This window comes from Actinomyces sp. W5033 (assembly GCF_051303165.1).
On record NZ_JBPPGD010000003.1, the window covers coordinates 57,672 to 172,383 of the forward strand.

General features: G+C 70.6%; 96 protein-coding genes, 5 tRNA genes, 1 other RNA gene and 2 pseudogenes (2 of these 104 only partly in view). 41 read left to right on the top strand and 63 right to left on the bottom strand.

Annotated features, from left to right (window positions below; genetic code table 11):
- The 9 genes from aroB to ACSJJR_RS02805 all read right to left on the bottom strand — a co-directional run.
- On the bottom strand, positions 1–422 hold the start of the coding sequence (gene aroB / locus ACSJJR_RS02765) for a 3-dehydroquinate synthase (protein ID WP_435941693.1). 1,318 nt of this gene lie to the left of the window's left edge; the window shows 422 of its 1,740 coding nt (coding positions 1–422); the start codon lies at positions 420–422; its stop codon lies beyond the left edge, outside the window.
- 7 nt (positions 423–429) lie between these two features.
- Positions 430–1,650 (bottom strand): chorismate synthase, encoded by a 1,221-nt coding sequence (aroC, locus tag ACSJJR_RS02770; protein ID WP_435941694.1) that lies wholly within the window; start codon positions 1,648–1,650, stop codon positions 430–432.
- 24 nt (positions 1,651–1,674) lie between these two features.
- Positions 1,675–2,598, bottom strand: a complete 924-nt coding sequence (locus ACSJJR_RS02775) for a shikimate dehydrogenase (protein ID WP_435941768.1) — start codon at positions 2,596–2,598, stop codon at positions 1,675–1,677.
- Positions 2,595–3,761, bottom strand: coding sequence for an endolytic transglycosylase MltG (mltG, locus tag ACSJJR_RS02780; RefSeq protein ID WP_435941695.1), 1,167 nt, complete (start codon positions 3,759–3,761; stop codon positions 2,595–2,597). Before mltG ends, ACSJJR_RS02775 begins: the two co-directional genes overlap by 4 nt.
- Positions 3,758–4,234 carry a Holliday junction resolvase RuvX gene (ruvX, locus tag ACSJJR_RS02785; protein ID WP_435941769.1) on the bottom strand — a complete coding sequence of 159 codons (477 nt, stop codon included), beginning with the start codon at positions 4,232–4,234 and terminating at the stop codon, positions 3,758–3,760. The genes mltG and ruvX overlap by 4 nt, the downstream gene beginning before the upstream one ends.
- A 14-nt stretch (positions 4,235–4,248) precedes the next feature.
- Positions 4,249–6,963, bottom strand: coding sequence for an alanine--tRNA ligase (gene alaS, locus ACSJJR_RS02790; protein WP_435941696.1), 2,715 nt, complete (start codon positions 6,961–6,963; stop codon positions 4,249–4,251).
- Between the two features lie 193 nt (positions 6,964–7,156).
- Complete coding sequence (gene rpsD, locus ACSJJR_RS02795; RefSeq protein ID WP_435941697.1) at positions 7,157–7,780, bottom strand: 30S ribosomal protein S4; 624 nt, start codon at positions 7,778–7,780, stop codon at positions 7,157–7,159.
- Positions 7,781–7,972: 192 nt separating this feature from the next.
- Complete coding sequence (locus ACSJJR_RS02800; RefSeq protein WP_435941698.1) at positions 7,973–8,824, bottom strand: sulfite exporter TauE/SafE family protein; 852 nt, start codon at positions 8,822–8,824, stop codon at positions 7,973–7,975.
- Positions 8,821–10,236: a replication-associated recombination protein A gene (locus ACSJJR_RS02805; RefSeq protein WP_435941699.1), complete on the bottom strand. Its 1,416-nt coding sequence runs from the start codon at positions 10,234–10,236 to the stop codon at positions 8,821–8,823. The genes ACSJJR_RS02800 and ACSJJR_RS02805 overlap by 4 nt, the downstream gene beginning before the upstream one ends.
- A gap of 88 nt (positions 10,237–10,324) precedes the next feature.
- Between ACSJJR_RS02805 and ACSJJR_RS02810 the strand changes: the two genes are divergently transcribed.
- Positions 10,325–12,715 (top strand): MMPL family transporter, encoded by a 2,391-nt coding sequence (locus ACSJJR_RS02810; RefSeq protein ID WP_435941700.1) that lies wholly within the window; start codon positions 10,325–10,327, stop codon positions 12,713–12,715.
- A gap of 4 nt (positions 12,716–12,719) precedes the next feature.
- Here ACSJJR_RS02810 and ACSJJR_RS02815 read toward each other — a convergent pair whose 3' ends face one another.
- Both ACSJJR_RS02815 and aspS read right to left on the bottom strand, forming a co-directional pair.
- Positions 12,720–13,337 carry an L-threonylcarbamoyladenylate synthase gene (locus tag ACSJJR_RS02815; protein ID WP_435941701.1) on the bottom strand — a complete coding sequence of 206 codons (618 nt, stop codon included), beginning with the start codon at positions 13,335–13,337 and terminating at the stop codon, positions 12,720–12,722.
- A gap of 104 nt (positions 13,338–13,441) precedes the next feature.
- The gene (gene aspS, locus ACSJJR_RS02820) at positions 13,442–15,232 is read right to left on the bottom strand and encodes an aspartate--tRNA ligase (protein ID WP_435941702.1); all 1,791 of its coding nucleotides are present in this window, start codon (positions 15,230–15,232) and stop codon (positions 13,442–13,444) included.
- Positions 15,233–15,640: 408 nt separating this feature from the next.
- Between aspS and ACSJJR_RS02825 the strand changes: the two genes are divergently transcribed.
- The 4 genes from ACSJJR_RS02825 (at position 15,641) to ACSJJR_RS02840 (ending at position 21,588) form a co-directional block, all read left to right on the top strand.
- The gene (locus ACSJJR_RS02825) at positions 15,641–18,187 is read left to right on the top strand and encodes a DEAD/DEAH box helicase (protein ID WP_435941703.1); all 2,547 of its coding nucleotides are present in this window, start codon (positions 15,641–15,643) and stop codon (positions 18,185–18,187) included.
- A 112-nt stretch (positions 18,188–18,299) separates the two neighbouring features.
- Positions 18,300–19,943 (top strand): cation:proton antiporter domain-containing protein, encoded by a 1,644-nt coding sequence (locus ACSJJR_RS02830; RefSeq protein ID WP_435941704.1) that lies wholly within the window; start codon positions 18,300–18,302, stop codon positions 19,941–19,943.
- Between the two features lie 44 nt (positions 19,944–19,987).
- Positions 19,988–20,215, top strand: coding sequence for a hypothetical protein (locus tag ACSJJR_RS02835; RefSeq protein ID WP_435941705.1), 228 nt, complete (start codon positions 19,988–19,990; stop codon positions 20,213–20,215).
- Positions 20,194–21,588 (top strand): cation:proton antiporter domain-containing protein, encoded by a 1,395-nt coding sequence (locus ACSJJR_RS02840; protein ID WP_435941770.1) that lies wholly within the window; start codon positions 20,194–20,196, stop codon positions 21,586–21,588. The genes ACSJJR_RS02835 and ACSJJR_RS02840 overlap by 22 nt, the downstream gene beginning before the upstream one ends.
- Positions 21,589–21,663: 75 nt before the next feature.
- Here ACSJJR_RS02840 and hisS read toward each other — a convergent pair whose 3' ends face one another.
- From hisS to ACSJJR_RS02855, 3 genes are all read right to left on the bottom strand, one after another.
- Positions 21,664–23,085, bottom strand: a complete 1,422-nt coding sequence (hisS, locus tag ACSJJR_RS02845) for a histidine--tRNA ligase (protein ID WP_435941706.1) — start codon at positions 23,083–23,085, stop codon at positions 21,664–21,666.
- Positions 23,086–23,176: 91 nt separating this feature from the next.
- A complete protein-coding gene (locus tag ACSJJR_RS02850) occupies positions 23,177–23,986 on the bottom strand; it encodes an MBL fold metallo-hydrolase (RefSeq protein WP_435941707.1) in 810 nt (269 codons plus the stop codon).
- Positions 23,987–24,014: 28 nt separating this feature from the next.
- Positions 24,015–24,668: a DUF1345 domain-containing protein gene (locus tag ACSJJR_RS02855; protein WP_435941708.1), complete on the bottom strand. Its 654-nt coding sequence runs from the start codon at positions 24,666–24,668 to the stop codon at positions 24,015–24,017.
- A gap of 185 nt (positions 24,669–24,853) precedes the next feature.
- Here ACSJJR_RS02855 and ACSJJR_RS02860 point away from each other — a divergent pair, with 185 nt between their 5' ends.
- Positions 24,854–25,393 (top strand): class I SAM-dependent methyltransferase, encoded by a 540-nt coding sequence (locus ACSJJR_RS02860; protein WP_435941709.1) that lies wholly within the window; start codon positions 24,854–24,856, stop codon positions 25,391–25,393.
- Here ACSJJR_RS02860 and ACSJJR_RS02865 read toward each other — a convergent pair.
- The gene (locus tag ACSJJR_RS02865; protein ID WP_435941710.1) at positions 25,329–27,062 is read right to left on the bottom strand and encodes an ABC-F family ATP-binding cassette domain-containing protein; all 1,734 of its coding nucleotides are present in this window, start codon (positions 27,060–27,062) and stop codon (positions 25,329–25,331) included. The genes ACSJJR_RS02860 and ACSJJR_RS02865 overlap by 65 nt on opposite strands.
- 341 nt (positions 27,063–27,403) lie before the next feature.
- Here ACSJJR_RS02865 and ACSJJR_RS02870 point away from each other — a divergent pair, with 341 nt between their 5' ends.
- Entirely contained in the window at positions 27,404–28,939 is a 1,536-nt protein-coding gene (locus tag ACSJJR_RS02870) for a DUF349 domain-containing protein (protein WP_435941711.1), read from the top strand.
- 244 nt (positions 28,940–29,183) lie between these two features.
- Positions 29,184–29,807 (top strand): hypothetical protein, encoded by a 624-nt coding sequence (locus ACSJJR_RS02875; protein ID WP_435941712.1) that lies wholly within the window; start codon positions 29,184–29,186, stop codon positions 29,805–29,807.
- Here ACSJJR_RS02875 and ACSJJR_RS02880 read toward each other — a convergent pair.
- The 22 genes from ACSJJR_RS02880 to ACSJJR_RS02985 all read right to left on the bottom strand — a co-directional run bounded on the left by ACSJJR_RS02880 (position 29,798) and on the right by ACSJJR_RS02985 (position 51,738).
- Positions 29,798–32,128 (bottom strand): RelA/SpoT family protein, encoded by a 2,331-nt coding sequence (locus ACSJJR_RS02880; protein ID WP_435941713.1) that lies wholly within the window; start codon positions 32,126–32,128, stop codon positions 29,798–29,800. The two genes, ACSJJR_RS02875 and ACSJJR_RS02880, sit on opposite strands and share 10 nt — an antisense overlap.
- Positions 32,129–32,164: 36 nt before the next feature.
- Complete coding sequence (locus tag ACSJJR_RS02885; RefSeq protein WP_435941714.1) at positions 32,165–32,719, bottom strand: adenine phosphoribosyltransferase; 555 nt, start codon at positions 32,717–32,719, stop codon at positions 32,165–32,167.
- Positions 32,716–33,819: a protein translocase subunit SecF gene (gene secF / locus ACSJJR_RS02890; protein ID WP_435941715.1), complete on the bottom strand. Its 1,104-nt coding sequence runs from the start codon at positions 33,817–33,819 to the stop codon at positions 32,716–32,718. The genes ACSJJR_RS02885 and secF overlap by 4 nt, the downstream gene beginning before the upstream one ends.
- Complete coding sequence (gene secD / locus ACSJJR_RS02895) at positions 33,816–35,804, bottom strand: protein translocase subunit SecD (protein WP_435941716.1); 1,989 nt, start codon at positions 35,802–35,804, stop codon at positions 33,816–33,818. Before secD ends, secF begins: the two co-directional genes overlap by 4 nt.
- 94 nt (positions 35,805–35,898) lie before the next feature.
- Positions 35,899–36,249: a preprotein translocase subunit YajC gene (locus tag ACSJJR_RS02900; RefSeq protein ID WP_435941717.1), complete on the bottom strand. Its 351-nt coding sequence runs from the start codon at positions 36,247–36,249 to the stop codon at positions 35,899–35,901.
- A 147-nt stretch (positions 36,250–36,396) separates the two neighbouring features.
- Entirely contained in the window at positions 36,397–37,422 is a 1,026-nt protein-coding gene (gene ruvB, locus ACSJJR_RS02905) for a Holliday junction branch migration DNA helicase RuvB (RefSeq protein WP_435941718.1), read from the bottom strand.
- Entirely contained in the window at positions 37,415–38,065 is a 651-nt protein-coding gene (gene ruvA, locus ACSJJR_RS02910; RefSeq protein ID WP_435941719.1) for a Holliday junction branch migration protein RuvA, read from the bottom strand. The genes ruvB and ruvA overlap by 8 nt, the downstream gene beginning before the upstream one ends.
- A 76-nt stretch (positions 38,066–38,141) precedes the next feature.
- Positions 38,142–38,747 carry a crossover junction endodeoxyribonuclease RuvC gene (locus ACSJJR_RS02915; RefSeq protein WP_435941771.1) on the bottom strand — a complete coding sequence of 202 codons (606 nt, stop codon included), beginning with the start codon at positions 38,745–38,747 and terminating at the stop codon, positions 38,142–38,144.
- Positions 38,748–38,812: 65 nt separating this feature from the next.
- Complete coding sequence (locus ACSJJR_RS02920; protein WP_435941720.1) at positions 38,813–39,580, bottom strand: YebC/PmpR family DNA-binding transcriptional regulator; 768 nt, start codon at positions 39,578–39,580, stop codon at positions 38,813–38,815.
- 262 nt (positions 39,581–39,842) lie between these two features.
- Positions 39,843–40,472 carry an NUDIX hydrolase gene (locus ACSJJR_RS02925; protein ID WP_435941721.1) on the bottom strand — a complete coding sequence of 210 codons (630 nt, stop codon included), beginning with the start codon at positions 40,470–40,472 and terminating at the stop codon, positions 39,843–39,845.
- Positions 40,469–41,695, bottom strand: a complete 1,227-nt coding sequence (locus ACSJJR_RS02930; RefSeq protein WP_435941722.1) for a PrsW family intramembrane metalloprotease — start codon at positions 41,693–41,695, stop codon at positions 40,469–40,471. Before ACSJJR_RS02930 ends, ACSJJR_RS02925 begins: the two co-directional genes overlap by 4 nt.
- On the bottom strand, positions 41,692–42,324 hold the full coding sequence (locus tag ACSJJR_RS02935) for a hypothetical protein (RefSeq protein ID WP_435941723.1): 633 nt from the start codon (positions 42,322–42,324) through the stop codon (positions 41,692–41,694). The genes ACSJJR_RS02930 and ACSJJR_RS02935 overlap by 4 nt, the downstream gene beginning before the upstream one ends.
- On the bottom strand, positions 42,321–43,511 hold the full coding sequence (locus ACSJJR_RS02940) for a glycosyltransferase family 4 protein (protein ID WP_435941724.1): 1,191 nt from the start codon (positions 43,509–43,511) through the stop codon (positions 42,321–42,323). Before ACSJJR_RS02940 ends, ACSJJR_RS02935 begins: the two co-directional genes overlap by 4 nt.
- A complete protein-coding gene (locus ACSJJR_RS02945; RefSeq protein WP_435941725.1) occupies positions 43,508–44,521 on the bottom strand; it encodes a phosphatidylinositol mannoside acyltransferase in 1,014 nt (337 codons plus the stop codon). Before ACSJJR_RS02945 ends, ACSJJR_RS02940 begins: the two co-directional genes overlap by 4 nt.
- Positions 44,518–45,174 carry a phosphatidylinositol phosphate synthase gene (gene pgsA, locus ACSJJR_RS02950; protein ID WP_435941726.1) on the bottom strand — a complete coding sequence of 219 codons (657 nt, stop codon included), beginning with the start codon at positions 45,172–45,174 and terminating at the stop codon, positions 44,518–44,520. Before pgsA ends, ACSJJR_RS02945 begins: the two co-directional genes overlap by 4 nt.
- The gene (locus ACSJJR_RS02955) at positions 45,147–45,866 is read right to left on the bottom strand and encodes an HIT family protein (RefSeq protein ID WP_435941727.1); all 720 of its coding nucleotides are present in this window, start codon (positions 45,864–45,866) and stop codon (positions 45,147–45,149) included. Before ACSJJR_RS02955 ends, pgsA begins: the two co-directional genes overlap by 28 nt.
- Positions 45,863–47,905: a threonine--tRNA ligase gene (thrS, locus tag ACSJJR_RS02960; protein ID WP_435941728.1), complete on the bottom strand. Its 2,043-nt coding sequence runs from the start codon at positions 47,903–47,905 to the stop codon at positions 45,863–45,865. Before thrS ends, ACSJJR_RS02955 begins: the two co-directional genes overlap by 4 nt.
- 82 nt (positions 47,906–47,987) lie before the next feature.
- On the bottom strand, positions 47,988–49,046 hold the full coding sequence (locus ACSJJR_RS02965; protein ID WP_435941729.1) for a lipid II:glycine glycyltransferase FemX: 1,059 nt from the start codon (positions 49,044–49,046) through the stop codon (positions 47,988–47,990).
- 143 nt (positions 49,047–49,189) lie between these two features.
- Positions 49,190–50,206, bottom strand: a complete 1,017-nt coding sequence (locus ACSJJR_RS02970; protein ID WP_435941730.1) for a lipid II:glycine glycyltransferase FemX — start codon at positions 50,204–50,206, stop codon at positions 49,190–49,192.
- Positions 50,207–50,244: 38 nt separating this feature from the next.
- Entirely contained in the window at positions 50,245–51,483 is a 1,239-nt protein-coding gene (locus ACSJJR_RS02975) for a carboxylate--amine ligase (RefSeq protein ID WP_435941731.1), read from the bottom strand.
- A 109-nt stretch (positions 51,484–51,592) separates the two neighbouring features.
- Positions 51,593–51,664: transfer RNA gene (locus ACSJJR_RS02980), tRNA-Val, on the bottom strand.
- A gap of 1 nt (position 51,665) precedes the next feature.
- Positions 51,666–51,738: transfer RNA gene (locus ACSJJR_RS02985), tRNA-Gly, on the bottom strand.
- Between the two features lie 194 nt (positions 51,739–51,932).
- On the opposite strand from ACSJJR_RS02985, the gene ACSJJR_RS02990 reads away from it, so the two are divergent.
- Together ACSJJR_RS02990 and ACSJJR_RS02995 are read left to right on the top strand one after the other, a co-directional pair.
- The gene (locus ACSJJR_RS02990) at positions 51,933–52,532 is read left to right on the top strand and encodes a DUF3000 domain-containing protein (protein WP_435941732.1); all 600 of its coding nucleotides are present in this window, start codon (positions 51,933–51,935) and stop codon (positions 52,530–52,532) included.
- Positions 52,529–53,812: an HRDC domain-containing protein gene (locus ACSJJR_RS02995; RefSeq protein ID WP_435941733.1), complete on the top strand. Its 1,284-nt coding sequence runs from the start codon at positions 52,529–52,531 to the stop codon at positions 53,810–53,812. The genes ACSJJR_RS02990 and ACSJJR_RS02995 overlap by 4 nt, the downstream gene beginning before the upstream one ends.
- 75 nt (positions 53,813–53,887) lie before the next feature.
- Here ACSJJR_RS02995 and ACSJJR_RS03000 read toward each other — a convergent pair whose 3' ends face one another.
- The 5 genes from ACSJJR_RS03000 to pflB all read right to left on the bottom strand — a co-directional run bounded on the left by ACSJJR_RS03000 (position 53,888) and on the right by pflB (position 59,192).
- Positions 53,888–54,127, bottom strand: a complete 240-nt coding sequence (locus tag ACSJJR_RS03000; protein WP_435941734.1) for a hypothetical protein — start codon at positions 54,125–54,127, stop codon at positions 53,888–53,890.
- 5 nt (positions 54,128–54,132) lie between these two features.
- On the bottom strand, positions 54,133–55,593 hold the full coding sequence (locus ACSJJR_RS03005) for an NAD(P)/FAD-dependent oxidoreductase (RefSeq protein ID WP_435941735.1): 1,461 nt from the start codon (positions 55,591–55,593) through the stop codon (positions 54,133–54,135).
- Between the two features lie 221 nt (positions 55,594–55,814).
- A complete protein-coding gene (pflA, locus tag ACSJJR_RS03010) occupies positions 55,815–56,693 on the bottom strand; it encodes a pyruvate formate-lyase-activating protein (protein ID WP_435941736.1) in 879 nt (292 codons plus the stop codon).
- Positions 56,694–56,717: 24 nt separating this feature from the next.
- Positions 56,718–56,963, bottom strand: a complete 246-nt coding sequence (gene grcA2 / locus ACSJJR_RS03015) for an autonomous glycyl radical cofactor GrcA2 (RefSeq protein WP_435941737.1) — start codon at positions 56,961–56,963, stop codon at positions 56,718–56,720.
- 117 nt (positions 56,964–57,080) lie between these two features.
- Entirely contained in the window at positions 57,081–59,192 is a 2,112-nt protein-coding gene (gene pflB, locus ACSJJR_RS03020; RefSeq protein ID WP_435941738.1) for a formate C-acetyltransferase, read from the bottom strand.
- Positions 59,193–59,710: 518 nt separating this feature from the next.
- Between pflB and ACSJJR_RS03025 the strand changes: the two genes are divergently transcribed.
- Both ACSJJR_RS03025 and ACSJJR_RS03030 read left to right on the top strand, forming a co-directional pair.
- The gene (locus tag ACSJJR_RS03025; protein WP_435941739.1) at positions 59,711–61,714 is read left to right on the top strand and encodes an alpha/beta hydrolase family protein; all 2,004 of its coding nucleotides are present in this window, start codon (positions 59,711–59,713) and stop codon (positions 61,712–61,714) included.
- A gap of 20 nt (positions 61,715–61,734) precedes the next feature.
- Complete coding sequence (locus ACSJJR_RS03030; RefSeq protein WP_435941740.1) at positions 61,735–63,633, top strand: chloride channel protein; 1,899 nt, start codon at positions 61,735–61,737, stop codon at positions 63,631–63,633.
- Here the strand turns inward: ACSJJR_RS03030 and ACSJJR_RS03035 are convergent.
- On the bottom strand, positions 63,581–64,123 hold the full coding sequence (locus tag ACSJJR_RS03035) for a hypothetical protein (protein ID WP_435941741.1): 543 nt from the start codon (positions 64,121–64,123) through the stop codon (positions 63,581–63,583). The genes ACSJJR_RS03030 and ACSJJR_RS03035 overlap by 53 nt on opposite strands.
- 87 nt (positions 64,124–64,210) lie before the next feature.
- Here ACSJJR_RS03035 and ACSJJR_RS03040 point away from each other — a divergent pair, with 87 nt between their 5' ends.
- The 3 genes from ACSJJR_RS03040 (at position 64,211) to sucB (ending at position 68,671) form a co-directional block, all read left to right on the top strand.
- Positions 64,211–65,779 carry a leucyl aminopeptidase gene (locus tag ACSJJR_RS03040; RefSeq protein ID WP_435941742.1) on the top strand — a complete coding sequence of 523 codons (1,569 nt, stop codon included), beginning with the start codon at positions 64,211–64,213 and terminating at the stop codon, positions 65,777–65,779.
- Positions 65,780–65,963: 184 nt separating this feature from the next.
- On the top strand, positions 65,964–67,337 hold the full coding sequence (gene lpdA / locus ACSJJR_RS03045; protein ID WP_435941743.1) for a dihydrolipoyl dehydrogenase: 1,374 nt from the start codon (positions 65,964–65,966) through the stop codon (positions 67,335–67,337).
- A 26-nt stretch (positions 67,338–67,363) separates the two neighbouring features.
- The gene (gene sucB / locus ACSJJR_RS03050) at positions 67,364–68,671 is read left to right on the top strand and encodes a 2-oxoglutarate dehydrogenase, E2 component, dihydrolipoamide succinyltransferase (RefSeq protein ID WP_435941972.1); all 1,308 of its coding nucleotides are present in this window, start codon (positions 67,364–67,366) and stop codon (positions 68,669–68,671) included.
- Between the two features lie 93 nt (positions 68,672–68,764).
- On the opposite strand, the gene ACSJJR_RS03055 is transcribed toward sucB, so the two are convergent.
- Positions 68,765–70,612 carry a protein kinase domain-containing protein gene (locus tag ACSJJR_RS03055; RefSeq protein ID WP_435941974.1) on the bottom strand — a complete coding sequence of 616 codons (1,848 nt, stop codon included), beginning with the start codon at positions 70,610–70,612 and terminating at the stop codon, positions 68,765–68,767.
- A gap of 122 nt (positions 70,613–70,734) precedes the next feature.
- On the opposite strand from ACSJJR_RS03055, the gene lipB reads away from it, so the two are divergent.
- The 7 genes from lipB to ACSJJR_RS03090 all read left to right on the top strand — a co-directional run bounded on the left by lipB (position 70,735) and on the right by ACSJJR_RS03090 (position 77,864).
- Positions 70,735–71,427 carry a lipoyl(octanoyl) transferase LipB gene (gene lipB, locus ACSJJR_RS03060; protein ID WP_435941975.1) on the top strand — a complete coding sequence of 231 codons (693 nt, stop codon included), beginning with the start codon at positions 70,735–70,737 and terminating at the stop codon, positions 71,425–71,427.
- 90 nt (positions 71,428–71,517) lie between these two features.
- Positions 71,518–72,567, top strand: coding sequence for a lipoyl synthase (locus tag ACSJJR_RS03065; protein WP_435941979.1), 1,050 nt, complete (start codon positions 71,518–71,520; stop codon positions 72,565–72,567).
- A 64-nt stretch (positions 72,568–72,631) separates the two neighbouring features.
- Positions 72,632–73,354 (top strand): DUF4191 domain-containing protein, encoded by a 723-nt coding sequence (locus ACSJJR_RS03070; protein WP_435941980.1) that lies wholly within the window; start codon positions 72,632–72,634, stop codon positions 73,352–73,354.
- A 213-nt stretch (positions 73,355–73,567) separates the two neighbouring features.
- A complete protein-coding gene (gene glnA, locus ACSJJR_RS03075) occupies positions 73,568–74,992 on the top strand; it encodes a type I glutamate--ammonia ligase (RefSeq protein ID WP_435941982.1) in 1,425 nt (474 codons plus the stop codon).
- 157 nt (positions 74,993–75,149) lie between these two features.
- The gene (locus tag ACSJJR_RS03080) at positions 75,150–76,091 is read left to right on the top strand and encodes an ABC transporter substrate-binding protein (RefSeq protein ID WP_435941984.1); all 942 of its coding nucleotides are present in this window, start codon (positions 75,150–75,152) and stop codon (positions 76,089–76,091) included.
- Between the two features lies 1 nt (position 76,092).
- A complete protein-coding gene (locus ACSJJR_RS03085; protein WP_435941985.1) occupies positions 76,093–77,067 on the top strand; it encodes an amino acid ABC transporter permease in 975 nt (324 codons plus the stop codon).
- On the top strand, positions 77,064–77,864 hold the full coding sequence (locus ACSJJR_RS03090) for an amino acid ABC transporter ATP-binding protein (protein WP_435941986.1): 801 nt from the start codon (positions 77,064–77,066) through the stop codon (positions 77,862–77,864). Before ACSJJR_RS03085 ends, ACSJJR_RS03090 begins: the two co-directional genes overlap by 4 nt.
- 81 nt (positions 77,865–77,945) lie before the next feature.
- Here ACSJJR_RS03090 and ACSJJR_RS03095 read toward each other — a convergent pair whose 3' ends face one another.
- The 3 genes from ACSJJR_RS03095 to glnA (ACSJJR_RS03105) form a co-directional block, all read right to left on the bottom strand.
- Positions 77,946–78,590 carry a histidine phosphatase family protein gene (locus ACSJJR_RS03095; protein WP_435941988.1) on the bottom strand — a complete coding sequence of 215 codons (645 nt, stop codon included), beginning with the start codon at positions 78,588–78,590 and terminating at the stop codon, positions 77,946–77,948.
- A 127-nt stretch (positions 78,591–78,717) separates the two neighbouring features.
- Positions 78,718–82,197 carry a bifunctional [glutamine synthetase] adenylyltransferase/[glutamine synthetase]-adenylyl-L-tyrosine phosphorylase gene (locus tag ACSJJR_RS03100; RefSeq protein ID WP_435941989.1) on the bottom strand — a complete coding sequence of 1,160 codons (3,480 nt, stop codon included), beginning with the start codon at positions 82,195–82,197 and terminating at the stop codon, positions 78,718–78,720.
- A gap of 13 nt (positions 82,198–82,210) precedes the next feature.
- Positions 82,211–83,542 carry a type I glutamate--ammonia ligase gene (gene glnA / locus ACSJJR_RS03105; protein WP_435941991.1) on the bottom strand — a complete coding sequence of 444 codons (1,332 nt, stop codon included), beginning with the start codon at positions 83,540–83,542 and terminating at the stop codon, positions 82,211–82,213.
- A gap of 265 nt (positions 83,543–83,807) precedes the next feature.
- On the opposite strand from glnA (ACSJJR_RS03105), the gene panB reads away from it, so the two are divergent.
- Positions 83,808–84,596, top strand: coding sequence for a 3-methyl-2-oxobutanoate hydroxymethyltransferase (gene panB / locus ACSJJR_RS03110; RefSeq protein ID WP_435942096.1), 789 nt, complete (start codon positions 83,808–83,810; stop codon positions 84,594–84,596).
- A gap of 68 nt (positions 84,597–84,664) precedes the next feature.
- Here the strand turns inward: panB and ACSJJR_RS03115 are convergent, their stop codons facing one another.
- On the bottom strand, positions 84,665–85,387 hold the full coding sequence (locus ACSJJR_RS03115; RefSeq protein WP_435941992.1) for a histidine phosphatase family protein: 723 nt from the start codon (positions 85,385–85,387) through the stop codon (positions 84,665–84,667).
- Between the two features lie 140 nt (positions 85,388–85,527).
- On the opposite strand from ACSJJR_RS03115, the gene map reads away from it, so the two are divergent.
- Together map and ACSJJR_RS03125 are read left to right on the top strand one after the other, a co-directional pair.
- Positions 85,528–86,427, top strand: coding sequence for a type I methionyl aminopeptidase (gene map, locus ACSJJR_RS03120; RefSeq protein WP_435941994.1), 900 nt, complete (start codon positions 85,528–85,530; stop codon positions 86,425–86,427).
- Between the two features lie 156 nt (positions 86,428–86,583).
- A complete protein-coding gene (locus ACSJJR_RS03125; RefSeq protein WP_435941995.1) occupies positions 86,584–87,729 on the top strand; it encodes a hypothetical protein in 1,146 nt (381 codons plus the stop codon).
- A gap of 123 nt (positions 87,730–87,852) precedes the next feature.
- On the opposite strand, the gene rnpB is transcribed toward ACSJJR_RS03125, so the two are convergent.
- Positions 87,853–88,232, bottom strand: an RNA gene (gene rnpB, locus ACSJJR_RS03130) — RNase P RNA component class A.
- A 47-nt stretch (positions 88,233–88,279) separates the two neighbouring features.
- Between rnpB and ACSJJR_RS03135 the strand changes: the two genes are divergently transcribed.
- The gene (locus ACSJJR_RS03135) at positions 88,280–89,083 is read left to right on the top strand and encodes a YaaA family protein (protein ID WP_435941997.1); all 804 of its coding nucleotides are present in this window, start codon (positions 88,280–88,282) and stop codon (positions 89,081–89,083) included.
- Between the two features lie 81 nt (positions 89,084–89,164).
- Here the strand turns inward: ACSJJR_RS03135 and ACSJJR_RS03140 are convergent, their stop codons facing one another.
- The 3 genes from ACSJJR_RS03140 to ACSJJR_RS03150 form a co-directional block, all read right to left on the bottom strand.
- Positions 89,165–89,896, bottom strand: coding sequence for a zinc ribbon domain-containing protein (locus tag ACSJJR_RS03140; protein ID WP_435941998.1), 732 nt, complete (start codon positions 89,894–89,896; stop codon positions 89,165–89,167).
- Positions 89,897–89,942: 46 nt separating this feature from the next.
- Positions 89,943–90,797, bottom strand: a complete 855-nt coding sequence (locus tag ACSJJR_RS03145; protein ID WP_435942000.1) for a Nif3-like dinuclear metal center hexameric protein — start codon at positions 90,795–90,797, stop codon at positions 89,943–89,945.
- A 31-nt stretch (positions 90,798–90,828) separates the two neighbouring features.
- Positions 90,829–90,913: transfer RNA gene (locus ACSJJR_RS03150), tRNA-Leu, on the bottom strand.
- Between the two features lie 364 nt (positions 90,914–91,277).
- On the opposite strand from ACSJJR_RS03150, the gene ACSJJR_RS03155 reads away from it, so the two are divergent.
- On the top strand, positions 91,278–91,475 hold the full coding sequence (locus ACSJJR_RS03155) for a helix-turn-helix domain-containing protein (RefSeq protein ID WP_435942098.1): 198 nt from the start codon (positions 91,278–91,280) through the stop codon (positions 91,473–91,475).
- 658 nt (positions 91,476–92,133) lie between these two features.
- On the opposite strand, the gene ACSJJR_RS03160 is transcribed toward ACSJJR_RS03155, so the two are convergent.
- Entirely contained in the window at positions 92,134–92,442 is a 309-nt protein-coding gene (locus ACSJJR_RS03160; RefSeq protein WP_435942001.1) for a hypothetical protein, read from the bottom strand.
- A gap of 327 nt (positions 92,443–92,769) precedes the next feature.
- Positions 92,770–92,982 carry a helix-turn-helix domain-containing protein gene (locus ACSJJR_RS03165; RefSeq protein ID WP_435942003.1) on the bottom strand — a complete coding sequence of 71 codons (213 nt, stop codon included), beginning with the start codon at positions 92,980–92,982 and terminating at the stop codon, positions 92,770–92,772.
- A gap of 114 nt (positions 92,983–93,096) precedes the next feature.
- Here ACSJJR_RS03165 and ACSJJR_RS03170 point away from each other — a divergent pair, with 114 nt between their 5' ends.
- Positions 93,097–93,603 (top strand): GNAT family N-acetyltransferase, encoded by a 507-nt coding sequence (locus ACSJJR_RS03170; protein ID WP_435942004.1) that lies wholly within the window; start codon positions 93,097–93,099, stop codon positions 93,601–93,603.
- A 109-nt stretch (positions 93,604–93,712) separates the two neighbouring features.
- Here the strand turns inward: ACSJJR_RS03170 and ACSJJR_RS03175 are convergent, their stop codons facing one another.
- Complete coding sequence (locus ACSJJR_RS03175; RefSeq protein ID WP_435942005.1) at positions 93,713–93,970, bottom strand: hypothetical protein; 258 nt, start codon at positions 93,968–93,970, stop codon at positions 93,713–93,715.
- A gap of 199 nt (positions 93,971–94,169) precedes the next feature.
- Here ACSJJR_RS03175 and ACSJJR_RS03180 point away from each other — a divergent pair, with 199 nt between their 5' ends.
- From ACSJJR_RS03180 to ACSJJR_RS03190, 3 genes are all read left to right on the top strand, one after another.
- On the top strand, positions 94,170–95,315 hold the full coding sequence (locus tag ACSJJR_RS03180; RefSeq protein ID WP_435942007.1) for a hypothetical protein: 1,146 nt from the start codon (positions 94,170–94,172) through the stop codon (positions 95,313–95,315).
- A 135-nt stretch (positions 95,316–95,450) separates the two neighbouring features.
- Complete coding sequence (locus ACSJJR_RS03185; RefSeq protein WP_435942009.1) at positions 95,451–95,672, top strand: helix-turn-helix domain-containing protein; 222 nt, start codon at positions 95,451–95,453, stop codon at positions 95,670–95,672.
- Positions 95,673–95,785: 113 nt separating this feature from the next.
- Positions 95,786–96,760, top strand: coding sequence for a hypothetical protein (locus ACSJJR_RS03190; protein ID WP_435942011.1), 975 nt, complete (start codon positions 95,786–95,788; stop codon positions 96,758–96,760).
- Positions 96,761–97,169: 409 nt separating this feature from the next.
- Here the strand turns inward: ACSJJR_RS03190 and ACSJJR_RS03195 are convergent, their stop codons facing one another.
- From ACSJJR_RS03195 to ACSJJR_RS03205, 3 genes are all read right to left on the bottom strand, one after another.
- Positions 97,170–98,552: a hypothetical protein gene (locus tag ACSJJR_RS03195; protein ID WP_435942012.1), complete on the bottom strand. Its 1,383-nt coding sequence runs from the start codon at positions 98,550–98,552 to the stop codon at positions 97,170–97,172.
- A 187-nt stretch (positions 98,553–98,739) separates the two neighbouring features.
- On the bottom strand, positions 98,740–99,078 hold the full coding sequence (locus ACSJJR_RS03200; protein WP_435942014.1) for a hypothetical protein: 339 nt from the start codon (positions 99,076–99,078) through the stop codon (positions 98,740–98,742).
- 471 nt (positions 99,079–99,549) lie between these two features.
- On the bottom strand, positions 99,550–100,020 hold the full coding sequence (locus ACSJJR_RS03205; RefSeq protein WP_435942016.1) for a site-specific integrase: 471 nt from the start codon (positions 100,018–100,020) through the stop codon (positions 99,550–99,552).
- Between the two features lie 159 nt (positions 100,021–100,179).
- Here ACSJJR_RS03205 and ACSJJR_RS03210 point away from each other — a divergent pair, with 159 nt between their 5' ends.
- The 7 genes and pseudogenes from ACSJJR_RS03210 to ACSJJR_RS03240 all read left to right on the top strand — a co-directional run.
- Positions 100,180–100,491 carry a phosphoenolpyruvate carboxylase gene (locus ACSJJR_RS03210; RefSeq protein ID WP_435942018.1) on the top strand — a complete coding sequence of 104 codons (312 nt, stop codon included), beginning with the start codon at positions 100,180–100,182 and terminating at the stop codon, positions 100,489–100,491.
- 590 nt (positions 100,492–101,081) lie between these two features.
- On the top strand, positions 101,082–101,783 hold the full coding sequence (locus ACSJJR_RS03215) for an MT-A70 family methyltransferase (RefSeq protein ID WP_435942019.1): 702 nt from the start codon (positions 101,082–101,084) through the stop codon (positions 101,781–101,783).
- A 30-nt stretch (positions 101,784–101,813) separates the two neighbouring features.
- Entirely contained in the window at positions 101,814–101,999 is a 186-nt protein-coding gene (locus ACSJJR_RS03220) for a hypothetical protein (RefSeq protein ID WP_435942021.1), read from the top strand.
- A 1,266-nt stretch (positions 102,000–103,265) separates the two neighbouring features.
- Positions 103,266–104,564, top strand: coding sequence for a type IV secretory system conjugative DNA transfer family protein (locus tag ACSJJR_RS03225; protein ID WP_435942023.1), 1,299 nt, complete (start codon positions 103,266–103,268; stop codon positions 104,562–104,564).
- 226 nt (positions 104,565–104,790) lie between these two features.
- Positions 104,791–105,609 carry a replication-relaxation family protein gene (locus ACSJJR_RS03230; protein ID WP_435942024.1) on the top strand — a complete coding sequence of 273 codons (819 nt, stop codon included), beginning with the start codon at positions 104,791–104,793 and terminating at the stop codon, positions 105,607–105,609.
- A gap of 259 nt (positions 105,610–105,868) precedes the next feature.
- Entirely contained in the window at positions 105,869–106,309 is a 441-nt protein-coding gene (locus ACSJJR_RS03235; protein WP_435942026.1) for a hypothetical protein, read from the top strand.
- 59 nt (positions 106,310–106,368) lie between these two features.
- Positions 106,369–107,337: pseudogene (locus ACSJJR_RS03240) on the top strand (recombinase family protein); the annotation flags it as partial.
- Between the two features lie 315 nt (positions 107,338–107,652).
- Here the strand turns inward: ACSJJR_RS03240 and ACSJJR_RS03245 are convergent.
- Positions 107,653–107,844, bottom strand: coding sequence for a hypothetical protein (locus ACSJJR_RS03245; RefSeq protein WP_435942027.1), 192 nt, complete (start codon positions 107,842–107,844; stop codon positions 107,653–107,655).
- A 493-nt stretch (positions 107,845–108,337) separates the two neighbouring features.
- Positions 108,338–108,431 (bottom strand) — tRNA-Ile (locus ACSJJR_RS03250).
- Between the two features lie 115 nt (positions 108,432–108,546).
- On the opposite strand from ACSJJR_RS03250, the gene ACSJJR_RS03255 reads away from it, so the two are divergent.
- Together ACSJJR_RS03255 and ACSJJR_RS03260 are read left to right on the top strand one after the other, a co-directional pair.
- Positions 108,547–109,734, top strand: coding sequence for an aminotransferase class I/II-fold pyridoxal phosphate-dependent enzyme (locus tag ACSJJR_RS03255; protein WP_435942029.1), 1,188 nt, complete (start codon positions 108,547–108,549; stop codon positions 109,732–109,734).
- A gap of 66 nt (positions 109,735–109,800) precedes the next feature.
- Complete coding sequence (locus ACSJJR_RS03260; RefSeq protein ID WP_435942030.1) at positions 109,801–110,733, top strand: alpha/beta hydrolase; 933 nt, start codon at positions 109,801–109,803, stop codon at positions 110,731–110,733.
- Here the strand turns inward: ACSJJR_RS03260 and ACSJJR_RS03265 are convergent.
- From ACSJJR_RS03265 to ACSJJR_RS03275, 3 genes and pseudogenes are all read right to left on the bottom strand, one after another.
- Positions 110,691–111,218: pseudogene (locus tag ACSJJR_RS03265) on the bottom strand (DeoR/GlpR family DNA-binding transcription regulator); the annotation flags it as partial. The gene ACSJJR_RS03260 and the pseudogene ACSJJR_RS03265 overlap by 43 nt on opposite strands.
- Positions 111,219–111,354: 136 nt before the next feature.
- Positions 111,355–111,427 (bottom strand) — tRNA-Val (locus tag ACSJJR_RS03270).
- 53 nt (positions 111,428–111,480) lie between these two features.
- Positions 111,481–111,885: a DUF3052 domain-containing protein gene (locus ACSJJR_RS03275; RefSeq protein WP_435942031.1), complete on the bottom strand. Its 405-nt coding sequence runs from the start codon at positions 111,883–111,885 to the stop codon at positions 111,481–111,483.
- Between the two features lie 353 nt (positions 111,886–112,238).
- On the opposite strand from ACSJJR_RS03275, the gene aceE reads away from it, so the two are divergent.
- Positions 112,239–114,712, top strand: partial view of a pyruvate dehydrogenase (acetyl-transferring), homodimeric type gene (gene aceE, locus ACSJJR_RS03280; RefSeq protein ID WP_435942032.1) — the 5' portion only. The gene runs 283 nt beyond the window's last position; only the first 2,474 of its 2,757 coding nucleotides appear in the window; its start codon is at positions 112,239–112,241; its stop codon lies off the right edge, out of view.

The following is a 114,712-nucleotide window of genomic DNA, read 5'->3' on the forward strand; positions in this document are numbered from 1 at the left end:
TCCTGCGGCCCGGCCATGAGGGGGCGGCCACTGCCGTCGCCGACCCGTGCGGCAGCGGTGGCGGCGGTGACGGACAGGTGGACCACCGTGCACCCGGCGAGCATCTCGCGGTTGGCGGGGCGCAGCACGGCCCCACCGCCCAGGGCGATGACACCGGTGGTGGTGGCCGCCCCGTCCAGCAGGGAGCGCAGGGCGGCCGTCTCCCGGTCGCGGAAGCCCTCCTCCCCCTCGGCCTCGAAGATCTCGGGCACGCTCATGCGCGAGCGGCGCCGGACCTCGGCGTCCAGGTCCACCGAGGCGCCCCGCAGGGCGCGGGCGAGCAGCCGGGCGACCGTGGTCTTGCCCGCGCCGGGCAGGCCGACGAGAACCACCGGCAGGCGGGAGCGGTCCGCGGGGGTGAGGCTCGTGGTGCTCATGCTCATGCTCTCCTCACCAGCGGGTCCGCTCAGCCACGCGGGCGAGGTAGGCGTCCAGGTTGCGGCGGCACTCCTCGACACTGTCCCCCCCGGTCTTGTCCAGCAGGGCGTCGGCGAGCACGAGCGCCACCATCGCCTGCGCGATCACCGCCCCGGGCACGACGGCGGTCGTGTCGGAGCGCTGGTGCAGGCCGGTGGCCTCCTGGCCCGTGGCGAGGTCGATCGTGCGCAGGGCGCGCGGCACCGTCGAGATCGGCTTGAGGGCAGCACGCACGACGACGTCCGAGCCGTTGGAGGTACCGCCCTCGATGCCGCCGGCGTGGTTGGTGGCGCGCTCGACCCTCCCGTCGCCAACGAAGAGGATCTCGTCGTGGGCCTGGGAGCCCCGGCGCACCGCCGAGGCGAAGCCGTCACCGATCTCGACGCCCTTGACGGCCTGGATGCCCATGACGGCTGCCGCCAGGCGGGCGTCGAGGCGGCGTGAGGCGTCCACGTGCGTGCCCAGCCCGATGGGCACGCCGGTGGCGATGACCTCAACGACCCCGCCCAGGGTGTCGCCCGCCTTGTGGGCGGCGTCGATCTGCGCCACCATCGCGGCGCTGACCACCGGGTCCGTGCAGCGCACCGGGTCGGCGCTCAGACGCTGCTCGTCCTGCGGCCCGGGCCTGGAGGCGTCGTCGGGCAGGCTGACACCGCCCACACGCAGGACGTGGCTGACCAGGCGTACGCCGGCGACCTGCTCGAGCAGGGCCTCGGCCACCGCACCGAGGGCGACCCTGGCGGCCGTCTCGCGCGCCGAGGCGCGCTCGAGCACGGGACGCGCGTCCGCGAGGTCGTACTTGAGCACCCCGGGCAGGTCCGCGTGCCCCGGCCGGGGGCGGGTGAGCGGCCGGTTGCGGGCGATCTCCCGCTCGTCGCCGGTACCGGCGTCGATGAGCATCTCGGCCGGGTCAACAGGGTCTGCGCTCATGACCGTGGACCACTTGGGCCACTCGGAGTTGCCGATCCTCATGGCGATCGGGCTGCCGATGGTGCGCCCGTGGCGCACGCCGCCCACGATGCTCAGCTCGTCACGCTCAAAGGCCTGGCGTGCTCCACGTCCGTGGCCGAGGCGGCGCCGGGCGAGGGCCGATCGGACCGTCTCGCTCGTGATCTCCACGCCTGCGGGCACGCCCTCGATGAGGGCGGTCAGGGCCTCGCCGTGCGACTCACCGGCGGTCATCCATCGAAGCATGCAGCCGATCATCCCACACGGCCGTCAGCCGGGGCGGCGGTGCCGGGGCAGGGCCCCGACCAGGGCCGTGCGCATGGCGCCGGTGTCCGGCGTCATGCCGGTCATGAGGCGAACCTGCGGCACGGCCTGGTGCAGGAGCATGAGCCAGCCGGGGACGGCGAGCCCGCCGGCCCGCTGCCAGGCGGCGGCCAGCGCCGTCGGCCAGGGGTCGTAGGTGACATCGAGCAGGGCCGCGCCCGGGCGAACCCGCTCGATGAGGGGGGCCAGGACGTCGGGGGCGTGCGCGGGCAGCGTGGAGACCGCGATGGTGGCCTCAGCCAGGGCCTGGGCCACGGCGGCGTCGGAGCGGGGGTCCCCGGGGCTCCAGGTGACGGTCTCGATCTCGAGTCCCATGCGGTGGGCGGCGGCCAGGGCCCGGCCCGGCCCGGCGTGGCGGCGTGCGGCGACGACGATGCGCCCGGCCCCGAGCTCGGTGAGCGCCGCCAGCGCCGAGCAGGCTGTGGCGCCCGAGCCCAGGACGAGGGCGGTGGCCTCGGCGGGCCGCGAGGACGGCGCCAGCCGGTCCCCCGCGGCCTCGCGCAGGGCGCCGACGATCCCGGCGACGTCGGTGTTGAAGCCCGCCAGCAGGGCGGGGCCACGTCCGGCGCGCTGGGCGACGACGGTGTTGGCGGCACCAACGCTCTGGGCCAGTGGGTCCAGGACGTCGAGGCAGCTGAGCAGGGTCTGCTTGTGGGGCATGGTGACGCTCAGGCCCGCCCACACGGGGCCGGGTCCTGCCGGCGCGGCGAGCTCGGCCAGCAGGGGCCGCAGCTGGTCGGGGCGCGTGTGGCGCCGCTCGTACTCCCAGCCCTCCAGACCCAGCGCGCTGTAGGCCGCACGGTGCAGGACCGGGGACAGCGAGTGGGCGACGGGGTCGCCGATGACGGCGGCACGCCCGCGCGAGATCATGAGCCGCCCCCCGTGGAGCACATGTCCTCGTGCTCGCGGCAGTAGGCGGTCAGCCGCTCGGTGTTGGCCTGCTGCTCGTCCTGGGTGGAGGCGAAGAGCGTCTCACCGGTCTCGAGGTTGATGGTGACGAAGTACAGCCACGCCCCCTGGGGCGGGGAGACGACGGCGGCGATGGCCAGCTCGCCCGGGCTGCCGATGGGCGTCGGGGGCAGTCCCGCGTGCACGTAGGTGTTGTACGGGTTGCCTCGGTCCCGCACCTCCTCGCTCGTGGGCACGCCACCGGTGCGGCCCAGGCCGTACAGGACAGTGGAGTCCATCTGGAGGCGGCCCGCGGTGTCCGTCCCGGTGCTTGCCAGACGGTTCTCGATGACGCGGGCGACCTGGCCGTAGTAGGTGCTCGAGGCGACCTCGTGCTCGACGACCGACGCCTTGGTGAGGACCTGCTCGTAGTCGGCCGGAGCCACGCCCAGGCGGGTGAGACGGCTGAGGGTGAGTGAGACCATCGAGGCGACGACGTCGGTGGCGGTGGCGTCCTCGGCGACGTCGTAGGTGGAGGGCGCGAGCCAGCCCTCGACCTGGCCGCCGGCGACCTCGGGCAGGCCGATGGCCGCGGCGTCGCTGAAGGCGGTCTCCACCTCCTGCTCGCTGAAACCGCCCACGCTCATCAGGCGCTCCTTGACCTGCTCGCGCGTGCAGCCCTCGGGGACGGTGAGGGTGCGGTCAGCACGGGAGGCCGGGTCGAGCAGGGCGGCGACGGCGTTGGCGGCGGACATGCCCAGCCGCAGCGTGTAGGTGCCGGCCTGGATCCCGGTGGTGCTGGCCGCGTAGGCGTCGGCGAAGGCGTCCTCGGTGGCCACGACGCCGGCCTGGACGAGGAGCCGGGCGATCTCGGCGCTCGAGGCGCCCTCCGGGATGGTGACGACGACGCTGCCGTGCCCGGCGCCGCTGTAGTCGGAGACAGAGGGCCGCGCCGAGGGGGCCTGGGACGCGCTGCGCACAGCCGTGACGGCGATCAGGCCCAGGCCGGCGACGAGCACGACGGCGAGGATGATGGCGAGCACGGTGCGGCGCGGGCGCCGAGGTGCGCGGGCGCGCCGGGTGCCAGAGGGGGACGTGGGGGCCGAGGTGCTGGCGGCCTCGGCGCGACGGGCGTGCCGGCTCACGCTCGTCCTTCCCTGAGCGCCATGACCAGCTCGCCTGCGGGGCTGCCGGTGCGGCGCTCGGTCTCGAGCGCGTGCTCGAGGATGACGACGGCGGCTGCCTGGTCCACGACGGCGCGGAAGTCCTTCGCACGCCGGCCTGAGGCGTGCAGCGCCTGCTGCGCGGTGACGGTGGTGAGCCGCTCGTCCACGAGCCTGACGGGCACCGGGGCGATGAGCGAGGCGAGCTGGCGGGCCCAGCGCCGCGCGTCCCGGGTGGACGAGGAGGAGCCTCCCGCCATGTGCCGGGGCAGGCCGACGACGGCCTCGACGGCGCCGTGCTCCTCGACGAGGTCGGCGGCTTCGTCGAGGTCGGCGCCGTAGCGGTCCCGGTGCAGGGTCCTCAGCGGGACGGCAAGGATCGCGTCGGCGTCGCAGCGGGCCACGCCGACGCGGGCCGTGCCCACGTCGAAGGCGATCCTGGCACCCGGGCGCATGGCGTGCCGGCCGCTCACGCGCCCAGCGCGCGGGTGACGGCGGCCATCGCCGCGGGCAGCCGGGTGGCGTCCTGGCCACCGCCCTGGGCGAGGTCGGGGCGGCCTCCGCCGCCACCGCCGAGGGTCGTGGCGGCGACCTTGACGAGGTCCCCGGCGCGGGCCCCGGCGTCACGGGCAGCCTGGTTGGTGGCGATAATGACCTGCGGGCGCTGCCCAACGACGCCCATGCCGACCACGACGACGGGCTCGCCCTCGCCCAGGCGGCCGCGCACGTCGAGCACGAGGCCGCGCAGGGCGTCGCCGGAGCCGACGGCCCCCAGGTCCGCGGCGGCGAGGCGGTAGGGCCCCACCTTGACCACGCCGGCCACGACCTCGACGGCCTTGGCGGCCATGGCGGCCTGCTCCGCCACGGCGAGCTTCTTCTCCGCCTCCTTCAGGCGGCTCATGAGCAGCTCGACGCGCTCGGGCAGGTCCTCGGCGCGGCCTCCGACCAGGGCGGACAGGCGCGAGACGAGGGCGTGCTCCTTGGCCTGGAAGCCGTAGGCGCCGTCGCCGACCAGGGCGTCGATGCGACGCACGCCGGAGCCGATGGAGGACTCGCCCAGCAGGGCGACACGGCCGATGCGCCCGGTGGTGGCCACGTGGGTGCCACCGCACAGCTCACGGTCGAAGCCGTCACCGATGGTGACCACGCGCACCTGCTGGCCGTACTTCTCACCGAACAGGGCGATGGCGCCCATGGCCCGGGCCTCGTCGATGCTCATGACGTCGGTGCGGACCTCGAGGTCCTGGGCGAGCGTGGTGTTGACCAGCTCCTCGATGTCGGTGAGCTGGGTGCCGCTGAGCGCCGCGCCGTGGCGGAAGTCGAAGCGCAGGCGCGAGGGAGAGTTCTCGCTGCCGGCCTGGTCCGCGTGCTCGTTGACGACGCGGCGCAGGCCCGCGTAGACCATGTGGGTGGCGGTGTGGGCGCGGGCGATGGCGAGCCGGCGCTGCGTGTCGATCTCGGCATAGGCCTTCTCCCCGACGGCGAGGGTCCCCTCGGTAAGGGTGCCGCGGTGCACGCTCAGGCCCTTGATGGGGGCCTGGACGTCGGTGACCTCGACGACGCCGCCGTCGGCCAGGCGGATGGTGCCGTGGTCGGCGAGCTGGCCGCCCATCTCCGCGTAGAAGGGGGTGCGGTCGAGGATGACCTCGACCTCGGCGGGCGCCGTGGCCACGGGCTGGGGCACGCCGTCGACGAGCAGGCCGGTGACGACGGCGTCGGCGGCCGACTCGGTGTAGCCCAGGAAGGTGGAGCCGCCTCCCATGGCCTTCTCGATGTCCTGGAAGGCGCGGATGTCGGCGTGGCCGGTCTTCTTGGCGCGGGCGTCGGCGCGGGCGCGCTCCTTCTGCTCGCTCATGAGGGCGCGGAAGGCGTCCTCGTCGACGGCGACGCCCTGCTCGGCGGCCATCTCGAGGGTGAGGTCGATGGGGAAGCCTGAGGTGTCGTGCAGCTCGAAGGCGACCGAGCCGGGCACGACGGCCTTGCCGCCCGTGGCGGAGGCCGCGGCCTTGGCCCGGGCGACCGCGGTGTCCAGGACCGTGGTGCCGGCGGCCAGGGTGCGCCTGAAGGCCTCCTCCTCGGCGTAGGCGACCTCCGAGATCTGCGTCCAGCGCTCCTCGAGCTCGGGGTAGGACAGCCGCATGACGTCCTTGGAGGCGGTCAGGAGGGTCGGCATCGCGGCCTCCTCGACGCCCAGCAGGCGCATGGAGCGCACCGCGCGACGGATGAGACGGCGCAGGACGTAGCCGCGGCCGTCGTTGCCGGGACGCACCCCGTCGCTGATGAGCATGAGGGCGGAGCGCACGTGGTCGGCGACGACGCGCATGCGCACGTCGTTCTCGTAGTCGTCGCCGGCGCTGGGGCCCGCGGCCCCGCGCCCGTAGGTCTTGGCGCTCATGGCCTCGGCGGCGGCGATGACGGGGTAGACCTCGTCGATCTCGTACATGTTGGGCTTGTCCTGCATGACGAAGGCCAGACGCTCGAGGCCCGCACCGGTGTCGATGGCGGTCTGGTCGAGCTTGCCGACGAGCTCGAAGTCGTGGCCCTGGCCCTCACCGCGGATGAACTCGTCGAAGACGAGGTTCCAGATCTCGAGGAAGCGGTCGCCCTGGGTGTCGGCCAGGGGGCCGCCGTCGGGGCCGTACTGGGGGCCGCGGTCGTAGTGGATCTCGCAGCAGGCGCCGGCGGGTCCGGGCTGGCCGGTGGACCAGGAGATCTCCTCGAAGGGGAGCTTCTGGACGTGGGTGGGGTCCACTCCGAGGGTGCGGGTGAGGTAGTCCCAGGAGACGTCGTCCTTCTCCCAGATGGTCATCCACAGGCGGTCGCCGTCGAGGCCGTAGCGGCCCTCGGCCACGGGACCCGTCAGCAGGTCCCAGGCGTACTGGATGGCCCCCTCCTTGAAGTAGTCCCCGAAGGAGAAGTTGCCGTTCATCTGGAAGAACGTGCCGTGCCGGGTGGTGCGGCCGACGTTGTCGATGTCGTTGGTGCGGATGCACTTCTGCACGCTCGCCGCCGTGGGCCAGGGGGCCTGCTCGGTGCCGAGGATGTAGGGGATGAAGGGGACCATCCCGGCGACGGTGAACAGGATCGAGGGCTCCGGGGAGACGAGGGAGACCGAGGGGCGGATCTCGTGACCGTTCGCCGCGAAGTAGTCGAGCCAGCGGGAGCGGATCTCTGAGGTACGCATGTGCTGTTCTTGCTCCTGAGTCGGGTGCGTGGGTGAGTGCGTGCGCGCGGCGGCGCCCGGCGCGGGCCGCGTCGCTGGCGCCCACGCGGCGAGGACCGGGGGCGAGACTACCCCGCCCGACCGGGTAGGCGGGACGCCCCTCACCGGCGTGCGGTGCGGGGCGTCCCGGTGGCTGTGTCCTCCTGGGAGGCGGTCAGCGCGAGTAGTACTCGACGACCATCTGGACGTCGCAGGTGACGGGGACCTCGTCGCGCTTGGGGCGGCGCACCAGGGTAGCGGTGAGCTTCTCGACCTCAACCGCGAGGTAGTCCGGCACGGGGGGCAGGACGTCGCGGTGGGCGCCGGTGGCGGCGATCTGGAAGGGGACCATCACCTGGGAGCGCGGACGGACCTGGATGGTCTGGCCGGGCTTGACGCGGAAGGAGGGGCGGTCCACGACCTTGCCGTCCACGAGGATGTGGCGGTGGACGACGTCCTGACGGGCCTGGGCGATGGTGCGGGCGAAGCCGGAGCGCAGGACGAGGGCGTCCAGGCGCATCTCGAGCAGCTCGACGAGCGACTCACCGGTCAGGCCCTTCTCACGGCGGGCCTCCTCGAAGACGCGCTGGAGCTGGGCCTCGCGGATGCCGTACTGGGCGCGCAGGCGCTGCTTCTCCTTCAGGCGCACGGCGTAGTCGGACTCGGTGCGGCGGCGGGCGCGGCCGTGCTCGCCGGGGCCGTAGGGGCGCTTCTCGAAGTAGCGCACGGCCTTGGGGGTCAGCGGGATGCCGAGGGCGCGCGAGAGGCGCACCTGGCGGCGGGAGCGGGAGGAGCTCATGCTCGTCTCTTCTTCCTGTCGGAGTGATCGCACGCCCCGTGCGGGTGCGCGGGGCGCGGGGTCAGCCACGTGGACGGGCCGGGACCCCAGGGGCGGCGCGCGCGGTGAGATGACCGCACGCAGGCAGCCCAGGAACACTAGCGGGTGACCGCCCTGCGAGGCGAGCCACGCCCCTCCCGTGTGACCGGTTCCTCAGCCCTGGCCGTCACCCGCTCCGCGGGCCCCGGGACCCTGCCGGCGCTGACGGCGCAGGCGGACGCGCTCCTTGCCGAGCACGTTGAGGACGACGCCCACGAGGAAGACGCCGAACAGCGTGTTCCCGGCGGCAGGGCTCAGGGCAGCCGCCACCCGGGCGCCCAGGGGCGCGGCCACGACGGCGGCCGCACCCACGAGCAGGCCGGCCCGCAGGTCCACGGCGCCGTGGCGCAGGTTGGACCAGGTGCCCACCGCCGCGGTGGGCACCATGACGAGCAGGGAGGTCCCGCGAGCCATGAGGTCTCCGACGCCGGCGACGAGCTGCAGCCCGGGCACGATGACGCTGCCGCCTCCCACGCCCACCAGGCCCGCCATGACCCCGGCCAGGACGCCAACGCCCACGAGGCCCGCGCCGCGCAGCGGGTCGAGCAGGAGCCCGGCGTCGCGCACCGGCGCCTGCAGCTGCTGGGAGACGATGACGACGAGCGTGAAGGCGACGAAGACCCAGGGCAGGACCCGGTGCGGCAGGCGGCGCAGCAGCCAGGTCCCCAGCGGCGCCCCGGCCAGGGACCCGGCGCAGACGATGGCGGAGGCCGTCCAGGACACCTCCCCGTGCCGGGCGTAGGAGACGGTGCCCACTGCGGCGGTGACGACGATGGCTGCCAGCGAGGTGGCGGCCGCACGGCGCTGGTCCATGCCGAGCACACCCATGAGCGCGGGGACGATGACCAGGCCCCCGCCGACGCCGAAGAGCCCGGAGAGCAGGCCCGCCGCCAGCCCGGTGGCGAGCACGAGCAGGACGGTGCGTACCGACCGGCGCCGGGCGGCAACGGGCTCGAGCGGGCTCATGCGCCGGCACCGTCCTGAAGGATCCGGCGCACGGCCTCGAGACGGGCGGCAACCTGCTTCTCGAAGCCGCGGGAGGTGGGCTCGTAGTAGCGCTGCCCGGCGAGCCCGTCAGGCAGGTACTGCTGGCCCACGACGCCGTGGGGGTGGTCATGGGGGTAGAGGTAGCCGACGCCGTGCCCCAGGCGCTGGGCCCCGGGGTAGTGGGCGTCGCGCAGGTGCGCGGGCACCTGCCCGGCCCTTCCGGCGGCGACGTCGGCGGCGGCCCGACCGATGCCGAGGGTCACCGCGTTGGACTTCGGGGCGGTGGCGACGGCGAGGGCGGCCTCGGCCAGGACGAGCTGGGCCTCGGGCATACCGATGAGGCCGACGGCCTGCTGGGCCGCCACCGCGGTGGACAGGACCGTGGGGTCGGCCAGGCCCACGTCCTCAGCCGCGTGGATGGTGATGCGCCGGGCAATGTACCTGGGGTCCTCACCGGCAGCGAGCATCCGGGCGAGGTAGTGCAGGGTGGCGTCGGGGTCGGAGCCGCGCATGGACTTGATGAAGGCGCTGATGACGTCGTAGTGCTGGTCGCCCTGGCGGTCGTAGCGCACGGCGGCGACGTCCGCCGCCTGCTCGACCCCGGCCAGGGTGATGACCGCGGCGGGGGCGGCGGTGCCCGTGTCCGCAGGGTGAGCGGCGTCGTCCTGGTGCGGGCGGGCACAGAGGGCGGCGCCGGCGGCAGCCTCGAGGACGGTCAGGGCCTTGCGGGCGTCGGAGCCGGCCATGCGCACGATCTGCTCGCGGGCCTCGTCCTCCAGACGCACGCGTGCGCCCAGCCCCCGCGGGTCCGCCACGGCCCGGTCGACGAGGCGGCGCACGTCCTGGGCCTCGAGCGGGTGGAGCGTGAGCAGCAGCGAGCGCGACAGCAGCGGGGAGACCACCGAGAAGCTCGGGTTCTCGGTGGTGGCGGCCATCAGCGTGACCCAGCGGTTCTCCACGCTGGGCAGCAGGGCGTCCTGCTGGGAGCGCGAGAAGCGGTGGACCTCATCGACGAACAGGACGGTCTCCTCCCCCGAGGCCGCCAGGCGCCGTCGTGCGTCCTCGACGACGGCGCGCACGTCCTTGACCCCGGCGGTGAGCGCCGACAGCTCGACGAAGCGTCGGCCGCTGCCGCGCGCGACGAGGTAGGCGAGGGTCGTCTTGCCGGTGCCCGGCGGTCCCCACAGGATGACGGAGGAGACCCCGGTACCCTGCCCGGAGCCGGGGTCCGCCGCGCCAACCAGCCGTTGGAGGGGTGAGCCCGCAGTGAGCAGGTGGTCCTGGCCCAGGACCTCGGGCAGGCTGCGCGGGCGCATGCGCACGGCCAGGGGCGCGTGCGTGTCCACGGGCAGGCCGACGTCGTCGGTGCCGGCGCTGTCGAAGAGGTCCACGTGAGGAGCCTATCGCGGTGCCCGTCGGCCCCCGGGGCCCCGCGTGCCGGGACCGGGCCCCCGGCCGGGGGTCTGCAACAATGACGGGGTGCTCCACTGGCTCTCCCGACGCGTCGTCAAGGACGCCTCCGTCGTCGTCGCCTCGTGGGCGCTCGTCGCCGTCCTCGCCCTGACGGTCGCGGCGACGGGCCTGGGCCTGGGCCCCCTGACAAGCCGTCTGGTCGGCGGGGCAGGCGCGCCGGGGCTGGGCGAGTCGAGGCAGGGCCGGGAGATCATCGAGGCGCTGTCCGGTGACGGCACGACCGTCACCCTGCTCGTCACCGGGGTGGACGTGTCCACGCCCGAGCGCCAGGAGGAGGTGGCCGCCGCCCTGGCGGACGCCCACAAGGACCTTGCGGCCGTCGTCGGCGAGACAAATGTGCTCGACCCCTTCGTCGTGCCCGGCATGCTCGAGGAGCCGGCCGGACAGGTGCTGGCCTCCAAGGACCTTGACGGCTTCCTCATCGTGGTGACGGTGGACCCCAACGGGCCCGAGGTAGCCAAGGAGGGGGACAAGGAGCACGCGCAGGACCTCGCTGAGGCGGTGACGCGCGTCCAGTCGCGCCTGGAGCGGGTGCCCACCGAGCTGTCCTCAGTGAGCCCGGGCGCCTCGGGCACGGTCTCCCACAAGGGCCTGCGTGAGCAGGCCGTCATCGACCAGGCCTGGCAGGACACGCTCGTCGCCCTGCTCATCGCCCTGCCTGCCATCCTGCTGCTGCTCGTCCTCGTCTTCGGGGCCGTGCTGCCGGCCCTGGTGCCCGTGGCCACGGCGGTGACCACCCTGCTCGCCACCCTGGGCGCCCTGTGGCTGCTGAGCCTGCTCATCGAGCTGCCCGCCTTCGTCCTGCCGGTGACGGTGATGCTCGCCCTGGCGCTGGCCACGGACTACGGCTTCGTGCTCACCACACGTTTTCGCGAGGAGCTGGCCCGCCTGCGGGAGGGCCAGACGGCGCTCAGCCCCGTGGCGCGGGGCCGGGCCGGGCGCGCGGAGCGCCGTCGGCGCCGCCGCGCCTCCCCCGTGACGCGGGCGGTGGCGCTCACGCTCCTGAGCACGGGCCGCACGATCCTGCTCACGTCGCTGACGATGGTCGTCGCGCTGGCGGCTCTGCTGCTCATCGGCACCGACGTCCTGGGGGCCATCGCCCGGGCGGGGATCGCCGCAGTTGTCATCGCCACCGCCGTGTGCCTGTCGCTGGCGCCGGCCCTGGTCGCGCTGGTCGGCCGGCGCCTGCACCACCCCTCACCGCTGCGGCGCGTGGGGGCCCTGCGGCGGCTGCGCTCGTGGGTGGGGGACGCCGCGCGTGAGCAGGGCGTGTTCTCCCGCGCCGTCGGGCTCATCCAGCGGGTGCCCTGGGTGGCGCTGGCGGTCTCCCTCGTCATCCTCGTCGTGCTGGCCTCCCCCGCCCGCCACCTGCACGTGCTGGTCTCCGACGAGGACCTGCTGCCCGCATCCTCCGACCAGGCCGTCTACCTCGACACGCTGGCGGCCTCCTACCCGGCGGCGCAGGACGCCGACGCCACCGTGGTGCTGGCCCAGGCCGGGGAGCGGGCGACCGCCTTCATCAACAGCCAGGTGGCCCACGCCGAGGGCGTGACCTCGATCCTGCGCACCGCGACGGCCGGCGAGTACACGGTGGTCTACCTCGACCTGGAGGGCGAGGGCGCCTCGACCGGGGCGGAGGCAGCCGTGCGGGCGGTGCGGGACCTGGCGGCCCCCGCGGACATGTGGGTCACGGGACAGGCGGCGGCCCAGGTGGACCTGCGCGACGCGATCACGGGGGCGCTGCCGTGGGTCGTGGTCGTCGTCGGTCTTGTGCTCATCGTCCTCATGCTGCTGACGACCGCCTCGCTCGTCATCCCGGTCAAGACGCTGCTGGTCAACACGATGTCGGTGCTGGCGAGCTACGGCGTGGTGACGTGGGTGTTCCAGGAGGGGCACCTGGCTGGGCTCCTCGGCGTCGAGACGCTGGGGGGCGTGGAGGCCTACTCCGTCGCGGCCGTCATCGGCATCGGTCTGGGGCTGGTGACCGACGACGACCTCCTCCTGCTGGACCGGGTGGCGGCGCACCACGCTCGCTCGGGTGACGACGCCGGTGCCGTCGAGGCCGGGATTCAGGGCACGGGCCGCCTGACGAGCACGACGGCGGCGCTGCTCATCGTCGTGTTCCTCAGCTTCGTCAGCTCCGAGCTGCTCATCGTCGCCCAGGTGGCGCTGGCGCTGGCAGTGCTCATGGCGGTGGACGCGACGGTGGTGCGCCTGCTGCTCCTGCCGGCGGCCATGTCCCTGCTGGGCGGGTGGAACTGGTGGCTGCCCAGGTGGCTGGCGCCGCTGGTCGAGCGCTACGGGCTGGCCGAGCCGCTGGTGTCGGTGCCGCGCTCCCCCACCGCTCGTGAGGAGGGCCCCGAGCAGGTGCCCGGGTCGGTGAGCGCCCAGGACTGAGCGCTCACAGCAGGCGGGTGTCCCCCGCGCCCTCGCGGGCGACCTCGGGCACGTCCTGGGTGAGGTCGAGGACGGTGGTGGGCTCGGTCGAGCCGACGGGGCCCTCGATGACGACGTCGATGAGGTGGCCGAGGGCGTCCTCGATCTCCCAGCCGCTGGTCTCAGGGACCTCGTTGCCGGGGCGGATGAAGGTCGAGGACAGCAGGGGCGCGCCGTAGGCGGCGACGAGCGCCTGGGTGATGGCGTGGTCCGGGATGCGCACGCCGAGGGTGTGCTTCCTCGGGTTGAGGGTCATGCGCGGGACCTCCTTGGTGCCCTTGAGGATGAAGGTCCAGGGTCCGGGCGTCAGGCGCTTGATGAGGCGGAAGGCGTTGTTGCCGACGATGGCGAGGGAGCCCACCTGGGCGAAGCCGGCGCACACGAAGGTGAAGTTGTGCTTGTCGGAGAGCTGACGGATCTGGCGGATGCGGTCCAGGCCCTCCTTGTTGCCCGGGGCGCAGGCGAGGGCGTAGCCGGAGTCGGTGGGGTAGGCGATGAGGCCGTCGTCCTTGATGACGCCGACGACCTTGTCGACGAGGCGGGACTGAGGGTTGTCGGGGTGGAGCTCGATGTAGCGCGACATGCGCCCATTGTGCTCCCGGCTCAGGCGGGGCGCACCCGTGCGCGGATGGGCCGCGCCCCGGCTACCGGTGACGGCAGCCGGGGGCACGTACCCGGGCCGCGGTCTCAGCCAGCCTGCGACACGGCCTCCTGGCCGACGACCGCGTCGACGCCGGCCTCCTTGCGCTGCTCAGGCGTGATCGGTGCAGGTGCCTCGGTCAGGGGGTCGAAGCCACCACCGGACTTGGGGAAGGCGATGACGTCGCGGATGGAGTCCGCGTGCGTGAGCAGGCTGACGATGCGGTCCCAGCCGAAGGCGATGCCGCCGTGCGGCGGGGCACCGTACTTGAAGGCGTCGAGCAGGAAACCGAACTTCTCCTGGGCCTCCTGCTCACCGATCCCCATGACGTCGAAGACGCGCTTCTGCACGTCCGAGCGGTGGATACGGATCGAGCCACCTCCGATCTCGTTGCCGTTGCACACGATGTCGTAGGCGTAGGCCAGGGCGTTGCCCGGGTCCTGGTCGAAGGTCTCGAGCCACTCCGGCTTCGGGGAGGTGAAGGCGTGGTGCACCGCCGTCCAGGGCGACCTGCCCAGCGCGACGTCACCCTCCTCCTTCGCGGCGGCCGAGGGCTTGAACAGGGGCGCGTCCACGACCCACACGAAGGACCAGGCGTCCTCGTCGATGAGGCCGCAGCGCTTGCCGATCTCCAGACGCGCCGCGCCCAGCAGGGCCCGTGCGGCGTCGGTGGCGCCTGCGGCGAAGAAGATGGCGTCACCCGGCTGGGCGCCAGTGGCCCCGGCCAGTCCCGCGCGCTCGGCGTCGGTGATGTTCTTGGCGACCGGGCCGCCGAGCTCACCCGTCTGCGAGACGGTGACGTAGGCCAGGCCCTTGGCGCCGCGCTGCTTGGCCCAGTCCTGCCAGGCGTCGAAGGTCCGGCGCGACTGCGAGGCCCCGCCGGGCATGACGACGGCGCCGACGTACTCGCTGTGGAAGACGCGGAAGGTCGTGTCCTTGAAGTAGTCGGTGAGCTCGACGAGCTCCAGACCAAAGCGCAGGTCCGGCTTGTCGGTGCCGTAGCGCGCCATGGCGTCGCGGTAGGTCATGTGCGGGATCGGGGTGACGAGGTCGTGGCCGATCAGGGCCCACACCTCCTTGAGGACGTCCTCAGCGACCTGCATGACGTCCTCCTGCTCGACGAAGGACATCTCGATGTCGAGCTGGGTGAACTCAGGCTGACGGTCTGCCCGGAAGTCCTCGTCGCGGTAGCAGCGGGCGATCTGGTAGTAGCGCTCCATGCCGGCCACCATGAGCAGCTGCTTGAACAGCTGGGGGCTCTGCGGCAGGGCGTACCAGGAGCCGGGGGCCAGGCGCGCCGGGACGAGGAAGTCACGGGCACCCTCGGGGGTGGAGCGGGTGAGCGTGGGGGTCTCGACCTCGACGAAGTCGTGCTCGGCCAGGACCTTGCGGGCGGCCTGGGAGACCTTGGAGCGCAGGCGGATGGCGTGCTGCATGGGCGTGCGGCGCAGGTCGAGGTAGCGGTAGCGCAGGCGGGCCTCCTCACCCACCTGGCCAGAGTCCTCGGCGTGGTCGGAGACCTGGAAGGGCAGCGCCGCCGCGGTGTTGAGGATCTCGATGTCGCTGACGACGACCTCGACCTCGCCGGTGGGCAGCTGGGGGTTCGCATTGCCCTCGGGACGGCGGGTGACGTCGCCGGTCACACGCAGCACGTACTCCGAGCGCAGGTCGTGGGCGACCTCCTGACGGATGACGACCTGGGCGATGCCGGAGGCGTCACGCAGGTCGATGAAGGCGACACCTCCGTGGTCGCGGCGGCGGTCCACCCAGCCGGTGAGGGTGACGGTCGAGCCGATGTCGGCGACGCGCAGGGATCCTGCGTGGCGGGTGCGCAGCATGGGTGCTGAGGTCCTTCCGTTGGGGGCGCGTGGTCCCGGCGCCCGGCGGGGCGCACCGCGAGACGGGCGGGCGCCGCCGCCGATAGTACGCGCGGGGCCCGCGAGAGCAGGATCACGTGTGACCTGAGGCGTCATGCCGGGTCCACCGCCCCGCCTCGTCGGCGCGGCCGATACAGTGGCCCCAGGAGCGATCCGTGCTGTGAACCCCGTTCGGGGCTGCGCCGCCCTGGCGGCCCGGCAGTGCCCGTGAGTCTGTGCGTGAAGCCCGTCAGCCGCCCTTGACACCACCGTGTCGAGCCAGGCGCAGGGCGAGTGTGGTGGGTGCGGTACGGCAAAGAGGTGGGCCGACCGGGCCTCCCCCACACTCCGCAACAGGTCCCCACCGGACCGGATACGGGAACAACACCAATGAGCACCCACACCCCTGGCAGCACTGCGCCCGCTGACGGGCCCCTCAGCCTCGACGCCCTCTTCGAGGCCGAGGTCAGCCACGGCGACGACACCGTCACCTCCCCCGCCGACGCGGCCCCGGCCGTCACCGGCGGGTCCGTGGCCTCCGCCTCCTCCTTCGACACACCCGCCTCCTCCGACTCCCCAGAGGACCCGGAGGACGTGGAGCACGAGGACGAGCAGGACGACGTCGACACCGCGGCCGCCCTGGCCCTCGAGGAGAACGACCCCGAGGAGGAGGACGACGAGCAGGCGCAGGACGACGGCTCCGAGGACCTCGACGAGGAGCAGGTTGACGGCCACGCCCCCTTCGTCAACGACGGCGAGGAGGAGCCCGCCGAGCAGCCCACGGGCCCCGAGGAGCTCACCTTCAGCGACCTCGGCCTGCCCGCCGACCTGCTCAAGGCCGTCACCGACATGGGCTTCGTCACCCCCACCCCCATCCAGCGCGAGGCCATCCCCGTGCTGCTGGGTGGACGCGACGTCGTCGGCGTCGCCCAGACCGGCACCGGCAAGACCGCCGCCTTCGGCCTGCCTCTGCTCGACGCGGTGGACTCGCGCGACGGCAGGGTCCAGGCGCTCGTGCTGGCCCCCACCCGTGAGCTCGCCATCCAGAGCGCCGACGCCATCACCGACATGGCCCAGCGCTCGCGCGGCCTCGACGTCGTCGCCGTCTACGGCGGCGCCCCCTACGGCCCGCAGATCGGGGCCCTCAAGAGCGGCGCGCAGGTCGTCGTCGGCACCCCCGGCCGTGTCATCGACCTCATTGACAAGGGCGCCCTGCGCCTGGACGACGTGCGCTTCTTCGTCCTGGACGAGGCAGACGAGATGCTGCGCATGGGCTTCGCCGAGGACGTCGAGACCATTGCCTCCTCCCTGCCCGCCGAGCGCCGCACAGCCCTGTTCTCCGCCACGATGCCGCCCGCCATCCAGGCCGTCGCGCGTCAGCACCTCACCGACCCTCAGCGCATCGAGGTCTCGCGCCAGTCCTCCACCGTGGACACCGTCCACCAGACCTACGCGGTCGTGCCCTTCCGCCACAAGATCGGTGCCGTCTCGCGTGTCCTCGCGGTCACCGAGGCCGCCGCGGCCATCGTCTTCGTGCGCACCAAGTCCACCGCCGAGGACGTCGCCATCGAGCTCGCCGGCCGTGGTATCCAGGCCGCAGCGATCAGCGGCGACGTGCCCCAGCGCGAGCGCGAGCGCCTGGTCGAGCGCCTGCGCCAGGGCACGCTCGACGTCCTCGTCGCCACCGACGTCGCCGCCCGCGGCCTCGACGTTGAGCGCATCGGGCTCGTCGTCAACTTCGACGTGCCCCGCGAGGCTGAGGCCTATGTGCACCGCATCGGCCGTACCGGCCGTGCCGGCCGTCACGGTGAGGCCGTCACCTTCCTCACCCCCAAGGAGAAGGGCAAGCTGCGTCAGATCGAGCGTCTGACGGGCACCCGCCTGGAGGAGATCACCCTGCCCTCCCCCGCCGACGTCTCACGCCACCGCGCGGGACGGCTGCTGGACAAGGCCGCCGCGAGGCTCGAGCGCGGACGCCTCGAGATGTACGCCGAGCTCGTCGCCACTCAGGCGGCCGAGCTCGGGACCGAGGTCGAGGACCTGGCGGCAACCCTGCTGGCGCTCGCTGTGGGCGATGAGGGCCCCCGGACCTGGAAGGAGCGCAAGGAGGAGCCGCGTCAGCGCGTGCGCCGCGAGGAGACCGTGGACTCCGAGGGCACCTTCGTCTCCGCCTCCTTCGAAGGCGGCCGTGACCGCGACGACCGCCGAGGGCGCGGTGAGCGCCCCGACGGCAAGCCCGGGGCCGCCCGTGGAGGCCGTCGCCGGCACGAGGACGGTACCGGCACGGTCTACCGGGTCGAGGTCGGTCACCGTGACCGCGTCCTGCCCGGCGCGATCGTCGGCGCCCTGGCCAACGAGGGCGGAATCTCCGGCTCTGACATCGGCAAGATTGACATCCTCCAGTCCTTCTCCCTGGTGGAGATCCACACGCCCCTGTCTGCGGAGCAGCTCGAGGCCATGGGCCACGCGACCTTCGGGGGGCGCGAGATGCGGATCCACCTCGATGAGGGCCCGGGCCACGGCTGGGACGGTTCCGACAACCCGTCCTCCGAGCGCCAGCAGCGCCGTGCCGAGCGCCCTCGTTTCGGGCGCGACGACGAGCGTGGCGGCTTCCGCGGCGGACGCGACGACGAGCGTGGCGGCTTCCGTCGCGACAACGACCGTGGCGGCTTCCGCGGCGGACGCGACAACGACCGTGGCGGCTTCCGACGTGACAACGACCGTGGCGGCTTCCGCGGCGGACGCGACAACGACCGTGGCGGCTTCCGTCGCGACAACGACCGTGGCGGCTTCCGACGTGACAACGACCGTGGCGGCTTCCGCGGCGGACGCGACAACGACCGTGGCGGCTTCCGTCGCGACAACGACCGTGGCGGCTTCCGTCGCGACAACGACCGTGGCGGCTTCCGCGGCGGACGCGACAACGACCGCTGGTGACGCACCCGCGCCGTGACGCCTGAGGGTGGAGGGAATATCGGAGGCGGGCCCCGTGTTGGACCGGCCGGGCACTATGAACGACTGACGCCGGCCCGGCACGAGAGGCACGCCCGTGACCCCAGCCCTGTATCTGCTCGCCGTTGTCGTCCTGGGCTTCGCCGCCACCTTGCTGCACCTGCCTCCCCTCGTCGGCTTCCTGCTCGCAGGCTTCGTCATCGGCTCCTCGGGGCTGCCTGCCCTGCCCGTGGTGGAGGCCATGGGCGACGTCGGCGTCGCGATCCTCCTGTTCACCATCGGCCTCAAGCTGGACCTGCGCATCCTCATGCGGCGCGAGGTCATCGGCACCGCCGTCACCACGATGGTCCTGCTCACGGGCCTGGGCTCCGTCGTCATCGGCGGGCTGCTCCTGCTCGGCCTCCAGGTGGACACGGTCACCCCCACCGGGGTCCTGCTGCTCGGCTTCTCCCTGTCCTTCTCCTCGACCGTCGTCGTCATCAAGCTGCTCGAGCAGCGTGACGACACCGGATCGTTGTACGGGCGCATCGCCATCGGTGTCCTGGTCGTCCAGGACATCGCCGCCGTCATCTACATGACCTTTGCCTCGGAGCGCACCCCGAGCCCCTGGGCGCTGGCCCTCGTCCTGCTGTGGCCTGCGGCCCGGCTCCTGGGCCTCGTGCTCAACCGCATCGACCACCGTGAGATGCGGACCTTGTTCGGTATCGCCGTCGCCCTCCTGCCCGGGTACCTCCTCTTCGACGCCCTGGGGGTGGACGGCGACCTCGGGGCCCTCATCATGGGTGCCCTCATGGCCTCGCACCCGGCCGCCAAGGAGCTGTCCAGCTCCCTGTTCACCATCAAGGAGCTGCTCCTCGTCGGCTTCTTCCTCACCATCGGCATGGACGGTGTCCCCGGCGCCGGTGCCTTCCTCCTCGCGGGCGTCCTTCTCGCCCTCGTGCCCCTGCGGGCTGTCGTCTACACCGTGACGGTGCGCGTGCTGCGCATGAGACGACGCACCAGCGCCCTCACCGGCCTGGCGATGACCGCCTACTCCGAGTTCGCGCTCATCGTCGTCGCCGTCGCCGTCGACCACGGCGTCCTCGGGCACGAGTGGACCGCAGCGGTCTCACTCGCCCTGGCCCTGTCCTTCGTCCTGTCGGCCGTCGTCAACCGGCGGCCCACCGCTCTCATCGCCTGGATCACCCACCTCATTCCCCGCCGTCCCTCCAGCACCCTGCACCCCGAGGAGCGGCCGCTCGACCTCACCGGGGTCCAGACCGTCATCTTCGGCATGGGCCGCATCGGCCGCGCCACCTACGCGCGCCTGTACGCCGACGGCGCCCACGGCGTGCTCGGCATCGACAATGACGCCGCAAAGGTGGAGCGCCTCGCCGCTAAGGGCTACAACGTCCTCGAGGCCGACGCCACCGACCAGGAGTTCTGGGAGTGCCTGGACGCTGTGCACGCCACCAAGGCCGTCCTCGCGATGCCGGACCCTGGCGCCAACCTCCACGTCATCGAGTGGCTGGGCCGCAGGAGCTTTGCCGGCCGGGTCCTGGCCATCGCCAGCTACGACGACGAGGCGGAGCAGCTGCGCGCCAAGGGCGTTGACGTCGTCATTAACGTCTACGACGGACTGGGCTCCTCCCTCGCCGAGGCCGTCGAGGCGCTCGACCCCGGTCCCGGCGGCCAGCCCGCCGCACCTCGGGCCGGGTCCACCGATCCCCACGGGCCCGCTCCTGGGCCCGCCACCGGCTGAGCCGCCCGGAGCGCGCCCCAGCCACCCGACTCCCGGAAGGACACATGACCGCAGCCGCCTACCTCCTGACCGTCGTCCTGCTCGGCTTCGCCGCCGCACTGCTGCGCCTGCCCCCGCTCGTTGGCTACATCGCTGCCGGCTTCGTCCTGGGGGCGACCGGGGTGCCCGAGCTGCCCTGGGTCAGCACGGTAGGTGACCTGGGGCCGCGCTCCTGCTGTTCTCCATCGGGCTGGATCTTGATCCCCGTGCCCTGTCACGGCGGGTGGTCTTAGGCACCGCAGCCGTCACCATGGTCGCCCTCACCGCCCTGACCGCCCTCGTCGTCGGGGTCGGCGTCGGCCACACCGCAGGCTGGGGCGCAGCCCTCGTCGTCGGCTTCGCCCTCGCCTCCTCCTCCACCATCGTCATCATGAAGATCCTGGAGGAGCGCGACGACGGCTCCGCCCACTACGGGCGCATCGCCGTCGGGACCTCCATCCTGCAGGACACGGGCTCGATCGTGCTGCTCATCTTCATCTCCGGCCAGGCGCCCACACCCTGGGCGCTGCTCCTCGTGCTCCTGTGGCCCGCCCGGTACCTCGCCGGCTGGGTGCTCTCACGCATCTCCCACCGCGAGATGTACACCCTGTTCGGCATCACGGCCGCCCTCCTGCCCGGCTACGAGCTCTTCGAGATCGTCGGCCTGCCCGGAACCCTCGGGTCCCTCGTCGTCGGCGCGCTGCTCGCCTCCCACCCCAGCGCCCAGGACCTCGCCCAGTCCTTCCGCCCGGTCCAGGAGCTCTTCCTCGTCGCCTTCTTCGTATCCGTCGGAGCCGCCGGACTGCCCGGAACGGGGGCCCTGCTCATGGGTCTGGCCATCATCGCCCTCGTGCCGCTGCGCTCGGCGGTCTACACGGCGGTGCTGTGGGCCATGCGCCTGCGCCACCGCAGCGCCGTCCTCACCGGCCTGGCGGTCGGCTCCTACTCCGAGCCGGCGCTGGTCGTCGCAGGAGTGGGAGTCTCCCAGGGACTGCTCGGCAGCCAGTGGCTCCAGGCACTGTCCCTGGCCGTGGCCGGCTCCTTCGTCCTCGCCAGCGTCATCAACAAGCGGTCCGGCCGCCTCGTCCAGGCCGTCTCCCACGCCCTGCCCGACCACGCCCCCGACGCCCTGCACCCAGCCGAGGCCCCGGTTGACCTCACCGGCGTGGAGGTCGTGGTCTTCGGCATGGGGCGTGTGGGTCGCAGCACCTACCGCCGGCTCGTCTCGCAGCTGCCCCGCCACGGCGAGGGGGCTGCCCTGCCCGTCCTGGCCGTTGACTCCGACACCGACAAGGTCCAGGACCTGGCGGCCATCGGCCTCAACATCATCGAGGGTGACGCCACTGACACGGACTTCTGGCTGCGTCTGGGGGCCGGCGAGGTGCGCGCTGCCGTCCTGGCCATGCCCGAGCCCGGGGCCAACCTGCAGGTCCTCGACTGGATCGAGCGCCACGGCTTCGCCGGTGAGGTCGTCGCGGTCGCGCGTTTCGACGACGAGGCCCTGGAGATGCACGAGCGCGGCGTGGACACCGTCATCAACGTCTACCAGGGCGTCGGCGCTGCCCTCGCGGACGCCGTCACGCTCCCGCGCGGTCCTGTCGGCGCCGGGGTACCGACAGGGCGCTGAGCCCTGCCAGGCGGCCCGGCCTGGCCGAGTCCGCGACCTGTCAGGCCGCCCTCAGCTCCGGCAGGCTCGGGCTGCTCAACCTGCCTGGTACCCCTCGGCAGCGTCCCCGCCCTGCCCGGCGGCGCGCAGGCGCGGAGCCAGGTCGGCGTCATCGACAGGCCGCCAGCTGTCGGCCCGAGCCGGGCACTGCTCGCCCGAGCGGATGTCCTTGACGGAGTCCGGCTCACCGTCGGCACCCAGGAACCAGACGAAGGGGATGCCGCGTTTGTCCGCGAACTTGATCTGCTTGCCGAACTTGGCGGCCGTGGGGGCCACGTCCGCGGCGATACCCCGGCGGCGCAGGGTGTCGGCGACGGCGTCGGAGGCACCGCGGTGCTCCTCGTCGGTGACGGCTACGAGCACCACGGTGGGAACGGCCCGGCTGACCTCGATGAGGCCGTCGGCCAGCACGCGCGAGAGCAGGCGCGACAGGCCGATGGAGATGCCCACGCCCGGGAAGGTGCGCTTGCCGTTGGTGGCGAGGTTGTCGAAGCGACCGCCCGAGCACACCGAGCCGAGGTCCTCGGCCCCCGCCATGAAGGACTCGTAGACCGTGCCCGTGTAGTAGTCCAGGCCCCGGGCGATCTTGAGGTCCGCGATGATGGCGCCGGACCGGCGCCGCCGCGCGGCCTCGAGCAGGTCCGTCAGCTCATCCAGACCGGTGAGCAGCAGCGCGTGGGGCTCGGCGCCCTCCAGGGCCTCAAGGACCGCTGCGCGCACGGCGGCCGGGTCCTCACCGGTGATGGTCGCCAGTCTCAGGGCGGCGCAGGCCTGCGCCGGCGTGACGCCCACCGTCTCGATGAGCTCGCAGGTGACGGCCTCGGGACCGATCTTGTCGATCTTGTCCACCACCCGCAGCACCTTGACGAGCTGGTCCTCACCGATGCCGACGGACTGGTAGAAGCCCTGGGCGACCTTCCGGTTGGACACGTGGATCGTCACCGGCGGGATCGGCAGGGCAGCCAGCGCCTCGCTCATGATGAGCGGCACCTCGACGTCATAGTGCAGGGGCAGGGCGCCGTCACCGACGACGTCGATATCCACCTGGTAGAACTCGCGGAAACGCCCCTCCTGGGGTCGCTCGCCCCGCCAGACCTTCTGGATCTGGTAGCGCTTGAAGGGGAAGGTCAGCACGCCCGCGTTGTCCACGACGTAGCGGGTGAAGGGCACGGTGAGGTCGAAGTGCAGGCCCAGCTGCTTGGACGGGTCAGCGAAGTCCTTCTCGTCCGGGTCCGCCTGCAGGCGTGAGAGCAGGTAGACCTCCTTGGAGGTCTCCCCCTTCTTCGTCAGCTGAGTCAGCGGCTCAACGGCCCGGGTCTCGATGCCGCAGAAGCCGTGGAGCTCGAAGGTACGGCGCAGCTGGTCGATGAAGGCCTGCTCGACGACGCGGCCCGCGGGGAGCCACTCGGGGAAGCCGGAGAGGGAGGACTGTGCTGCTCGCGCCTGTGCTGGTGACATGCGCGCATTGTGTCACGCGGCTGAGACGGTCATCCGGCCACCACGGCGGCTGCCGGGCGTGACAGTCGCCGCAGCCCCGGCCTGGCTCCGCTCAGACCCGCCGGTCTCCTCCACGCACCTTGGCCTCAGCCAGGTACGGGTTACCGCGGTGCTCGTGCTCCATGGTCGTCACCGCGCCGTGGCCCGGCAGCAGCACCGTCTCCGGGTTGACGGCGCTCGCCAGGAAGCGCAGCGTCGCCCACATCTGCACCTGGTCGCCACCGGGCAGGTCCGTGCGTCCCACGCTGCCCTTGAAGATGACGTCGCCGGACAGCGCCACGAGGTAGTCCCGCTCCTCCACCGTTGACGGGTCATCGAGCACCTCGGCCTCGAAGAGCAGCTGGTTGTCACCCAGGCGGGCGTTGAGGAAGAACAACGAGGACCCCTCGGTGTGCCCCGGCGCCGCCACCGCCTGCAACCCCACCCCGGGCACCACCTCGAAGGCGCGGGTGAAGCCCTCGGCGGGGAAGACCCGCACATCCGCCGGCACCTGCCAGGCGGTGCCGGCCATCTCGGCGAAGCCCATGCCACCAGCGCGGATACCCGTCGTCGTGTCCGGGTCCTCCAGACGGTACAGGTCCGGCTCGGGCACGTACACGGGGACTGTGACGGCGTCGTCGCTGGCGAGCAGGCCCTCGGCGTGGGCGGCGTCGATGAGCCGCTGCGTGTCCCACACATGGTCGGCGTGGGCGTGGGTGAGTAGGACCGCGCCGAGCGTCAGCTGCTGGGAGCGCAGCAGCGCCAAGGCCCCCCGGGCCGCACCGGCTCCCGGGTCGACGACGACGGCCGGCCGGCCCGGCCCCGCGGCCAGGACGTAGCAGTTGGCCCCGAAGACGGCGGCGAGAGTGCGCTCAAGGATCATGTGCCAAGACTATCCAGACCGGCCGGGGCTAACTGCCGAGCACCTGCTGGAGCACCTGGATGGCCACGGCGACGACGAGGGCGTTGTAGAAGAAGCTGAGGATGCCGTGCACAACGACGACGCGACGTACGAGGGGCGAGCGGGCCGTGACGTCCGAGGTCGCAAATGAGGTCCCCACCGTGACGGAGAAGTAGAGGTAGTCGATGCGTCCCGGCTCCTCAGTGTCGGGGAAGGACAGAGCCGTGGGGTGATGTAAGCAGACGATCTCATAGATGTCCGCGAACCCAACGTGCAGCAGCAGCCAGGAGATGACGACACCCGACGAGGCGAGCAGCGCCAGCACCATCGCGCTGTCGTCGGTCGCGGCACTGGCCCGGGCTTGGAGCGCGGCGAAGGCGCAGGCGAAGCCGACCGCGGAGGCCAGCAGTGGTAGGAGCCAGGCACCGGCATAGGCACCCGGGTAGCCCTCCATATCCGGCACACGACGCGGAGCGTCTGCACGGGCGTCGCGCCCGGCCGTGCGCCAGGCGCGCACCGCACCCACGAGCAGATAGCCGAGGCACACAACCTCCCAAAGGACCAGCACCTCGCCGCGCCCGTTGACAAGGTAGGCGGTCGCTGACGCCGCGATGACGATCTCCACCGCCAGCTCGGTCGCACGGACCACCGTCTCGAGTCTCATGGTTGCGGCGTGCCACACCCGCGCGCCGGGTCGCCGTCGCCCACCCGATGGCGAAGCGATCTGACGGTTGGTGCGCCAGCCTGGACGCGCGGCACATCATGGTGCCCATGTGCACGACCGGCCCCGTACCCTCCCCGTTCCGGCGTCCGGGAGACAACCTCCTAGGGCACCTGACCCTCCTGGCCATGAACCTCGCCCACGGCGCGCTGCACCGGTGGGGCCTGGCGGCCGCGCAGGTCGGCGAGCAGGACCGTGCCCTGGACATCGGCTGCGGGGGCGGCGCCGTCGTCCACCGGCTCCTGCGTGCCACCCGGCGCGAGGTCGGCGGCGTCGACCACTCGGCCACCGCCCTGGTGCACACGCGCAGGCTCTGCCCGGACGCCATCGCCTCGGGGCGGCTGCGCGTGTACGAGACGAGCGTGGAGGACATGCCCTTCGCGGACGGGTTCTTCGACGTCGCGACCGCCTTCGAGACCGTGTACTTCTGGCCCGACCTGCACGCCGGGCTCACCGAGGTGCACCGGGTGCTGCGCCCGGGTGGCCGCCTCGTCATCACCAATGAGGCGGCGGACCGCGCCAGTGCCGGCTCGTGGGCCGACCGGCTCCAGATGAACGTGCCCGACGGCGACGTCCTGCGCGAGGCCTGCGAGGCATCCGGCTTCAACCGGGTCGAGGTCGACCAACATCCGCGCCGCGGGTGGTTGCGCGTGACCGCTCAGGCCTGAGAGCCACCACCGTCTGCGGCGCCCACGGCACCATGCTCAGGCGTAGCCCCGCCCAGTGCCTGACCAGCCACCGGTCGTGGCTCGCCACCAACAGGGTCCCGCTCCACCCCGCCAGCGCCTCCTCAAGCGCCTCCAGGGTGTCCAGGTCCAGGTAGTTCGTCGGCTCGTCGATGATGAGGACCTGCGGCGCCGCCGCGGCCGCCAGGGCGAGCTGCACGCGCCGCTGGTTGCCGGCGGAGAGCTCGCCCACGCACCGGTTCCAGTAGGCGGGGTGCAGGACCCCGGCGCCGCGCTCGCCGATGCCCGTGGCCCAGGTCCGCTCGTCCAGGCCCCGGTCGCCGGGGCGCGGAAGCCGCTGGGGCACGACGGCGACGGTCCCGTCGAGACGGAGTGTCCCCGTGGCCTGCGGCGTCGGGGCGCGGCCCGTGGCAGCCCAGCGCAGCAGGGTGCTCTTGCCGCAGCCGTTGGGGCCGGTGAGCAGCAGGTGCTCGCCCGCCCGCAGGTCGAGGGTCACGGGGGCCAGGCGCCCGGGGACGGTGGCCCGGCGCGCGGTGAGAGCCATGCCCTCGCGGTTGGTGACGGGCGGCAGGTCGAGGTGCAGACGGTGCTCGCGGGGCCTGCGCACCTCGCGGGCGGTCAGGGCCTCCAGCTGGCGGTCGTCGTTGTGGGCGCGACGCATGAAGGTCCTCGAGGCCCGGTCGGCGAAGAACTTCTTCTGCGTGCCGGACGCCTCCCTCAACCGCACTCCGCCGCGGGCGATGTCCTCGCTGGCGCGCCGGTGGGCGCGGATGCCCTTCTTCTCCTTCTGCTGGGCGGCGTGCAGGTCGGCATGGCCGGCGCGGGCGGCGGCCTTGAGCGCGAGGTAGTCGGTGTAGGTGCCGGCGCAGCGCTGCACTCCCGGTAGGGCGCCGGCGCCCTCGGCGGTGGCCAGCGCCTGCCAGGGGGCGGTGTCGAGGTCGAGCAGGACGGTGGCGACGTCGTCGAGGAAGGCGCGGTCGTGGCTGGCGAGCAGCACCGGGCCGCTGAAGCCGGTGAGGAAGGCCGTCAGGTAGGCGGTGGCCTCGTCGTCGAGGTGGTTGGTGGGCTCGTCCAGGACGAGGGCCGACGGCGAGGCCAGCAGCATCGCGGCCAGCTCCAGGCGTCCGCGCTGGCCCGGTGAGAGGGTGGCCAGGTCGCGGCCCCGGCCGTCCGGCCCCGTGAGCACGCCCAGGCCGAGCCCGGCGAGGGTCTGTTCGACCCGCGTCTCCAGCCCCCACACGTCGGCGGCAGCCATGGCGGCCAGCAGGTGGTCGTACTCGCGGACCAGGCGCGCCTGGTCGGCTGCCGACGGCGAGGAGGCCACAGCGGTGGCGACCTCGTCGAAGAGTGCGGGCAGGGAGCGCAGGGCCGCGGTGGCGGCGTCGAGGTAGCCGCCGACACTGCCCGTCATGGTCAGCACGTCCGGGGCGGGGCGCAGCCCGACGTCGTCGTCGTTAAGGCCGGTGACGGCAGCACTGCCGGAGTCGGGGGCGAGGGCGCCGGTGACGAGCTTGAGCAGGGTGGTCTTGCCGCAGCCGTTGGGGCCCACGAGGCAGGCGCGCTCGCCGTCGGCGACGGTGAGGGACACGTGCTCGAGCAGCGGCTCGGCGGTGTAGGAGAAGGTGAGCTCGGTGAGGGTGATCGCGGGCATGGGGGCTCCTGGGCGCGGCGGTGCGGGCGGAGGCGCAGCCCTACTCCGGCGCGCAGGGCCGGAGGGGCAGGGGCTCAGACGATCACGGACTGAGACTATCAGGCAGCCTGTCGGCGGGGCCCGGTGGCTCACCCAGCCCACAGCGCCCTGTGCCTGTGCGCGGCCTTGACGATCTCACACCGCACGGGCACAGCACCTCGGATGGCGCCGACGCGTCTGTGAGCACGTAGAATCCCTGGCACTGCCTCGTACCGAGGCGGCACCCACCACCCGGCCTGGTGCCGGGCGCGAACGGAACGGACCGCAGCGTCCCACCCCGTCAACCCATGAAGGAGCACACCGTGACCGAGCAGACCCAGCCTGGCGCCGAGGCCGACGTGGACCTGGAGCCCACCGCCACGTCCGAGCCGACGTCCACCGAGGCCATCGACACCACCACTCTCCCAGACGCCCCCGAGCAGGCCGACGCCGAGGCCGACGCCGAGGCCACCGTGACCCCCGGTGAGCCGGTGCCGGCAGACGGTCCCGCCCCGGCTGTTGACACCCCTGCCATCGACGCTCCCGCCGCGACGCCCGCCTCCCCCACCCCGAGCGCACCCGCCGCCCCGGCCGAGCCTGAGGTCGATCCCCAGGAGGCGATGGACGCCGCCAAGTGGGGCCGCGTTGACGGTGAGGGCCGCGTCTATGTCCAGGACGCCAGCTCCGAGCGCGAGGTCGGCCAGTTCCCCGACGCGCCCGTCGCCGAGGCCCTCGCCTTCTACGTGCGCCGCTTCCTCGACCTCAAGGCCACCGTGGACCTCTTCGCCACGCGCCTGCCCCAGCTGTCCGTGCGTGAGATCGACTCGACGGTCTCCTCCCTGGAGGAGTCGCTCAAGGAGCCGGCCGCCGTCGGTGACCTCGAGGGCCTGCGCGCGCGCTTCGCCGCCCTCAAGGACGTCGCCTCCGAGCGGCGGGCTGCGGTCAACGCCGAGCGCGCCGCCGCCCGCGAGCAGGCGCTCAAGGAGCGCACGGCACTGGTCGAGCGTGCCGAGGCCATCGCCGCCCAGGACCCGGGCCGCACGCAGTGGAAGAGCTCCGGTGCCGAGCTGCGCGACCTGCTCGAGCAGTGGAAGGGCGCCCAGCGCCGTGGCCCGCGCCTGGACCGTCCCACCGAGGACGGCCTGTGGAAGCGCTTCAGCCACGCGCGCACCACCTTCGACCGCCACCGTCGCCAGTTCTTCTCCGAGCTCGACGCCAAGCAGTCCCAGGTCAAGGCCGCCAAGGAGGCGCTTATCAAGCGCGCCGAGGAGCTGTCCGCCTCCACCGACTGGGCGGGCACCTCCGCCAAGTACCGGGCGCTCATGGAGGAGTGGAAGAAGGCCGGGCGCGCCTCCCGTAAGGAGGACGACGCCCTGTGGGCCCGCTTCCGCGCCGCCCAGCAGGTGTTCTTCGACGCCCGCCGCGCCAAGGACGAGGCCACCGACACCGAGTACGCCGAGAACCTCAAGGTCAAGGAGGCGCTGGTCGCCAAGGCCGAGGCGCTGCTGCCGATCAAGGACGTCAAGGCCGCCAAGAAGGCGCTGCGCCCCATCCAGGACGCCTGGGAGGAGGCCGGACGCGTGCCCAGGGCAGCCGTGCGCCGCATCGAGGGCCGTATGCGCGCCGTCGAGGACGCCATCCGTGACGCTGAGAACGCCGAGTGGCGCCGCAGCGACCCGGAGACCAAGGCCCGTGCCGAGGGCCTGGCCGGCCAGCTCGAGGACTCCATCGCCGAGCTCGAGCGCGACCTCGAGGCCGCTCGCAACGCAGGCGACACCAAGAAGGTCGCTGAGGCCGAGGCCGCTCTCACGGCCCGGCGCGCCTGGCTGGAGCAGGTGCGCCTGTCCAGCCGCGCCTGACGCGCACAGCCGGGGCGGTGCTCCGGACGACGGGGCGGGCCCTGTCACCGCGGTGGTGGCAGGGCCCGTCCCGTGCGCGCGGGCCAGGACACACGTGCGCACCGTGGACGAGTCGGTTCCGTGTCCACAGGTGTGACGGGACGCAGCGTCGCTCCACAGCCGCGCGGGCACGGCTCCCGCTGCCTGTCCACAGCCCTGGGCGCCGTCCTCGTGCTCAGCGCACCCGGAGGTGCACGATGCGCCCATGACACCCCGTCGAGGCTCCCCCGCCGCCGCCGGGCCGGGCCGCCGCGGCGCCCTGACCGCTGTGCGCACCCCCGTCCTGCGTCCCACCCGGCCCGCGCTGGGACCGCTCGATCCCCAGGAGATGGCGGTCCTGCGCGACGCCCGCCTCGACACCAGGGTGCTCACCGACGTCCTGGGCACGGCCGTGCCCTCGGACCTGCTGCGCACCCCCGTCCAGCGGGCCCGCGCCCTCGCCCCGCTCGTGCCCCACGACGCCGTCGTCGCAGGCGAGGCCGCCCTGTGGGTTCACGCCGGCGGGCGGGTGCCCACGCGACTGTGCCTCATCATCCCCTCGCGCCGCGGGCGCCGACCGGGCACGCGCGTCCTGCGCGGATGCGTGCCGCCCTGCGACGTCGTCGTCATCGGCGCCCTGCGCTGCCTTCACCCCGCCCGCGCGGCGGTGGACCTCGCGCGCACCGCCGCCCCAGGACGTGCCGTCCGAGCGGTCCTGACCGCCCGCTCGCTGGGGGTCGGTCGCACGCGGCTGCACCTGGCGCTCACCCACTGCCGGGGCGCCGCCAGCCGTGGCCGGCCGCGCGCCCGCAGGATCGTCGACGCACTCGTGCCCCCGGCTCAGTCCTGACGGCGGGAGGAGGACGAGGAGGTGGAGCGGCGGGCCTCGAAGACGCCGTCGATACGGCGCAGGGAGGACAGCGTGTGGTCCAGGTGGCTGGCAGCGGCCAGCTCCACAACGAAGCGTGCCGTCACTACCCGGTCCCGGCTGGTGGAGATGTTGGCGTTCATGAGGTTGACGTGGTTGTCGGCGAGCACCCGCGTGATGTCCGCCAGGAGCCCACCACGGTCAAGGGCCTCGACGTCGATCTGTACGAGGTAGGCGGAGTGCGCGTGCTCCGCCCAGCGCACCGCCACGATCCGCTCGGGCTCTCGCTGGAGCTGATCCACGTTCTGGCAGTCCGCCCGGTGCACGGAGATCCCGGAGCCACGCGTGATGAAACCGACAATCGGGTCGCCGGGCATGGGCGTGCAGCAGCGCGCGAGCTTGACGTAGACATCACCCTCGTCCATGCCCTCGACGACGACACCGGAGTCGGAGTGAGGACGCTGGTGGGCCCTGGCCGCCTTCGTCGGCAGCACGCCCTCGGCCAGGGTCTCCTCCGTGCCGGCCTCGCCACCCATCGCCGCCACGAGCGTGTCCACGACGTGCTGGGCCGAGACGTGCCCCTCCCCGACCGCCGCGTACAGCCCGTCAATGTCCCCCTTGTCCAGGGTCTTGGCGACGTCCGTAAGGGACTCGTGGTTCATGAGCCGCTGGATGGGCAGGTCCTTCTTGCGCAGGGCGCGCGCGATGAGGGACTTGCCCTCCTCGATGGCCTCCTCGCGCCGCTCCTTGGAGAACCACGAGCGGATCTTGTTGCGTGCCCGGGTCGAGCCGACAAAGCTGAGCCAGTCGCGGCTGGGCCCTGCCCCCAGGGCCTTGGAGGTGAAGACCTCGACGCTGTCGCCGTTCTCCAGGCGCGTGTCCAGCGGGACCAGGCGGCCGTTGACCCGCGCGCCCACGGTGCGGTGACCGACCTCCGTGTGGACGGCGTAGGCGAAGTCCACCGGCGTCGATCCCCCGGGCAGGGCGAGCACATCACCCTTCGGGGTGAAGACGTAGACCTGCGTGCCAGCCATCTCGTAGCGCAGGGAGTCGAGGAACTCGGCGGGGTCCTGCGTCTCCTTCTGCCAGTCGACGAGCTGGCGCAGCCACGCCATCTCGCCGGCCTCCTCCTCGCCCTTGACGCGTGCCGGCGCCGGACCGGAGGCGTTGGGGTCCTCCTTGTACTTCCAGTGGGCCGCGACACCGTACTCCGCCATGCGGTGCATCTCGTGGGTGCGGATCTGGATCTCCACGGGCTTGCCGTCAGGACCGACGACCGTCGTGTGCAGGGACTGGTAGAGGTTGAACTTGGGGACCGCGATGTAGTCCTTGAACCGGCCGGACATCGGGGTCCAGCGCGAGTGCAGCGCGCCGAGGACCGCGTAGCAGTCCTGGATGGTGTCCACGATGACACGCACAGCCACAAGGTCGTAGATGTCGTCGAAGTCCTTTCCCCTGACGATCATCTTCTGGTAGATCGAGTAGTAGTGCTTGGGCCGGCCGGTGACGGTGCCCTTGATCTTGTTCAGCCGCAGGTCCTCCTCGATCTGCAGGCGGACCTGGCGCAGGTACTCCTCGCGGGCGGGGGCGCGCTCAGCGACCATCCGCTCGATCTCGTCGTACACGCCCGGGTACAGGGCCTTGAAGGACCGGTCCTCGAGCTCCCACTTGATGGTGTTCATGCCCAGGCGGTGCGCCAGCGGGGCATAGATCTCCAGGGTCTCCTTGGCCTTGCGGGCCGCAGTCTCCTTGGACACGTGCTTCCACGTGCGGGCGTTGTGCAGCCGGTCGCCGAGCTTGATGAGCAGCACCCGGATGTCCTTGGACATCGCGATGATCATCTTGCGCACCGTCTCGGCCTGCGCGGCCTCACCGTACTGGAGCTTGTCGAGCTTGGTGACGCCGTCAACAAGCAGGGCGATCTCGTCACCGAAGTCGGCCCGCAGGTGCTCGAGCGTGTAGTCCGTGTCCTCGACGGTGTCGTGCAGCAGCGCCGCCGCGAGGGTCTGCGGGGTCATGCCCAGCTCGCCGAGGATGGTCGCGACCGCCACCGGGTGCGTGATATACGGCTCTCCGGACTTGCGCTTCTGCCCCTCGTGGGCCTTCTCGGCCACCTGGTAGGCACGCACGATGAGGCTCGTGTCCGCCTTGGGGTGGTTGGCACGCAGCGCACGCAGAAGCGGCTCGATGGCGGCCGGCGTGGAGTGGCCGCGGGAGCCGAACCATGCCAGGCGGCTGCGCACCCGGGAGCCGGGCACGATGGTGTCGTCGCCTGCGTCTGTGGTGCTGCGCGTGTCCGTCATGCTCGGATCATAGAGCCACGCGCAACGCCGCAGGTGTCAGGACGAGGGGAAGACGACCACGGAGTCCACGTGACGCCCAGGCAGCTGCTGACGGCCGCCGAGCCCGGCGAGCTCGAGCAGCATGCACACGGCGACGACCGTCGCCCCGGAGCGCTCCAGCAGGTCGATGGAGGCTGCGGCGGTGCCGCCGGTGGCGAGCACGTCGTCGATGACGAGCACACGCTGGCCGGGCCTGACGGTCTCGGGACGCAGCTCCATGCGCGCCGAGCCGTACTCGAGGTCGTAGTCGACGCCGAGGACGGGCCCGGGCAGCTTGCCGCCCTTACGCACCGTGAGCATGCCGATGCCCAGGGTGTAGGCCAGCGGTGCGGCGAGGATGAAGCCACGCGACTCGAGGCCGGCGACGGCGTCGATGTGGCCCCGGTAGTGCTCAGCGAGGTCGCTGATGAAGGTGGAGAAGGCCCCGCCGTTGGCCAGCAGGGGGGTGATGTCGCGGAACAGGACACCGGGCTCGGGGAAGTCCGGCACCTCGCGGAGGTTGTCCAGGACGAGCTGGGTGAGCTCGGTGGGCAGGGGGGCAGGGAATGTCATGACCGCTTCTTCCTCCTCTTGGGCTGGGCGGCTGCTCCCAGGTGGTGGCCAGGGACGAGCGGGGCGGCGACGGGGGCGCCGGTGAGGGCGGCCAGGGCCTCCGGGTCGTCACCGGCCTCCTCCAGGCGCTGGGCGCGGGCCGCGGTGACCTTCGCGGTGTGCTCGACGACGGCTCTCTCGCGCCGACGCAGGTCCACCAGCAGCGGGGTCGCGAGGAGCACTGAGGACAGCGTCCCGGCGATCATGCCGATGAACAGGGTCAGGGCGATGTCCCTCAGGGTCCCGGCTCCCAGGACGAAGGTGCCGACGACGAGCAGGGAGGCGACCGGCAGCACGCCCACGACCGAGGTGTTGAGCGAGCGCACGAAGGTCTGGTTGACCGCGAGGTTGGCCAGCTCGGCGTAGGTCGAGCGCGTCTGGGCCTGCCAGGAGACGGTGTTCTCACGGATCTTGTCGAAGACGACGACCGTGTCGTAGAGCGAGTAGCCGAGGATCGTCAGCACGCCGATGATGGTGGCGGGCGTGACCTCGAAGCCGGTGGCGGCGTAGACGCCGACGGTCACGATGATGTCGTGGCACAGGGCGAGCAGGGCGGCCACCGCCATCTTCCAGGTGCGGAAGTAGGCCCAGATGAGGGCTCCGACGAGCAGGAAGAACAGGACGAGCCCGCGCAGGGCCTTGGAGGTGACGTCCGAGGACCACGTGGGGCCGATGGTGGTGGCGGAGACGTTGCCGGCCTCGACGTCGTAGGCCTGGGCCAGGGCGGTGCTCAGCTCCTCGCTCTGGGCCGGGCTCAGGCCGATGGTCTGCACCCTCACCGAGGAGGTGCCCATCGTGGTGACGGAGGTGGAGGCGGGCAGCCCCTGCTCGGCGACGACGGCGCTGGCTGGCGCCTCGCTGAGGGACTCGATGCCCGTGACGGTCACCTCGGTTCCGCCCTTGAAGTCGATGCCCGGGTTGAGCCCCACCGTGGCGAGCAGGATGACGGCGACCGCGATGACACCCACGGCGGTGGAGTACCAGACCTTGCGCCTGGGGACGAAGGGGAAGGAGGTGCTGCCGGAGTAGAGCTCGTTACCGAGCTGGGCCAGGCTCTTCACTTGTCCTCGCCCTCCTTTCGGCTCGACGCTGGTAGGTCCACGGCGTGGGCCCGCCCGTCCTGCGCGGCGGCGCGGGCGGCCTTGCGCCGTGCCAGGGAGGTGGTGGCGGCGTCGGCCAGGGCCTGGCGCCCGGCGCCGTAGACGGACTGCGAGCGGGCGCCCAGGTGCTCGGGATCGAGCCCGGACAGGCGGTGGCCCCTGCCGAAGAACGGGAAGCGCAGGATCCACACCATCATCGGGTGGGTGAACAGGATGATGACGCCGAGGTCCACCACGGTGGTGACGCCCAGGGTGAAGGCGAAGCCCTGGACCCCACCCACGGCGAGGAAGTAGAGCACGACGGCGGCGACGAGGTTGACGGCGTCGGAGACGATGATCGTGCGCCGGGCGTGCCCCCAGCCCTCGTTGACGGCGGCCACGAGCGTGCGGCCGGTCCGGACCTCGTCGCGCACGCGCTCGAAGTAGATGATGAAGGAGTCCATCGTGATGCCGATGGAGATGATGAGGCCGGCGACGCCCGCCAGGGACAGGCGGAAGCCCATGGCCCAGGACAGCAGGGCGATCGCCAGGTAGGTCACGGCGGCGGCCACGACGAGCGAGGCGACGGCGATGACCGACAGCCCGCGGTACTGCCAGGCCAGGTAGACGATGATGAGCAGGAAGCCGATGAGCCCGGCGACCAGCCCGTTGCGCAGCTGCTCGGTGCCCAGGGTGGCGGAGACGGCTTGCTCGGACTGGACGGTGAAGGTCAGCGGGAGGGAGCCGAAGGAGAGCTGGTTGGCGAGCGTGCCTGCGCTCTCCTGGGTGAAGCCTCCCGAGATCTGCACCTTGCCGTCGGTGATGGCCGTGGTCACCGACTGGTTGAAGCCGGAGGCCATGAGGGTCAGGCCGTCGAGGACGATGGCGAACTGGGCCTTGGCCGAGCGCACGGCGCTGGCCGCGTCCGTGGTGGAGGACGACGCCGATCCGGCCGCGTCGCGGTAGGCGATGAGGCGTGAGGAGACCTCGGCGAAGGCTCGGGTGCCCTCGTCGTCGAACTCGAGGTTGACGACCCAGTTGTTGGTCGTCACCCCCTGGCTCGTGACCTCGAGGGCGGAGTCGGCCTTGGCGATGCTGGTGCCGAGGATGTCGGCGGGCCCGAGGACGTAGACGCCCCCCTGGCCGTCGCGGGCGCAGGAGATGACGGCGACCGCCGGGTCCTGAACGGTCCCGGTGAGGTTGGCCGGGTCCGTGCAGTCGGTCATGTAGGCGTCGTAGAGCAGCTGCTCACTGATCCACGAGTCGGAGGAGCTGTCCTCGGAGGTCGAGGGCAGCGGCTCGGAGGAGATGGTCCCGTCACCGTCGAGGTCGGCGCTGCGCAGGGCGACCTCCTGCGGCGTCGTGGTCGCCAGTGCGCTGGGGGCCTGGGTGGGCGCGCCGCCCGAGACGAGCCGGTCGTGCCCGGCCCTCAGGGCGGCGGGGTCCTGGGTGGGCTCGCTGCGGGGCTCGTCGCTGGAGGCGGAGGCCGCGGCGGAGGCGGAGGCCGCGGCGGAGGCGGAGGCCTGCGCCTGGGCGACGTACTGGTTCTGCGCCTCGGCCAGGGCGGTGGCGGAGCGCTGGACCACCCGGATGACCGGGCGGAAGTAGAGCACCGCGGAGGTGCGCACGAGGCTCAGGGTCTCCTCCGAGGGAGTGCCGGGCAGGGAGACGACGATGTTCTGGCCGCCCTGACGGGAGATCTGCGCCTCGGAGACACCCGTGGCGTCCACGCGCTGGCGGATGATCCCGATGGCCTGCTCGATGTCCTCGTCGGAGATGCTCGAGCCGTCACTCGTGGTGGGCGTGAGGATGATCTGGGTGCCGCCCTCGAGGTCGAGGGCGAGGCCCGGCGTCATCGTCGTGCGTCCGGTGGCGGCGCCGACGGCGAGCACGCCGAAGCCGAGTGCGATGAGGACGAGCAGCACCAGGAGCTGTCGCCCCGGGTGCCTGAGCTGCTTGGTGGACACGCGGTTGTTCCTCGTGGGGGTTGTCGGGTGCGGGAGCGTCGTGCGCAGGCTCGAGCGGCGGTGCCGCAGGCCGCTCCCGGCTGGTCGGTGGGGCTCAGGCCCCTGCGGTCTGCTCGTCCGGGTCCCCGGCCGGGGTGCCCTCGGTTCCGACCTCGTCGTCTGGCTCCTCGTGGGGGGAGGCGAAGGGGGGCTCCTCGGCGCCGACGATGGCGCTCTTGGCCCACAGGGACTCATCGCCGAGCGGGGTGGCGAGGGTGACGACGTCGCCGTCGACCTCGACGACCGTGCCGTAGAAGCCGGCGCGGGTACGCACCCACGTGCCGGGCACGGCGAGGGCCTCGTCAGTGCGCGCCTGCTGCTCGGCCTGGAGCTTCTTCTGCTGCCTGTTGGCGAAGTGCGCCATGGCCCAGAAGGCCAACAGCATGGCGAGGATCATCCAGAGCATGGAGGGTTCTCCGTTCGGTCGCGTCAGCCGCGCCAGGACGTGGTACGGCCTCCGCGAGTCTAGGTCACGGCCCGGGCCGCGCAGCGCGAGCCGCGTCACTCACCGGTGTGACGCGCGCCCCGCTCGCGGTGGCCGCAGCAGCGCCGCTCAGCCGAAGAGGGTCCCGTCGGCGGGGACCTCGAGGCCCAGGTGCTCATAGGTGGCCCGTGTGGCGGCCCGGCCCTGGCGGGTGCGCACCATGAGCCCCTCGCGCACGAGGTAGGGCTCCGCCACGGTCTCGACGGTCTCGGGCTCCTCCCCGACGCTCACGGCCAGTGTGGCCAGGCCCACGGGGCCGCCGCCGAAGCGGGTGCACAGTGCCCGCAGGACCGAGCGGTCCAGCCGGTCCAGGCCGAGCGCGTCAACCTCGAAGACCTCCAGCGCGGCGCGGGCGGCCTCCAGGTCGAGTCGTCCGGGCGTGCCGTGGACCTCGGCCCAGTCCTGCACGCGTCGCAGGAGCCGGTTGGCGATGCGGGGGGTGCCGCGCGAGCGGCGGGCGAGCTCGGTGCCGGCCTCGGGGTCCAGGCGCACACCGAGCAGGCCGGCGGAGCGGGCGACGATGCGGCCGAGCTCGGCGGGCCCGTAGTAGTCCAGGTGCCCGGTGAAGCCGAAGCGGTCGCGCAGCGGGGCGGGCAGCAGGCCGGCGCGGGTGGTGGCGCCGACGACGGTGAAGGGCGGCAGCGTCAGCGGGATGGAGGTGGCCCCCGGTCCCTTTCCGACGACGACGTCCACCCGGTAGTCCTCCATCGCCAGGTAGAGCATCTCCTCGGCGGTGCGCGCCAGGCGGTGGATCTCGTCGATGAAGAGGACGTCGCCCTCCTCCAGCGAGGACAGGATCGCGGCGAGGTCGCCGGCGTGCTGGACGGCGGGTCCGCTCGTCAGCCGCAGGGAGCCCTCGACCTCCGCGGCGATGATCATCGCGAGCGTGGTCTTGCCCAGTCCGGGCGGGCCGGACAGCAGGACGTGGTCCGGGGTCGTGCCACGTGCCAGGGCCGCTCGCAGGACCACGGAGAGCTGTCCGCGCACGACCTCCTGGCCGACGAAGTCCTCCAGCCGCTTGGGTCTCAGCGCCGCCTCGGCGGCGCGCTCGGTCTCGTCGGCGCCACCTGAGACGAAGCGGTCGCGCTCAGCCACGGTGCCCTCCGCCCAGCCACCTGAGGGAGGCGCGCAGGAGCTCGGGCACGGTCATGGGAGCGGCCGCCTGCCCGTGGGCGGCGCTGTGGGCGGCCTCGACAGTGCCAACGGCCTCGGCAGCCGTCGCCTCGTTCCAGCCCAGCTGGACGAGGGCGGCGACGACGTCGGGACAGGGGGCGGGGCCCGGCTGCGCGGAGCCTCGTTCCAGGGCGCCGCCCGTGCGGCCGGGGCCCTCGTCGCGCACAGGGCCGAGCCTGTCGCCCACGTCGAGGATGACGCGCTGGGCGCCCTTGGGCCCCAGCCCCGGCACACGGGTGAGGGCGGCGACGTCCGCCTCGGCGACGGCGCGGCGCAGGGTGTCGGGGGTGTGCACGCTCAGCACCGCCAGCGCCAGGCGCGCCCCCACGCCCTTGGCGCCCATGAGGACGCGGAAGCAGTGGCGCTCGTCGTCGTCGGCGAAACCGAAGAGGGTGAGGGAGTCCTCACGGACGACGAGCTCGGTGTGGACCATGGCCTCCTCACCCGGGCGCAGGCCGGCGAGGGCCGTGGGCGTGGCCTGGAAGGCCATGCCCACACCGCCGACCTCAATGGTCGCGCCGTTGAGCGAGGTCTCGAGCACGGTGCCACGCACGGAGGCGATCATCGGGGCTTCTCCTCGGGTCGGGGCGGAGGACACCGCCGTCGAACGTGTGTACAGACACTATCAGGTGGGGCCGAGGTCAGCGCCGGCGGCGGCGCGGGTCCACCGCCCCGGTACGGCGGGCAGCGGCCTGGGCCTCGGCCCACTGGCGCTGGGCGGGGGTGCGGGCGCTGGCACGCACCGCTCCCCCGGCAGAGACCATCTCGGTGGCGCCGTCAGCGCCGGTGCCGCCTCCGCGCCACCCGTGGCAGATCGCCTGGGCGAGCGCGTCGGCGGCGTCCGCGGGGCTGGGAGGCTCCGCCAGGCCGAGGACGCGCGCGACCATGGCCTGGACCTGCGGCTTGTCCGCCGTGCCGGAGCCGGTGACAGCGGCTTTGGCCTCGCTGGGGGTGTGCTGGGCGACCTCGAGACCGTGGCGGGCGCCAGCGAGCATCGCCACGCCCATGACCTGGGCCACCCCGATGACGGAGCGCAGGTTGTCCTGGGCGAAGACGCGCTCGACGGACAGGCTCGTGGGCCCCAGGCGGGCGATCCAGTCGTCCAGGGCCTCGGCGATGGACAGCAGGCGCAGCTCCGGGCTCTGCGACGGGGGCGTGCGCACGACCCCCACCTCCACGAGACGCACGCGGCGGCGGGGGTCGATGTCCACGCAGCCCAGGCCGCAGCGGGTCAGCCCCGGGTCGATGCCCAGGACCCGCTGCTGGGCGACGACGGCGCTGCGCGAGCGGGCCGTGCCCGGCAGGCGGGTGCTCAGTCCTCGTCCTCGAGCTGGGCCGCGACCTCAGCGGAGATCTCGACGGAGGTGAAGACGTTCTGCACGTCGTCCAGGTCCTCGAGGGCGTCGATGAGGCGCATGACCTTGCGGGCGCCCTCGAGATCCACCTCGACCTTGGTGCCGGCGACAAACTGGGACTCGGCGGACTCGTACTCCATGCCGGCACCGGTGACGGCGTCACGCACGGCGATGAGGTCCTGCGGCTCGGAGAGGATCTCGAAGGAATCGGCGCCCTCGACGACCTCCTCGACGTCCGCTCCGGCGTCGAGCACGGCCATGAGGATGGAGTCCTCGTCAACCCCGTCGGCCTTGGCGACCTCGACGACGCCCTTGCGCGAGAAGTTGTAGGCCACGGAGCCGGGGTCCGCGAGGTTGCCACCGGTGCGGCTGAAGGCGACGCGGACGTCGGAGGCGGCGCGGTTGCGGTTGTCGGTGAGGCACTCGACAAGGAAGGCGACCCCGGCCGGCCCGTAGCCCTCGTACATGATCGTCTGCCAGTCGGCGCCGCCCGCCTCCTCGCCGGAGCCGCGCTTGACGGCGCGGGTGATGTTGTCGGCCGGCACCGAGTTGCGCTTGGCCTTCTGGATGGCGTCGAAGAGGGTCGGGTTGCCGGCCGGGTCACCGCCTCCGGTGCGGGCCGCGACCTCGATGTTCTTGATGAGGCGGGCGAAGAGCTTGCCGCGCTTGGCGTCAATGGCAGCCTTCTTGTGCTTGGTGGTTGCCCACTTGGAGTGTCCCGACATGTGTCCTCCTGGGAGTCGAGGGTGTCACGCTGCCCGGGCCGGACGGCCAGCAGCGGTGGCGACAAGAGCCCGCGCACCGCCGGGCACGGCCCGCGGCACACGGAAGACCTGGGCAAGCCTAACGCCGTGCGCCCGGCCCGCACGGGAGTGATCCTGCTGCGCCAGGGCCCAGTCGTGAGGCGATCGTCACGGAGCCAGGGGCCTGCGGCGCCCGTGCGCCCAGCCTGAGGCGGTGGCCGCCTGGGCCTGTGGGCCCCGGTGGTCAGTCGTCCTCCGCGATGTCGCGGGTCACCCCGTCCCAGCCGCCGAGCAGCTCGCGCGCCAGCCGGGGCAGCGTGCCGGGGTAGACCGTCGTCCCGGCCTCCACGGCGGCGTCGAGCTCGTCCAGGCCCCACCAGCGAAGGGAGTCGAGGACCTGTCTCTCCGTCTCCGTCCAGCCGGCGCGGTCGATCGGCCCTGTCTGGCTGGGGCGGGCGAGGAAGATCTCCTCCTCCTGCCGGCAGGTGACGAGGTTGAAGCGGAAGCGGCAGCTGCGCCGGGCCACAGGCCCGACGAGCTCGGCGTCATCCAGGACGATCCCGGTCTCCTCGGCGAGCTCCCGCCTGGCCCCGGAGCGGGCGTCCTCGTGGTCAAGGATCCCTCCGCCGGGGGTGAAGACCCAGCAGTGGGCGGCGTCGGCGAAGTCGTGGCCGACGACGAGCAGGATCTCGGGACGGGGGCTCTCGCGCAGGGCGACGACGCGCGCGGCACGCCGGGCCGGCAGCCCCTCCTCGTTGAGGCGCCACTCGGCCGGGTCGAGCAGCTCGCTCCAGTTCTCCGGCACCTGGAGCGGGTCACGCCCGTCCGGCGCGAGCCGGGCGGCACCGTCACCCGTGCTGGCGCGCGCCGTCATGAGTAGGCCCCAAAAACCTGCTTGCAGCGCTGGACGACCCCCAGCAGCTCGGCCTGCCTGAGCGCGTAGTCGGCGCCCGTGTGCCCGCTCACCGCCTGCTGCCGCAGGCAGGCCAGCTGGAGCGAGGCGGCCAGGAAGTCCCTCATGGCCAGCTCGACCGCCGGCCCACGGGCCTTGGCCCACAGGCGAGCCGAGGCGCGGCCCGCGGAGGTGGTGAGCATCGTGACCTCCGCCGGGGCGTACCAGCCGGTGCGGGCGTAGTCCTCCAGGCGCAGGCGCAGGCTGCGCCGCTCTCCCGCCCGCAGGCCGATGACGATGCCGATGCACACGAGGAAGAAGGGGACCTCCGCGAACAGGTACATCTCGGGGTGCACGGAGACCACACCGTTCCAGAAGGCGTGCAGGGCCACCGCGCCGACCATCCCGATGGGCGTCATCCACACCCAGGCCCAGCGCCAGCGGCGACGGGCGCTGAGCCCCACGGCCAGCCCGGTGCAGGCCGTGAAGGTGACGTGGGCGAAGGGGGACATGATGCCGCGCATGATGAAGACGGCGAGGACCTGGTCCCAGTAGCGTGCGAAGTAGAGGATGTTCTCCGCGAAGGCGAAGCCCGCGGCGATGACGGAGGCGTAGACGACGCCGTCGATGGGGCCGTTGAAGGAGCGGCGCCAGATGAGGAAGACGAGCAGGACCCCCAGACCCTTGGTGGACTCCTCGACGAGGGGCGCGGACAGGACCGAGGAGACGAGCTCGGCCCCGTCGTCGTCGCCCGTCACCGCGGCCACCAGCAGCGAGGTGGAGGTGTTGACAAGCATCGAGACCACGGTGGCCACGCCGGCCCCCCACAGGAAGGCTGCGATGAGCACGCCCACAGGCTCCGGCTCCCACCTGTCGATCCAGCGCACGCAGACCAGGACGATACCCAGCGGGACGAGGGCAAGGAGAAAGGGCAGGACGAGGGCACCTGCCTGCCCGGCCTCGGTGTAGATGACGTAGAGGATGACGGCGAGCCCGGCACCGCCGAGCAGGGCGAGCAGGTGGACGGCGATGTCACTGGCGCGCCGGCGCCGCAGCGCGCGCGGCTGGACCCAGGCGCCGGCCGCAACAGGTGCTCCGGCCCCAGGGTGTGCGTGGACCGGCACGTAGCCGCCGGCCGCTGTGGGGCGCCAGCCGGCGTCCCCGCTGGGGCGCGGGCCCCAGGCACTGGGCGGGTAGGTGGTCACTGGGGGTCCTCGTGGTGCGGGGCGGGCGGTCCCGCGGGGCCGAGGTCGTCGTCCATGTCGAAGGTGCCTGGCAGCGGTGCCCGGCCGGCGAGCCTGAGCAGGCGCACGGCCGGGCTGCGGCGCAGGCGCCTGGCCTCGGAGACGTGGGTGTCGTGGAAGCGCCGGGCGAGCACAAGCCGGTAGCCGGCCCGGTCCAGCCGTGACAGGCACTGGCAGGCCAACGGCTCCTGCATGAGCGAGCTGCGGGTCTGAGGGTCCAGGACGGCGCGGGTCACGCGCGACAGGTCCGACTCGACGGCCGCACGGGTGCGCTGCCGCGTCGTCGGCCCGGGGGCCTGGGAGTCGGGATCGAGCCCGTCCTCGACAAGCGGGGCCTCGCACTCAAGAGCGTCGTGGGCGGCGCGTGAGAGCAGCAGGGCGGAGGCGGCGTCGAGGTAGCCGGAGGCCGCGAGCTCGGCCGCGGCCTGGGCCCGGTGGACCAGCTGGGTCTCCAGGGTGGCGCGGGAGCCGAGCACCTGCCGGTGCAGGCGGTCCACCCTCAGCGCCTGGGCGTACAGGGCCCAGCCGACGGCGACGGCCACAAGGAGCGCCAGCAGGAGGCCCAGCGCCCCGGCCCAGCCGCCGCTCACCTCTCGCCCCCGCCCCGGACACCGCGCAGGCGCGCGACCATGGTGCGGGCGCCCGGGGCGGGGTCCACGCGCACGTGGGCGGTGGACAGGGCCATGTCGTAGACGTCGAGGACGGCGTCCGTCACCGTCGCCCAGTCGTAGCGGCCGACCACCCCCTGCGCGGCGCGTTGGCGCTGCGCGGCCGCCTCGGGACGGGTGAGCGTGTCGATGATGACGCGCGCGAGGTCGTCGCTGTCCCCGTTGCGGAAGAGGGCGCCGTAGCGCCCTGCCCCCAGGACGTCGGAGAAGGCGGTCAGGTCCGAGGCGATGACCCGGGTGCCGGCGGCCATGGCCTCGACGAGCACGATGCCGAAGGACTCCCCGCCGGTCTGCGGGGCCACGTAGCAGGTGGCGCTGGCGAGCATCGCCGCCTTGTCCTCGTCGCTGACGCCGCCGAGGAACTGCACGTGCGCGCCGTAGCGGGCCAGGGCCTGGCGCTGCTCCTCGGCCTCCCCGCGCCCGGCGATGAGGAAGCGTGCACCGGGCACCACCTCGAGCACGGGGCCGATGGCCCCGGCGAGCACCTGCAGCCCCTTACGGGGCTCGTCGAGGCGTCCCAGGAAGGCGATGGTGGGTGCCTGGGCGGTGCCGACGAAGCGGGGGTCGTCCTTGGGCGCACGGGCGAAGGGGGCGACGTTGACGCCGTTGGGGATGACGACGGCGTCGCCACCGTGGAAGTGGACCAGGGTGCGTCGCGCCTCCTCGGAGACGGCGATGCGCGCGGCGATCCTCTCGATGAGCGGCACGGTGGCCGGTGACAGCAGCTCGCGGGCCAGGGACCGGTCCATGGCGGCGTGGAAGGTCGCCACGACGGGCGCCTGCGCCGCCTGGAGCACGAGCATGCCGACGCTCGGTGTGATGGGCTCGTGGATGTGGAGCAGGTCGTAGCGGCCCTCGTCGAGCCAGCGCCTGGCGCGCCGGGCGACCACGGGCCCGAAGTTGAGCCTGGCCACCGAGCCGTTGTAGGGGATGGCGACGCAGTCCCCGGCGCTTGTGACGCCCTCGGCAAGCTCGGTGCCCTCCGAGGCGGGGGCGAGGACGCCCACCTCGTGGCCGCGGCGCCTGAGCTCGGCGGCAAGGTCGAGCACGTGGACCTGGACGCCGCCGTGGGCGTCGAGTGAGTAGGGGCAGACGATACCGACTCTCATGATGGCTCCTCCCCCGCCGTCGCGGTGTCCTGCGGGCTCAGCTGTGCCTGACGGGCGTGGGCTCGGGCCAGGCGCTCGGGGTCCAGGTCCGCGTCGAACACCGCCTGGAGCATGTGCCAGTCCGTGGGGTGCGCCACGAGCTCGGGGGCGAGGGCGCTGACCCACGCCCGGGTCCAGGCCTCGACGCGCTCTCGCGTGGGGGCCGCGGTGGGTCCCGGCTCCTCGACCTTGCGCAGACGCAGGACGACGCCCCAGGGGCCGCCGGCCGCGCGGCGGCGCTCGCCCGTCAGAGGCTCGTAGAAGACGCTGGCGTAGTACAGGGGCCGGTCCAGCCTCACGGCGAGCGCGGCCGGGCCGGCCGCCGCCCGCATGGTGTGCCCGCACAGACTGGCCTGGATCCCGGCGGAGGACAGGTCGCGGTCGGCCAGCAGCGCGATGACGTGGTGGCCCTCCTGCGCGGCGGCGAGGAGCCGGTCGAAGGCCTTCTCACCGCGGCGCTGGCCGATGACGCGCATCCCCAGGCCCTCGCGGAAGGCCACGAACTGCTCGAAGAGGTCATCCGGCTCGAGGTGCTCGGCCACGGTGAGCACCTGCGCGAGGTGGGAGCAGGCCCAGGCGCCCACAAGGTCCCAGTTGCCCATGTGGGGCAGCGCCACGACGATCGACCCGGTGGCCAGGTCCTCGTAGGCCCGGGGGTCGATGTCCGGGCGCACGCGGGCCTGGAGCTGCTCGGGGCTTGTGCCAGGCAGGGCGAAGGCCTCGTAGAAGTAGCGCATGTAGGAGCGCATGGCCTGCCTGGTGGTGCGGCGCAGCGCCGCCGGGGTGGCGCCGGGCAGCAGGCGTGCGAGGTTGCGCCGGAGCTGGCCGACGCCCGTGCGCCGGCCCTGCAGGGTGTGGAGCAGCCAGGTCGCGTCGGCTCCCAGGTGGCACAGCGCGTAGCCCACGCGCGGGGGCAGGCGGTGGGCGTGGCGCCAGGCGAGGCGGTAGAGGTCCTCGACCGAGGGGCTCACAGGGGCCTGCCCTCCTCCGGGGCCGCGGCGTGCTCGCGCTGGCGCAGCTGGCTGCGCGCGGCCAGCACCCGCTGGACGACCGTGACGAGTGAGCCCAGGGAGACCAGTGCCAGGGCGGCGGTGAGCACCCACTGGGGGGCTCCCAGCCCGACGGCGACGACGCCGACCCCGGCGACGACGAGGCGGTCGGTGCGCTCAGCGACGCCCACGCTGGCACTGACGCCCAGCGACTCGGCCTTGGCGCGCGCGTAGGAGACGACCTCGGCCAGGACGACGACGGCCAGGGCGCAGACGATCGTCGCCGTGCGCAGGGCACCAGGCTCCAGGCGCAGCGCCGCCCAGGCGACCAGGGAGCCGAAGACGGCGCCGTCGGCGATGCGGTCCATCGTCGAGTCGAGGAAGGCGCCGAAGACGGAGGTCGTGCCGGTGGCCCGGGCGAGGATGCCGTCAAAGGAGTCCCCGACAACCACCAGGGCCAGCAGCGCCGCTCCGAGCAGGAACCGCCCCTGCGGCAGGGTGGTGACGGCGACGAGGACGGTCAGCAGCGTGCCGGTGACGGTGAGCATGTTGGGCGTGACGCCGAGGCGCGCGAGCGCGAGCGCCGGCTGGGTGAACAGGGCCTTGGTCAGGCCGCGTCCGTGCTGTCCGAGCATGGTGTCCTCGTGGGGTCGTGGGTGGGCGGCGGCGGGCTAACGCTGGGGCCCGCGGTGGTCGGGGCGGTGAGCCAGGCGGCGGCGAGCATGTCGCGCTGCTCGCCCAGCAGCTGTGGCACCGGCTTGGTCCTGGCGACGATGGGCATGAAGTTGGCGTCACCCGTCCACCGCGGCACGATGTGCTGGTGCAGGTGGGCGGCGATCCCTGCGCCGGCGACCTCGCCCTGGTTCATGCCCAGGTTGAAGCCGTGCGGGTGGGACACGTGGCGCAGGACCTCCATGGCGCGGGCGGTGAGCCGCCCGATCTCGACGCGCTCGGCCTCGCTGGCCTCGGTCCAGTCCGAGACGTGCCGGTAGGGGCACACGAGCAGGTGACCGGTGTTGTAGGGGTAGAGGTTCATGAGCACGTAGGCGTGCTCCGCCCGGTGCACGACGAGGGCGGCCTCGTCCTGGCGCCCGGGCGCCGCGCAGAAGGGGCACTGGGCCTCGGAGGCGTCGGAGGGCTTGTCCTGGCCGCCGATGTAGACCATGCGGTGCGGGGTCCACAGGCGCCCGAAGGGCTCCGGCAGGTCCGGCTGCTGGAAGGGCTGCTCGACGGTGACGGGCCCGAGCGGCCCGGCGACCACGGTCCCCTCGAGGTCCTCGAGGCGGCCCGGTCCGGTGCCGGGCACCTGCTCGGGCCTGTTGCTCATCGCGTGATCTTCTCCTGCGCCGGGTCGTTGGCACGCCCGGCGATGACCTGGGCGATGTGCTCGACGGCCTCGGCGACGGGCACGCCGTTGGCCTGGGACCCGTCGCGGAAGCGGAAGGAGACGGCGCCGGCCTCGGCGTCGTCACCTCCGGCGATGAGGATGAAGGGGACCTTCTCCTTGGAGGCGTTGCGGATCTTCTTGCCGAAGCGGTCGTCGGACAGGTCGGTCTCCACGCGCACACCGCGCGCGCGCAGCCGTGCGGCGACGTCGCTGACGTAGCCGTCGAAGGCCTCAGCCACGGGCACGAGCCGCACCTGGACGGGGGCGAGCCAGGCGGGGAAGGCCCCGGCGTAGTGCTCGGTGAGCACGCCGATGAAGCGCTCGACGCTGCCGAGCTTGGCCGAGTGCAGCATGATCGGGCGCTGGTGGGTGCCGTCGGGGGCCGTGTACTGCAGGTCGAAGCGCTCGGGCTGGTTGAAGTCGTACTGGATGGTGGACATCTGCCAGGTGCGTCCGATGGCGTCCTTGACCTGGACGGAGACCTTCGGCCCGTAGAAGGCGGCGCCGCCCGGGTCCGGGACGAGATCGAGACCGGTGGAGGCACACACCTCCTCCAGGGTGCGGGTGGCGGCCTGCCAGTCCTCGTCCGAGCCGATGAACTTGTCCTTCTTGGCACCGTCCTCGTCACGGGTGGACAGCTCGAGGTAGAAGTCGCTCAGGCCGAAGGCCCGGAGGATCGAGATGAAGAACTCGATCTGGGTGCGGATCTCGGCGGGCGCCTGCTCACGGGTGCAGTAGGTGTGGGAGTCGTCCTGGGTGAAGCCGCGCATGCGGGTCAGGCCGTGGACGACGCCGGACTTCTCGTAGCGGTAGTCGTGCCCCATCTCGAAGAACCGCAGCGGCAGCTCCCGGTAGGAGCGCCCGCGTGAGCGGAAGACGAGGTTGTGCATGGGGCAGTTCATGGCCTTGAGGTAGTACTCCTGGCCGGCCTTGGTGACGGTGCCCTCGGCGTCGGTCTCCTCGTCCGCGAGCATGGGCGGGAACATCGTGTCCGCGTAGTAGGGCAGGTGACCGGAGGTGTGGAAGAGCCCGCCCTTGGAGATCTCCGGCGTGTGGACGAAGTCGAAGCCGGCCTCCTCGTGGCGCTTGATGACGTACTGCTCGATCTGGTGGCGCAGCATGCCGCCCTTGGGGTGGAAGACGACCAGGCCCGGGCCGATCTCCTCAGGGAAGGAGTAGAGGTCGAGCTCGGCGCCGAGCTTGCGGTGGTCGCGGCGGGCGGCCTCGGCCAGGCGCTCCTGGTAGGCCTTGAGGTCCTCCTTCGAGGCCCAGGCGGTGCCGTAGATGCGCTGGAGGGAGTCACCGCTCTGGTCGCCCTTCCAGTAGGCGGCCGAGGAGCGGGTCAGGGCGAAGCCCTGGCCGATGAGACGGGTGGTGGGCAGGTGGGGGCCGCGGCACAGGTCGCTCCAGACGACCTCGCCGTCGCGGCGGACGTTGTCGTACATCGTCAGGCCGCCGGCGCCGACCTCGACGCTGGCGGTGGCCTCCGCGCCCTGGCCCTTGGTGGTGATGAGCTCGAGCTTGTAGGGCTGGTCGGCGAGCTCGGTGCGCCCCTCCTCCTCGGTGACGTCACGACGCCGGAAGGTCTGCCCCTCCTTGACGATGCGCCTCATCCGCTTCTCGATCTCCTTGAGGAGCTCGGGGGTGACGGCGTCGATGTTGCCGAAGTCGTAGTAGAAGCCGTCCGTGATGAACGGGCCGATGCCGAGGTTGACGTCCGGGAAGATCTCCTGGACGGCCTGGGCCATGACGTGGGTGGCGGAGTGGCGCAGGATGTTGAGGCCGTCCTCGGAGTCGAGGGTGATGGCCTCGACGACGGCCCCGGCGGGCACGACGCGCTCGAGGTCCCAGGGCTCGCCGTTGACCCTCATGGCGACGACGCCGTCGGCGCCGGCCAGGAGCGCGGTTCCGGTGGTGCCCCCCTCGATGCTGCGCGGGACGCCGTCAAGGGTGATGTCGGTGCTGGGCTGAGTTGACACGGAGGTGCTCCTGGAGTTGGGGACGGCGGCCGCTGTACGGGTGCGTCCGCTTGTGCCGGATCATACCGACCGCGCGGTGGGCTCAGACCCCCAGGCGGTGGCGCAGGGCGTGACGCGCGCGACGCGCCTGGACCAGGGCGCGGTAGAGCACGGGGCGCACGGGCACGTCCCAGGCGCCATCGACCTCGGTGGGGTGCTGGGCGAAGCGTCGCTTGTAGCGGCCGACGGAGTACAGCTCGGGCACCCGGGTGGACTCGGCGCCCATGAGGTCCAGGCCGGTGCGGCCCTCGGCGGCCATGGCGCAGGCGACGGCCCAGTCGAGGGCCTCGGCCCCGCGGAAGCCGCGGGAGGCGTTGGAGGAGGCGCCGTAGTAGGCCGTGGCCATCGCGCCGGAGACGGTGACGATGTCCCAGCAGTGGGCGACGCCGTCCTGGCGCAGGACGAAGACCCGGGCGTGCTCGGGGCCCAGGGTGGTGAGCATGTCCCAGTAGACCTGGCTGGGATGGGGCCTGAAGCCGTCGCGCCTGGCAGTCTCCTCCAGGACGGCGTACAGCTCCTCGAAGGCGGCGCGGTCCAGGCCGGTCTCCTCCGCGATGGTGCAGCCGGCCTCGCGGGCGGTGCGCTCGGCGCGGCGCACGCCCCGGCGCCCGTCCTTGGGCATGGCGGCACTGATCGCCTCAGGGGTGCCCGGGCGCAGGTCGATGACGTAGGTGCGGTCGTAGGTGATGGTGGAGATGAGCTCGTGGGTGTCGCCCGCACGGAAGCGGGCGTGCATGCGGATGAAGACGGCACGCGGGTCGCGGGCGCGCACGGCGGCGACGAGCCGGCGGCGAAGGTCGGCCTCGCGCTCGGGGGTCTGCTCCTTGAGCCACACAGGGCCGTGCTTGGCCCACAGGAAGGGGCGACCGCCGATGGTGTAGCGGTAGAGGCTGATGACGGCGGTGGGCTTGCCCTCGCACTCGTAGAGGAAGCGTCCGAAGAGCTCGTGCCCCTGGCTGGCCTCGAAGGCCTGCCAGACCTCGAGCTGCTCGAGGGGGCAGGGGGTGCAGCCCACCGCGATACGCGCGTCGCGGGCGTTGACGGGGCGCAGGACGGCGGTCGGCTCACCGGCGCTGGCGGCTGCGGTGGAGGCTGAGCTCATGTGCTCTCTTTCCTTCATAAGTCAGGCGCGCATGGTGTAGCGCATCGTCACGGTGGTCCGAGGGTAACCACGCGGGAGCCCCTCGTGCCTCATCCTGGCGGGTGAGGTGCCTGTCCACGTGCTCACAGCCGGAGCGGCGCGTCTCACGGACGCCGGGCGGCGAGCCAGGTGAGCACGCGGTAGCGCAGTGGCTTGAGGACAACCTCCACGGGCGCGGGCACACGCGTCGTCTGCGTCGTCCACTTCGTCTTGAAGCGGTTGAGCGTGTTGAGCGTGGGGTTGTAGTCGGAGCCGACGGCGACGAGGTCGACGGCGCTGACACCGTCGGCCTGGAGGGTGATGAGACCGGTGTAGAGCATGAGGTCCGGCGCCCCCGTGCGCCGCGCCTCCTCGGTCGAGGCGGCCACCTCGTAGGTGGCGAAGTCCCCGCGGACGATGAACAGGCCCCAGTTGACCGGGCGCCCGTCCTCCCGGCCGACGAACAGCCGGGCCATCCCCTTGTCCCGGAAGGTTGTGAAGAAGGTCCAGTAGTGCTCAGCGTCATGGGCGCTGAACCCCTGCCGCTCGCTCGTCAGCGCCATGACGGCGATGAGCTCGTCGAAGCCGGCTCGGTCGATCGTCGTCGTCTCCTCGGCGATCACGGCGGGGCACTCGCGCTGGGCCTTGTTGACATCGCGCCGGCCCCGCTTCTTCATGCGGGCACGCAGGTCATCCTCGGTCCCGGTCGTGTCGATGACGACAGTCGTGTCGTGCGCGTACAGCTCCTGGCAGGCGGGGACGGTGCCGAGGACGTCCTCATGGTGGAGGACGTCGAAGCGCACGAAGGCCTGGGCGTGGTCCTCGGAGCGCACGAGCTGTCCCAGGGCGGCGGCGAAGGCTGTCTCCTCCTCAGCGCTGGGCTCCTGCCCCACCCACACAGGGCCGCCCTCGGCCCACAGGAACGGCATGGCGTGGATGTGGAACTGGCGCAGGGTGATGACGGCGCGAGGGCGGGCTGCGCCGTCGGGCAGGTAGGCCAGCCGCGAGCCCCGCCAGATGGCGCGCTCGGGAAGGAGGGCGGCGTAGTCGTCCCACTCGACGGAGGCGCGGTGCGGGTAGGGGCTGCCAGCAATGAGCCGTGCGTAGTCCTCGTCGGTGACTGGTCGGAAGGTCTGGGGCATGGGGAACTGGTCCCTTCCTCGTCCCACGGGCCCACGGCTCAGAAGTAGAGCCCCTCAGGACGCGGGTAGAAGCGGTTGAGCTTGCGGTAGTAGTTGAGGCGTTGGAGGTGGACGACGACCGCGCGCCGCACGTCGCCCTCCTCAGGATTGAGCATGGGGTCGTGCAGGCCCGCACGGCGGATGACGGCGCGCACCCGCGAGGCCAGGCCCGGCTCCCTGAGGTAACGATAGATGAGGCGACGTGGAATGAGGCTGTAGACGGCCGGCTCGGTGGCCCGCAGCGGCTCGGGGCTGCGTCCGTCAACAAGGTCAGCGAGCATGGGCTCCATGAGGTTGACCCCGCCGGCGCGCACGTAGTAGCAGTTCCGGCCCATGCGGGGGTTGACCTCAAGGAAGTAGTGGGAGCCGTCGCGCGGGTCCACCTTGACGTCGACGTTGGCGAACCCCGTGTATCCCACAGCCCGGAAGAAGTTCTCAATCTGCCCGTGCAGCTGCGGGTAGTCCTCCACCAGCATGGCGATCGGGTTGCCGATGGCGGTGGGGTCGTGGTCCTCCACCAGGACACGAGCGGATGAGCGCAGCGTGACGACGCCGTGGGAGTCGACGTACGAGGTCAGGGAGACTCCGCACGTGTCATCGCCCGGGATGAGCTCCTGGACGAGGAAGCGCCCCGTGAACCCCGCGGCGCGCAGCGGTGCCCACAGGGCGTCGAGCTCCTCCTGGGTGTCGAGGAAGAAGACCTTCGCCTTGCCCTCGAAGGACACGCGGGCGTAGTCGAGTGCGTCGATCGCCTTGGCGACGACGGGGAACCGTAGGTCCACGCGCGGGGCGCTCCACTGCCCTTCCTGAGGGTCCGCCAGGTCTACGACGGTGTCCGCAGGGGTGGGGATGCCCTGCTCGCGGCAGATCTCGGAGAAGCGGGCCTTGTCCTGGACGGCGTCGAAGACGTCGAGCTGCGGGTAGGGCATGACGACCCGCTCGCCAAGACGGTCCCGGTGGCGTGCGGCGAAGCGCGCGAAATTGTCATGGTTAGCCATGGCGACGACGATCCGGTCCGGATGGGCGTCGCGGATCTCCTCCAGGGTCGCGCACAGGGCGTCGTCGTCCTGGTGGAGCGGCACGTGGTGGACGTCGATGAAGGCCGATCGGGTGATCGCCTCGATCGGATCAGGGCTCACGCACAGGACCCGGGAGCCGGTGGCCTCGTGCATGAGGCGGGCGAGCGCGTACGCGCTCTGCTCGCCGGAGACGATGACGGGCAGCACCTCGGGGCGCATGTGTCCTCCCAGTGGTTGTGTGACGGGCGAGGCTCCTGTGCCCGGTTGCCTCAAGCGGCGGCGGACACGCACAAGGGGTCCGGAGCCGTGCGGCTCCGGACCCCTACCGTGGGCGATACTGGGATCGAACCAGTGACCTCTTCCGTGTCAGGGAAGCGCGCTCCCGCTGCGCCAATCGCCCGAGCGGATGACGGGACTCGAACCCGCGACCCTCACCTTGGCAAGGTGATGCTCTACCAACTGAGCCACATCCGCGTGACCGCCCATGAGCGGCGCGAGAAGAAAGTTAGCAGAGCACCCACCTGGGCGCCAACTCGTTGTCGCGTGTCACTCGCCACGTTCGCCACGGCCGGCGCGGGGCACCGTCGCAGCGGCGGGTGTGCGTGCGGGTGGCTGCGGCTGCCGGCGTGGGAGCCCGCCACCACAGGGCTCGTCGGTAGCCTGACCCGGTGACCGACAGCCGTGCACGTAGACCAGACCAGGCGCGAGCGGAGCTCCCCGAGCGCTTCGAGGAGGCCCTGCTCAGCCTGAGGACGGCATCCCGGCCACGCGGGCTCGTCCTGGAGGAGGTTCCCGCCCCCCGGAGGCTCGCGCCCTTCGCGGCGGCCCTGACGGCGCAGACCGCTGAGACCCAGGCGGGCACGCCTGTGGCCTCGGGGCGCTTCGTCGTCCTGCACGACCCTGACGGGCAGACGGCCTGGGACGGCGACTTCCGGCTCGTTGTCATGGCGCGCGCCCGTATCGACACCGAGATCGGCACGGACCCCGTCCTGGGCGCGGCCGCCTGGTCCTGGCTGGCCGAGGCCCTTGACCACCAGGGCGCAGGGCACCGCGCGCTCGTCGGCACTGTGACGCGGGTGCTGTCCGAGACCTTCGGCGGGCTGGAGCTGAACGACGCCTGCGCCCACGCCGAGATTCGCGCCTCCTGGTCCCCCGTCTCGCCTGACCTGGGCCCGCACCTGGCCGCCTGGTACGAGCTCATCCACGTCGCCGCGGGGCACGAGCCCGAGCAGGCGGCCTCGCTGTCGCTGATGGGACGGGCCCGATGACCCCTGCGCCCCGGCCGGTGCCCGTGCCCGGCACCACCGCCCACCCGGTCCGGCAGGAGGAGGTGGTGGCCTACACCACGCCCCGTGACGGGCTGCCTGAGGTCACCGACACGCCAGCCGCCCTTGAGAGGGCCGTCACCTCGCTGTCGCGCGGCACAGGGCCGGTCGCCGTCGACGCGGAGCGGGCCTCGGGATTCCGCTACGGCCAGGACGCCTACCTCGTCCAGCTGCGGCGCGACGGGGCGGGCACCGTCCTCATCGACCCGGTCTCCTGCGGTCCGATGAACGCGCTCGGCACGGTCCTCGACGGGCCGGAGTGGATCCTGCACGCCGCCGACCAGGACCTGCCGTGTCTGGAGGCTCTCGGCCTGCGTCCGGCCCGCCTGTTCGACACCGAGCTCGCCGCCCGGATCCTGGGCCGTGAGCACGTGGGGCTCGGTGCGGTGCTCGAGGAGACCCTGGGGCTGCGTCTGGCCAAGGACCATGCCGCCGCCGACTGGTCCACCCGGCCCCTGCCGCGCACGTGGCTCGTCTACGCGGCGCTCGACGTCGAGCTGCTCATCGACCTGCGTGACGCCCTGGCTGCCGAGCTCGAGGCGGTGGGCAAGGCGGAGTGGGCCTGGCAGGAGTTCGAGCACGAGCGGACCCGTCCACCGCGTCCGGCCAAGGTGGACCCGTGGCGCAAGACGCCCAGAGCGGGTCGTGCGGTGCGCTCCCCCAGGTCCCTGGCGGTGCTGCGCGAGCTGTGGACCGCCCGGGAGGACAAGGCGCGCGAGCTCGACCGCACGCCGTCGAAGGTCCTGCCGCACCAGGCGCTCGTGGCCGCTGCGGTGGCGCGTCCGACCTCACGTCGCAAGATGCAGGCGCTGAGGGAGTTCTCCTCCCGTCAGGCGCGTCAGCACCAGGAGCTGTGGTGGCAGGCCATTGACCGCGCCCTGCAGCTGCCGGAGTCCGAGCTCCCCCCGGCGCACGCCCCCCTGGGCGACGGCGAGCTGCCCCAGCCGCGGTCGTGGGGGCGCCGGCACGCCGAGGCCGCCACGGCCCTGGATGAGGTGCGGGCGGCCGTGCGTGAGCGGGCGGGAACCCTCCATCTGCCCCAGGAGCTGTTGCTCAGCCCCGAGGTCCAGCGCCGCCTGGCCTGGCGGATCGGTGAGCAGGAGGCTGCGGGGACGGTCCCGGACGTCAGCGTCAGGGCCGTCAGCGAGGTCCTCACGCAGCTGGGGGCACGTCCCTGGCAGGTCGAGCAGTCGGCCCACGCGTTGTCGGACGCCCTGGCCTGAGCCTGCCCTAGCGGACGCGGCGGGTGCCCCGGATCCAGGAGGGACCGGGGCACCCGCCGCGTCGTCACGCCCGCGTCACAGCCCGAGCCGCTCCCGGGCCACGATGTCGGCGATGCGCAGGTTCGTCTCCATGAACTTCAGCACCTGGAGGGGCAGGAGCCTGCGCCGGCGCAGGGTCTGCTTGGTGGGCAGCGGCGCCCGGCGGATGCGCTCGGCCTGGACGGGGTCGAGCTCCTCAATGAGGAGGCGACCCGTCGGCTGCTCCTGTCCGGTGCTGGGGACGCTGTCGGTGCTGTGGGTGCTTGTCGCAGACATGTCGATCACTCCGGGATGAGGGACCAGCCCGGCAGGGACTTGGCCTTGTAGATGAACAGGTAGTGGAGCATGAACTTGATCCAGTGGCCAAACAGGCCGATCTCGCCGCGGGTGTGGTACGGGTGGCGCCCGGTCTCCGGGTAAGTCCGCTCGTCGGGGACGATGGGGTACATGATCATGGCGGCCGCCGAGCCGGTGCGCAGGTTCGCCCCGGTCGAGGCCACGCAGGAGGCCCCCATCTTCGCCATCGACGCCTCGTGCAGGGGCTTGTCCCTGCCGAGCACCATGTCCGCGATCGACTCGGCGCAGGCACGGCCGATCGAGCCCGAGGGCTGGCCGGTGCGCGGCGGGGCGGGCGCGATGACGGTGCCGTTGGGCGTCTTGCGCGGCTTGGAGATGGCGTGCGGTGGGGCGAAGGCGATACCGGCAGCAAACAGCTCGGGGTAGGTCGGGTTCTGGTAGGTGCGCGGCCAGTCGTCGGCGCTCCACTGCTCGTAGGGGCGTGGGGTGTAGTCGGCATCGACCTTCATGAAGCCGCTCGGGGCGAAGACCGTCGAGGTGATGTCCTCGCCGGAGCGGTTGTAGGCCTTGAGGGGCTGGCCGGAGAAGGGCGGCAGGAGCATGGCGAAGTCGAAGTCCAGCCGGTGCGTCTGCCCGTCGAGCGACTCGTAGGTCAGGGAGCCCTCCTCAACGCGCTTGACCGCCGCTCCGCTGATCGCCTTGACACCGCGCTCACGGAAGAGCGACTCCGTCCACAGCTGCGAGGTCGTCTGGTAGCCCGCCTGGCGGAAACGCATACCCCCGACGCCGAAGTCACCCAGCTCGGCCTCGTTGGTGAGGTAGACGACCTCGCAGCGATCGCGCACGCCGGCCTCGCGCAGCTCGAAGTCGACGTTGAAGGCGTACTCGAAGGCTGCGCCCTGGCAGGTGCAGGTGGCGTTGCCCGTGCCGATGACCAGGCGCTGCTCCTTGCCGGCACGCGCCGCCTCGATGACCTTGCGCAGCTCGGCGGCCGTCTGGACGGCGTGGGAGGCCGTGCACACGGACAGGCTGTGCCCGCCCTCATCAGGACCGAGTCCCGGGGTGGCGTCGAAGTTGAGCCGTGGGCCGGTGGCGTTGATGAGGTAGTCGTAGGGCAGGCGCCGGGTCTCGCCCTCTCGGCCCTTCTCGGTGAAGACGATCTCGACCTGGGGCCGCTCGTCCGCCTGAGTGCCCTCCGGGTGCAGCGCCACGGCCTTGGCCTGGTGGAAGATGATGCCCTTGCGCTTGTAGACGGGCGCGAGCGGGAAGACGACCTGCTCCTTGCGCATGCGTCCCGTGCCGACCCAGATGTTCGACGGGATCCAGTTCCACTGCGAGTTGGGACTGATGACGACGACCTGGTGCTCCCGCGGGAGCAGGCGGCGCAGGTGCTGCGCAGCCGCGTGACCGGACACGCCCGCGCCCAGAACGACCACTCTGGCCATATTGAGCTCACCTCATTGTTGACTCGTGGCGGGCCTCATTGCCCACCGACGTGAGTATATACCCCTATGGGTATACATGAATGATATAGGCATCGCCACACGGCAGTGCCCGGGGACGCGGGCGTCGCCCCACAGGAGCGGGGCGCCGTCATGAAGGTCCACGCGGCACGACCGCTCGCACCTGCCAGGGGCCCTGGCCGTGGTCCGGCGCTCCGCTGGCGTCAGTGGACGACGAAGCCGTGGGAGCGGAAGATCTCGCGGGTCGCCTCGACCATCTCCGGCTCCGGCGGGCGGGTGTCGCGCAGCTTGTAGTCCAGCTTGAGCGCGTCCCACTTGTCCGTGCCCATCTGGTGGAAGGGCAGCACCTCGACGCGCTCGACGGCCTGTCCCCACCGCTCGATGATCCGGGCGACGTTCTCGACGTTGCGCGGGTCGGAGGTGAGGCCGGGCACGAGCACGAAACGGGCCCAGATCGGGATCCCCTTGGCCGCAAGCCGGTCACCGAACGCGATCGTGGGCGCCAGGGCGCGGCCGGTGACCTTCTTGTAGGTCTCCTCGTCACCGCTCTTGACGTCCAGGAGCACGAGGTCGACGTCGTCGAGGAACTCGTCACTCGCGTTGGCACCGAGGAAGCCCGACGTGTCGATGCACGTGTGGATTCCCATCTCCTTGGCGCCGCGCAGCAGCGTGTGGGCAAAGGCTGGCTGCATGAGGACCTCACCGCCCGACAGGGTGATGCCGCCACCGGAGGCACGGAAGACGCCGCGGTACCGCTTCATCCGGCGCAGCAGCTCCTGCGCCTCGACCGGCTCACCGTCCTTCATGAGGAAGGTGTCCGGGTTGTGGCAGTACAGGCAGCGCAGCGGGCAGCCGTTGAGGAAGACCGTCATCCGGGTGCCCGGCCCGTCGACGGCGGTGACGAGCTCCCAGGAGTGGATGGATCCGAGGGACCCCTCACGCATGCGGGCGAGGCGGTCCGACCGCTGGAGGTCGGTCAGCTCCTCGAGCCCACCGATTCCCGCCCCGCGCAGGCGGGCGGCCGGGGCCAGGAAGTCCTGGTCCCGGCCGCCCCGTGTCGCGGGGGTGATGGTGTCAGTCATCTGGCTCCTTCACCCCTGGCCGGCTCAGGCGCCGGCGTGGAAGGTGCGGTTGAGGACGTCCAGCTGCTGCTCACGCGTGAGCTTGACGAAGTTGACGGCGTAGCCGGAGACGCGAACCGTGAGGTTCGGGTAGTTCTCCGGGTGCTCCATGGCGTCCTCGAGGGTGTTGCGGTCCAGGACGTTGATGTTGGCGTGGTACAGGCCCTTGACGCCGCCATTGTCCTGGCGCTGCGCCTTCATGGAGGCGAGGCGCTCTTCGTACGTGGGCATGATTGGCCCCTTTCACATAGGTGTTGAGTGTTCGACAGAGAGTCGGTGGGGCCGTCCCTCACCGTCGGCGCCCGGAGCACGCGGTACCGGGCGCCGAACGGGTGGGCGGCGGGAGGGTCAGTCCTCCTCGGGGACGAAGCCCGCGTCGAGGATGCCCACCAGGTTGGCGACGCGCTCGTCGAGCGTGCGGCCCAGGCCCTGGGGCGTGATGGTGTTGGTCAGCGAGATGCCGTCCAGGGCGTCGTTGTAGTCGAGCTTGCCCACGGAGAGCATGGAGGCCACCATGCCGTGCGTGTCCATGCCGTTCTCCGGGTTGGCGCCGGGCGAGAAGGGGGTGCCCTTCTGGTGGCCGGACGGGAAGGAGCCGGTGGCGCGGCCGTAGACGACGTTCGAGGTGATCGTCAGGACGGACTGCGTCGGGATGGCGTCGCGGTAGAAGGGCTGGGCCTTGATCTTCGACATGATCGTGTGGACCACGGTGGCGGCGATGTCGTCGGCGCGGTCGTCGTCGTTGCCGTAGATCGGGAAGTCGCCCTCGGTGACGTAGTCGACCACGAGGCCGGTCTCGTCGCGCACGGGCGTGACCTTGGCGTACTTGATGGCACTCAGGGAGTCGGCGACGATCGACAGGCCGGCGATGCCGCAGCCCATGGTGCGCACGATGTCGGAGTCGTGCAGCGCCATCTCGATGGACTCGTAGGCGTAGCGGTCGTGGCAGTAGTGGATGATGTTGAGGGCCTCGACGTAGGTGCTCACGACCCAGTCGAGCATCTTCTCGTACTTGTCCCAGACCTCGTCGAAGTCGAGCGGGCCGTCGCCCTCGATGCCGGGCAGGCCGGTGACGACCTGCTTGCCACTCATCTCGTCACGGCCGCCGTTGATGGCGTACAGCAGGGCCTTGGCGGAGTTGACGCGGGCGCCGAAGAACTGCATCTGCTTGCCCACGCGCATCGGGGACACGCAGCAGGCGATGGCGGCGTCGTCGCCCCAGTGGTCACGGATCTGCTCGTCGGCCTCGTACTGGATGGAGGAGGTCGTGATGGAGATAAGGGCGCAGAAGTCCTTGTAGCCCTGCGGAAGCTTCTCGTCCCAGAAGATCGTGATGTTCGGCTCCGGGGCGGGGCCGAGGTTGTGCAGCGTCTGGAGCAGGCGGAAGGAGGTCTTGGTGACCAGGGAGCGGCCGTCCTCACCGAAGCCGGCGTCGGACCAGGTGGCCCAGTACGGGTCGCCGGAGAAGATCTGGTCGTAGTCGGTGGTGCGCAGGAAGCGGGTGATGCGCAGCTTCATGACGATGTTGTCGATGAGCTCCTGGGCACGGCTCTCGTCGATGACGCCGGCCTTGAGGTCGCGCTCGAAGTAGATGTCGAGGAAGGCCGACAGGCGGCCGATCGACATCGCGGCACCGTCCTGGGACTTGACCGAGGCGAGGTAGGCGAAGTAGGTCCACTGGACGGCCTCGTGGGCCGTGCGGGCCGGGCCCGAGATGTCGAAGCCGTAGCTCTGGGCCATGTTCTTGAGCTTCTTGAGCGCCTTGATCTGCTCAGAGTGCTCCTCGCGGTAGCGGGCCCAGTGCTCGGAGAAGGGCTGGTCCGCCACGGAGTCCTTGGCCTTGAGCTTCTCCTCGATGAGGTAGTCCACACCGTAGAGCGCGACGCGGCGGTAGTCACCGATGATGCGGCCGCGGCCGTAGGCGTCCGGCAGGCCGGTGATGATGTGGGAGGAGCGGGCGGCGCGGATGCGCGGGGTGTAGATGTCGAAGACGGCGTCGTTGTGCGTCTTGCGGTACTTGGTGAAGATCTTCTGGACCTCGGGGTTGACCTCCTTGCCGGCCTCCTTGATCGCCTGGGCGACCATGCGCCAGCCACCGTTGGGCATCATGGCGCGCTTGAGCGGGGAGTCGGTCTGGAGGCCAACGATGACGTCGTCGTCCTCGGAGATGTAGCCGGCCGGGAAGGCGTCGATGTCCGAGGGGGTGTCGGTGTCGACGTCGAGGATGCGGACCTTGCGCTCCTCCTTGAGGTAGTTCTCCTCGAGGTGGTCCCACAGGCGCAGCGTCTTGTCAGTGGGGCCGGCGAGGAAGGAGGCGTCGCCGTCGTAAGGGGTGTAGTTGCGCTGGATGAAGTCGCGGACGTCAATGCCCTCCGACCAGGAGCCCTTCTCGAAGCCGTCCCAGGCGTCGCGGGTGGTGCCGTTCTCCGCGGTGGCGGAAGCTGTGACCTCAGTGGTCATCCGTGTCCTCCTGTTGGTGGGTGACCTCCAGCCACCCGTGTGTTCTCGCCCTCGTGAGGCGGGGGCGGCACGCCGTCGCGCCGTCAGCCCAAGCCTAGGACCACAGACCCGGCTAGCGTGCCCCGCACGCACGGCACCCCGGTGGCATCACTCACACGGAGACCATGGGCATTCCGGCCCAGGGACCAAAGTCCCCATACGCCTCATCGGCTCGGGTTCCCGCACCGGCAGGCTCCCGCGCTGGAGCGCCTGCGCCCACCAGGTACCGGTGGCAGACGTACGTCCCAGGTGGGACTGCCGTCCCAGCCCGGCTAAGCGCGCGCCCGCACCGGTGGCCGGCCGCGCCCCTCCACCGCGCTCGCGCGCCCGCTCCGGGACCCCGGTCCCGGCCCACGGCACCACCCCTGCGCCCGCGTCACGGACCCGCTACGGGCATGTGTCACCGACCACGTAGGGTGGTGGCACCGCGCCGCGCCCGCGCGGCACAGGCGTCACAGCACGAGCGATCAGGAGCACCCATGAGCACCACGGCACCGTACGGCACCTGGCCCTCCCCCATCACGCCCGGCACCATCACCACCCGCACCGTCGGCCTGGCTCAGGTGCGGGTCGATGGCGCCGACACCTACTGGGTCGAGCAACGCGCCTCGCAGGCCGGCCGCCAGGTCCTCCTGCGCCGCGACGGTGACGGCCAGACGGGCGAGGTCCTGCCCCTGACGCCCTCTGACGAGCTCGTTGACGTGCGCACCCGCGTGCACGAGTACGGCGGGCGCGCCTACGCCGTAGACTCCGGCACCATCGTCGTGTCCCACGCCGGCGACGGGCGCCTGTACCGCTACGACGTCCACCACCGCCTGCGGGGCCTGGTGCCGCTGACCATCTACGGGGACGTGCGCCACGGCGACCTCGAGATCGACACCGCCCGCGGCCTGGTCTACGCCGTGCGCGAGGACCACCGCCAGGGCGCGGAGCCGGTCAACAGCCTCGTCGCCATCCCCCTGGACGGCTCCGCCGCCCGTGACGACGCCCCCGTGCGCACCGTGGTCGAGGGGACCGACTTCGTCACCTCCCCCACCCTGTCCCCCGACGGCGAGCACCTGGCCTGGATCACCTGGAACCACCCCTCCATGCCCTGGGACGAGGCCACCCTGCACGTGGGCGACCTCGCCCCCGACGGCACCGTGCGCGACCAGGTCGTTGTCGACGGCGGCACAGGCTACTCCGTCTGCGAGCCGCGTTGGACCGAGGAGTGCGAGCTCGTCCACCTCGCCAACGGCTCCGGCTTCTGGAACCTCTACCGCACCGAGGGCTTCCCCCGGCGCGGCACCAACCGCGAGGGCTGGACCGCCTGCCTGCGCACCCGCCCTCTGCACCCCAAGCAGGCCACCTTCACCGCACCCGCCTGGCAGCTGGGCCCCCACCACTACGACGTCCTCGACGCCGAGCACCTCATCGCCTCCTGGGCGCAGGACGGCGTGTGGCACCTGGGCACCGTCCGGCTCGCCAACGGTGAGCTCGAGGAGTGGAACGTCGGGTGGCAGCCCTGCGGCAACGTCGCCTCCAGCGGCGGGCGCGTCGTCATGCTCGCCTCCAACGAGTCGCGCCTGCCCTCCATCGTCGAGGTGCGCGGCGCGGGCGTCGTCGTCCTGCGCCACCCCGGCGACTTCGACCCGGCCTCGGTGGGCGTGTCCGTCGCCGAGCCCGTGTCCTGGCCCACCACCGACGGGGCCACGGCCTACGGCTTCTTCTACCCGCCGGCCTCCGCGTCCTTCGAGGGCCCTGAGGACGAGCGGCCCCCGCTCATCGTCGGCGTCCACGGTGGGCCGACCGCCGCCGCCAGCCCCGGCTACTCGCTGGCCGTGCAGTACTGGACCAGCCGCGGCTTCGCCTTCCTCGACGTCAACTACCGGGGGTCGTCGGGCTACTCCTCCGGCTACCGCAAGGCCCTCAACGGCCACTGGGGCGTGCGCGACGCCGACGACGTCATCTCGGGCGCGCAGCACCTCATCGACGCCGGGCGCGTGGACCCGGCCCGCGTCGCCGTGCGCGGAGCCTCCGCCGGAGGCTTCACCGTCCTGTCAGCGATCCGCCGTTGCGAGCTGTTCTCCGCAGCCACCAGCGTCTTCGGCGTCACCGACCTGGCGCGGATGGCCTCCACTACCCACAAGTTCGAGTCGCGCTACATCCAGAGCCTCGTCGGCGCCGAGGACCTGGCCGACCCGGTCTACACCGAGCGCTCGCCGATCCACCACGTTGACGAGATCCACACCCCGCTGCTGCTGCTCCAGGGAAGCGAGGACCCGGTTGTCCCCGCCGAGCAGGCCACCGCCCTGCACCACGCGGTCGCGGACAGGGGCCTGCCCGTGGCCCTGGAGGTCTTCCACGGGGAGGGCCACGGCTTGCGCATCGCCTCCAACATCCACCGGGCACTGACCACCGAGCTGAGCTTCTACACGCAGGTGTGGGGCCTGTCCCGGGACGACGGCACCGAGCCCGTCGTCGTGGAGAACCTCACCCGCTGAGCCCAGGAGGGACCACGAGCGTGAACGGCCCGCACGCACGCCGCCGCACCGGCACGCAGGCCGTTCTGCGCCTGCTGCGCCACCACCGCAGCGGCCTGTACACCCTGGCGCTGCTGGTCGGGCTCGTCGCGGGCCTGGGCGCCATCGCCTTCAGGCTGGGCATCGACGCCTGGGCCCGGCTCATGACCGGCACCTCACAGTACGCAGGAGGGGCCAGCACCGGGCTCCTGGCCCCACTGGGCCCCTGGTTCCTCCTGGCGGCCCCTGTGCTCTCCGGCGCCCTCGTGGGGCCTGTCATGGCCCTGGCCGGGCGCACGAGCACCGGTCACGGTGTCTCCGGCGTCATCTGGGCCGCCCGGCGCTCCGACGGAGCCATGGCGCCTGTGCCCGCGGTGGCCTCGACGGTCAGCGCCTGCCTCACCATCGGCGGCGGCGGCTCGGTTGGCCCCGAGGGACCCATCGCCGAGCTCGGCGCCAGCGTCGCCACGCTCTTCGGACGACGCCTCGGGCTGCCGACCCGCTCGGTGCGCCTGCTCGCCGCGGCCGGCACCGCCGCGGGCATCGCGGCGGCCTTCAACGCCCCGCTCGCCGCCGCCTTCTTCGCCATGGAGGTCATCCTCCTGGACTTCACCCTCGACGCCTTCGCCTTCGTCGTGCTGGCCTCGGTGTCGGCCACGGTGCTGTCCCACCACGTCCTGGGCCAGGCGCTGGCGACCTCCCTGCCCGTGCTCGACCTCGCCGGTGACGCCCAGCTGGGCTGGGTGGCGCTGCTCGGCCTGGTCGGGGGCGCCGTCGGGGTCGGCTTCTCGCGCTGCCGCTACCTCATGGCCGACGCCGCGCGCAGGCTGCTCGACCGCCTGCGGGTGCCCGCCTGGGCCCGGCCCGCGCTGGGAGGCCTCGCCGTCGGAGCCATGCTGCTGGCCTTCCCGCAGACCTACGGCGAGAGCGAGGCCGTGCTCGACCGTGTCCTCAACGGCGCTCAGGGCACCGGGCTCCTCCTCCTGCTCGTCGCGGTCAAGGTGCTCGCCACCTGTCTGACCCTCGCCGTCGGCTTCACCGGCGGGGTCTTCGCCCCCTCCCTGTTCATCGGCGCGGCCCTGGGCGCCGCTTTCGGCACCGCCCTCGTGCCCGGCCAGCCCTCCGCCGCCGCCGTCTTCGGCGTCATCGGCATGGGGGCGGTCTTCACGGGCTCGGCGCGCGCCCCCATCACCGCCGTCGTGCTCATCATCGAGATGACAGGCCAGTACTCCCTCCTGCTGCCCCTCATGCTCGCCAGCGTCCTGGCCACCTTCATGAGCCGCTTCCTCACCCGCACGACGATCTACACCGAGGAGCTGCGCCGCCGGGGCGAGGACGTCGAGGACCCCGTCGTGTCGACCCTCATGGGGCGCGCCTCGGCCCGCGAGGTCATGAGCTCTCCCCCGGCGGTCCTCGAGGCCGACGCGACGCTGTCCGAGGCCGCCCATGAGCTGCGCGCCTCGGGCTCGAGCGTCCTGCCCGTGGTCGGTCCGGACCATGGCCGGCCCGGGTCCTTCGGCTACCTCCTGGGCTGCGTGAGCGCGTTGCAGGTGGCGGAGGCCTCGCTGGCCGAGGGCGCCGCCGACCGGCCCGTCGGCGACCTGGAGCTCGCCAGGCAGCGGGTGCCCGCCTCTGACAGCGCCACCGCGGCGCTGGGGCGGCTCACGCGCGGGCAGGCCGAGGGCCTGCCGGTGGTCGAGCCCACCTCCCGGGGCGAGGCCCTCGTCGGCTGGGTCTCACAGCAGGACATGGTCAGGCGCCTCTACCGGCACCAGAGGGACGCCTATGAGGCGGCCCAGGCGCGCACGTCCTTCGGTGAGCGCGTCCAGACCTGGTGGCGCAGGGGCGTCACTCGCCGGGGCGGCGGCACTGACGCGGGCGCTCGGCGCGCCTCCCGCTGATCGAGTGGCCCAGCCCCTCCATGCGCTCGGCCGTGACGACGATGCGCCTGGGGTCCGAGAACCACATCCACACTCCCGCCACGAGGGGCAGGAACAGAGGCAGGTACAGGTGCCTGCGGCCGCCGTCGGCCCAGACCGAGGCGCTGAGCTCCACCGCCGTGCCGGTCCAGGTGAGCAGGCCGAAGAGCAAGGCCCCGGTGAGCAGGGCAGCCAGGGTCATCCAGCCGATGACGCGCATCCTGCGGCCGTTGTGGGCCACGCACACCGCCAGGAGGAGGTGGAGCAGGCCGGCCGCGACATTGAGGCTTCCCAGCACTGGCGCGCCCGCGGGGTCACGGATGAGGCTGACGGTGCTGGGGCCCAGCAGGACCAGCCCGAAGACGGCGAGGGCGACGACGAGGAGCCGGCTCAGGCCGTGGGCGGGCCGACGGCGGTCCTCCACGCTGCTGACCACCAGCTGCTCGCGCTGCACGGGCTCATGCGAGGCCATTGCTCGTCCCTCCTCTGCGCGCCAGGCCGTGTCCGGTGCCGCGGCGGCTCACGCCCCAACGGACGCTCGGACACTACCATCCGGCTCATGACGACGTACGACGCCCCTGTTGCCCTCACCAGCCTGCCCTCACTGTCCTTCCTGGGCGCCCCCGCCGCCCAGGCGCGTGCCGAGGTGCTCGTCCTGGCGGCCCGCGCGCCGCAGGGCGCCGAGAGCGGCCCGCGCCTGCTGGCCGACGGACCCGGGCTGGAGGGCCTGGACCTGCCGGCCCTCGAGGCGGTGGCCGCCACGCTGGGCCTGACGGGCGCCCTCGACGAGGTCGTGCGGGTACCGGCCGCGGCGCTGCCCGGCACCCCGGTGGCGGCGGACGTGCTGCTCGTGGTCGGCACCGGTGAGGAGCTGGCCCGGGGCGCGGACCCGACCCGTGACAGCCAGGCCCTCGGCGTCAGCCGTGCCGCGGTGCTGGAGCGGGCCGCCGCCCGGGCCGCCCGGGCCCTGGCCGGCACGGGGTCGGCCTGCTTCTCCATGTCCCCCGCCGATGAGGTGGAGGCTTTGCACGTGGCCCAGGGCGCTCTCACCGGCGCCTACGCCTGGGCAGGACGGGTGCCGGCCCCTCCGGCGCCGTTGGGCCGGGTCCTCGTGCTGCTGCCCGAGGGCGTGCCGGCACCGCGGCCCGCCACGGCCCTCGCGCTCGCCGAGGGCGTCGCGCTGACCCGGGACCTGGTCAACGAGCCACCGAACCGCCTGACGCCCGCGGTCTTCGCCGACCTCGCCCGCGACGTGGCGGCCTCCGCCGGGCTGGAGGTCGAGGTCCTGGACGAGCGGGCCCTGGCAGAGCAGGGATTCGGCGGGATCCTCGGCGTGGGCAAGGGCTCCGTCCACCCGCCCCGCCTCGTGCGCCTGGTCTGGGCGCCCGAGGGCGCGCGGCGCAGCGTGGCCATGGTCGGCAAGGGCATCACCTTCGACTCGGGCGGTCTGTCCCTCAAGCCCGCGGCGTCGATGCCGGAGATGAAGTCCGACATGGCCGGGGCCGCGACGGTGCTGGGAACGCTCCTGGCAGCCGCGCGCCTGGGGCTGGGGGTGCGCGTGGAGGCCTGGCTCGCACTCGCCGAGAACCTGCCCGCGGCAGACGCCCAACGCCCCAGCGACATCGTCACGGTGTACGGGGGCACGACGGTGGAGATCACCAACACCGACGCTGAGGGACGCCTCGTCATGGCCGACGCGCTCGCCCGGGCGGTCCGGGAGGAGCCCGACGCCCTGCTCGACGTCGCCACGCTCACCGGCGCCCAGATCGTGGCACTGGGCGAGCACGTCTCGGGCGTCATGGGCACGCCCGCCCTGCGCGACGCCGTGGTGAGCGCGGCTGTCGCCGCCGGAGAGGCCTTCTGGCCCATGCCCCTGCCCGAGCACTTGCGCTCCCGGCTCGACAGCCCGTACGCGGCACTGCGCAACGCGGTGACGGGCTCACGTGGAGGCGGCATGCTCACGGCCGGGCTCTTCCTGCGCGAGTTCACCGGATCGGTGCCGTGGGCGCACCTGGACGTGGCGGGCCCGGCCTTCAACGACGGCGAGCCCTGGGCGGGCGTGCCGACGGGCGGTACCGGTGCCGGTGTGGCGACGCTGCTGGAGCTGCTCCGCGGTTACGAGGACTGAGGCTCCTGCGCGGTGGCCTGCGCGCACCCTCCCAGCAGAACGTGAGCAGTCTCACGGCCCATGGGGGACTCTAGTCCCGCACCGGCCGTCACTTCTGGGGTTGGCGGGCCGTGGCCGGTGAAACAATGACGGCGTGCCGACACGCCCCGCCACGGGGCGAAGGACATCAACGAGGAGTGAATTCGTGACTGACACCGTCTACGACATGGTCGTCCTGGGCGCCGGCTCGGGCGGCTACGCCGCTGCCCTGCGCGGGGCCCAGCTGGGCCTGAGCGTGGCCCTCATCGAGGCCGACAAGGTCGGGGGCACCTGCCTGCACCGCGGCTGCGTGCCCACCAAGGCGATCCTGCACGCCGCCGAGACCGCCGAGGCCGTGCGCGAGGCCGGCGCCCTGGGTGTCCGCGCCCACCTCGAGGGCATCGACATGACCGCCGTCAACGCCTACAAGGACGGTGTCGTCAACCGGATGTACAAGGGCCTGCAGGGCCTGGTCTCCTCCCGCGGCATCGAGGTCGTGGGAGGCTGGGGCAGGCTCGTGGCCAAGGACGCCGTCGAGGTGGACGGCCGCGTCATCAGGGGCCGCAACATCGTCCTGGCCTCGGGCTCCTACTCCAAGACGATCGGCCAGCAGATCGACGACAAGGTCCTCACCTCCGAGGGCGCCCTGCGGATGGACCACGTGCCGGCCTCCGCCGTCATCCTCGGCGGCGGTGTCATCGGCGTCGAGTTCGCCTCCGCCTGGGCCTCGCTCGGGTGCCAGGTCACGATCATCGAGGGCCTGCCCCACCTCGTGCCCAACGAGGACGAGGCGATCTCCAAGATGCTCGAGCGCTCCTTCCGCAAGCGCAAGATCGCTTTCAAGACCAAGACGATGTTCGCCTCGGTGGACCGCACCGAGGCGGGCGTCACGGTCCACACCGAGGACGGCGCCTCCTACGACGCCGAGGTCATGCTCATCGCCGTCGGACGCGGGCCGGCCACCGCCAACCTCGGCTACGAGGAGGTCGGGGTCGCGATGGACCGCGGCTTCGTCCTCACCGACGACTACGGGCGCACCAACGTCGAGGGCGTGTGGGCCGTGGGCGACATCGTCCCCGGCGTCCAGCTCGCCCACCGCGGCTTCGCCCAGGGCATCGTCGTGGCCGAGATGATCGCCGGGCTCTCCCCGCAGCCGGTGGATGACGTCAAGGTCCCCAAGGTCACCTTCTGCGAGCCGGAGATCGCCTCCGTCGGCCTGTCCGAGGCCAAGGCACGGCAGCTGCACGGCGCCGAGAACATCACCACGGCCGAGTTCAACGTCGCGGGCAACGCCAAGAGCCAGATCCTGGGCACGCAGGGCTTCGTCAAGCTCGTCTCCGTCAAGGGCGGGCCGGTCGTCGGCTTCCACGCCATCGGCGCCCGGATGGGTGAGCAGGTCGGAGAGGGCCAGCTCATTGTCAGCTGGGAGGCCGACGCCGACGACCTGGCCTCACTTGTCCACGCACACCCCACGCAGAATGAGACCATCGGTGAGGCCGCCATGGTCCTGGCCGGCAAGGCCCTGCACAACCACGACTGAGCAACCGCAGAAGAGGAATGACTCCCATGTCTGAGTCCGTGAAGATGCCCGCTCTGGGCGAGTCCGTCACTGAGGGAACCGTCTCCTCCTGGCTCAAGGCCGTGGGTGAGACCGTCGAGGCCGACGAGCCGCTGCTCGAGGTCGCCACCGACAAGGTGGACACCGAGGTCCCCGCCCCGGTGTCCGGCACCGTCCTGGAGATCCTCGTGCCCGAGGACGAGACCGTCGAGGTCGGAACCGTCCTGGCCATCATCGGCGACCCCTCCGAGGCCACCGCCGCCCCCGCCCCTCCAGCACCCGCCGCAGCGCCGGCACCGGCCCCCGCCGCAGCGCCGGCCCCCGCTGCCGCACCGCAGGCAGCTGCGGCACCCTCCGCCTCTGCTGTGGCCTCCGCCGCCTACGTCACGCCCATCGTGCGCAAGCTGGCCCGTGACAAGGGCGTGGACCTCACGACGGTCACCGGCACTGGCGTCGGCGGTCGTATCCGCAAGCAGGACGTTGAGAAGGCGGCGGCAGCGCTCGAGGCCGCCAAGGCCGCAGCCACGGCGCCCGCGCCCGCTGCGGCTCCTGCGCCTGCGGCAGCACCGGCGGCCTCACGGCCCGCAGCCGACACGACGCTGCGCGGAACGACCCAGAAGATGAGCCGTCTGCGCCAGGTGATCTCCGAGCGCATGATCGACTCGCTGCAGACCTCGGCCCAGCTCACCACCGTGGTGGAGGTGGACGTCACCCGCGTCGCCCAGCTGCGCGCCCGGGCGAAGAACGACTTCCTCGCCAAGAACGGCACGAAGCTCACCTTCCTGCCCTTCTTCGTCCAGGCGGCCACGGAGGCCCTCAAGGCCCACCCGAAGCTCAACGCCTCGATCAACGGCAAGGAGGTCACCTACCACGACGTCGAGCACATCGGCATCGCGGTTGACACCCCCCGCGGCCTGCTCGTGCCCGTCGTCAAGAACGCGGGCGACCTCAACATCCCTGGTCTGGCCAAGCGCATCAACGACCTGGCCGGCCGCACCCGTGACAACAAGGTCAACCCGGACGAGTTGTCCGGCTCGACCTTCACCATCACCAACACCGGTTCGGGCGGCGCGCTCTTCGACACGCCGATCATCAACCAGCCGGAGGTCGCGATCCTCGGCCTGGGTGCCATCCAGCGTCAGCCGCGCGTCATCAAGGACGCCGAGGGCAACGAGGTCATCGCCATCCGCTCCGTGTGCTACCTGGCGATCTCCTACGACCACCGCCTGGTGGACGGCGCCGACGCCTCGCGCTACCTCATGACGGTCAAGAGGCGGCTCGAGGAGGGCGACTTCGCCGGCGAGCTCGGCCTGTGAGCCGCGCACCTCGCTGACAGGCTGCGGCCTCGTGGGCCCCGCACCGGACGGTGCGGGGCCCACCTGCGTGCGCTGCCAGGGCGCGCCGGGCCCCTACCCGCTCAGCGCGGCGCCGTCTCCTGCCTCGGCCCCGGTCGCGTCCCGCACCTCCAGCACCCTCCAGGGCCCGGGCAGGAGGACGAGCACAACCCTCCGCGGCGGCTGCGCAGGCACCGTCCGACGCCGACCGTCCGCCCCGACCCGGACGCTTGCGCCCTGGGAGCGGGTCAGCGCCACCGCCGTCGCACCGGGCGGCACCTCCTCCTCGGTGAGGACGCGCAGCCCGCTCACCCGTGTCCCAAGCCCCTCGACGCGCTCGCCGGCCGCCTCCAGGGCGGCCAGGAGGCCCGCATCCGCCTGGGCCGCGGCGGAGCCCTCGACACTCGTGGCGGCCAGGGCCCGGGCGTCCGCCTCCATGATCGCCTCGTCGCGGGCCTGCACCAGCCCGACGACGACGCCCGTCAGCGCCGCGCCGTCCGTGTCTGGCGCACGCCCCGGCCCTGCCGGGGCCGCTGACTCCCCTGCGCCCCCGGCACCCAGCTGCCCCGGCTCCCGTGGTCCCGTCTCACCTGCCCCAGTGTCCCCGGCGGCGAGGTGGCCAGTACCTCCCGGTGAGCCCGACGAGGCCCAGGAGGTCCCCACGGGTGCGCCAGCCGCGGGCGAGCGCACCGCCGCTGCCTGTTGCGTGCCGTTGACCGGGGCGCGCAGCGCCCACACACCCGCGAGCGCAAGGACGCAGACAAGGACGAGCGCACGTCCCAGGGCGCGCGGCAGCTGCCCCACCACCATCCTGCTCACTGTCCGGCGGTGGCCCGTCACGGCGCGCACGCCCTGGCGGTGTGCTCCTCTGTCAAGAGGGGCGCCGTCACGGGGGCGCAGGCCACCGGGCGCGTGGAGCCGCGGGGCCTGACCGCCCCACCGGGAGGACCGGCGGGCCCCGTGACGTCGTCTCGAGGCCCGCCCCCGGCCTGCGCTCCTGCTGCGGCTGGCGATGGTGCGGGTGGGGGTGGCGGCCGCGGCGCGCAGCGCACCGGCCGCGAGCCGGGCGCCGTCGGGCAGCTCGATGACCCCGGGGCGCGCGATCTCCGGTGCGCGCGCCGCCAGCGTCCTGGCGCTGGGCCTGGCCTGCGGGTCGGTCGCGAGCACGTCCACGAGCACCCGCTCGAGCCCCTGCCCCAGCAGCGCCCCGCCCTCGGCGCAGGAGCGCAGCAGCATGCCGAGGGAGTAGACGTCGGAGGCGGGCGTCGCCGGCCCTCCCGACTCGCGCTCCGGCGCGGCCCAGGGAGGCGTCCCGGTCTGGGCCAGCTCGCTCACGAGGTCGATGAGCACGGCCCCGCCCCCGGCGCTCACCATGACGTTCGAGGTGGACAGGTCCCCGTGGGCCAGCCCGGCCCCGTGCAGGCAGGCGAGGGCCGAGCCGATGTCCGCCAGCAGCCTGGCGCCCTCGGAGCGGGTGAGGCTGCCTCGTGCCCCGAGGACGACGGCGAGGTCGGCGCCCTCAATGAGCTCGCTCGTCACCGCCACGCGCTGCCCAGGCAGGTCGATGACCTCGAGCACCGGGGCGAGCGCGGGGTGGCGCAGCCCGCCGAGGTCCGCCAGACGGGCCAGGAGGCGGGTGCCGGTCCGCCCCGCAGGCACATCGAGCACGCGCACGACGATGTGGCGGCCACGACCGTCCACGGCGCGCAGGGCGCCGCTGCCGGGGCGGGCCAGTCCCAGGGGCGCGCCGACGTCGATGCCGACGGCTGCCAGGGCCTGGCGGGCCGGGGCGTCCAGGCCCGAGGGGTGCTCGTCGTCGGGCCCCTGGCCAAGGCCGGCCGACCTCAGGGCGGCGGGGCTCCAGGCGGTGCGGCGTCCGGCCCCGGGAGCGGGGCGGGATGCGGGTGTCTCGGCTCGGCTCATGGCTCATGCTCACCGCGGACGGGTCCGCAGCGCCACAGTGCCCGCGTGCCCTGTGGACAAGCTCTGCCACCGTGGCCCCAGCCACGCTCACCGGGGACCGGGGTGGCGCCTAAGGTGAGGGCGTGCAGCGCATCGACGTCGGCCTCGGCTCCCGTCTGGTCCCCTATGAGGAGGGATGGGCCCTGCAGCGCCAGGTCCACGCCGACGTCGTCGCCGGTCAGCGGCCCTCCTGCGTCATCCTCCTGGAGCACGAGGACGTCTACACCGTGGGCCGGCGTGCCCACTCCTGGGAGCGGCCCCAGGGCCCCTTCGTGGAACCCGGTCACGTGCCCGTCGTCGACGTCGACCGAGGGGGCAAGACCACCTGGCACGGTCCCGGGCAGCTGACCGTCTACCCGGTGGTCCGGCTCGCGCTCCCCATCGACGTCATCCGGTACGTCCGGGCCCTCGAGCAGGCCGTCATCGAGGTCTGCGCGGCCCGCGGGGTGGGCGCGGTGCGGGTCGAGGGCCGCTCGGGGGTGTGGGTGCCGGGTGAGAGCGGGGCGGCGGACCCGCGCCGGCGGACCGAGCGCAAGGTGTGCGCGCTGGGCGTGCGGGTGGCCCGTGGCGTGACGATGCACGGCATCGGCCTCAATGTCAGCCCTGACCTGGCGGTCTTCGGCCTCGACCGGATCGTGCCCTGCGGGATCGACGACGCCGGGGTCACCTCACTCGAGGCGGAGACGGGAACCCGCCTGCACGCCGCGGAGCTGGCGGACGAGGTCGTGGCGGCGCTGGAGCGCTGCCTGTCCCCGCTCGTGGCGGACGCCACGTGAGCCCACACCCGGAGACATAGGTCTTGAGTCCTATATCTCGGGTCGTGAGGCATAGGATTCGGGGCAGGTCACCGACAAGAGGAGAGCACCGTGACGAGCACGATTGCGCCCGAGGGCCGCCGGCTGCTGCGCGTGGAGGCGCGCAACGCGCAGACCCCCATCGAGCGCAAGCCCACCTGGCTGCGCACGAGGGCCGTCGTCTCCGAGACCTACGAGGAGGTCCGCGGCATGGTGAGGGCCAAGAAGCTCCACACCGTGTGCGCCGAGGCCAACTGCCCCAACGTCTACGAGTGCTGGAACGACCGCGAGGCCTCCTTCCTCATCGGCGGCGAGATGTGCACCAGGCGCTGCGACTTCTGTGACATCGCCACCGGGCGCCCCACCACCTACGACGAGGACGAGCCCCGGCGTGTGGCCGCCTCCGTCGCCGAGATGCGGCTGCGCTACGCCACCGTCACCGGGGTCGCCCGCGACGACCGTCCCGACGGCGGCGCCTGGCTCTACGCCGAGGTCGCCCGGCAGATCCACGCCCAGCTGCCAGGCTGCGGCGTCGAGCTGCTGGTGCCGGACTTCAGGGGCAACCGCGACGCGCTGGAGGAGGTCTTCTCCTCGCGGCCGGAGGTCTTCGCCCACAACCTCGAGACGGTGCCCCGTATCTTCCACCGCATCCGGCCCGCCTTCTCCTACGAGCGCTCCCTGTCCGTCCTCGAGCAGGCCTCTGACGCCGGCCTGCTGACGAAGTCCAACCTCATCCTCGGGATGGGCGAGACCCGCCAGGAGACGGAGGACGCGATCCACGCCCTCGTGGGCCACAAGGTCGATATCCTCACCATCACGCAGTACATGCGTCCCTCCAAGCTCCACCACCCCATTGACCGGTGGGTCAAGCCGCAGGAGTTCGTCGAGCTCGCGGCCTTCGCGCAGCAGGAGGGCATCCCGGCCGTCATGAGCGGCCCGATGGTGCGCTCCTCCTACCGCTCGGGCCTGCTGTGGAGCCGTGCCATGAAGGCCAAGGGCCGTCCCATCCCGGCACAGATGGCCGCCCTGGCGCAGGAGGGCACCGCACGCCAGGAGGCGGCCTCCCTCATCGCGCGGGGTCTTGCGGGCGACGAGCCCACCGATGTCACCCCACGCGCCTGAGCCGCGTCCCCGGGCGGATCGAAGGTAGTGGCCGGTCGCCTCAGGTCGGCTATGGTGGACCACCGTGAGCAGCACCCAGAGCCCCGCCCCCAGGAAGAAGCGCCGCTTCGGGCAGTACTTCCAGAACCTCAAGGATGCCTACACGGTCTCCCACCGCACCTTCCCCTGGATCGGCTGGGCCCTGGGCGGCGTCCTCGTCGGCGTCCTGGGCCTGTCGGTGCTGCTGGCCGTCCTCACGGGCCAGTCCCTCATCTACTGGCTCATCATGGGCCTGCTCACCGCCTTCATGGTGGACATGCTCGTGCTCAACCTGCTCACGAGGCGTGCCTCCTACACCCAGATCGAGGGCATGCCCGGTGCTGCCAAGGCCGTCCTCGACCAGGTGGGACGCGGCTGGTACATCGAGTCCGAGCCCGCCGCCATCAACCCGCGCACGCAGGACGTCGTGTGGCGCATGGTGGGCCGCGCCGGCATCGTCCTCGTCGTCGAGGGCCCCAAGGGCCGCACCCAGAAGATGGTGGCCGAGGAGACCAGGAGGATGCAGCGCTTCCTGTCCACGGTGCCGCTGCACGTCATCAACGTCGGCACGCAGGAGGGCCAGACGCGCCTGCTGCAGCTGCAGCGCACGCTGCGCCGTCTGCCCACCAAGCCCGTCAAGCTCACCGACGCCGAGATCACCCAGGTCGCCAAGCGGCTGACCTCGCTGCACTCCAAGGCGCTGCCGGTCCCCAAGGGAGTGGACCCGCTGCGCGCACGCCCCGACCGGCGCGCCATGCGCGGACGTTGAGCGCCCGCCTGCCGCACGAGCCTTGAGGGCCGTCACCGTCAGCGGTGGCGGCCCTCGGGCGCTGTGAGGGCCTCGGTGGCTACGGGCACGGCTCCCGCACGAAACACCGAGGACACACACACGGCACCTCGGCGACACCGCACTCCCCTACGGTTGCCCCATGCGGTGCCGCGCGGCTTCCCCGGCCCGCCGACCAGCCGACACGGAGGACCCATGTTCCAGGACGCAGCAGAGGCTCAGGCGTACATCGAGAAGGAGGGCGTTCGGGTCATCGACATCCGCTTCTGCGACCTGCCCGGGGTCATGCAGCACTTCACGATCCCGGCCGAGGCCTTCAGCCCCGAGGCACTGACCGAGGGCCTCATGTTCGACGGTTCCTCCATCCGGGGCTTCACCGAGATCCACGAATCCGACATGAAGCTCATCCCGGATGTCACCACCGCCTTCATCGACCCCTTCCGCAGGATGCGGACCCTGGTGCTCACAGCCTCCATCGTGGACCCCTTCACCGACGAGGTCTTCTCACGCGACCCGCGCTCGATCGCCGCCAAGGCGGAGGCCTACCTGCGCTCAACCGGCATCGCGGACACGTGCTACATCGGGGCGGAGGCGGAGTTCTACCTCATGGACTCCGTGCGCTTCGCCTCCAGCCCGCGGGGCTCCTTCTACGAGATCGACTCCGACGAGGCCTCCTGGAACACCGACCGGGTCGAGCCGGGCGGCAACAAGGGCTACAAGACCGCCTTCCAGGGCGGTTACTTCCCCGTCGGTCCCACGGACCAGAACGCGGACCTGCGTGACGAGATGGTGCGCGTGTGCCAGGAGGTTGGCCTGGAGGTCGAGCGCGCCCACCACGAGGTCGGCGCCGCGGGCCAGCAGGAGATCAACTACCGCTTCAGCTCGCTGCTGGCAGCCGGTGACGACATGATGACCTTCAAGTACGTCATCAAGAACGTCGCCTACCAGGCCGGCAAGACGGCGACCTTCATGCCCAAGCCCGTCTTCGGCGAGGCAGGCTCGGGCATGCACACCCACCACTCGCTGTGGAAGGACGGGGTGCCGCTGTTCTTCGACGAGCGCGGCTACGGCCAGCTCTCCGACCTCGCGCGCTGGTACATCGGCGGTATCCTCAGGCACGCGCCGAGCCTGCTGGCCTTCACCAACCCGTCGGTCAACTCCTACCACCGGCTGGTCCCGGGCTTCGAGGCGCCGGTCAACCTCGTCTACTCGGCCCGCAACCGCTCGGCGTGCATCCGCATCCCGGTCACCGGCTCCTCACCCAAGGCCAAGCGGGTGGAGTACCGGGTGCCCGACCCCTCGAGCAACCCCTACCTTGCCTTCGCGGCCGTGCTCATGGCGGGTATCGACGGCATCCGCAACCGGATCGAGCCCCGCGAGCCCATCGACAAGGACCTCTACGAGCTCGCTCCCGAGGAGTACCACGACATCGACAAGCTGCCCGACAGCCTCGACCTCGCCCTGGAGGCCCTGGAGGCGGACAACGACTACCTCACCGAGGCCGACGTGTTCACCCCGGACCTCATCGAGACCTGGATCCGCTACAAGCGCGAGAACGAGCTGGCGCCGATCCGTCAGCGCCCGCACCCCTACGAGTTCGAGCTGTACTACGACCTGTGAGCGTCCACCGGTGCGCTCCGGCCTGGCCCGCACCGGTGGACGCTCGCACCGAGGGCGCGTGAAAGCCCTCACATCGGGGTCCGCGCTCACACCAGAATGCATACATATGACTTCGGGCGGATAGTATGTGGGGGTTCCCGACCCAAGGAGCCCCCACATGCGGACCTCCCAGCTCAGGCGCGCCGTCGCCGTCGGACTGTGCCTCGCACTGCCCGTGGCGCTCACCGCCTGCACCCACGCCGAGGACTGGAGCGCACAGTCCGGCACCGGCGCCTCCACCCAGGCACAGGGCTACGACGTCTCAGGCATCCAGCCCCAGGCTGACATCATCGCGATGCTGCCTGAGGGCGCCCTGGCCGACGGCGTCTTCGACGTCGGCGCCTCCACCGACTACGCCCCTGCGGAGTTCCTCAGCTCCACAGGCGAGGCCATCGGCTACGAGGTGGACCTCGACCACGCCATCGCCGCCGTGCTCGGCGTGACCGCCAAGGTCCACACCGCCGAGTTCGACTCGATCATCGCCTCCATCGGCTCGCGCTACGACGCCGGTATCTCCGCCTTCACTGTCACCCGCGAGCGCACGGCCTCCATGGACATGATCTCGGTGTCCAACGTCGGCTCCCGCTTCAACGTCGCCGCCGGCAACCCCGAGGGCGTTGACCCCAGCGACCACCTCAACCTGTGCGGCCTGTCCATCGGCGTCCAGACCGGCACCTACCAGGAGGAGGTCCTCACGAAGGACTCCGCCGCCTGCACCGAGGCAGGGCGCGACGCCATCAAGATCCGCTCCTACTCCACCAACTCCGAGGCCACCACGGCACTCATCGGCCACACCATCGACGCCGTCTACTCCGACTCCACGGTCGCGGGCTACGCCGTCGAACGCACCGGCGGTCAGGTTGACGCCGTCGGCGAGGTCGAGGACGCGCTTCCCCAGGGCATCGTCCTGACCAAGGACGACCCGCAGTTCAACGCGGCCGTGCTCGCCGCCGTCCAGTATCTCATGGACCAGGGCATCTGGGCCGACATCCTGGCCACCTGGGGCGTCGCTGACGCGGCCCTGAGCACCGCCGTCCTCAACCCCGTCGTGGAGGAGTGACATGAGCACCGTCACCGTGCCCGAGCAGCAGGACGCCCCCGTCCAGCTCAACCACCTCAAGCCGGTCCCCCGGCCAGGCACCTGGATCAGCGCCGCCGTCGTCCTGGTCCTGGGCGCCATGCTCGTCAACTCGCTGCTGACCAACGACAAGTTCCACTGGGCGACCGTGTGGTTCTTCTTCCGCGAGGTCCGCGTCGTCCAGGCCGTCGGCATCACCCTGCTCCTGACCTTCATCGCCATGGCCATCGGCATCGTCCTGGCCGTGACGACGGCGATCATGCGCCAGTCCTCCAACCCGGTGCTGCGGTGGGTCGCGCTGGCCTACCTGTGGCTCTTCCGCGGCACCCCGATCTACACCCAGCTCGTCTTCTGGGGCGCCCTGTCCTCCCTCTACCAGTACCTCAGCCTCGGTGTCCCCTTCGGCCCCGAGCTGCTGACCTTCAAGACGACGGCGGTCTTCACGCCCTTCGTCGCGGCGATCCTGGGGCTGGGGATCAACGAGGGCGCCTACCTGTCGGAGATCGTGCGCTCGGGCCTGGCCAGCGTTGACGCCGGCCAGAGCGAGGCCGCTGGCGCGCTGGGCATGAGCAAGGGCCAGATCCTGCGGCGCATCGTCCTGCCCCAGGCCATGCGCGTCATCGTCCCGCCCACGGGCAACGAGACGATCTCCATGCTCAAGACGACCTCCCTGGTCCTGGCCGTGCCCTACACCCTGGACCTCACCTTCGTCACCAACGCCTACGCCTCGACCACCTACCAGACGATCCCGCTGCTCATCGTCGCTGCCCTGTGGTACATCATCATCACCTCGATCCTCATGGTCGGCCAGCACTACATCGAGCGCTACTACGGCAAGGGCTTCGACGGCCCCGAGGGGTCGGGCGGCAAGAAGGCACGAAGCCTGTCAGCACGTCAGCAGGCGATCCTCGACTCCGGCACCACCACATCCGATCCCTTCCTGGAGGTCACCCCGTGAGCACCCGTCCCTCCGAGGCTGTGACCCCCAAGGTGGAGATCACCGGCCTGCACAAGTTCTTCGGCGAGCTCCATGTCCTCAAGGGCATCGACCTCACCGTCCAGCCAGGCTCCGTCACCGTTCTCATCGGCCCGTCGGGCTCCGGCAAGTCAACGCTGCTGCGCTGCGTCAACGAGCTGGAGTCCATCGACGCCGGGCGCGTGCGCGTGGACGGCGAGCTCATCGGCATGCGTGAGGAGGTCAAGGCAGACGGCAGCGTCGTCCTGCACGCCCTGACCGACCGCCAGCGCGCCGCCCAGAGGGCGCGCATCGGCATGGTCTTCCAGCGCTTCAACCTCTTCCCCCACATGACCGCCCTGGAGAACGTCACCGAGGCTCCGGTCCAGGTCAAGGGCATGGGACGGGCCGAGGCCAGGCGCCTGGGCCTGGAGCTGCTTGAGCGCGTGGGGCTCGCCGACCGCGTCGACCACTACCCCTCACAGCTCTCCGGCGGCCAGCAGCAGCGTGTGGCCATCGCGCGTGCGCTTGCCATGGACCCTGAGCTCATGCTCTTCGACGAGCCCACCAGCGCCCTGGACCCCGAGCTCGTCGGCGAGGTGCTGCAGGTGATGAAGGACCTGGCCGCGGACGGCATGACGATGGTCGTCGTCACCCACGAGATGGGCTTCGCCCGCGAGGTCGGCGACCAGCTGGTCTTCATGGACGGCGGTGTCGTCTGTGAGTGCGGGGACCCCGTGAGCGTGCTCGACGCCCCGCAGCAGGAACGCACCCGCGCCTTCCTCGCCTCCGTCCTGTAGGGACGTCCCCGGCCCCCTGCGCGGAGCCGTCTCACGCAGCGCCCACCGCATGACCCTCCTGCCGTCACCGCGGCGGGAGGGTCATGCCCTCCAGGCGCCGTCGGCCCAGGAGCGCAGGGCCCATCCCCGCTCGGGGTCGCCCTCGACGACGGTGACGCCCGCGTTCGCCATGGGGTGCTCCGCGATCCAGGCGGGGTCCACACCCGCGCCAGGTGCGGCGGCCAGCGCCGTCCACAGGCGCAGGACGGTGCCGTGCGCGACCACCAGGGCGTCCGGACGATCCCCGGACCGGGCGCTGGCCCGGCCCGCCTCGCGCACGACGGCGTCGAAACGGTCGAAGGTGTCCTGCCCGTTCTCCGGTGACCCCGGCAGGCGGGCGTGCAGGCGCCCCACCATCCAGGCGCGGGTGGTGTCCGTGTAGCACAGGACGGACTCGCGGTCCGTGCGCATCTCCAGGTCTCCGGCCAGGACCTCGCGCAGGCCCGAGCGGATACGGGCCTCGAGGCCCGTGGCGCGCTCGGTTGGGGCGATGGTCTGGCGGGCACGCTCAATGGGAGACACCCACAGGGAGCCGACCGTGCCGAGCAGGCCAGGGGGCAGGCGCCCCGGCAGGGACTCGGCCTGTGCCCGGCCCACAGTATCCAGGGGGTTGCCGGGGAAGGCGGTGTCCAGCGCCCCCATGACGTTGGCGATGGTGCGGCCATGGCGCACGAGGATGAGCTTCACGCGCCCATCCTGCCAGGCCCCGGCGCGCCTGCCCCCACCTCCTCGGTTTGCTCTCGAACGTACGGCGATTCTCCGTACGTTCGAGAGCAAACCGAGGATCTCGAGGAGAAGGAGGAGGGGTGTGGCGTCAGGACCAGGGGTAGGGGCCGCTGCGACGGCGCGCGCGCCCAGGCGCGGCCGAGGGCCGTGAGGCTGGGGGGAGGCCGCCGTCGTGGCCGACCTCGTGCGCCCTGGGACGTGGCACGGTGGTCGGCAGGGTCCGGGACGGGTCCGCGCCACCCACGAGCGTCGAGGTCGCCATGGTCGGCGAGGCCGGGTCGTCGGGCAGCGCCTGGCGGGTCCCGAAGACGAGGCGCTCGACCACCGGACGGGCGTGGCGCGCCGCGCGCCGGTAGATGTCCTCCAGCTCGCGCTCACGCCCGGGCTCCAGGCCGAGCAGGCGTCCGACGACGCGCACGTCGCGCGGGTCGGAGGGCAGGACGTCCGCCCGGGCCGCCTGGGTCCTGCCCGTTCCCACGACGTTGGCGGCCCGCACGCGCGTGGCCAGGAGCCAGGCCTCGCTGAGGACCGCCTCCTCGGTGCTGGTGAGCAGCCCGGCCACCCGGGCCGCCTCGAGCGCCTCGAGGGTGGAGGTCGTGCGCAAGGCCGCCACGCTGCCGGCGTGGGTGAGCTGGAGGACCTGCACGGCCCACTCGACGTCGGACAGGCCCCCCGGCCCGAGCTTGAGGTGGCGGCGCGGATCGGTGCCGCGGGGCATGCGCTCGGACTCCATGCGCGCCTTGAGACGACGCACCTCGCGCAGGCCCGGCCCGTCCACCCCCTGCTCCGACCAGCGCAGGGGGGCGATGAGCGCGAGGAATGCCTGCCCCAGCGCCCGGTCGCCCGCGCAGGGGCGGGCCCGCAGCAGGGCCTGGCGCTCCCAGGCGCTCATCCAGCGCCCGTAGTAGCCGGCGTAGGAGGCCAGGGACCGGCTCATCGGCCCCTGCCGGCCCTCGGGGCGCAGGCCCGCGTCCGCCTCGAGCGGGTGGGGGCGGGCGGCGGTGAGCAGCCTGAGCACCGTGCGGGCCACCGCCTCCGCCTCCTGGGCCGCCTCGTGCTCGTCGGCGCCGGTGACGGCCTCGTGCACGAAGAGCAGGTCCGCGTCGGAGGAGTAGGTGGTCTCGCGCCCGCCGAGGCGGCCCATGGCGATGACGGCGTGGCGGGCACGGGCAGCGGGCCACCGGCCCTCGTCGTCGGGGGTCTCAAGCGCACCGCCCTCACGCTCGGTGAGTACAAGGGCCAGGGCGACCTGCAGGACGCCCGCGATGGCGGCGTCCGTGGCTCCGGTGAGCATGCGGGCGGTACGGCGCGGGTCCAGGCCGTCGAGGGAGTCGGCCAGCGCCGCGCGCAGGAGCTCGCGCGAGCGCACCGACATGACGGCGTGGACGGCCTCAGCCGCCTGCCGCTCGGGGTCCTGGCCGTCCTCGACGTGCAGCACGCGCCGGTGCAGCAGCCGCGCCACCTCCTCCTCCAGAGCGCCGGGGGCACGTGGCGCCAGCTCGGCGTCGTCGTCGAGCCAGGCGATGGCCTCGGGGCGCTCGGCCAGCAGATCCGTCGTCCAGCGCGCCCCGGACAGCACGTGGCACAGGCGCCGTGCGGCCAGGCGCGAGTCGCGCAGGGTGGCCAGGTACCAGTGCGAGCCCCCGATGGCCTCGGACAGGCGCCGGAAGGACAGCAGCCCCGAGTCCGGGTCGGGGCCGTCGGCGAGCCACCCGACGATGACGGGCAGGAGCTGGCGCTGGATGGCGGCCCGGCGGCTGACGCCCTCGGTGAGGGCCTGGATGTGGTGCAGGGCACCGTCGGGGTCGAGGTAGCCTCCGGCGCTCAGGCGCTCGCGCGCCGCCTGGGCGCTCATGGTCATCTCGTCGGCGGTCAGGCGCGCGGCCGCCCCCAGCAGGGGCCGGTAGTAGATCTGTTCGTGGATGTCACGCACCCGCCTGCGGGTGGCCTCGAACAGGGCCCGCAGCGTGGCGGGCTCAGCGAGGCTGCTGTGCTCCAGCGCCCGGCGCAGGGCCAGGTCGCTGCCCGCGACGGTGGCCTCGCCCGGAGGGGGAAGTGCCCTGCCGATGCGCCGCAGGTCCTCGTCCCGGGAGGGCAGGTCGTGGGTGCGGCGCAGGCGCAGGAGCTGACTGCGGTGCTCCAGAAGGCGCAGGACCCGGTAGTCGGCGGCCAGCGCCGCCGCGTCCTGCCTGGAGACGTAGCCGCCCGAGCTCAGGGCGTCGAGGGCCTCAAGGGTCCCGGCTGCGCGCAGGGACTCGTCCCCGCGGCCGTGGACCAGCTGAAGGAGCTGGACGGTGAACTCGACGTCCCTCAGTCCCCCGGGCCCCAGCTTGATGCGCAGGTCGGGGGTGCCGGGGCGGGAGGACTCGCGCTCGACCCTGCGACGCATGGCCCGGGCGTCGTCGACGAAGTTCTCCCGGAGGCTGGCGCTCCACACGAAGGGGGCAACCGCCTGCTCGTAGGCCCTGCCGAGCGCACGGTCGCCGGCGCAGGCCCGGGCCTTGAGCAGGGCCTGGAACTCCCAGGAGCAGGCCCAGCGCTCGTAGTAGGCCACGTGGGAGGCCAGGGTGCGCACAAGGGCACCGTCCTTGCCCTCGGGCCGCAGGCCCGTGTCCAGCGGCCACAGCGCCGGCTCGTCACCGGGGCCCGAGACCACGTGGGCGAGCTCGAGGGCGAGGGCAGTGCCGGCCTCGAGCAGGTGGACCTCCTGCGGGGTCTGCGCCGCCTGCCCGGGCACCACGGCGTCGGGGAGGGGGGCGGCGGGCCCAACGACGTAGATGACATCGACGTCGGAGACGTAGTTGAGCTCGCGCGCCCCGGTCTTGCCCATGGCGATGACGGCGAGGGCCACGTCCTCGCAGGTGGGCCCGACGGCGGCTCGGGCGACGGCGAGTCCCGCGTCGAGGGCGGCGTCGGCCAGGGCGCTGAGCCGGGTGGCCGCGGTGCTCACGTGCGCGACGGGGTCGGTGCTTGTCAGGTCATCGGCCACGACGCCGAGCAGCGCGCTGTAGTAGGCCACGCGCAGGGCGCTCGTCGCCGCAGCCACAGGCCGGTTAGGCGACCCCAGGGCCTGGGCGGTGGCGGTGGCGACCCGCTCGCGTACCGCGGCGGCGAAGGCCTCGGCGTCGTCCTCGGGGGCGCACGACGGGCTCAGCACCCCCACGCTCTCGGGGTGGGCGACGAGGAAGTCACCCAGGGCGTGTGAGGAGCCAAGGACGGCGAGCAGCCTGTCCAGGTGCGTGCGGCGGTCCTCGGGCGCCGCGACCTGCCCGGGCCGCGCCACGCTGCGCAGGAGCTCGTGCAGGCCAGCCCGGGTGCCCGCGTCGCAGGCGGTGAGCAGCCGCAGCAGGGTCAGGAGCGCGAGGTCCGGGTCCGCGGTGCGCCCCAGCGCCTCGACGAGGGCGTCGGCGTCCGCGCCCAGGGCGAGCTCGGGTGCCTCGAGGCAGGCCTGCGCCCTTGGTGTGTCCGTGAAGCCCGCAGCGAGCAGCCGCGAGCGCGCGCTGCGCGTGCGCGGTCCGCCCAGAGCGCCCGCCCGGGGCGCCGGCGCCTTCGTGCCTGGGGCCTCCACCGTGCCTCCCGGGTCAGATCCGCGGGAAGAACTGGGACAGCTCGAAGTCGGTGACCTGCGCGTCGTAGGCGCGGTACTCGTGACGCTTGTTGCGCATGAAGAACTCGAAGGCGTCCTCACCCAGGGTGTCGGCCACGAGGTCGGACTCGCTCATGGCGCCGACGGCGCGCTTGAGGGAGGTCGGCAGGGCGCCGATGCCCAGCGCGGCGCGCTCGGACTCGCTGAGCTGCCACACGTCGTCCTCGGCCTCCGGGGGCAGCTCGTAGCCCTCCTCGATGCCCTTGAGGCCGGCGGCGAGGATGACGGCGAAGGCGAGGTAGGGGTTGGCGGCGGTGTCGATGCCGCGGTACTCGATGCGGGCGGACTGGGCCTTGCCGGGCTTGTGGTTGGGCACTCGCACGAGGGCGGAGCGGTTGGCGTGGCCCCAGCAGACGTAGCTGGGGGCCTCGTCGCCGCCCCACAGGCGCTTGTAGGAGTTGACGTGCTGGTTGGTGACGGCGGAGATCTCGCTGGCGTGGCGCAGGAGCCCGGCGACGAAGGCGCGGCCGGTGGCGGAGAGCTGGTACTGGGCGGTGGGGTCGTAGAAGGCGTTGCGGTCGCCCTCGAAGAGGGAGAAGTGCGTGTGCATCCCGGAGCCGGGCTGGCCGACGAAGGGCTTGGGCATGAAGGTGGCGACGCAGCCGGACTGGATGGCGACCTCCTCGACGACGGCGCGGAAGGTCATGATGTTGTCGGCGGTGGACAGGGCGTCGGCAAAGCGAAGGTCGATCTCGTTCTGGCCGGGGCCTCCCTCATGGTGGGAGAACTCGACGCTGATGCCCATCTGCTCGAGCATGAGGATGGCGTGGCGGCGGAAGTCGTGGGCGGTGCCGCCCGAGACGTGGTCGAAGTAGCCGGCGTGGTCGGTTGGGGTGATGCGCCCGTCCGCCTCGCGCTTGACCAGGTAGAACTCGATCTCGGGGTGGACGTAGCAGGTGAAGCCGGCCTCGGCGACACGGGCGATCTGCTGCTCCAGGACAGCACGCGGGTCGGTGCGCACGGGCTCGCCGTCGGGGGTCAGGACGTCGCAGAACATGCGGGCGACGCCGTTCTCGCCCTCGCGCCAGGGGAGCATCTGGAAGGTCGAGGGGTCGGGGGCGAGCAGCATGTCGGACTCGTAGACCCGGGTGAGGCCCTCGATGGCGGAGCCGTCGAAGCCGATGCCCTCCTCGAAGGCGCTCTCGACCTCGGCCGGGGCGATGGCCACGGACTTGAGCTGGCCGAGGACGTCGGTGAACCACAGGCGCACGAAGCGGATGTCGCGCTCCTCGATGGCGCGGAGGACGTAGTCCTGCTGCTTGTCCATGGCGGGCCTTCCTGGTGGGGACGCGGGTACCGGCACCTATCATGCCTGGCACGGGTGTCGGCCGCGTTGCGCGCGGCATAGGGTTGGGGCCATGACGTCCCCGGCAGTGCCCTCACCTGAGTCCCACCCGTCCCCCGTGCGCGCCGACGGGGAGGAGACCGCTCCCTACGGCTCCGCCGTCCCGGGCGCCCCGACGACGTCGTCCTGCCCCTCCCCGACGCCCTCGGGCGCAGGGGCCACGCCCGCGCAGGCCGCACCCCGCCGGGTGCGGGTGCACCACCTGGCTCAGTGGCGCCAGGAGGGCCGTCGGCAGGTGTGGCTCACCGCCTACGACGCGCTCACCGCCCGGGTGCTGGACGAGGCCGGCACGGACGTGCTGCTCGTGGGCGACTCGGTGGGCAACGTGGCGCTCGGATACGACTCGACCCTGCCTGTCGAGCTCGACGAGATGGTCCTGGCGACCCGCTCGGTGGCACGGGCCGTCAGGCGCGCGCTGGTGGTGGCCGACCTTCCTTTCGGTTCCTACGAGGCCGGTCCCGAGCAGGCGCTGGCCTCCGCGGTGCGCCTGGTCAAGGTCGGGGCGAACGCCGTCAAGATCGAGGGCGGGCGCCAGCGGGCAGCGACGGTGCGGATGCTGACCGACGCCGGGATCCCCGTGGTCGCCCACCTGGGCTTCACACCGCAGTCGGTCAACAAGCTCGGAGGCTTCAGGGTCCAGGGCCGGGGCGAGGAGGCTGCCGAGGCGATGGTCGAGGACGTGCGGCTGCTGGCCGGGGCGGGCGCGGTCGCCGTCGTGCTCGAGATGGTGCCCGAGCCTGTGGCGGCGCGCGTGACCGCGTCCTCGCCGGTGCCGACCATCGGTATCGGCGCCGGGGCACGCTGCGACGGCCAGGTGCTCGTGTGGTCGGACATGGCGGGGATGACGGACTGGACGCCGCGCTTCGCCCGTCGCTTCGGGCAGGTGGGCACGGCGCTGCGTGAGGCGGCTCAGGCCTACGGCGCGGCCGTGCGCTCTGCCGCCTTCCCCGCCGCGGAGCACTGGTTCGACTCCTGAGCCCCCTGGGCTCCCGAGCCCCCTCACCGGGGCACCGCCTGCCGGGGCGCCCGGGCGGCGCAGGGCACCTACGCGGTGGGCTCGGGGTGGCTGAGGTCCACGGGCACAAGGGCCACGCCGTCGAAGGCGCCGCCAAGGTCCATGTCGGGGAAGGTCACCCCCTGGGCCGCGGGGTCCAGCGCCCAGGCCAGCAGGTGCGGGTCGCCGTCGGCCGCGGCCGGGTCCACCTCAATGGTGGTGACCGAGCAGTTGGCCATGGGCGCCAGGCGGAGGACGTGGGTACCGAGCCAGCGTGCGGCCAGGGACATGATGGTCATGCCGTGGGAGACGATGAGGACGTCCTCGTCCACGCGGCGCGAGGCCCTCATATCGGCCAGGACCCTGGCCAGGCCGGCGTCGATGTCGGCGAGGTAGTCGGCGGCGGTGATCCCTTCGGGGGCGCCGGGGTGCACGCCGGACAGGACGGCCGGCAGGTGGCTGAAGGGGTCGAGGGCCTGGCGCATACGCTCGTCGGGGCCGCCGTCGTAGACCCCGTAGTCGTACTCGCGCAGTCCGGCGACCGTGAGGAGCGGGGTGCCCCTGTGCCGCTCGAGGAGGATCTCAGCGGTCTCGACGGCGCGCCCCTGGGGGCTGGTGTAGGCGCGTCGGAACGGCACGTCGGCGAGGTAGTCGCGCAGCGCCTCCGCCCCTTGACGTCCTTCGGGCGTCAGGGGGGAGTCACAGCGGCCCTGGGTCCGGCGGGCCTCGTTGAGGACGGTGCGTCCGTGTCGGACGAGGTGGATGACGCTCACGCCCTCATCATATGGAGACCCGTCACGCGCGGGCGGGAGCCGGCACAACGGGCAGCCCGCCACGCGCGCGGGCGGTCGGCGGCCGGGAAGGGCGGGGCGACGCCGGCGCCTGACCACGGGCGCGCTCCTATGCTGGGGCCATGACAACCTCCCCCTCCCCTGTCCCCGCGCTGGCGGACCGCGCCCCCCGGGGCACCCTCACCAAGGGCGTGCTCACGCCTGAGCGGCACGTGCCCCGTTCGATCGCGCGGCCCGAGTACATGTTCCACGACGGCCCTGAGCGGGTGGACGCCCCGGAGGTCAAGGACGCCGAGACAATCGAGCGCATCCGGGTGGCTGGCAGGATCGCGGCGCGCGCGATGGCCGAGGCCGCCGCTGCCATCGCGCCGGGGGTGACGACCGACGAGCTCGACCGCATCGCCCACGAGTACCTGTGCGACCACGGCGCCTACCCCTCCTGCCTGGGCTACATGGGCTTCCCGAAGTCGATCTGCACCTCGGTCAACGAGGTCATCTGCCACGGCATCCCGGACTCAACCGTCCTGCAGGAGGGCGACCTCATCAATCTTGACGTCACGGCCTACGTGGGCGGCGTCCACGGGGACACGAACGCGACCTACGCGGTGGGTGAGGTGGACCCCGAGTCCCGCCTGCTCATCGAGCGCACCCGTGAGGCCATGGACCGCGGGATCCGGGCGGTGCGCCCGGGGCGTGAGGTCAATGTCATCGGCCGGGTCATTGAGCGCTACGCCCGTCGCTTCGACTACGGCGTCGTGCGCGACTACACGGGCCACGGCGTCGGCGAGGCCTTCCACTCGGGCCTCATCATCCCGCACTACGACGCCGCCCCCCTGCACGCGGAGGTGATGGAGGTCGGCATGGTCTTCACCATCGAGCCGATGCTCACCCTCGGCTCCCAGGACTGGGAGCAGTGGGACGACGGCTGGACCGTGGTGACCCGGGACCGCTCACGCACCGCCCAGTTCGAGCACACGCTTGTCGTCACCGAGTCGGGCGCGCAGGTCCTCACGCTGCCCTGAGCCGGCCGTCGCCGGGGGTGCCCTGCTCCCAGGCCGTCGGCGGCGTTGGACGGGTCGGCTGACGGTGACGCAGCCCACCTTACCGGGCCCCGAGGTAGGATGGAGTGCTGTCACGACAGCTCCTCTCGTTTCCCCCCCCGTCCCCGGAGGTATGCCATGGCCCTGCGCTTCAACCCCCCACCGAACTGGCCCCCTCCCCCCGAGGGCTTCGTCCCTCCGGTCGGCTGGCAGCCCGACCCCGCCTGGGGGCCTGCGCCTAAGGGCTGGCAGCTGTGGGTTGACGACGCCCCCGCGGGCGCGGGCGGAGCCCCGGTGGCCGACCCGACCAGTCAGAGCGTCTCGGCGCCCTCGGCCGACCAGGTCGCCCCGGTGGCCTCTGAACCTGAGCAGGCGCCTGCCGCGCAGACGGCGCCAGCGCCCCCGGGCGTGCCGGGACAGCCGGGCCTCCAGCCTCCGGTGACGGGCGAGCACGCCCCGGTACCTGCCTATGCGCCGACGTCGAGCCCCGTCGGGGCGGGCACGCACCAGCCGCAGGCCCCGGCCCCCTACCAGCCGGGTACGGCCCCCCAGGGTCTCGGCGCCCCACCGCAGGCGGCCGGCTGGCAGCCTCTCGACCTCAACAGGCCGCAGGCTCCCGGCCCGGCACCTGTGACGAGGAGGTGGTGGTTCTGGGCGATCATCGTCGTGGCCGTCCTCGCCCTCGTCATCGGCGGCCTGTTCGTGGCGCTCACGGGCCGCCGGGGCACGAACGCTCCCGCGCCGGCCGCCGTCGGGACGCAGCAGCACAGCGCTCCCGCGCCAAGCGCCTCCGCCCGGCCCACCGCCTCCGGCACGACGCAGGGGTGCCGGCAGGGCAGCTCGCAAAAGTGCCCGGACAGCTTGCGCACCCAGTCCCTCACGCTCACGGCCTCGAGCTGGGCCGACGACCCGGGCTCCACGGTCGATCTCGTCTTCGGCGACGTCGTGTGGGACGGCACCGAGCAGGTGCGCGCGGGCTCGGAGCTCGGTTTCGAGGAGCCCGGCGCGGGCGAGGTCTACATGCGTCTGCCCGTGACGGCCACCTACCACGGCAAGGGCTCGCTCAACCTGTTCACGCTGAGGTTCACGTACGTGCGTGACGGCAACAGCTTCTCCCCGGAGTTCGTCTTCTCCCCCGACGAGCTGATCGACCAGTCGGCGCCGTACGACGGCGGCTCCGTCACCGGCTACGTCACCTTCCTCATCCCGGCGGAGTACGCCCACTCCGGCGCCTTCGCCATCTCCTACAACTACGAGGACGAGTACTGGGTGGCCGAGCAGTGACGCCCGGGTGACACGGCGCTCGTCGGCACGGGGGGCGGCGGTCACCCACCTGAGGGTGGGGACCGCCGCCCCCCCTGCGCGTGCCTCAGGTGCCCGGGCGCGCCCGCAGCGAGGCGATGGGGCGGGACGAGCCGACCTGTACGCCGGGTTCTGTTGCCGCCGCCCGTTGCCGGCACGGCGGTGGCGACCATCCATCTTGGCCCACCGTTGCCGGTGGGCTCACGCGACCTACCCGCTGACTCGGACGAGCAGCCCTCAGGCGTCAGCTGTGCGGTCTTGCTCCGGGCGGGGTTTGCCTAGCCGCCCCAGTCACCTGGGGCGCTGGTGGGCTCTTACCCCACCCTTTCACCGTCACCGGCGGGTCGCCCCGTCGGCTGTCTTCTCTCTGTGGCACTGTTCCCGCGGGTCACCCCGGGTGGCCGTTAGCCACCGCCCTGCTCTGTGGAGCCCGGACGTTCCTCGATCCGGGGCTGGCCCGGTACCGCGGCCGCCCGGTCGGCTCGTCCGCGTGAGGCAGTCTAGCCGAGCTCGTAGGCCGTAAAGTGCGCTCGTGCTCATCCTCCTGCCGCCCTCCGAGGGCAAGACCTCACCCGTGTCGGGTCCCACACTGGACCTCGCCCGCCTGCTGGGTGGTGAGGCGCTCAGCGCCCCCCGGCGGCAGGTGATGACCGCGCTCGCACACGTCAGCGCCCTGCCTCAGGCAGCCTCCCTGCTGGGTCTGGGCCCGCGCAGCGCCGGTGACGCGGCACTCAACCTCCTCCTGGAGCGTGCGGCCTGCGCCCCGGCGCATGCGCTGTTCACCGGGGTGCTCTACGAGGCCGCAGGCATGGATCGCCTGGGAGCGGACCCGGCCGCCCGGCGGGTGCTCGGCAGGCACGTCCTCGTGCTGTCCGGGCTGTGGGGGGTCCTGCGCGCGACGGACCTCGTGCCCGACCACCGCCTGTCCATGTCCACGTCGCTGGAGGGCGTGGGGCGGTTGGCCTCCTTCTGGAGGCCGTGGCTGACCCCGGTGATCGAGGACCTGGTCGAGGACGGGGTCGTCATCGACTGCCGCTCAGGTGCCTACGGCCCCGCCTGGCAGCCGAGGCCTGCGCGTGCGGTGGCGCTGGCACGGGTGTCAGTGGTGGTGGAGCGCCCGGACGGCTCCCGCAGGGTGGTCTCCCACCACGCCAAGCACTTGCGGGGCCTGCTCACGGGCGCGCTCGTGCGGGCGCTGGCCTCGGGTGAGGTCACAGCGTCGGCGGACGTCGAGGCGGTCGCACAGGTCGCGCAGGGCCTTGAGCCGGTGCGTCGTGTCGAGCTGGGGGCGGCGGACCGGGTGGGCCGGCGCGATCTCGTGCTCGTGCTTGGCTGAGCGGGCGCCCGGGGCGGGGCCTCGCACTGTGCTCCGGGGCCGGCTGCGCCGGGTGGGGGCTCGTGCCGGGTCCCGCGCGGCTCAGTCCTCCATGCGCACGAGGATGACGTCGTTGTCCTCGGCGTGGATCACCTGGTCCTGGGGGGCGGCCGCGATCCGGGCGTGCTCCTGGGGACTGATCTCGACGTTGCCGTCCACGCGGCGCCCGTAGAGCGCGACGGCCCCCAGGCCCCCGGTCGCGCGGCGCACGTCGTCGTACTCGGCCAGCAGCGCGGCCGGGATGGTGGCAGCCAGGGCGTCGCGGCGGCTCTGGGTGTCCTGGAGCGCGGCGTCGATGCGGGCGAACTCCGCGTCGCGCTCAGCGGTGAGCCCGCGCCCCGTGGCACGCACCTCCTGCTCGGCCTGGGCGAGCCGCTCGACCTCGGCCTGGGCGTTGTCGAGGGCCTCCATGGCGGCGAGCTGCGCCTCCTCGAGAACGCCCTGGCGGCGCCCGAGCTGGTCGATCTCACCCTGGATGGCGCTGAGGTCGCGGGCGGCGGCGGTGCCGGAGGACAGGCGCTCGCGCAGGGCGGCGGCACGGCGCACGACCTGGGCAACCTCCTCGTCCGCCCGCGCGGACTCGCGCCTGGCCTCGGCAAGGGCGGCCGCGGCGACGACGGCATCGCGCTTGTTGGTCCTCAACGCGCCCACGGTGGCCTCGATGCGGGCGAGGACCGGCAGGCCACGGCGCTCGTGGACGAGCCTGGCGAGCTGGGAGTCCAGCCGCTGGAGGTCGATGAGCAGTCGCTGGTCGCTGAGGGGGGCGCTCGTCACGGGGAGTCCTTCGTCGACTGGTAGGTGGGCTCGGCGGGCCGGCGTCCTAGGAGCCGGTGCTCAGGCGCAGGGTCCAGGGGTCGGTGAGGACCTTCGAGACCCGCGTGGTGAGTGTACGTCCCCTGTGCGCGGCCCCGGCCTCGAGCCGGGAGGCCAGGGGGGCCAGGCCCACCCACTCGGTGGCCCAGTGGGTGCCGCACAGCAGGTAGGGGCGCCCGTCGGCCAGGTGGTCGGTCGCGGGGTGGTGACGCAGGTCCGCGGTGAGGAAGACGTCGGCTCCCGCCTGGCGGGCGGCGCCCAGGAGGGAGTCGCCTGAGCCGCCGCTGACCGCGACGGTGCTGACCTCGGCCTCGGGGTCGCCGCCGACGAGCAGGCCGGGGGCCGAGTCGGGCAGCACCGCCGCCACGCGCTCGGCCAGGGCTCGCAGGGTGGTGGGCTGCTCCAGGCGCCCGACGCGGCCGATGCCGAGGGCGGGGTCGGCGCTGGACGGGGACAGGACGGTGGTGCTGGTCAGGCCCACGGCCGCGGCCAGGGCGTCGGCGTTGCCTCCGGCGGCGCAGTCCCAGGTGGTGTGGGCGTTGGCCAGGGCGATGCCGGCGCGGATGAGGCGGTGGACGCTGCGGCCCTTGCCGGTGGTGGCGCTGACGTGGTCGGTCCCGCGCAGGAAGAGCGGGTGGTGGGTGATGACCATGTCCACGCCCACGCTGATGGCCTCGTCGATGACCGGTGGCAGCGGGTCGACGGCGAGCAGGACGCTGCGCACGGCGTCATCGGGGTCGCCGCAGATGAGCTGGTTGGAGTCCCAGGGCTCGGCGAGCTCGGGTGGGGCGGCCTCGCGCAGGATGCGGACGACGTCGGCGACGGTGAGGGGCGGGCGCTCGCCGAGGGCTGTGGTGCTCATGGGGCCAGGCTATCTGCGCCCGGGCCGGCGCTGGTGCCCCCGACGGGGCTCGAACCCGTACACCCGAAGGTATCGGCTTTTAAGGCCGCTGCGTCTACCGATTCCGCCACGGGGGCTGGGCGCTCCCAGAAGGTCCGGGGGCTGGTACGCCTTGGCGAGCTCAACACTAACAACTGGTCGAGCCTGCTGGCGCTACGCGACAGGTTGCTGGCTGGTGGCGATCGCGACACAGGTCACCCGGGCGAGGAAGCTCAGGACGCCGTCACGCATGATCTCGGTAGCAGTGCCGCCACCACCAACGACGACGACACCCATCCTGCTGACGAGCCGGGACCTAGCGTAGCGACCCGCATACGCCACCCCCAGTATCGCCCAGCGACCAAGCAGCAGCGTCAGCAAGTGCTCGACCTGTACCGATCAGGCCTCTCGATCCACGAGATTGCCCAGCAGGCCGGCGTCAACCGATCATCGGTCAATCGCATGTGCAGAGACGCGGGCCTGAGTCGCAAACCTCGAGGGAACGAAGTCCAGCGACACCGGGCACGTGCCCTACGCGCACAGGGCCTCACTCTGGCTCAGGTCGCTTGGGAAGTAGGATTCAGCAGGTCAACCATCCAACGTTGGTTAGCCGACAGCTACGACATTCCATCAAACCATGAACAGGACGACACTCAGTGAAATCGTCAATAGTCGCATCTTATTATACGGGCGTAAGTGTACTTGATACACCTCGACATGCATGACGGACCCCTTAGTGTGAAACGATGCGACCGTGAAGCCGAGGTCGGGTCTTCTGCGGGTTAGCCAACCGACACCTGTTCGCCAGACTCCTTATTCCGACGACAACTGTACTCCTGACAGTGTGCCAAGAAAGACATCTTTGTCGCCAGCCGTGCTCGTTTGCTGTACTAGTGCTGAGTGGGAGAATGTCCGCACCGGCATGACATCATCGCCACTAGTACAGGCAAATGACAACCGGCAGCCAAGAGGTTGCTTTAGCAAATGATTCGCCCCAAACTGCTATCGAGTCAATTCATGTCGAAGAACTCTGAACTAAGAAGTTCATTGAGGCCGTCAACGAGCGCCCTCCGAGTGACTTTGGATGGCTGATAGTCGTAGTCTGGAGCCAGGTCTTCAAGAACTCGTCTTAGTGCTTGAGATCTCTGGCAAGCGGCGCAACCAGAGTAATGGTCGCAGCCGAGCATCATTATAAGTCTCGATGCCGTAACCGAAAGGACGCTTCTTTTATATAGCCAAGAATTCAACTCTATACGAAGACTATGAATGAAATCGAAATGACCGGACGGTAACTCCATACATTCCAACTATAACACATCTACCGTTTATCCCTCCATTCATTGATAATGAATTTTCCGCGTTCGTCAACCACTAGGTGCCAGTGCCCGCTGTTGTCGTCTTTGTCGAATACAAGAATGTCAGTTGTGAGTTCTCCGCTGCGATGGTCGAAACCGTTTTTGATCTTCAGAGTGATTCCATTCTCCTCAATAACCTCCTCGCGTCCGCTCTCTGCAGACGCTCGCCTAGCTGCGCGCTCAGCTACTTGACGGAGAGCCTGGCGCCCCAGCTCTCGCCGCTCTCGCTCCTGACGCTCAACTACTCGTCGCCCGATGGCCACGTAGTTCATGCGATTCAGTGTCGAGTCTTGCCAGTAACCTCACGGCGACCTCCCGCTTTCAATCATCCCGAGGTCATACAACGCCTCTAATTCACGCTGCTTCGAAGAAACTTTACCAATGAACCCCAGTAGTCCCATGCCAGAAGCCTACCTGCCATGGAACACGATGTTGGATATTTCCGGGCTCGTAGTGCAGCAACCTGAGCGTGACGTACGCCATGCGCCTGAGCACCCTCAGGCGCGACACAGCCACCCCCCCCACGCCATCACCAGCATCGCGGCGCCGCAACGATCGTCATCTTCATCTTTCATAATGGAACCTGGCGAGCGAATGTCTCAGCCCATCAACTCCCGCGCCTCCACGTCCAGTTTCTCTGCGATCTTCTCCACGCTCTTCAACGTCAGGTTGCGCTCACCACCCTCGATGCCACCCATGTAGGTACGGTGCACGCCGAGGACCTCGGCTAAGGCCTCTTGGCTCAGGCCACGCTCCAGCCTGTAGGCACGCAGGTTCCTACCGACTGCCTTCTGGAGATCGCCAACAGCCACGGGCTCAAGGCTGGAGTTGACGCTACTTGCTGGTCTACAGACTTATGAGTAGCATCGGGAGTGCCACAACCTCGCCCAAGCGCCTCACGCGGCCAGCCAAGGAGGGAGCGATCGATGACCGTCACCCTCCACGCATTGGCCGAGCAGCACATCCCTCAGATCCTGGAGGCCTGCCAGGACTGGGAGGAGTTAGCTCAGTATGGCCCGCCGTACTGGCGCCCTCGCAGTAGTGCCGAGCTCCGACGCAAGATTGCCGACACCGCCGGCCCACAGCCCGCCACGGCGTACACCTTCGTCTTGGCAGACGACAGCCATCTCGTCGGCGAGGTGTCTATCCATGCAATCGACTGGCGCAATCGTGTCGCTCAGGTCGGCGTCTGCATCTGGCGCCCGGACGACCGCGGGCAAGGATACGGACGAGCAGGCACAGAAGCCGCCATCGTCTGGGCACTGGACGAGCTCGGGTTGCTGCGGCTCGAGGCTTGGATTCTGGCAGGTAACGGCGCATCACAGACACTGTTCACTAGCCTCGGCTTCGCGTTCGAAGGCACGCTGGCCGGCCGCTACCGGCGTGGCGGAGCACAACAGGACGTCACTGTCTACGGATTGGTGCGCAGATGAGCACCGCCTGTTTGCCTGACGCTTTGAATAGTTGGCGTTGACCGCCCATCAGCAGAAACGACACCTGTCAGTATGACAGGGTGAACGCCTACGCCAGACCGACCTGGTTTTACAGGGTCTGTCGATACGGCACGCCGACCTTCGGCGCAGCCTGTTCGATCCACTCTTCGTGTAGATCCAGTTGATGATTGATCGCACTCTCCTCAGTCTCGCGAGACTCTTGCTGACCATAGAGATGATCGATGTGACCCTTGAGTTCATCGAGCTGCTTCTCGACGCCATCGAACCGGGAGTTCAACCGATCTTCCATAGCGTCGATATCATTACGGAACAGTCGATACAACTTCATTATTTCATTATCATTCATACATCTCCATAATAACCCAAGCACGAATTCGACACAAGATCAACTTAAGCACCTCTCCCCCAGTAAGCATTCACCGAAGGAACAACATCACGGCTGATGCCGCGCCGTAGCGCCAACCACCTATTTTGCGGTACGGCGAAGCCGACATTCGTCACTATCTGTTCATTTCCGCTCATGTTTGCTACAATGAATTACGGTAATGACGAAAAGAAGGACAAGCACAACATTGATCCACCGCCTCCGCAAGGCCAAGGCGGCCCTGCTGGCTATCTCCCTGACCCTGGCCGGTATCCTGCTAATGATGCTCAGTGGCTGGCTGGACCACCTAGACCTCGGCTCGTGGGACTGGCTGCACTCGCTACCGCTGGGTGAACTCGGTGGCACGCTCTTTGGCGCTGGGTTGCTGTCCACCTTGTTTGAGTACACCTTCCGCCGTGATCAGGACGAGGCCACGGTCGAGCAGTTTCGTCGGATCATTCATGAGCAGGCTCCCGCTATGCGCGATGCGGTGATCGAAGGTTTCGCGATCCACCCTGAGGACCTGGAGCGAGTTGCTAACCCCAATCTGCTGGACAGTATCGCTAGCAACGTCATGTCGTTGCGCCTTGGCGACGAGCAGTTCGCCCGCGAGATCTACGAAGATATTCGTGACCAGGCGATTCGGGCTGCTGAACGTTGGTATGACGTTGAAGTCCGAGTCCGGCTCTCTAGTGCACTAGAGAGGAGTACCATAGGTACTCCTCTATTCACCGTTACAGTGGAATGGGAATACGCCACGATTCCAAGTGGCCCAGTACGGCGCTTTGCCTGTGTCTCGGACAGGGAAGAGTATCGCGAGCTCCTGCTCGACCTACCCGCGACCTCCCCGTGGCTGATGAGGCCGCGGCCGGGCATGGATGCCGCCAGCAAGGACGCCTACGAACTCCTCGAGCTCACCGTCGATGGCCGTCCACAACCGATCCGCCGCACCGCTCGCAAGACCGGCCAGACCTACAGCGTCAACCTCGACGCCGCCGCCTGTAGCGGTGAGCCGGTCAGGATCCGCCAGGTCTTCCGGACCGTCACGCCGACCTGGGGCCACCGCCTCTACCTACAGCTCCCACAGCCGGCCCGGGGTTTCTCTCTACAGATCGACTACACGGATACCAACATCGCCGAGCTCACTGTCACGGACAACGTCGCTGGTGGCCGCACCGTACAGATCAGCCACAGTCCGGCCGTGGCGGCTGGGAACGTAGCCTCAGTCGATGCGGCAGGCTGGTTACTGCCCAAGAGCGGCTTCTCCGTGACCTGGACGCTGCAAACCGAACTGCCCCGCGATGGGCAAGATCGCGAGGCAGCGTAAGAGCCCGTCCAGGCTCTGCTGGGATCAGTCGCCGCCGCCCTGCATAGTGCTCACCTCCTATGGTTCATCTGGCACTCCCGATGCTACTCATAAGTCTGTAGACCAGCAAGTAGCGTCAACTCCAGCCTTGAGCCCGTGGCTGTTGGCGATCTCCAGAAGGTGGTAGGCAGGAACCTGCGTGCCTACAGGCTGGAGCGTGGCCTGAGCCAAGAGGCCTTAGCTGAGGCGCTCGGCGTGCACCGTACCTACATGGGTGGCATCGAGCGTGGTGAGCGCAACCTGACACTGAAGAGCGTGGAGAAGATCGCAGAGAAACTGGACGTGGAGGCGCGGGAGTTGATGGGGCCTCGCAACTGAGGGTTGCTAGATGCGGGTACGGGCTGGTGGGGCGACGGCCACACTTCGGTAAGCGATACCGCCGCGGCAGCCGCCACCGTATACGTGTCATGCGTGCGTCGTACGATCGACGCATGACCGCAGCAGCTGACAGCTCAAGTGGGACTCACACCGATCTCTTTGGCGCCAGTCAGAGTCTCGCAAGCACGACTCAGATAGCGCATAGCCTCAGCATCCTCAAGCCAGAGAACCTGAAGGGTCTCGACACGGTTATGTCTACCGTGGCACGTGCGCTCGAGTTGTCGCCGCAGTCTCTAGTGGCCACCGAGACGTTGAGTGCTCTCGCCACGTGGAACCGTGCTGTCATGTCTATTTCACAACCTGTGCTGAGTGAATCCGCTAGGCAGGCTATGACGCGGTCGGTAGCGGCAGCAGCCGGACTCGATGCGTTCTCGACCAACAACACCGCTCTCACCACCGCTCTTTTGAAGGACTACGAGCCAATGCGCGCCGCGTTAACTAGCCTTCAAGACAGTGTGGTTCGACTCACTAGGCCAATGATTCCCGATGAGTCCCTTACAGCGATCGCCTCGGCGCTTGCTAGCATCAACGTCTCGATCGAGGCAAGCACGGCCACAGCAACAGCGCAAGCCGTGACCAAGCAACTCATGTCAAACGGCTCATACGAGCAAGTCGCTCGTCAATTGGTCGGAAGTCTCGGAATCGCGAACGACCAAGAACTGCCATCTCACGCATTTGACATCGATGCGGCAGCATCCTCAGCATCGTATGATCTAATTTGCAAACACGCCCCTGAAATTGCGACTCAAATCGACGAAGCGGCGGACCGGGTCACGACATCGTTCTTGGGCCGGAGTTGGGTGCGTTACTCAATGGCTGGCTTGGTACTGACCCTGATCATCACGGCGTGGGTGCTTACAACTCCCAACATCGACATCATTCCCCAGCCGTGGCGTAGCGTGCTTCGATCGTCAGTAGAAGGTGCCGCGGTGGGCGTGCCCGCAACACTTGTGATTGCACGGAAGCCCGGCAAGAGCAATCGCAGTGATCATACGGGGACGGACACTGAAGAAATGAAGCGCGAGTGACGCCAGGTCACTTTCATCACCAGCGAGTGAACCATTGCCACACCTAGCCCAAACCTCGATCACCACCTGGACTAGGCTAAAACTACGTCGGAAGACAGATTGGCGTGAAGGTTACCTCGACGATGCAAGTAGCGGTGGCAGTTGCTGGCCGCCAAACGCTCCCCAATGACCCTGCCGACCACACTGATTTTGCAGCACTCCAACAATAGTCGCGACCGGACGATCAGCATCGAGCATTGCGGTTGGCAGGTGAGCATTGCCCTATCTTCCTACAACTGTACGCTCTGCCGCCTGTCGGTCTCCAGACAGACGACCCGTCCGCCGCCCGCATAGGAGATCCCGCCTCCAAGTGATAATGCAGCGGGTAGTGAGCACGACTATCGCGGCCGTAAGCAGACCCGGGTAGGACTCACCTCAGGTTCGCCGGTACGTACGACCAGGGGTCCTGAGAAAATAAGCCATAAGCACCCCCAACAAGGACGCTAATCGCCAAAACGGTAAGACCGGCTAGCCACGCGCCTCTGTATCTTCGGCTGCACTCGTGGCGCCACGTCTCCACCCTAACAACTTCAAACAAGAAGAATGCGATCAGCGACCACTCGAGCAAAATCGTCGTCATTACGAATCTGCATTGATCGACGCTCAACTTTCCGCAAGTATTCCATGTTGAAGTGATCAATGCGAACAGGATAGCGCCAAGTACACCCAGTACGAGCAGCAGGCGTCTAAATCCCAAGGCAACGCTGACAGACTCATGTTCATCGTTGAGCGCAACGTATGACGCGATCAATGCTGGAAGAAGAGCTGCGATAGTCACGGCGTCTGATACGTCTTTAGACGCCTTTTCTATCAGATATCCGTAAGAAATAGTGCAGACGACAGAGAGCGACACGATCGACCCAATTAGCGCAGGAAACGTAAACAGGGCGCGCTTTACGTTCAGAAAGAGTCTCGGTCTCGCCACTGCATAGTCATCAACGGGCTCCACCTCATCGTCATCAACAGGCGAAGCCCTACGATAGAATGATACTATGTTACCGCTGTATTGAACTGTCATGTCTTCATCGGATGACACCATCTCTGGGCGCATACCTGGCGGTACAACAAACCTGAAGTGTGTGCTGATGTCCGGGTCAAGAAACTCTTCAAATCCAATTACTGGAGGGCAAATTCCATAGAATGACAACCGGCGACGAATTCCGTAAACCAACTCTCGAAACCCGCGCGCAACACCTTCCGTGCCGTTGTGCCCCACTCCCCACGCAGAAAGCGTCTCGATCCACCGAATTTTCAACACGCCGCGAGGAACAGATCGAGAAGCCGGCATGCTTACGCACAGAAGGAAACCATTAGCGAACCACTTGATAAGGTCGCGAAAACTCTCGTTTCTTATCCAGCTATCCCATTCTGTGGTAGAACTGTCGATACGACCATTGCACTCGGCAGCCGCATCAAGTTTATCTAACGCGTCCGATACGGTCTCTTTATCTACGCCCAGCAGGATATCGTATACGAGTTGTATAGTCGACTGCTCGACCCTATGTAAAGGCACGCCTATTTTATTTAGTTTGCCGAACAAAATATAGCATGCAATGCGCGTGTTTTCCCTGCGAGTAGCTAGGCAGGCGCCAGCACCCCACGGTCCTTGAAGGCTAACAGAAACAAACGGCCGCCTCCCGAGACCGTCTAGAGGGACGACCATTTGGCCAAACTGCTCTTCGAGGCCAAACGACTGAAGCCTGGCGAAGTCTATATCATACGAGAAGTGGCAGCGGAGCGAATTGCTGTCCATCAACTCGTAGGTGCGTACCCTTCTGACTAACCATTCCTGTTGGCCGTCATATGCATCGGCATAATTGCGTGCGTATGCTATGAGCGAGTTGCAATCAGGACATGCACGGTTAGTCGCCCCCACTGGTTGTGGCGTCTTTATGAGACGATCGCGCCTTTTAGCAAACACGAACTTCTCTCACCGTCAACTACGATGCCATGTCATTGATTTGATCTTGCGGTTCCCTTGAATTCGTCAGTTTGGGTATCGGCGTGTTTGTTTGGCGCGGTGCGTTCCGATAGTTGGTCGCTGGGACAAACCGCTTACGCGAATCCTTTTTGTACTTGAGCTTGCGCTTCAGAATCCTCGCTCGCTTCTCTTCAAATGTCTCAGTCTTATCCTTCTCGCGGACTCTGTCTCTTGTTGCTAACTTAGGCATTGGGTTCCAGTCCTCTTGCAGCAGCCGGCGCGCGATGCGTCCAAACGCTTCACGGATCGCGCGTTGACGCTTCCTTTCGTTGTTGCTCGTGTGCTCAGGGTTCTTCATAGGAGCATGCCGTGTAATTGTTTATACCCATAGTATACAACAATTAATACCGGCGTGTCCATAGCCGTTGCATGTCAGCGCACGCAACGGCTTCAGTTGGTATGTCGCATGGTGGTTCTTCTGGTGGATGCAGAGGTGACGTTTGTGGTGCGGTCCAGGCCAGGGATGCTCGCTGAAGGGATGCAGCGGTTTTGCTGCGAGAGCTCACAACGTGCTGTGCGGACGTCCTTCGGTGACGTCCACATGTTGTTGCCGGTCATCAGCACCCTGGTGCTGCCGGGCTCGCGACCCATGGCAGAGTAGTTTACTCGTCACTGGTGCCGTCCGCGCGATTTCGTGAGCGAGTTGTGTCGCGATTGGGCGGTGTCGCGGGGTTTGGTGCTGCCTGCCAGCCGCCTCTGGGGCTGCCGCAGCGGCGTGTCCGGCGTGTGGGAAGGCTGCCCTCCGGCTAGCTGAGGAGTCACCGCTGGCTCAGGTCTGGGGGCCAGCGTCTTGCTCCAAGCGTGCTTGGAACTTGTTCCAGGTGACCATGCGGCGGCGGATCGTGTTCTCGGAGTACTTGCGGCGGCGGAGAAGGGCGCGGTACTGGGTGAGGTCGCGTTCGGTGAGGTTGAGGATGTCTTTGTTGCGTTGGATGGCCCATTCGAAGATGTCTTGGAGGTCTGTCCAGTAGGCACGGGCGGTGTGGTAGCTGTAGTCGAGGAGGATGTCTTCGCGTAGTTCGAAGAAGCGTTGCCAGCGCTGAGCAGTGTCGGGGTCGATGTCTGGCGGGAAATCCATGAGGTAGTCGGGGTAGCGGCGGACGTCTGTGGGTGCGTTGGTGCCGGTTGGCGTGCCCGGCTCGGACTCCGTGCTCGTTGGTGGAGAGTCGTTGGCGGGTTTGGCTTGTTCTGGTGCGACTGAGGCCTCGTGGCGTGCTGGGTTGTCTGGCTGGTTCGGCATTGGATGATCATGCCCTTTCGGCGCTCTCTTCGGTGTTATCACGCTTACGCTTTACGCCGTGGTTTCAACGGTTTACTTTCGATCGTGTCCGCATCGGCTGTTATCAGCCTCGCCGGATGGGCCGGGCGGGTCGGGCGGGCGTTTCGGAGAGGATTGACCATGTCTGGTGAGCTGATTTCGCAGGTTCCGGAGGCGTACGGGACAGGGGTCATGCCGTTCCAGGCTCCGTCGTCGCGGGCGGTAGCGCGCAGTACTCGGCGTGAGGTGGACACGGTGCTGGGACGAGCCGAGGTGGCTCATGCCCGGGATCAGGCACGAGCGGTGCTGGCCTCTGGGGCGCTGAGCAACACCACCGCGCTAGTGGGTTTGGCGGAGCAGTGCTACACAGCCGCTCCTGCTGGCGCGCCGTACTACGAAGCCATCATCAAGGCCTACGGGCTGGGCGCTGCCCGGGCTATCGCCGGCTTCTGAGTCCGGGCACTGAGGGAGGGTGGGCGTCATGGTCTGGGCCCTGGGTTCCGTCATCGGACTGGCGGCGCTGTGTCTGGTGGGCTGGGTGGCGTGGTTCGTTTGGGACGAGGAACGCTACCGCAAAGCCAGGTGGCTTCCGCGTCCTGGAGCACCGCTTCATTCAGTCTCGGGTAGCGGCCCGGAGACGGAGCAGACGGCGGTGATACGCCGAGCGGTCGAGGTCAAGCGTCATCAGGACACGGCCGCCCTGGAGGCGGCCCTGGCGATGCTGGAAGTGTCCCGTTCTTTCCGAGACGACCAACCATAGGCACTAGTAACGGCGTGTAGATAGCTCCTCGACCACCTCGGCCGCTTTCTGTTCAGGGTTGTTGTGAAAAAAACAGCAGACGCTCTGCCTGCCCTTATTCGCACCCATCCAGTATCGCAAGCGAGGGTTGGCGGTCTGGCAGCCCGTTCTTACCTCTGCCTGTTCAGAGAAATAAAGGGCGTCGTGTCGCCTGAAGTTGCGCGACCTCGCCCCTTGTTTAGGTGCGACAATTATGCAAAATATGGGGCATAGACACGTAATTCACGAAAGGAGAAGAACGCATATGAATGTTGACAAGATCAAGGAGACCAATACCGGTCACGACATGGCGGAGGTGCCAACCGGTGGTTTCCGCACTATCCTTGCGGACCCACCGTGGCCGGCTCAGGGTGGGGAGCGGTATTACCGCACCATGAGCCTGGAGCGGATCATGGGGCTGCCGGTGGCTGAACTGGCTGCGCCGGACGCGCACCTGTGGCTGTGGACGACCAATGCGCTGCTGCCTCGGGCCTACGAAGTAGCCCGAGCCTGGGGGTTCACGGTGCGCAGCCCGTTGACGTGGGTGAAGTTCCGCCTGGGGCTCTCGGGCCCCAGCCAGTTGCGCAACGCGACCGAGCACCTGTTGTTCTGCACCCGGGGTCGGGCACCGGTGGGGTTCCGCTCCCAGCCGACCTGGTTCAACGCCCCGGTTACGGAGCACTCGCGGAAACCGGCTGAGCAGTTCGCCATCATCGAGCGGGTCAGCCCGGGGCCGTACCTGGAGTTGTTCGCTCGCCGTCGGCCGGAGTCCCGGGCCGACTGGGCGGTATGGGGCAACGAGGTCCCCTCTGATATCCGTTTGCCCGGCTATCCGGTCCCGTGTTACGCCCAGCCAGATAGTGCACCTGAATCTGAGCCCCAGACAAGTAGGGCTGACGTCACCGCGACCGCGCCAACTTCCAGGACCGGCGGGTGCCCACCGGACGTATCGGAGGGTTTGTCGTGAGCAGGCAGCGTGTGAAAGGAGCGAGGTGTCTTGAGCGACTCGAGGAGCTCCCTGTCTGGGAGTCTGCTGCGCGCCGGCGTCGGCCTGGTGTTCATCGCGATCGGGCTGAAGTGGATCGTCGAGCTGCTGCAAAGTGCCTGGATGTGGCTCGTCGGAGGGCTCGTCATCGTCGCCGCCGTGACGGGGATCGCCCGGTGGCGGCGCAGCCAGTGGTGAGGCGCCGGAGGGCTGGACCGTGAACCGCCCAAGATCCCGCCGGGGTGGGCGACCGGCGGCCTTCCGCACCGTCCGCCTGGTACCACTGCACCGTACAGGGCTGGATCACCGCGAACTGGCCCGCATCTTGCTCGCCATCATGAGCAACAGTCATGACGGCAGCGGAAATAGCTCGGTAGTTGAGGGTGCCAACAATAGCGGGTCGTCAGCCCAGTCGGACGACCTTGGCGTTACCCCAGCCAGTGAGGGCACAACCACTACATCCATAACTTCAGCCATCTCATCTGCCAGGCGGACAATGAATGAGGAGAGGCGGTTATGAGCCGAGAATCCCGAAACTCGCTGCAGTGGCGTCAACTGCATCTGGCGCTACCGATGAGCGTCGAAACTGCGACCCAGGTGGTAGAGCGGTTGGTAGTGGATGCTCATCTGGGGCATCTGGTGATGGAGGCCCGTGCTACTGGTGGACGGGTACGTTACCTTCTGGGAGCAAAGTCTCACCAGCATCTAGATGACATTATCTATCATCTGTCGCCTGGCAGCCGCACCACTACACTAACCTCCAGTCGCACCCTGGTGAATGCAGCACTACGGCTGGGAGTACGCCGGGCGAGCCTGCCGCTATCGAGCGAGCGGTTGGAAGCCGCGGCTCGGGCAGTCCTGGCTGCCATGGCCGCCGCCGGGGATGGTGAGGAGCTGGTCATCCAGGTCCACGTCGGGCGGCGTTACCAACCTTCCCTGAGCACAGGCGAGACTCCGCCAACCGGATGGCTGGATCTACTGGGGTTGCGTACTCCACCAGCAGGCAGCGAGACCACTCGACAGCGCCGCGCTCACACTGCTCGGCACCGGGCGGGAGTAGGTGTCCGCCTGGGTGTCACTGCTGCCACAGCATCAAGGCGGCGCCTGCTACTGCAGAACCTGCTAGGAGCGTTGCGGGTTGCTGAGAGCGCCGGGGCGCGCTTGCACGCCCACCCCGAAACTCCGGATCGTCTGAACCACGCCCGCCGCCCGTGGCGTTATCCGCTGACCTTGAACGCGGCGGAGATCCTGTGCCTGAACGGCTGGCCAGTCGGGCAGACCGACCTTCCCGCAACTCCGGGAGCCCATCCCCGGCACCTACCGCTGCCCGGGGCGCGGGACCGCAGTCGTGTATTCGCTACTGGCACCCAGGAGCAGAGCGATCAACGTCTGGGTATCAGTATCGGAGATGCACTGCTACACACCGTGCTGCTCGGACCGACAGGTGCCGGCAAGTCCACCGTCATGGCCAACCTCGCCTTGGCCGACATCCGTGCCGGGCGCGGGGTGCTGCTCATTGACCCCAAGACCGACCTGGTTACCGATCTACTGTCCCGCATCCCACCTGAACGACACGGGGACGTGGTCGTCATCGATCCCACCAGCCCGACGCCGGTGGGACTCAACCCGCTGGCCCCCGGTAGCCGTGGTCGGCGTCCTGAGGTAGTAACCGACACCGTGCTGGCGACCTTCAAGACACTGTTCGCTGATGCCTGGGGCGTGCGCATCGAGCAGGTCCTGACCGCAAGCCTACTAACCCTGGCTCGCACCCCGGACGCCACGCTGGTGGATCTGCCGCTGCTGCTGACCAACCCCGCCTACCGGCACCGCATTACCGCCACCGTGGCGGACCCGCTGGGCACCAGGCAGTTCTGGGACACCTACGAAGCCCTGAGCGAGGCGCAGCGCATGCAGTGGATTGCCCCGGTGCTCACCAGACTCCAGACCTTCCTGATCCGACCCCAGCTTCGCAGCACCCTGGGACAGTCCGCCCCGTCCTTCAACCTGACCGACCTGCTGACTCGCCGCCGCATCGTGTTGGTCTCTCTCAACAAGGGCGTTCTGGGCACCGAGTCCGCCCGGCTCCTGGGCAGCCTACTGATCGGACAACTGTGGCCGCTCGTCCTAGCCAGAGCCACCATACGCCCAGAGCGGCGTCACGTGGTCAGTATCTATATCGACGAGGTCCAAGACTACCTGTCTCTGCCCGGAGACCTGGCCGACGCCCTGGCCCAGGCCCGCTCCTTAGGGGTGGCATTCCACCTGGCTCACCAGTACCGCGCCCAGCTGCCACCACGCCTACGGGCCGGGATCGATGCCAACGCGCACAACAAGATCATCTTCGGCTTGTCCGCTACCGACGCCGCCGAGACTGCCCGCCTCGTCCCAGGACTGGAGGCCGCCGACTTCCAGCTGCTGCCACGATTCGGCGTCTATACCCGTACCGTCCACCGCGGGCAGGCCCAGCCCTGGGCGAGGGCCACTACTTTGCCGCTGCCTCCAGTTATCACCGACCCGGTCGAGCTGCGCGCCGCCAGCGCCAGCCACTACGGACAGGACGCCCATGAGGTCGAGGCCAGCCTCCTCAGTCGCCTCGGACTAACCCCACCAACGACACCCAACCTCACCGACGGTACCGCCACTGGTCGGGCGTCCGCAGCGCCGGGGACGGCCGTACGTCCCGGTGGTGGGCTGGTTATCGGGCGCAGACCTCGCACCAACTCACCCAAGTCAGACGCCAGCAGTCAAGAGGGGACGCTATGAACCGTCATCGTATGGGGCCATGGAGGCGACGCGTCGGTCGACGAACCGCCCGACCAGCCGCTGCAGCCGCTACGCCTATCAAACGCCGTGACTTTGCAGCCGGTGGGCGAACACGGGAGGTGACTAGCAGCCGTACTCGGCTGCTCGCCGACCGCGGGCAACACGCCACAAGGCACGAGATGTCGAGAGGAGGGGGCAGACAAACATGAGAACCGCAAGAACAACGATGACGAGCACCCCTGGACGAATAGGGAGGCAACAGCTGGCTCAGATCGCTGATCAGCTCGACACTATCGACCGCAGATTGCTGGCTCTGCTGGCTATCCACCGCTACGCCACCACCGGCCAGCTGGCTCAGATCGTGAACATCACCGGTCACTGGGCCACGGGACGCTCAGCGTTGCGGCAGACCACCCGTCGCCTGGACCGCCACCGACGTCTGGGACTGGTCGAGCACCTTCAGCGTCGTATCGGCGGGGTCCGGGCAGGCTCCACCGGCTACGTCTGGCACCTGCGCGAGCCTGGTCATCGTCTGGTCGCCCCCGAGCACGCCAACCGGCGCCGCTACGGCGAGCCCTCTCACGCCTTCCTGGCTCACACCCTGGCCATCACCGAGGTGAGGGCGGTGATCGAGCAAGCAGCTCACGACGCCGGCGGACACCTCACCCTGCTGCGCACCGAACCGGACTGCTGGCGCTCCTGGAGCGGATTGGGAGGCGCCCGCCACTGGCTCAAGCCCGACCTCGAGGCTATCACCACCACCAAGGATGGTGAACAGGACCACTGGCTGCTTGAGGTCGACCTGGCCACCGAGAATCCCGCCCGGCTCCTAGCCAAGTGCCACCACTACCAGGCCCACTTAGATACCGGCGCCCAACAAGCCCAGGACGGCTACTACCCCCAGGTCGTCTGGCTGCTCAATGAACCCCAGCGAGCAGCTCGCCTCGATGCCCAGATCCGCGCCGACCACCGCCTCACACCCGGCCTGTTCGCCATCGCCGCCAGTGCCGAGCAACTGACCAGGCTTATCCAGAAAGGTCCATAGTGCTTCCCGTGGAAGCCAGTCATCAGAGAGGGGATATATCCACCAATACGCGCCATAAGCCATCTAGTATCTTTAATTTTAGAAGCATATTCTCTGCATTGTTTCCAGTGTCGCCTATGAGTACCTTTTACAAATCAAGTGAAGCCAGGTAATTTCAACTTGACTCTTCACGCTAACTGAGCGTCAATAGAAGCAGAGGCAGGACCGTTCTGATCTCTTGCGCCAATAACTAAGAAATACCGAGGGGAGGAGCCATTTCATGCCCAGAACCACACCAACTGAACCCAACGGCGAGGGTGTCGTCATCTACATCCACGGTCAACGCTTGGCCGAAGTCACCCAGCAGGCCACTGTGCTGCGGCGCTACTGCCAGCACGCGGGATTGGAGGTCGCCACCGGGTTCCACGATCTGGAGGGCCGCACCATCGGCCTAGCCATGGCGCTACGCGCTATCGAGGAAACCGGTGTCCGCTACCTGTGCACCACCAACTGGCCGCCAGCCGCTCTGAGCGCTGAGGAGGCCTTGTCTGTCCGTGAAGTCCTGGGTCGTCACCACACCAGCCTGCTCACCATCGACGGCCAGGCTATGCAAGGGCCGCCGCACCTCGATGCGACCAATCACCAGGCCGTAGGGGACGCACCCCAACACGCCGACCTGAGCCGACCTGGCGGCACCAGCACCGAACGGAGGCCTCAATGAACCCGCCAACCGTCCCGCACACTTCGGTCGCGCCACCAACTCCTGATCCTCTGGCGGCGATGTCGGCGGCACTGACACCCAAACGCGCGGTGTCTTACATCCGAGTCTCCACCCGCGAGCAGGCCGAGCGGGCGGGCACCGAGGAGGGCTTCTCCATCCCGGCTCAGCGGGAGGCTAACAAGAAGAAGGCTGCTTCCATGGGCGCGCTGGTGGTCAAGGAGTTTGTCGACCGAGGCGAGTCGGCCCGCAGCGCCAACCGCCCCGAGCTGCAGAAGATGCTGGTCTACCTGCGCCAGGCCGGGGACGTGGACTACGTCATCGTCCACAAGCTCGACCGCCTAGCCCGCAACAGGGCTGACGACGTGGAGATCAACCGGGCCTTCGAGGAGGTCGGCGTCCGCCTGGTGTCCACGTCAGAGAACATCGACCAGACCCCCGGCGGCGTCCTGTTGCACGGCATCATGAGCTCCATCGCCGAGTTCTACTCCCGTAACCTGGCCAGCGAGGTCATCAAGGGCATGGGCGAGAAAGCCCGTAGTGGCGGCACCATCGGCAAAGCACCACTGGGCTACCGCAACGTCCGCGGCCGAGACGCCCAAGGACGCGAGATCCGCACCGTCGAGCTCGACCCCGACCGCGCACCCCTGATGCGACTGGCTTTCACCGAGTACGCCACCGGCAAGTGGACCGTCGCTGCCCTAGCCAAGCACCTGGCCGACCTCGGCCTCGACCTACCAGCCACCCCCACCAAACCGGCCAAGCCCATCACCAAGGGAAGGCTCCATACCCTGCTACGCCACCCCTACTACCGCGGTGTCGTGACCTTCCAGGGAGTCGAGTACCCCGGCCAGCACCAGGCCCTGGCCGACCCCGCCACCTGGCACAAGGTTCAGGACATCCTGAGCTCCCACCGCAACGGCGAGCGCCAGCGCATCCACAACCACCACCTCAAGACCACCGTCGTCTGCGGCCAGTGCGGCTCGCGTCTCCTGGTACAGAACGCCAAGAACGGTAGTGGGGTCGTCTATCCGTACTTCGTGTGCTCCCGTAGGCACCGCAAGCACGACTGCACCTTCCGGGCCGCGCTCATCGAGCAGGTCGAGACCCGCATGAGCGACCTCTACCACCACATCCACCTCAGCGAGCAGGACCGCCAGGCGGTCGAGCACTACCTACTGGCCGAGCTCGACCGCATCGAGACCCACAAAGCCCACGACATCCGCTCCCTGACCACCCGCCGCACCAACCTCAAGGACCAGCGCCACCAGCTGCTCCAAGCCCACTACGCCGGAGCAGTGCCCCTAGACCTGCTCAAGACCGAACAGGACCGCCTCACCCGCGAGCTAGCCGCCATCCAGCGCCGCCTCGACGGCTACCAAGCCGACGCTACTCTGGTTCGCCAGCACCTGACCCAAGCCCTCGACCTCCTCCAAGACTGCCACCGCCTCTACCAAGCAGCCCCAGACCACCTCAAGAAGCTCCTCAACACCGTCTTCTTCGACCGTGTCCTGGTCAACCCCGACACCGACGAGCACGGCAACCTCATCCTACCCGGCAGCCATCCACCACAGGACATGGAGGACGAGAGGAACAGCGGCGAGGAGCAGGAGGGCAGCAGCGAGGAAGAGCGCGGTGCCTACGATCCGTCAGCCGGGCCTTCAGTACTGGACGAGACAGACGAGATGGGGCAGGCAGAAGAGCTGGAGGACATGTCCGCGCCGGCTTCGGCGCCCATCCGCGCCTACGACCACGACAGCCAGACCCGTGCCGCTGCCTTCCTCAACCCGCCCTTCGACCAGCTGGCCAGCCCCAGCCTCCGCCAGGCCGCCCGCCAGAGCCGACCAGACCTGCAGGCCGGTGTCAGTCCGAAGAGCGACGGAGACGACACCCACCGACCAGACCCAGACGACCACGCCGATGTGTCGGTCTCACAACGAAAAACGCCCACCCTAACGGGTGAGCGCACATCGTCGGCTGAGACCGCTCTCGAGCCGAGTCCGCTTGACGCGGGTTCGTATAAGGATGTCGTGGTACCCCCACTGGGACTCGAACCCAGGACCTTGTGCTTATCAGGCACGGACGAGGTATAAGCTCGCTGCTCTAACCACTGAGCTATGGGGGCGCCTGCGACGGCGGTCGCCGCCAGCACAGCACACACTACCTCCTCGCGGGCACCACCCGGTCCGGCAGGCGGCCCCTGCGGGCAGGGGCCGGGCGCCCGTCCTACTCTGCGCGCTATGAAGCCCGCCCGCCGCGCCCTGACCGCCCAGCCCTTTCACGCGATGAGCATCGGCGCGCGGGCCCAGACCCTGGAGGCCGCCGGCCAGGACGTGGCCAAGCTGAGCCTGGGAGAGCCCTCCTTCGGCGCTCCCCCGGGCGTGCACGCGGCCATGCGTGAGGTGATGGACGGCCGGGCCCTTCCCTACACGCCGGCGGCGGGCCTGCCCGCCCTGCGCGAGGCGGTCGCGGGCTGGTACCGCCAGCGCCACGGGACCGACCTGGACCCGCGGCGGGTGCTGGTGACGGCGGGAGGATCGGCCGCCCTCGTCCTGGCGACGGCTCTGACGGTGGAGGCGGGCGACGACGTCGTCATGGCGGACCCGTGCTACCCGTGCAACCGGCAGCTGGTGGAGGCCTTCGGGGGCCGGGTGGTGCTTGCGCCCTCAAGCCCGGCCTCGCGCTACCAGCTCAGCCGCCCGCTCATGGAGGCGGTGTGGACGCCGGCGACCTCGGCCGTGCAGGTGGCGACGCCGTCGAACCCGACGGGCACGTCGATCCCTTTCGAGGAGCTGGGGGCGATCTGCGCCTCGGCCCGTGAGCGCGGGGCGTGGCGGGTGGTGGACGAGATCTACCTGGGGCTGTCGGACCCTGACGAGCAGGGACGCGTGGCGCGCACGGTCCTGGAGACGGACCCCGAGGCGCTGGTGGTGTCCTCCTTCTCGAAGTACTTCTCGATGACGGGCTGGCGGCTGGGCTGGCTGGTGGTGCCCGAGTCGCTGGTGGAGGCGGCCGAGAACCTGGCGGTGAACTTCTTCCTGTGCGCGGCGGCGCACACGCAGCAGGCGGCGCTGGCCTGCTTCACGCCAGCGGCGCTGGCCGACTGCGAGCAGCGCCGGCTCGAGCTCGTCGAACGCCGTCGGCTCGCACTTGAGGGGCTCGGGCGGCTGGGTCTTGACGTGCCGGTGGTGCCCGACGGCGCCTTCTACGTGTACTTCGACGTGTCGGCCACGGGGCTGACCTCCTGGGACTTCTGCGTGCGGGCCCTGGAGGAGGCGCGGGTGGCGCTGACGCCGGGACGCGACTTCGGGGTGGCGACGGCGGACAGCCATGTGCGCCTGTCCTACGCGGCCAGCCGGGAGGAGATCGCCCTGGGCCTGGAGCGCCTGGAGCGCTTCATGGACCGGCTGCGCCGAGGCGGACGGTGAGCCCACCCGGCCCGTGAGCCCGCCGGGCCGATGCGCCCGGCCGGCCCGTGCGGATAGTGTCGGGCGATGACGCCCAACTCGTACACCAGGTTCCTGCCGCAGGGGCTGCGCTGCGCCGCCCGGCTGACGCCCGAGTCCACGTGGTGGCAGTGGCGCCGCCACGACGTGCACCTCGCGCGTGCGCGCAGACCCGAGTCACCGGCCCGTGTCATCGTCGTCCACGGGGCGGGCGGGCACAGTGGGGCGCTGTGGCCGCTCGCCGCGCTCGTGGCCCACCGTGGTGTGGACGTGTGCGCCGTCGACCTGCCCTTGTACGGGCGTACGCGCTCACCGGATCCGGCGGCCGTGCGCTACGGGCACTGGGTGGATCTTCTGGTCGAGCTCGTCGAGGTCGAGCGCGATCACCGGCCCCTGGTGCTGTGGGGTGCGAGCATCGGCGGTCTTCTCGCCTACGAGGTCGCGGCCCGCTCGCCGCATGTGGCGGCGGTGGCGGCCACGTGCCTGCTCGACCCGGGCGACTGGCGCGCCCGCGCCCGTATGACCCGCGTGGGCGGCCTGGGGCTGTTGGGCGGGCCGTTGTCGGGCCTGGTCGCAGGCGCTGCGGCGCGCACCATGGTGCCGATGAGTGCCGTGGCGGACCTGGGGCGCATGAGCCGCGACCCCGCGCTGTCGCGCCTGTGCGCCATCGACCCGCGTGGGGGCGGCGCCCGGGTCCCGCTGGGGTTCCTGGCCTCCTACCTGCGCTTCGCCCACACCCCGCCCGAGCACAACCGCACACCGGTGACGCTGGTGCACCCGGCCCGGGACGCGTGGACGCCGCTCGACCTCAGTGCCCGGGTCCTGGCCCGGGCCGCCGGCCCGGCCACGCTGGTGGTGCTGCGCGAGTGCGGCCACTTCCCCATCGAGGACCCGGGGCTGTCGGATCTGGTCGACGTCGTCGTCGGCCTGGCGCGCGGTCAGGGCGCCGCAGTGCGCCCGAGTGCCCGCGGTCCCCAGTAAGCGCCGGCGGCACGTGCCTCGTCCCCGCCCGGCCGCCCTCCGGCGTCGGCGGCGGCGCCCGCGACCACCATCCGCCCGCAGGCGCGTGCGATCGCGGTGCTGATGCCCTCGGGCGGGCGGATATTGGTGACCAGCCCGGTCAGGTCGTGCCAGGAGCCGATGGTGTAGCTGCCGACGACGCCGAACTTCGCCGAGTCGGCGACGACGTAGGCGGCTTGGCTGGAGGCGGCGACGGTGCGTTTGATGTCGATGTCGTCGAAGGTGAAGTCCGTGGCCCCCGTTGAGGCGTCGATGCCGCCACAGGACAGGATCGCGACGTCGAAGTGCATGCGCCGCAGGAACTCGTGGGTCGCGGTGCCGGTCAGGGCGTACTCGCCGTGGCGCAGACGGCCCGGGGCGACGATGAGGTCGATCCGGGGCGAGTCCGCGAGCGCGTCGGCAACCAGCAGGGAGGCCGTCGTGACCATGCCGGCGTAGGAGCCGGCGAGGGCGCGTGCGGCTCGTGGGCGCCTCGCGGCGCACGCGCAGGAGCTTCGCCGACGCGGGCATCGTCCTCATCGAGGACTGATCTCGTCCGCGACGGCCATGAGGTGGCGGACCGCCGCATCATGGCCGTCGTAGTGGACCCGGCCGGGCTCGAACCGACGACCGACGCGGTGTAAGCGCGTTGCTCTACCAGCTGAGCTACAGGTCCTGGGTGCGGGGTCGGCTAACCGGCTCCCGCGCCGCGGTGGGCACGTGGCGCCCTCAGCGCCTGCGGCTGGAGACGCGGATACCGCTCCAGCGCTCCCCCATGGCGGCGGCGCTGGTGGCGTGCATGCCGGCGGTGCGGGCCGCCTCCTCGACGTCCCCGGCGGGCACGGCGCCCGTGGTGCGGGCCTTGGGGGTCAGCACCCAGATGACGCCGTCGCCGTCGAGGTTGGCCTGGGCGTCCACGAGGAGGTCGGTGAGGTCGTCAACGTCACCGTCGTCGTCACGCCACCAGACGATGGCGGAGTCAGCGACGTCCTCGTAGTCCTCGTCCACGAGTCCGGTGCCGGTCTCGGTCTCGGCGGCCTGGCGCAGGGCCTGGTCGACGTCGTCGTCGTACCCGAACTCCTGGATGATGAGGCCCGAGGCGAAGCCGAAGGCCGCGCCCGCTCTGGTCGTCACTGTGTCTCTCCGATTCCTGGACCGGCGGTCCCTGGTGCGTGGCTGCGGGCGCCGCGGTCGCGGTCCCCGCCCTAAGTCCACGGCACGAGGGCACCGGTGTGCAAGTGAGGACAGGAGCGTGGACGGCCCGCACCCACCGCAGGGGGATCACCTAGGATTGTGCGCGTGCCCGACCTCACAAGCCACATGGGACTTTCTTCCCAGTCTCGACGTCTTTCGCCCTCCAGAAGGCCGTAGATTAGTAGGCACAGTCAATCGCGGCCGCGTCCGGTCGCGCCCTGAGCCACCAGGGACGACCCACAACCGACCACCACCCGAGCCACCCAGCACCGACGCGAGGAAAGAGGGAACACGTGAGCCCGACCAGCGACTCCACGCCGCTCATCGACGGCCTCCTGACCAAGGTCACCGACAACGACCCCGAGGAGACCAGGGAGTGGCGTGACTCCCTCGACGCGCTCATCGAGGAGAAGGGCGCCCCACGCGCCCGCTTCATCCTCCTGTCGATGCTCGCCGAGGCGCGCAAGAAGAACGTCAACCTGCCCACGCAGACGACGACCCCCTACGTCAACACGATCAACGTCGTGGACGAGCCCTACTTCCCCGGAGACGAGGACACCGAGCGCACCTACCGCCGCTGGCTGCGCTGGAACGCCGCCGTCATGGTCACGCGCGCCCAGCGCCCCGGCGTCGGTGTCGGCGGCCACATCTCCTCCTACGCCTCGACGGCGACGCTGTACGAGGTGGGCATGAACCACTTCTTCCGCGGCAAGGACCACCCGGGTGGCGGCGACCACGTCTTCTTCCAGGGGCACGCCTCCCCCGGCAACTACGCCCGCGCCTTCCTCGAGGGCCGCCTGAGCGAGGACGACCTCGACGGCTTCCGCCAGGAGTACTCGCACCCGGCCGCCTCCCAGGGCCGCGGCATGCCCTCCTACCCGCACCCGCGCCGCATGGACGACTTCTGGGAGTTCCCCACCGTCTCCATGGGCCTGGGCCCCGCCGAGGCGATCTACCACGCCTGGTTCGACAAGTACCTGCACGGCGCCGGCATCAAGGACACCTCCCAGCAGCGCACCTGGGCCTTCCTCGGCGACGGCGAGATGGACGAGCCCGAGTCGCGCGGCATGCTCCAGCTCGCGGCCAACCAGCAGCTCGACAACCTCACCTTCGTCGTCAACTGCAACCTCCAGCGCCTCGACGGGCCCGTGCGCGGCAACGGCAAGATCGTCCAGGAGCTCGAGGCCTTCTTCCGGGGCGCGGGCTGGAACGTCATCAAGGTGATGTGGGGCCGCGGCTGGGACCAGCTCTTCGCCGCTGACAAGGACCATGCCCTCGAGCACCTCATGATGGAGACCCTCGACGGCGACTTCCAGTCCTTCAAGGCCAACGACGGCGCCTACGTGCGTGAGCACTTCTTCAACCGCGACCCGCGCACCGCCGAGCTCGTCAAGGACTGGACCGACGACGAGATCTGGGCCCTGCAGCGCGGCGGCAACGACTTCCGCAAGGTCTACGCCGCCTACAAGGCCGCCACCGAGCACAAGGGCCAGCCGACGGTCATCCTCGCGCACACCGTCAAGGGCTACCTGCTCGGCTCACACTTCGCCGGCCGCAACGCCACCCACCAGATGAAGAAGCTGACGCTGGACGACCTCAAGGGCCTGCGCGACCGCCTGCACATCCCCATCACGGACGAGCAGCTCGAGGCCAACCCGAAGATGCCGCCGTACTACCGTCCGGCCGACGACGACCCGGCGCTGCTGTACATGCTCGAGCGCCGCCGCCAGCTCGGCGGGTTCGTGCCCGAGCGCCGTGACAACGGCAAGGTCCTCGACCTGCCGGGGGACAAGGCCTACGACGTCCTCAAGGGTGGCTCGGGCAAGCGCGAGGTAGCCTCGACGATGGCCTTCGTCCAGCTGCTCAAGGAGCTCGTCAAGGACAAGGGCATCGGTCGGCGCATCGTGCCGATCGTCCCCGACGAGTCGCGCACCTTCGGCCTGGAGTCCCTGTTCCCGACGAAGAAGATCTACAACACCCTCGGCCAGAACTACACGCCGGTGGACGCCGAGATGATGCTGTCCTACCGCGAGTCCACCTCCGGCCAGCTCATGCACACCGGCATCAACGAGGCCGGCTCCGCCGCCGTCTTCCAGGTCGCGGGCACCAGCTACGCCACCCACGGCGAGCCGATGATCCCCGTCTACATCCTGTACTCGATGTTCGGCTTCCAGCGCACGGCGGACCAGTTCTGGGCCGCGGGCGACCAGCTCGCCCGAGGCTTCCTCATCGGCGCCACCGCGGGCCGCACGACCCTCCAGGGCGAGGGCACCCAGCACATGGACGGCCACTCGCCGCTCATCGCCTGGACCAACGAGGCCTTCGCCGCCTACGACCCGGCCTACGCCTACGAGATCCGCCACATCGTGCGCGACGGGCTCCAGCGCTGGTACGGCCCGGACGAGACCCGCAACCGCAACATCATGTACTACCTCACGGTGTACAACGAGCCGATCCACCAGCCGGCCGAGCCCGAGGACGTGGACGTCGAGGGCATCATCAAGGGCATCCACCAGATCGCCAGCGCCCCTGCCGGAGACGGCCCCGAGGTCCAGCTCCTGGCCTCGGGCATCGCGGTGCCGTGGATCATGGAGGCCCGTGACATGCTGGCCGAGCAGTGGGGCGTGCGCGCCAGCGTCTGGTCCGTCACCTCCTGGGGCGAGCTGCGCCGCGAGGCCCTGGAGGTCGAGCGGCACAACTTCCTCAACCCCGAGGACCAGCGGGTGCCGTACCTCACGCGCACGCTGGGAGTCGGCCACGGCCCCGT

Excerpts from the sequence above, each read along its gene's own strand:
- ACSJJR_RS03175 (WP_435942005.1), bottom strand. The coding sequence starts at position 93,970 with ATGAATGATAATGAAATAATGAAGTTGTATCGACTGTTCCGTAATGAT.
- ACSJJR_RS03195 (WP_435942012.1), bottom strand. The coding sequence starts at position 98,552 with ATGGACAGCAATTCGCTCCGCTGCCACTTCTCGTATGATATAGACTTC.
- ACSJJR_RS02920 (WP_435941720.1), bottom strand. The coding sequence starts at position 39,580 with ATGTCGGGACACTCCAAGTGGGCAACCACCAAGCACAAGAAGGCTGCC.
- ACSJJR_RS03085 (WP_435941985.1), top strand. The coding sequence starts at position 76,093 with ATGAGCACCGTCACCGTGCCCGAGCAGCAGGACGCCCCCGTCCAGCTC.
- ACSJJR_RS03170 (WP_435942004.1), top strand. The coding sequence starts at position 93,097 with ATGACCGTCACCCTCCACGCATTGGCCGAGCAGCACATCCCTCAGATC.
- ACSJJR_RS02970 (WP_435941730.1), bottom strand. The coding sequence starts at position 50,206 with ATGCCCCAGACCTTCCGACCAGTCACCGACGAGGACTACGCACGGCTC.
- ACSJJR_RS03000 (WP_435941734.1), bottom strand. The coding sequence starts at position 54,127 with ATGTCTGCGACAAGCACCCACAGCACCGACAGCGTCCCCAGCACCGGA.
- aspS (WP_435941702.1), bottom strand. The coding sequence starts at position 15,232 with ATGCTGCGCACCCGCCACGCAGGATCCCTGCGCGTCGCCGACATCGGC.
- ACSJJR_RS02955 (WP_435941727.1), bottom strand. The coding sequence starts at position 45,866 with ATGAGCAACAGGCCCGAGCAGGTGCCCGGCACCGGACCGGGCCGCCTC.
- aroC (WP_435941694.1), bottom strand. The coding sequence starts at position 1,650 with ATGCTTCGATGGATGACCGCCGGTGAGTCGCACGGCGAGGCCCTGACC.
- ACSJJR_RS03080 (WP_435941984.1), top strand. The coding sequence starts at position 75,150 with ATGCGGACCTCCCAGCTCAGGCGCGCCGTCGCCGTCGGACTGTGCCTC.
- ACSJJR_RS03055 (WP_435941974.1), bottom strand. The coding sequence starts at position 70,612 with ATGAGCCGAGCCGAGACACCCGCATCCCGCCCCGCTCCCGGGGCCGGA.
- ruvA (WP_435941719.1), bottom strand. The coding sequence starts at position 38,065 with ATGATCGCCTCCGTGCGTGGCACCGTGCTCGAGACCTCGCTCAACGGC.
- rpsD (WP_435941697.1), bottom strand. The coding sequence starts at position 7,780 with ATGAGCTCCTCCCGCTCCCGCCGCCAGGTGCGCCTCTCGCGCGCCCTC.
- ACSJJR_RS02815 (WP_435941701.1), bottom strand. The coding sequence starts at position 13,337 with ATGTCGCGCTACATCGAGCTCCACCCCGACAACCCTCAGTCCCGCCTC.
- ACSJJR_RS03205 (WP_435942016.1), bottom strand. The coding sequence starts at position 100,020 with ATGCCGAACCAGCCAGACAACCCAGCACGCCACGAGGCCTCAGTCGCA.
- ACSJJR_RS03190 (WP_435942011.1), top strand. The coding sequence starts at position 95,786 with ATGACCGCAGCAGCTGACAGCTCAAGTGGGACTCACACCGATCTCTTT.
- ACSJJR_RS03215 (WP_435942019.1), top strand. The coding sequence starts at position 101,082 with ATGAATGTTGACAAGATCAAGGAGACCAATACCGGTCACGACATGGCG.
- ACSJJR_RS03200 (WP_435942014.1), bottom strand. The coding sequence starts at position 99,078 with ATGAAGAACCCTGAGCACACGAGCAACAACGAAAGGAAGCGTCAACGC.
- ACSJJR_RS03125 (WP_435941995.1), top strand. The coding sequence starts at position 86,584 with ATGGCCCTGCGCTTCAACCCCCCACCGAACTGGCCCCCTCCCCCCGAG.
- ACSJJR_RS03025 (WP_435941739.1), top strand. The coding sequence starts at position 59,711 with ATGAGCACCACGGCACCGTACGGCACCTGGCCCTCCCCCATCACGCCC.
- ACSJJR_RS03255 (WP_435942029.1), top strand. The coding sequence starts at position 108,547 with ATGAAGCCCGCCCGCCGCGCCCTGACCGCCCAGCCCTTTCACGCGATG.
- sucB (WP_435941972.1), top strand. The coding sequence starts at position 67,364 with ATGTCTGAGTCCGTGAAGATGCCCGCTCTGGGCGAGTCCGTCACTGAG.
- ACSJJR_RS02925 (WP_435941721.1), bottom strand. The coding sequence starts at position 40,472 with ATGACGGCGCGCGCCAGCACGGGTGACGGTGCCGCCCGGCTCGCGCCG.
- ACSJJR_RS02995 (WP_435941733.1), top strand. The coding sequence starts at position 52,529 with ATGACCCCTGCGCCCCGGCCGGTGCCCGTGCCCGGCACCACCGCCCAC.
- ACSJJR_RS02775 (WP_435941768.1), bottom strand. The coding sequence starts at position 2,598 with ATGATCTCGCGCGGGCGTGCCGCCGTCATCGGCGACCCCGTCGCCCAC.
- ACSJJR_RS03145 (WP_435942000.1), bottom strand. The coding sequence starts at position 90,797 with ATGAGCACCACAGCCCTCGGCGAGCGCCCGCCCCTCACCGTCGCCGAC.
- ACSJJR_RS02975 (WP_435941731.1), bottom strand. The coding sequence starts at position 51,483 with ATGCGCCCCGAGGTGCTGCCCGTCATCGTCTCCGGCGAGCAGAGCGCG.
- ACSJJR_RS02940 (WP_435941724.1), bottom strand. The coding sequence starts at position 43,511 with ATGAGAGTCGGTATCGTCTGCCCCTACTCACTCGACGCCCACGGCGGC.
- glnA (WP_435941991.1), bottom strand. The coding sequence starts at position 83,542 with ATGGACAAGCAGCAGGACTACGTCCTCCGCGCCATCGAGGAGCGCGAC.
- pflB (WP_435941738.1), bottom strand. The coding sequence starts at position 59,192 with ATGACCACTGAGGTCACAGCTTCCGCCACCGCGGAGAACGGCACCACC.
- grcA2 (WP_435941737.1), bottom strand. The coding sequence starts at position 56,963 with ATGCCCACGTACGAAGAGCGCCTCGCCTCCATGAAGGCGCAGCGCCAG.
- ACSJJR_RS03180 (WP_435942007.1), top strand. The coding sequence starts at position 94,170 with ATGACGAAAAGAAGGACAAGCACAACATTGATCCACCGCCTCCGCAAG.
- ACSJJR_RS03035 (WP_435941741.1), bottom strand. The coding sequence starts at position 64,123 with ATGGCCTCGCATGAGCCCGTGCAGCGCGAGCAGCTGGTGGTCAGCAGC.
- ACSJJR_RS03210 (WP_435942018.1), top strand. The coding sequence starts at position 100,180 with ATGTCTGGTGAGCTGATTTCGCAGGTTCCGGAGGCGTACGGGACAGGG.
- ACSJJR_RS02865 (WP_435941710.1), bottom strand. The coding sequence starts at position 27,062 with ATGCCCGCGATCACCCTCACCGAGCTCACCTTCTCCTACACCGCCGAG.
- ruvX (WP_435941769.1), bottom strand. The coding sequence starts at position 4,234 with ATGCGCCCGGGTGCCAGGATCGCCTTCGACGTGGGCACGGCCCGCGTC.
- ACSJJR_RS02885 (WP_435941714.1), bottom strand. The coding sequence starts at position 32,719 with ATGACATTCCCTGCCCCCCTGCCCACCGAGCTCACCCAGCTCGTCCTG.
- ACSJJR_RS02850 (WP_435941707.1), bottom strand. The coding sequence starts at position 23,986 with ATGATCCTTGAGCGCACTCTCGCCGCCGTCTTCGGGGCCAACTGCTAC.
- ACSJJR_RS02855 (WP_435941708.1), bottom strand. The coding sequence starts at position 24,668 with ATGAGACTCGAGACGGTGGTCCGTGCGACCGAGCTGGCGGTGGAGATC.
- alaS (WP_435941696.1), bottom strand. The coding sequence starts at position 6,963 with ATGCGTACCTCAGAGATCCGCTCCCGCTGGCTCGACTACTTCGCGGCG.
- ACSJJR_RS03260 (WP_435942030.1), top strand. The coding sequence starts at position 109,801 with ATGACGCCCAACTCGTACACCAGGTTCCTGCCGCAGGGGCTGCGCTGC.
- map (WP_435941994.1), top strand. The coding sequence starts at position 85,528 with ATGACAACCTCCCCCTCCCCTGTCCCCGCGCTGGCGGACCGCGCCCCC.
- ACSJJR_RS03230 (WP_435942024.1), top strand. The coding sequence starts at position 104,791 with ATGACGAGCACCCCTGGACGAATAGGGAGGCAACAGCTGGCTCAGATC.
- glnA (WP_435941982.1), top strand. The coding sequence starts at position 73,568 with ATGTTCCAGGACGCAGCAGAGGCTCAGGCGTACATCGAGAAGGAGGGC.
- ACSJJR_RS02900 (WP_435941717.1), bottom strand. The coding sequence starts at position 36,249 with ATGCTCTGGATGATCCTCGCCATGCTGTTGGCCTTCTGGGCCATGGCG.
- ACSJJR_RS03040 (WP_435941742.1), top strand. The coding sequence starts at position 64,211 with ATGACGACGTACGACGCCCCTGTTGCCCTCACCAGCCTGCCCTCACTG.
- ACSJJR_RS03160 (WP_435942001.1), bottom strand. The coding sequence starts at position 92,442 with ATGAACTACGTGGCCATCGGGCGACGAGTAGTTGAGCGTCAGGAGCGA.
- ACSJJR_RS02835 (WP_435941705.1), top strand. The coding sequence starts at position 19,988 with ATGACCGCAGCCGCCTACCTCCTGACCGTCGTCCTGCTCGGCTTCGCC.
- ACSJJR_RS02880 (WP_435941713.1), bottom strand. The coding sequence starts at position 32,128 with ATGACGGACACGCGCAGCACCACAGACGCAGGCGACGACACCATCGTG.
- ACSJJR_RS02800 (WP_435941698.1), bottom strand. The coding sequence starts at position 8,824 with ATGAGCCCGCTCGAGCCCGTTGCCGCCCGGCGCCGGTCGGTACGCACC.
- ACSJJR_RS03155 (WP_435942098.1), top strand. The coding sequence starts at position 91,278 with ATGTGCAGAGACGCGGGCCTGAGTCGCAAACCTCGAGGGAACGAAGTC.
- ACSJJR_RS02825 (WP_435941703.1), top strand. The coding sequence starts at position 15,641 with ATGAGCACCCACACCCCTGGCAGCACTGCGCCCGCTGACGGGCCCCTC.
- ACSJJR_RS03005 (WP_435941735.1), bottom strand. The coding sequence starts at position 55,593 with ATGGCCAGAGTGGTCGTTCTGGGCGCGGGCGTGTCCGGTCACGCGGCT.
- ACSJJR_RS03225 (WP_435942023.1), top strand. The coding sequence starts at position 103,266 with ATGGCCAACCTCGCCTTGGCCGACATCCGTGCCGGGCGCGGGGTGCTG.
- ACSJJR_RS02860 (WP_435941709.1), top strand. The coding sequence starts at position 24,854 with ATGAACCTCGCCCACGGCGCGCTGCACCGGTGGGGCCTGGCGGCCGCG.
- hisS (WP_435941706.1), bottom strand. The coding sequence starts at position 23,085 with ATGTCACCAGCACAGGCGCGAGCAGCACAGTCCTCCCTCTCCGGCTTC.
- pflA (WP_435941736.1), bottom strand. The coding sequence starts at position 56,693 with ATGACTGACACCATCACCCCCGCGACACGGGGCGGCCGGGACCAGGAC.
- ACSJJR_RS03235 (WP_435942026.1), top strand. The coding sequence starts at position 105,869 with ATGCCCAGAACCACACCAACTGAACCCAACGGCGAGGGTGTCGTCATC.
- pgsA (WP_435941726.1), bottom strand. The coding sequence starts at position 45,174 with ATGCTCGGACAGCACGGACGCGGCCTGACCAAGGCCCTGTTCACCCAG.
- ACSJJR_RS02965 (WP_435941729.1), bottom strand. The coding sequence starts at position 49,046 with ATGAGCTCAGCCTCCACCGCAGCCGCCAGCGCCGGTGAGCCGACCGCC.
- ACSJJR_RS02875 (WP_435941712.1), top strand. The coding sequence starts at position 29,184 with ATGACACCCCGTCGAGGCTCCCCCGCCGCCGCCGGGCCGGGCCGCCGC.